Source organism: Streptomyces sp. NPDC002825 (genome assembly GCF_040295385.1).
Taxonomy (GTDB): domain Bacteria; phylum Actinomycetota; class Actinomycetes; order Streptomycetales; family Streptomycetaceae; genus Streptomyces.
Window position 1 is genome coordinate 1 of record NZ_JBEOVH010000029.1, and the last position, 113,153, is coordinate 113,153.

The 113,153-nt window shown below is 73.4% G+C and carries 105 protein-coding genes and 1 riboswitch (1 of these 106 running past the window's edge); of the genes, 64 read left to right on the forward strand and 41 right to left on the reverse strand.

The window, feature by feature from the left end; all coding sequences use genetic code 11:
- Nucleotides 1–244: 244 nt before the first annotated feature.
- Nucleotides 245–925 (reverse strand): ScbR family autoregulator-binding transcription factor, encoded by a 681-nt coding sequence (locus ABT041_RS29675; RefSeq protein WP_351190166.1) that lies wholly within the window; start codon nt 923–925, stop codon nt 245–247.
- A gap of 128 nt (nt 926–1,053) precedes the next feature.
- Here ABT041_RS29675 and ABT041_RS29680 point away from each other — a divergent pair, with 128 nt between their 5' ends.
- Both ABT041_RS29680 and ABT041_RS29685 read left to right on the forward strand, forming a co-directional pair.
- Nucleotides 1,054–2,004: a ScbA/BarX family gamma-butyrolactone biosynthesis protein gene (locus tag ABT041_RS29680; RefSeq protein ID WP_351190169.1), complete on the forward strand. Its 951-nt coding sequence runs from the start codon at nt 1,054–1,056 to the stop codon at nt 2,002–2,004.
- Nucleotides 2,005–2,023: 19 nt separating this feature from the next.
- Nucleotides 2,024–2,965, forward strand: coding sequence for an NAD-dependent epimerase/dehydratase family protein (locus ABT041_RS29685; RefSeq protein ID WP_351190172.1), 942 nt, complete (start codon nt 2,024–2,026; stop codon nt 2,963–2,965).
- Nucleotides 2,966–2,980: 15 nt separating this feature from the next.
- On the opposite strand, the gene ABT041_RS29690 is transcribed toward ABT041_RS29685, so the two are convergent.
- A complete protein-coding gene (locus tag ABT041_RS29690) occupies nt 2,981–3,628 on the reverse strand; it encodes a ScbR family autoregulator-binding transcription factor (protein WP_351190175.1) in 648 nt (215 codons plus the stop codon).
- 204 nt (nt 3,629–3,832) lie between these two features.
- Nucleotides 3,833–5,005: an alkane 1-monooxygenase gene (locus ABT041_RS29695; RefSeq protein ID WP_351190178.1), complete on the reverse strand. Its 1,173-nt coding sequence runs from the start codon at nt 5,003–5,005 to the stop codon at nt 3,833–3,835.
- A 138-nt stretch (nt 5,006–5,143) separates the two neighbouring features.
- Here ABT041_RS29695 and ABT041_RS29700 point away from each other — a divergent pair, with 138 nt between their 5' ends.
- The 7 genes from ABT041_RS29700 (at nt 5,144) to ABT041_RS29730 (ending at nt 11,506) form a co-directional block, all read left to right on the forward strand.
- The gene (locus tag ABT041_RS29700; RefSeq protein ID WP_351190180.1) at nt 5,144–5,737 is read left to right on the forward strand and encodes a TetR/AcrR family transcriptional regulator; all 594 of its coding nucleotides are present in this window, start codon (nt 5,144–5,146) and stop codon (nt 5,735–5,737) included.
- A 267-nt stretch (nt 5,738–6,004) separates the two neighbouring features.
- A complete protein-coding gene (locus ABT041_RS29705) occupies nt 6,005–6,211 on the forward strand; it encodes a cold-shock protein (RefSeq protein WP_351190183.1) in 207 nt (68 codons plus the stop codon).
- Between the two features lie 50 nt (nt 6,212–6,261).
- Nucleotides 6,262–6,439, forward strand: a riboswitch (cobalamin riboswitch).
- Nucleotides 6,440–6,520: 81 nt separating this feature from the next.
- Nucleotides 6,521–7,576 (forward strand): ABC transporter substrate-binding protein, encoded by a 1,056-nt coding sequence (locus tag ABT041_RS29710; RefSeq protein WP_351190186.1) that lies wholly within the window; start codon nt 6,521–6,523, stop codon nt 7,574–7,576.
- Complete coding sequence (locus ABT041_RS29715) at nt 7,573–8,610, forward strand: FecCD family ABC transporter permease (RefSeq protein WP_351190189.1); 1,038 nt, start codon at nt 7,573–7,575, stop codon at nt 8,608–8,610. The genes ABT041_RS29710 and ABT041_RS29715 overlap by 4 nt, the downstream gene beginning before the upstream one ends.
- Nucleotides 8,607–9,416: an ABC transporter ATP-binding protein gene (locus ABT041_RS29720; RefSeq protein WP_351190192.1), complete on the forward strand. Its 810-nt coding sequence runs from the start codon at nt 8,607–8,609 to the stop codon at nt 9,414–9,416. The genes ABT041_RS29715 and ABT041_RS29720 overlap by 4 nt, the downstream gene beginning before the upstream one ends.
- Nucleotides 9,401–9,763 (forward strand): ArsR/SmtB family transcription factor, encoded by a 363-nt coding sequence (locus tag ABT041_RS29725; protein WP_351190195.1) that lies wholly within the window; start codon nt 9,401–9,403, stop codon nt 9,761–9,763. Before ABT041_RS29720 ends, ABT041_RS29725 begins: the two co-directional genes overlap by 16 nt.
- Nucleotides 9,764–9,844: 81 nt before the next feature.
- Nucleotides 9,845–11,506, forward strand: coding sequence for an MFS transporter (locus ABT041_RS29730; protein ID WP_351190198.1), 1,662 nt, complete (start codon nt 9,845–9,847; stop codon nt 11,504–11,506).
- Here the strand turns inward: ABT041_RS29730 and ABT041_RS29735 are convergent.
- Complete coding sequence (locus ABT041_RS29735) at nt 11,455–11,616, reverse strand: hypothetical protein (RefSeq protein WP_351190200.1); 162 nt, start codon at nt 11,614–11,616, stop codon at nt 11,455–11,457. The two genes, ABT041_RS29730 and ABT041_RS29735, sit on opposite strands and share 52 nt — an antisense overlap.
- Between ABT041_RS29735 and ABT041_RS29740 the strand changes: the two genes are divergently transcribed.
- From ABT041_RS29740 to ABT041_RS29750, 3 genes are all read left to right on the forward strand, one after another.
- On the forward strand, nt 11,615–12,019 hold the full coding sequence (locus ABT041_RS29740; RefSeq protein WP_502976620.1) for a hypothetical protein: 405 nt from the start codon (nt 11,615–11,617) through the stop codon (nt 12,017–12,019). The two genes, ABT041_RS29735 and ABT041_RS29740, sit on opposite strands and share 2 nt — an antisense overlap.
- Nucleotides 12,020–12,149: 130 nt before the next feature.
- Nucleotides 12,150–13,388 (forward strand): serine hydrolase domain-containing protein, encoded by a 1,239-nt coding sequence (locus ABT041_RS29745; protein ID WP_351190203.1) that lies wholly within the window; start codon nt 12,150–12,152, stop codon nt 13,386–13,388.
- A 149-nt stretch (nt 13,389–13,537) separates the two neighbouring features.
- The gene (locus ABT041_RS29750) at nt 13,538–14,056 is read left to right on the forward strand and encodes a hypothetical protein (RefSeq protein ID WP_351190206.1); all 519 of its coding nucleotides are present in this window, start codon (nt 13,538–13,540) and stop codon (nt 14,054–14,056) included.
- 12 nt (nt 14,057–14,068) lie between these two features.
- Here ABT041_RS29750 and ABT041_RS29755 read toward each other — a convergent pair whose 3' ends face one another.
- Nucleotides 14,069–15,106: a hypothetical protein gene (locus tag ABT041_RS29755; RefSeq protein WP_502976621.1), complete on the reverse strand. Its 1,038-nt coding sequence runs from the start codon at nt 15,104–15,106 to the stop codon at nt 14,069–14,071.
- Between the two features lie 291 nt (nt 15,107–15,397).
- Between ABT041_RS29755 and ABT041_RS29760 the strand changes: the two genes are divergently transcribed.
- Nucleotides 15,398–15,784, forward strand: a complete 387-nt coding sequence (locus ABT041_RS29760; RefSeq protein ID WP_351190209.1) for a VOC family protein — start codon at nt 15,398–15,400, stop codon at nt 15,782–15,784.
- Between the two features lie 10 nt (nt 15,785–15,794).
- On the opposite strand, the gene ABT041_RS29765 is transcribed toward ABT041_RS29760, so the two are convergent.
- A complete protein-coding gene (locus ABT041_RS29765) occupies nt 15,795–16,967 on the reverse strand; it encodes an agmatine deiminase family protein (protein ID WP_351190212.1) in 1,173 nt (390 codons plus the stop codon).
- A 315-nt stretch (nt 16,968–17,282) separates the two neighbouring features.
- On the opposite strand from ABT041_RS29765, the gene ABT041_RS29770 reads away from it, so the two are divergent.
- Together ABT041_RS29770 and ABT041_RS29775 are read left to right on the forward strand one after the other, a co-directional pair.
- Entirely contained in the window at nt 17,283–18,935 is a 1,653-nt protein-coding gene (locus tag ABT041_RS29770; protein ID WP_351190215.1) for a serine/threonine-protein kinase, read from the forward strand.
- 35 nt (nt 18,936–18,970) lie between these two features.
- Nucleotides 18,971–19,585, forward strand: coding sequence for a TetR/AcrR family transcriptional regulator (locus ABT041_RS29775; RefSeq protein WP_351190218.1), 615 nt, complete (start codon nt 18,971–18,973; stop codon nt 19,583–19,585).
- 103 nt (nt 19,586–19,688) lie between these two features.
- Here ABT041_RS29775 and ABT041_RS29780 read toward each other — a convergent pair whose 3' ends face one another.
- Nucleotides 19,689–21,644, reverse strand: coding sequence for an APC family permease (locus ABT041_RS29780; RefSeq protein ID WP_351190221.1), 1,956 nt, complete (start codon nt 21,642–21,644; stop codon nt 19,689–19,691).
- A gap of 219 nt (nt 21,645–21,863) precedes the next feature.
- Nucleotides 21,864–23,591, reverse strand: coding sequence for a sigma-70 family RNA polymerase sigma factor (locus ABT041_RS29785; RefSeq protein WP_351190224.1), 1,728 nt, complete (start codon nt 23,589–23,591; stop codon nt 21,864–21,866).
- A gap of 244 nt (nt 23,592–23,835) precedes the next feature.
- Here ABT041_RS29785 and ABT041_RS29790 point away from each other — a divergent pair, with 244 nt between their 5' ends.
- The 3 genes from ABT041_RS29790 (at nt 23,836) to ABT041_RS39125 (ending at nt 27,491) form a co-directional block, all read left to right on the forward strand.
- Complete coding sequence (locus ABT041_RS29790; RefSeq protein ID WP_351190227.1) at nt 23,836–24,576, forward strand: class I SAM-dependent methyltransferase; 741 nt, start codon at nt 23,836–23,838, stop codon at nt 24,574–24,576.
- Between the two features lie 143 nt (nt 24,577–24,719).
- Nucleotides 24,720–26,066: a diacylglycerol/lipid kinase family protein gene (locus ABT041_RS29795; protein WP_351190230.1), complete on the forward strand. Its 1,347-nt coding sequence runs from the start codon at nt 24,720–24,722 to the stop codon at nt 26,064–26,066.
- 426 nt (nt 26,067–26,492) lie between these two features.
- Nucleotides 26,493–27,491 (forward strand): GNAT family N-acetyltransferase, encoded by a 999-nt coding sequence (locus ABT041_RS39125; RefSeq protein ID WP_502976622.1) that lies wholly within the window; start codon nt 26,493–26,495, stop codon nt 27,489–27,491.
- Between the two features lie 65 nt (nt 27,492–27,556).
- On the opposite strand, the gene pssA is transcribed toward ABT041_RS39125, so the two are convergent.
- The 9 genes from pssA to ABT041_RS29850 form a co-directional block, all read right to left on the reverse strand.
- Nucleotides 27,557–28,423, reverse strand: coding sequence for a CDP-diacylglycerol--serine O-phosphatidyltransferase (gene pssA, locus ABT041_RS29810; protein ID WP_351190376.1), 867 nt, complete (start codon nt 28,421–28,423; stop codon nt 27,557–27,559).
- Entirely contained in the window at nt 28,416–29,072 is a 657-nt protein-coding gene (locus ABT041_RS29815) for a phosphatidylserine decarboxylase (RefSeq protein WP_351190232.1), read from the reverse strand. Before ABT041_RS29815 ends, pssA begins: the two co-directional genes overlap by 8 nt.
- A 169-nt stretch (nt 29,073–29,241) precedes the next feature.
- On the reverse strand, nt 29,242–30,447 hold the full coding sequence (locus tag ABT041_RS29820; protein WP_017236794.1) for an acyl-CoA dehydrogenase family protein: 1,206 nt from the start codon (nt 30,445–30,447) through the stop codon (nt 29,242–29,244).
- A 2-nt stretch (nt 30,448–30,449) separates the two neighbouring features.
- Nucleotides 30,450–30,962 (reverse strand): MaoC family dehydratase, encoded by a 513-nt coding sequence (locus ABT041_RS29825; protein ID WP_015656728.1) that lies wholly within the window; start codon nt 30,960–30,962, stop codon nt 30,450–30,452.
- 5 nt (nt 30,963–30,967) lie between these two features.
- Entirely contained in the window at nt 30,968–31,933 is a 966-nt protein-coding gene (locus ABT041_RS29830; RefSeq protein WP_015037486.1) for an HpcH/HpaI aldolase/citrate lyase family protein, read from the reverse strand.
- The gene (locus tag ABT041_RS29835) at nt 31,930–33,966 is read right to left on the reverse strand and encodes an ethylmalonyl-CoA mutase (RefSeq protein WP_351190236.1); all 2,037 of its coding nucleotides are present in this window, start codon (nt 33,964–33,966) and stop codon (nt 31,930–31,932) included. The genes ABT041_RS29830 and ABT041_RS29835 overlap by 4 nt, the downstream gene beginning before the upstream one ends.
- A gap of 10 nt (nt 33,967–33,976) precedes the next feature.
- On the reverse strand, nt 33,977–35,314 hold the full coding sequence (gene ccrA / locus ABT041_RS29840; protein WP_041132020.1) for a crotonyl-CoA carboxylase/reductase: 1,338 nt from the start codon (nt 35,312–35,314) through the stop codon (nt 33,977–33,979).
- 405 nt (nt 35,315–35,719) lie between these two features.
- Nucleotides 35,720–36,556, reverse strand: coding sequence for a TetR family transcriptional regulator (locus ABT041_RS29845; protein WP_351190238.1), 837 nt, complete (start codon nt 36,554–36,556; stop codon nt 35,720–35,722).
- A gap of 115 nt (nt 36,557–36,671) precedes the next feature.
- Entirely contained in the window at nt 36,672–38,453 is a 1,782-nt protein-coding gene (locus ABT041_RS29850) for a 3-hydroxyacyl-CoA dehydrogenase family protein (protein WP_351190240.1), read from the reverse strand.
- 301 nt (nt 38,454–38,754) lie between these two features.
- Between ABT041_RS29850 and ABT041_RS29855 the strand changes: the two genes are divergently transcribed.
- Nucleotides 38,755–39,357 carry a HEAT repeat domain-containing protein gene (locus tag ABT041_RS29855; RefSeq protein WP_351190242.1) on the forward strand — a complete coding sequence of 201 codons (603 nt, stop codon included), beginning with the start codon at nt 38,755–38,757 and terminating at the stop codon, nt 39,355–39,357.
- Here the strand turns inward: ABT041_RS29855 and ABT041_RS29860 are convergent.
- From ABT041_RS29860 to ABT041_RS29875, 4 genes are all read right to left on the reverse strand, one after another.
- On the reverse strand, nt 39,328–40,698 hold the full coding sequence (locus tag ABT041_RS29860) for an MFS transporter (RefSeq protein ID WP_351190244.1): 1,371 nt from the start codon (nt 40,696–40,698) through the stop codon (nt 39,328–39,330). The genes ABT041_RS29855 and ABT041_RS29860 overlap by 30 nt on opposite strands.
- Before the next feature lie 133 nt (nt 40,699–40,831).
- Complete coding sequence (locus tag ABT041_RS29865; RefSeq protein ID WP_351190246.1) at nt 40,832–41,284, reverse strand: RidA family protein; 453 nt, start codon at nt 41,282–41,284, stop codon at nt 40,832–40,834.
- A gap of 79 nt (nt 41,285–41,363) precedes the next feature.
- Nucleotides 41,364–42,992, reverse strand: a complete 1,629-nt coding sequence (locus ABT041_RS29870) for an alpha/beta hydrolase (protein ID WP_351190248.1) — start codon at nt 42,990–42,992, stop codon at nt 41,364–41,366.
- A 123-nt stretch (nt 42,993–43,115) separates the two neighbouring features.
- Entirely contained in the window at nt 43,116–44,147 is a 1,032-nt protein-coding gene (locus tag ABT041_RS29875; RefSeq protein ID WP_351190250.1) for an Rv2578c family radical SAM protein, read from the reverse strand.
- 146 nt (nt 44,148–44,293) lie between these two features.
- Between ABT041_RS29875 and ABT041_RS29880 the strand changes: the two genes are divergently transcribed.
- Nucleotides 44,294–44,737, forward strand: a complete 444-nt coding sequence (locus ABT041_RS29880; protein ID WP_351190252.1) for an SRPBCC family protein — start codon at nt 44,294–44,296, stop codon at nt 44,735–44,737.
- Between the two features lie 239 nt (nt 44,738–44,976).
- Nucleotides 44,977–47,439 carry an MFS transporter gene (locus ABT041_RS29885; RefSeq protein WP_351190254.1) on the forward strand — a complete coding sequence of 821 codons (2,463 nt, stop codon included), beginning with the start codon at nt 44,977–44,979 and terminating at the stop codon, nt 47,437–47,439.
- 9 nt (nt 47,440–47,448) lie between these two features.
- Here the strand turns inward: ABT041_RS29885 and ABT041_RS29890 are convergent, their stop codons facing one another.
- Nucleotides 47,449–48,666 (reverse strand): hypothetical protein, encoded by a 1,218-nt coding sequence (locus tag ABT041_RS29890; protein ID WP_351190256.1) that lies wholly within the window; start codon nt 48,664–48,666, stop codon nt 47,449–47,451.
- Between the two features lie 165 nt (nt 48,667–48,831).
- Between ABT041_RS29890 and ABT041_RS29895 the strand changes: the two genes are divergently transcribed.
- The 5 genes from ABT041_RS29895 (at nt 48,832) to ABT041_RS29915 (ending at nt 55,851) form a co-directional block, all read left to right on the forward strand.
- Nucleotides 48,832–50,622 (forward strand): hypothetical protein, encoded by a 1,791-nt coding sequence (locus ABT041_RS29895; protein ID WP_351190258.1) that lies wholly within the window; start codon nt 48,832–48,834, stop codon nt 50,620–50,622.
- Nucleotides 50,623–50,717: 95 nt separating this feature from the next.
- Nucleotides 50,718–51,551 (forward strand): M55 family metallopeptidase, encoded by an 834-nt coding sequence (locus tag ABT041_RS29900; RefSeq protein ID WP_351190260.1) that lies wholly within the window; start codon nt 50,718–50,720, stop codon nt 51,549–51,551.
- Entirely contained in the window at nt 51,544–52,878 is a 1,335-nt protein-coding gene (locus ABT041_RS29905; protein ID WP_351190261.1) for a M20/M25/M40 family metallo-hydrolase, read from the forward strand. The genes ABT041_RS29900 and ABT041_RS29905 overlap by 8 nt, the downstream gene beginning before the upstream one ends.
- A 19-nt stretch (nt 52,879–52,897) precedes the next feature.
- Nucleotides 52,898–54,919, forward strand: a complete 2,022-nt coding sequence (locus ABT041_RS29910) for a S9 family peptidase (protein ID WP_502976623.1) — start codon at nt 52,898–52,900, stop codon at nt 54,917–54,919.
- Nucleotides 54,916–55,851 (forward strand): S66 peptidase family protein, encoded by a 936-nt coding sequence (locus ABT041_RS29915; protein ID WP_351190265.1) that lies wholly within the window; start codon nt 54,916–54,918, stop codon nt 55,849–55,851. The genes ABT041_RS29910 and ABT041_RS29915 overlap by 4 nt, the downstream gene beginning before the upstream one ends.
- 36 nt (nt 55,852–55,887) lie before the next feature.
- On the opposite strand, the gene ABT041_RS29920 is transcribed toward ABT041_RS29915, so the two are convergent.
- The gene (locus ABT041_RS29920) at nt 55,888–56,541 is read right to left on the reverse strand and encodes a GntR family transcriptional regulator (RefSeq protein ID WP_351190267.1); all 654 of its coding nucleotides are present in this window, start codon (nt 56,539–56,541) and stop codon (nt 55,888–55,890) included.
- Between the two features lie 211 nt (nt 56,542–56,752).
- On the opposite strand from ABT041_RS29920, the gene ABT041_RS29925 reads away from it, so the two are divergent.
- Nucleotides 56,753–58,516: a CocE/NonD family hydrolase gene (locus tag ABT041_RS29925; protein ID WP_351190269.1), complete on the forward strand. Its 1,764-nt coding sequence runs from the start codon at nt 56,753–56,755 to the stop codon at nt 58,514–58,516.
- Nucleotides 58,517–58,522: 6 nt separating this feature from the next.
- On the opposite strand, the gene ABT041_RS29930 is transcribed toward ABT041_RS29925, so the two are convergent.
- A complete protein-coding gene (locus tag ABT041_RS29930; RefSeq protein WP_351190271.1) occupies nt 58,523–59,611 on the reverse strand; it encodes an adenosine deaminase in 1,089 nt (362 codons plus the stop codon).
- A 235-nt stretch (nt 59,612–59,846) separates the two neighbouring features.
- Nucleotides 59,847–60,599: a GntR family transcriptional regulator gene (locus tag ABT041_RS29935; RefSeq protein WP_351190273.1), complete on the reverse strand. Its 753-nt coding sequence runs from the start codon at nt 60,597–60,599 to the stop codon at nt 59,847–59,849.
- Nucleotides 60,600–60,788: 189 nt separating this feature from the next.
- Between ABT041_RS29935 and ABT041_RS29940 the strand changes: the two genes are divergently transcribed.
- The 3 genes from ABT041_RS29940 (at nt 60,789) to ABT041_RS29950 (ending at nt 62,043) form a co-directional block, all read left to right on the forward strand.
- Nucleotides 60,789–61,043, forward strand: a complete 255-nt coding sequence (locus ABT041_RS29940) for a DUF1049 domain-containing protein (RefSeq protein ID WP_351190275.1) — start codon at nt 60,789–60,791, stop codon at nt 61,041–61,043.
- Nucleotides 61,040–61,390, forward strand: a complete 351-nt coding sequence (locus tag ABT041_RS29945) for a hypothetical protein (protein ID WP_351190277.1) — start codon at nt 61,040–61,042, stop codon at nt 61,388–61,390. Before ABT041_RS29940 ends, ABT041_RS29945 begins: the two co-directional genes overlap by 4 nt.
- A 113-nt stretch (nt 61,391–61,503) precedes the next feature.
- On the forward strand, nt 61,504–62,043 hold the full coding sequence (locus ABT041_RS29950; RefSeq protein ID WP_351190279.1) for a GNAT family N-acetyltransferase: 540 nt from the start codon (nt 61,504–61,506) through the stop codon (nt 62,041–62,043).
- 6 nt (nt 62,044–62,049) lie between these two features.
- On the opposite strand, the gene ABT041_RS29955 is transcribed toward ABT041_RS29950, so the two are convergent.
- On the reverse strand, nt 62,050–62,382 hold the full coding sequence (locus tag ABT041_RS29955) for a DUF6204 family protein (protein WP_351190281.1): 333 nt from the start codon (nt 62,380–62,382) through the stop codon (nt 62,050–62,052).
- Between the two features lie 188 nt (nt 62,383–62,570).
- Here ABT041_RS29955 and ABT041_RS29960 point away from each other — a divergent pair, with 188 nt between their 5' ends.
- The gene (locus tag ABT041_RS29960; protein ID WP_351190283.1) at nt 62,571–64,535 is read left to right on the forward strand and encodes a DUF5107 domain-containing protein; all 1,965 of its coding nucleotides are present in this window, start codon (nt 62,571–62,573) and stop codon (nt 64,533–64,535) included.
- A 55-nt stretch (nt 64,536–64,590) separates the two neighbouring features.
- Here ABT041_RS29960 and ABT041_RS29965 read toward each other — a convergent pair whose 3' ends face one another.
- Together ABT041_RS29965 and ABT041_RS29970 are read right to left on the reverse strand one after the other, a co-directional pair.
- Nucleotides 64,591–65,427, reverse strand: a complete 837-nt coding sequence (locus ABT041_RS29965) for a class I SAM-dependent methyltransferase (RefSeq protein WP_351190285.1) — start codon at nt 65,425–65,427, stop codon at nt 64,591–64,593.
- Between the two features lie 90 nt (nt 65,428–65,517).
- Nucleotides 65,518–66,036 carry a GNAT family N-acetyltransferase gene (locus tag ABT041_RS29970; RefSeq protein WP_351190287.1) on the reverse strand — a complete coding sequence of 173 codons (519 nt, stop codon included), beginning with the start codon at nt 66,034–66,036 and terminating at the stop codon, nt 65,518–65,520.
- 606 nt (nt 66,037–66,642) lie between these two features.
- On the opposite strand from ABT041_RS29970, the gene ABT041_RS29975 reads away from it, so the two are divergent.
- Together ABT041_RS29975 and ABT041_RS29980 are read left to right on the forward strand one after the other, a co-directional pair.
- Nucleotides 66,643–67,875, forward strand: coding sequence for an aminotransferase class I/II-fold pyridoxal phosphate-dependent enzyme (locus ABT041_RS29975; RefSeq protein WP_351190289.1), 1,233 nt, complete (start codon nt 66,643–66,645; stop codon nt 67,873–67,875).
- Between the two features lie 85 nt (nt 67,876–67,960).
- Entirely contained in the window at nt 67,961–69,010 is a 1,050-nt protein-coding gene (locus ABT041_RS29980) for an MBL fold metallo-hydrolase (RefSeq protein WP_351190291.1), read from the forward strand.
- Here the strand turns inward: ABT041_RS29980 and ABT041_RS29985 are convergent.
- Nucleotides 68,990–69,631 (reverse strand): DedA family protein, encoded by a 642-nt coding sequence (locus tag ABT041_RS29985; protein WP_351190378.1) that lies wholly within the window; start codon nt 69,629–69,631, stop codon nt 68,990–68,992. The genes ABT041_RS29980 and ABT041_RS29985 overlap by 21 nt on opposite strands.
- Nucleotides 69,632–69,648: 17 nt before the next feature.
- Complete coding sequence (locus ABT041_RS29990) at nt 69,649–70,428, reverse strand: MBL fold metallo-hydrolase (RefSeq protein ID WP_351190293.1); 780 nt, start codon at nt 70,426–70,428, stop codon at nt 69,649–69,651.
- Nucleotides 70,429–70,537: 109 nt separating this feature from the next.
- On the opposite strand from ABT041_RS29990, the gene ABT041_RS29995 reads away from it, so the two are divergent.
- The 5 genes from ABT041_RS29995 to ABT041_RS30015 all read left to right on the forward strand — a co-directional run bounded on the left by ABT041_RS29995 (nt 70,538) and on the right by ABT041_RS30015 (nt 75,437).
- The gene (locus tag ABT041_RS29995) at nt 70,538–70,942 is read left to right on the forward strand and encodes a recombinase family protein (protein ID WP_351190295.1); all 405 of its coding nucleotides are present in this window, start codon (nt 70,538–70,540) and stop codon (nt 70,940–70,942) included.
- Between the two features lie 243 nt (nt 70,943–71,185).
- Nucleotides 71,186–73,300 (forward strand): phage holin family protein, encoded by a 2,115-nt coding sequence (locus ABT041_RS30000; RefSeq protein ID WP_351190380.1) that lies wholly within the window; start codon nt 71,186–71,188, stop codon nt 73,298–73,300.
- 66 nt (nt 73,301–73,366) lie between these two features.
- Nucleotides 73,367–74,764 (forward strand): amino acid permease, encoded by a 1,398-nt coding sequence (locus ABT041_RS30005; protein ID WP_351190297.1) that lies wholly within the window; start codon nt 73,367–73,369, stop codon nt 74,762–74,764.
- 66 nt (nt 74,765–74,830) lie between these two features.
- Nucleotides 74,831–75,211, forward strand: a complete 381-nt coding sequence (locus tag ABT041_RS30010; protein WP_351190299.1) for a hypothetical protein — start codon at nt 74,831–74,833, stop codon at nt 75,209–75,211.
- 55 nt (nt 75,212–75,266) lie between these two features.
- Nucleotides 75,267–75,437 carry a hypothetical protein gene (locus ABT041_RS30015; protein ID WP_351190301.1) on the forward strand — a complete coding sequence of 57 codons (171 nt, stop codon included), beginning with the start codon at nt 75,267–75,269 and terminating at the stop codon, nt 75,435–75,437.
- Between the two features lie 50 nt (nt 75,438–75,487).
- Here ABT041_RS30015 and ABT041_RS30020 read toward each other — a convergent pair whose 3' ends face one another.
- Complete coding sequence (locus ABT041_RS30020; protein WP_351190303.1) at nt 75,488–76,237, reverse strand: IclR family transcriptional regulator; 750 nt, start codon at nt 76,235–76,237, stop codon at nt 75,488–75,490.
- A gap of 171 nt (nt 76,238–76,408) precedes the next feature.
- Nucleotides 76,409–77,614 (reverse strand): low temperature requirement protein A, encoded by a 1,206-nt coding sequence (locus tag ABT041_RS30025; RefSeq protein WP_351190305.1) that lies wholly within the window; start codon nt 77,612–77,614, stop codon nt 76,409–76,411.
- Nucleotides 77,615–77,844: 230 nt separating this feature from the next.
- Here ABT041_RS30025 and ABT041_RS30030 point away from each other — a divergent pair, with 230 nt between their 5' ends.
- Nucleotides 77,845–78,270: a hypothetical protein gene (locus ABT041_RS30030; RefSeq protein ID WP_351190307.1), complete on the forward strand. Its 426-nt coding sequence runs from the start codon at nt 77,845–77,847 to the stop codon at nt 78,268–78,270.
- Between the two features lie 3 nt (nt 78,271–78,273).
- On the opposite strand, the gene ABT041_RS30035 is transcribed toward ABT041_RS30030, so the two are convergent.
- The gene (locus tag ABT041_RS30035) at nt 78,274–79,095 is read right to left on the reverse strand and encodes a helix-turn-helix domain-containing protein (protein ID WP_351190309.1); all 822 of its coding nucleotides are present in this window, start codon (nt 79,093–79,095) and stop codon (nt 78,274–78,276) included.
- 102 nt (nt 79,096–79,197) lie between these two features.
- On the opposite strand from ABT041_RS30035, the gene ABT041_RS30040 reads away from it, so the two are divergent.
- Together ABT041_RS30040 and ABT041_RS30045 are read left to right on the forward strand one after the other, a co-directional pair.
- Nucleotides 79,198–79,503: a 4a-hydroxytetrahydrobiopterin dehydratase gene (locus tag ABT041_RS30040; protein WP_351190311.1), complete on the forward strand. Its 306-nt coding sequence runs from the start codon at nt 79,198–79,200 to the stop codon at nt 79,501–79,503.
- Between the two features lie 21 nt (nt 79,504–79,524).
- Entirely contained in the window at nt 79,525–80,271 is a 747-nt protein-coding gene (locus tag ABT041_RS30045) for a class I SAM-dependent methyltransferase (protein ID WP_351190313.1), read from the forward strand.
- Nucleotides 80,272–80,352: 81 nt separating this feature from the next.
- Here ABT041_RS30045 and ABT041_RS30050 read toward each other — a convergent pair whose 3' ends face one another.
- Nucleotides 80,353–80,832: a hypothetical protein gene (locus tag ABT041_RS30050; protein WP_351190315.1), complete on the reverse strand. Its 480-nt coding sequence runs from the start codon at nt 80,830–80,832 to the stop codon at nt 80,353–80,355.
- 39 nt (nt 80,833–80,871) lie between these two features.
- On the opposite strand from ABT041_RS30050, the gene ABT041_RS30055 reads away from it, so the two are divergent.
- Nucleotides 80,872–81,822: a helix-turn-helix transcriptional regulator gene (locus ABT041_RS30055; RefSeq protein WP_351190317.1), complete on the forward strand. Its 951-nt coding sequence runs from the start codon at nt 80,872–80,874 to the stop codon at nt 81,820–81,822.
- Nucleotides 81,823–81,851: 29 nt separating this feature from the next.
- Here ABT041_RS30055 and ABT041_RS30060 read toward each other — a convergent pair whose 3' ends face one another.
- Complete coding sequence (locus tag ABT041_RS30060; RefSeq protein ID WP_351190319.1) at nt 81,852–82,721, reverse strand: Rossmann-fold NAD(P)-binding domain-containing protein; 870 nt, start codon at nt 82,719–82,721, stop codon at nt 81,852–81,854.
- A 111-nt stretch (nt 82,722–82,832) separates the two neighbouring features.
- Between ABT041_RS30060 and ABT041_RS30065 the strand changes: the two genes are divergently transcribed.
- Nucleotides 82,833–83,765, forward strand: a complete 933-nt coding sequence (locus tag ABT041_RS30065; protein WP_351190321.1) for an AraC family transcriptional regulator — start codon at nt 82,833–82,835, stop codon at nt 83,763–83,765.
- On the opposite strand, the gene ABT041_RS30070 is transcribed toward ABT041_RS30065, so the two are convergent.
- Nucleotides 83,684–84,121, reverse strand: coding sequence for a hypothetical protein (locus ABT041_RS30070; protein WP_351190323.1), 438 nt, complete (start codon nt 84,119–84,121; stop codon nt 83,684–83,686). The two genes, ABT041_RS30065 and ABT041_RS30070, sit on opposite strands and share 82 nt — an antisense overlap.
- Between ABT041_RS30070 and ABT041_RS30075 the strand changes: the two genes are divergently transcribed.
- A complete protein-coding gene (locus ABT041_RS30075) occupies nt 84,110–85,024 on the forward strand; it encodes a class I SAM-dependent methyltransferase (protein WP_351190325.1) in 915 nt (304 codons plus the stop codon). The two genes, ABT041_RS30070 and ABT041_RS30075, sit on opposite strands and share 12 nt — an antisense overlap.
- An 18-nt stretch (nt 85,025–85,042) precedes the next feature.
- On the opposite strand, the gene ABT041_RS30080 is transcribed toward ABT041_RS30075, so the two are convergent.
- Nucleotides 85,043–85,507 (reverse strand): RICIN domain-containing protein, encoded by a 465-nt coding sequence (locus ABT041_RS30080; RefSeq protein ID WP_351190327.1) that lies wholly within the window; start codon nt 85,505–85,507, stop codon nt 85,043–85,045.
- Between the two features lie 151 nt (nt 85,508–85,658).
- Here ABT041_RS30080 and ABT041_RS30085 point away from each other — a divergent pair, with 151 nt between their 5' ends.
- On the forward strand, nt 85,659–86,933 hold the full coding sequence (locus ABT041_RS30085) for an SUKH-4 family immunity protein (protein WP_351190329.1): 1,275 nt from the start codon (nt 85,659–85,661) through the stop codon (nt 86,931–86,933).
- Between the two features lie 49 nt (nt 86,934–86,982).
- Here the strand turns inward: ABT041_RS30085 and ABT041_RS30090 are convergent, their stop codons facing one another.
- From ABT041_RS30090 to ABT041_RS30100, 3 genes are all read right to left on the reverse strand, one after another.
- Nucleotides 86,983–87,777 (reverse strand): aldo/keto reductase, encoded by a 795-nt coding sequence (locus tag ABT041_RS30090; protein WP_351190382.1) that lies wholly within the window; start codon nt 87,775–87,777, stop codon nt 86,983–86,985.
- 200 nt (nt 87,778–87,977) lie between these two features.
- Entirely contained in the window at nt 87,978–89,801 is a 1,824-nt protein-coding gene (locus ABT041_RS30095) for an AMP-dependent synthetase/ligase (RefSeq protein WP_351190331.1), read from the reverse strand.
- A gap of 414 nt (nt 89,802–90,215) precedes the next feature.
- Complete coding sequence (locus ABT041_RS30100; RefSeq protein WP_351190333.1) at nt 90,216–91,082, reverse strand: LysR substrate-binding domain-containing protein; 867 nt, start codon at nt 91,080–91,082, stop codon at nt 90,216–90,218.
- Nucleotides 91,083–91,195: 113 nt separating this feature from the next.
- On the opposite strand from ABT041_RS30100, the gene ABT041_RS30105 reads away from it, so the two are divergent.
- The 3 genes from ABT041_RS30105 (at nt 91,196) to ABT041_RS30115 (ending at nt 93,349) form a co-directional block, all read left to right on the forward strand.
- The gene (locus ABT041_RS30105; RefSeq protein WP_351190335.1) at nt 91,196–92,260 is read left to right on the forward strand and encodes a bile acid:sodium symporter family protein; all 1,065 of its coding nucleotides are present in this window, start codon (nt 91,196–91,198) and stop codon (nt 92,258–92,260) included.
- 187 nt (nt 92,261–92,447) lie between these two features.
- Nucleotides 92,448–92,969 (forward strand): isochorismatase family protein, encoded by a 522-nt coding sequence (locus tag ABT041_RS30110; protein ID WP_351190337.1) that lies wholly within the window; start codon nt 92,448–92,450, stop codon nt 92,967–92,969.
- The gene (locus tag ABT041_RS30115; protein ID WP_351190339.1) at nt 92,966–93,349 is read left to right on the forward strand and encodes a (2Fe-2S) ferredoxin domain-containing protein; all 384 of its coding nucleotides are present in this window, start codon (nt 92,966–92,968) and stop codon (nt 93,347–93,349) included. Before ABT041_RS30110 ends, ABT041_RS30115 begins: the two co-directional genes overlap by 4 nt.
- Nucleotides 93,350–93,357: 8 nt before the next feature.
- Here ABT041_RS30115 and fdhD read toward each other — a convergent pair whose 3' ends face one another.
- Nucleotides 93,358–94,185 (reverse strand): formate dehydrogenase accessory sulfurtransferase FdhD, encoded by an 828-nt coding sequence (fdhD, locus tag ABT041_RS30120; RefSeq protein ID WP_351190341.1) that lies wholly within the window; start codon nt 94,183–94,185, stop codon nt 93,358–93,360.
- Between the two features lie 267 nt (nt 94,186–94,452).
- Here fdhD and ABT041_RS30125 point away from each other — a divergent pair, with 267 nt between their 5' ends.
- The 16 genes from ABT041_RS30125 to eboE all read left to right on the forward strand — a co-directional run.
- Nucleotides 94,453–95,397 (forward strand): beta-ketoacyl-ACP synthase III, encoded by a 945-nt coding sequence (locus tag ABT041_RS30125; RefSeq protein ID WP_351190343.1) that lies wholly within the window; start codon nt 94,453–94,455, stop codon nt 95,395–95,397.
- Nucleotides 95,398–95,547: 150 nt separating this feature from the next.
- Nucleotides 95,548–96,102 (forward strand): hypothetical protein, encoded by a 555-nt coding sequence (locus ABT041_RS30130; RefSeq protein ID WP_351190345.1) that lies wholly within the window; start codon nt 95,548–95,550, stop codon nt 96,100–96,102.
- Nucleotides 96,103–96,206: 104 nt separating this feature from the next.
- On the forward strand, nt 96,207–96,935 hold the full coding sequence (locus ABT041_RS30135) for a class F sortase (protein WP_351190346.1): 729 nt from the start codon (nt 96,207–96,209) through the stop codon (nt 96,933–96,935).
- A 159-nt stretch (nt 96,936–97,094) separates the two neighbouring features.
- Nucleotides 97,095–98,276 (forward strand): ROK family transcriptional regulator, encoded by a 1,182-nt coding sequence (locus tag ABT041_RS30140; RefSeq protein WP_351190348.1) that lies wholly within the window; start codon nt 97,095–97,097, stop codon nt 98,274–98,276.
- Nucleotides 98,277–98,453: 177 nt separating this feature from the next.
- Nucleotides 98,454–99,941 (forward strand): sugar ABC transporter ATP-binding protein, encoded by a 1,488-nt coding sequence (locus ABT041_RS30145; protein ID WP_351190384.1) that lies wholly within the window; start codon nt 98,454–98,456, stop codon nt 99,939–99,941.
- Nucleotides 99,938–100,939, forward strand: coding sequence for an ABC transporter permease (locus ABT041_RS30150; RefSeq protein ID WP_351190350.1), 1,002 nt, complete (start codon nt 99,938–99,940; stop codon nt 100,937–100,939). The genes ABT041_RS30145 and ABT041_RS30150 overlap by 4 nt, the downstream gene beginning before the upstream one ends.
- Nucleotides 100,940–100,984: 45 nt before the next feature.
- On the forward strand, nt 100,985–102,031 hold the full coding sequence (locus tag ABT041_RS30155) for a substrate-binding domain-containing protein (RefSeq protein WP_351190352.1): 1,047 nt from the start codon (nt 100,985–100,987) through the stop codon (nt 102,029–102,031).
- A gap of 52 nt (nt 102,032–102,083) precedes the next feature.
- Nucleotides 102,084–103,301 carry a Gfo/Idh/MocA family protein gene (locus ABT041_RS30160; RefSeq protein ID WP_351190353.1) on the forward strand — a complete coding sequence of 406 codons (1,218 nt, stop codon included), beginning with the start codon at nt 102,084–102,086 and terminating at the stop codon, nt 103,299–103,301.
- A gap of 13 nt (nt 103,302–103,314) precedes the next feature.
- A complete protein-coding gene (locus ABT041_RS30165; RefSeq protein ID WP_351190354.1) occupies nt 103,315–104,319 on the forward strand; it encodes a sugar phosphate isomerase/epimerase family protein in 1,005 nt (334 codons plus the stop codon).
- 198 nt (nt 104,320–104,517) lie between these two features.
- Nucleotides 104,518–108,213: a ThuA domain-containing protein gene (locus ABT041_RS30170; protein WP_351190355.1), complete on the forward strand. Its 3,696-nt coding sequence runs from the start codon at nt 104,518–104,520 to the stop codon at nt 108,211–108,213.
- 198 nt (nt 108,214–108,411) lie between these two features.
- A complete protein-coding gene (locus tag ABT041_RS30175) occupies nt 108,412–109,542 on the forward strand; it encodes an inositol-3-phosphate synthase (protein ID WP_351190356.1) in 1,131 nt (376 codons plus the stop codon).
- Entirely contained in the window at nt 109,539–110,564 is a 1,026-nt protein-coding gene (locus tag ABT041_RS30180; protein ID WP_351190358.1) for an SCO3242 family prenyltransferase, read from the forward strand. The genes ABT041_RS30175 and ABT041_RS30180 overlap by 4 nt, the downstream gene beginning before the upstream one ends.
- Nucleotides 110,561–111,436, forward strand: a complete 876-nt coding sequence (locus ABT041_RS30185) for a sugar phosphate isomerase/epimerase family protein (protein ID WP_351190360.1) — start codon at nt 110,561–110,563, stop codon at nt 111,434–111,436. The genes ABT041_RS30180 and ABT041_RS30185 overlap by 4 nt, the downstream gene beginning before the upstream one ends.
- Nucleotides 111,430–111,984 (forward strand): EboA domain-containing protein, encoded by a 555-nt coding sequence (locus tag ABT041_RS30190; protein ID WP_351190362.1) that lies wholly within the window; start codon nt 111,430–111,432, stop codon nt 111,982–111,984. Before ABT041_RS30185 ends, ABT041_RS30190 begins: the two co-directional genes overlap by 7 nt.
- On the forward strand, nt 111,984–112,832 hold the full coding sequence (locus tag ABT041_RS30195; protein ID WP_351190364.1) for a TatD family hydrolase: 849 nt from the start codon (nt 111,984–111,986) through the stop codon (nt 112,830–112,832). The genes ABT041_RS30190 and ABT041_RS30195 overlap by 1 nt, the downstream gene beginning before the upstream one ends.
- Nucleotides 112,833–112,842: 10 nt before the next feature.
- A protein-coding gene (gene eboE, locus ABT041_RS30200) for a metabolite traffic protein EboE (protein WP_351190366.1) crosses the window boundary here: on the forward strand, nt 112,843–113,153 show its start. 943 nt of this gene lie beyond the right edge of the window; 311 of the gene's 1,254 nt are visible here — the first part of the coding sequence; the start codon lies at nt 112,843–112,845; its stop codon lies off the right edge, out of view.

Sequence of the window (113,153 nt, forward strand, 5' to 3'; positions counted from 1 at the left end):
TCCTCGTCCACCGCCGCCGCGAACGGCACGATCTTCGCCTCCGCGAGGGCACGCACCGACTCCCGGAGCATGTCGTGCTCCTCGGAAGGCCGGTACAGGTCGAAGTCCTTACCCATGATGTGGAGCTCCCCTAGACGCTTGTGGCACTGAGTACCCTCAGCAAAACACACTCAGTGCCATGACGCCAGAGCGCCCCGACGCTGTTCTGCGTCGGGGCGCTCTCAGTACCGGTCGGTCGGTTTTGTTAACGATGGGTGTCCGCGAGGTTTCCTTCGTCCCTGCGGCGCCGGCGCGCCTCGTACTCCTCGCCGAGCCGCTTCGCGTAGTCCTCCGTCAGCTGGAGTCCGGTCAGCAGCGCGGGCGCGCAGATGCTCGGCATGAAGTGCTGGAGAAGCACCGCCACGCGATGGATCAGGTCGTCGCGGTCGCACAGGATCTGGGACATCGCCTGAACCCCGGAGAAAGCACCCGAGAACAGCGAGGCCGTGTCCGTCACGTTGACGTGGACGAGCAGCTCCCCGCGCGCCTTCGCCACCATGAGGATCTCCGACACCTGGTCGATCCACGCCTGGAACGGCGCCACCCGGTCGACACCGGTGGCACCACTGTCCAGGGCGAGGGCGACGCTCGCGCGCACCAGGGCGTCGCGCTGCAGCCGATGGGCGAGCAGGAAGGCCTGGTCCGCGAGCTCCTGCAGCTTTATCGCCTGCGGCTCCAGCGGCACGTCGAGCATCTGTGCGTCGAGTACGCCGAGGGCGAGGTCTTCCTTGGAAGCAAAGTGGAAATACAGCGCCCCCTTGGTCACCCCCGCGCGCACCAGGATCTCTCCGATGGTCGTGCGCTCGTAGCCCCGCTCGGCGAAGACGGCCGCGGCCGACTGCAGGATCGCCTGCCGGGTCTTGATTGCACGCGCTTGCTGCGCCAAGGCGCCTCCCGCTGTATCGCTGTCTGTGCTCGTGGTGTGACGTGAAGCATTGAAAAGAAAACCGCGCTGTACGTATTCTAGGCCGGGCGGATTCGCCGCCCAGGGGCGCGGGGATGCCAGGGGGATCCATGGATCAGAACCTTCGAGGAGCGACCACATGCGTCCCCGGGGAGTTCGTTCACCGAGCGGATCCCGCGGACATCATCCCCACGGGCTGGACCCGGTTGACGGAGAACCGGTTCTCCGTCTCCGCGCGCTGGCCTGCCGCACATTCCTTCTTCTCTCCGGTTGCAGGGGACCGTCACGACCCCGTACTGGTGGCCGAGACGATACGCCAGACCACCATGCTCGTCGCTCATGCCGAATTCGGGGTACCCGTCGAGGATCAGTTCGTCATGTGGGGCATCCGCTACACCGCCGACGCCGAGGCGCTCGCGGTCAGCGACCTCTCCTCGGACGTCACCGTCGACGTCATCTGCTCCGATCTCGACACCCGCCGCGGCAGTCTTCGGAACATCCGCGCGACCATGGTGCTCACCCGCGACGGCCGGCACCTCGCCACCGGCGGCGCCCTCGCCCGCTGCACCTCCGCCCTCGCCTACCGCAGGATCCGGGGCGAGCGGATGGACGCGCTCCACCGGCCCGTCCCGCTGATCCCGGGTGTCGCTCCCGAGCTCGTCGGCCGCGTGCACGGCAAGGACGTGGTCCTCGCCCCGGGCACCCGCCCCCGCCAGTGGCGGCTGCGGATCAACACCGCCCACCCCACCCTCTTCCGGCGCCCGAACGACCACGTCCCCGGCATGGTGCTGCTCGAAGCAGCCCGGCAGGCGGCGACGGCGACCCTCGGCAGCGGGGCGTACCTGCCGACCGACCTGGACATCTCCTTCTCGCGGTACGCCGAACTCGACAGCCCCTGCTGGATCGAGACCGAGATCCTGCCCGGCCACGACCCCGAGGCGGCCACCGTCAGGGTCACCGGCGTGCAGGACGGAGAGCCCGTCTTCCTCAGCACGCTCACTTCCCCGTCCCGGGACCTGGCGGTGGCCGGAGCCGGCCTCGGCACCCGCCTGACGGGCTGAAGCCGACCGGAACGGAACCATGGGCCCACGCATTCTCATCACCGGCGCGACCGGATTCATCGGCGGCCGGGTGGCGGCGACGGCCGCGGCCGCGAACGAGCCGGCGCACGTACGGCTGCTCGCCCGCCGCCCGCTCGACCCGCCGCCGGGCGCGAGCGTCGAGCTCGCCCCGGGCGACCTCCGCGACCCCGACTCGCTGCGCCGCGCCTGCGAGGGGGTCGACGTACTGATCCACTGCGCGTCGGCGATCGGCGCGGACGAGGACACGGCCCACGCGGTCAACGACCGGGGCACCCGCGCCCTCGTCGACGCGGCCGTACGCGCCGGGGTCACCAGGATCGTCTCCCTGAGCACCGCCTCCGTCCACGGCCGCGGGCCCTTCCGGGCGGCCGCCCCCGGCACCCTGCCGCTCGCCCCGGGCTCGGCGACCAGCCGCACCCGGGCGGCGGGGGAGCGGTACGTCCTGGACGCGGGCGGCACCGTCCTGCGGCCCCACCTCGTGTACGGCACGGGCGACCGGCAGCTGATGCCGGGCGTCGTCCGGCTGCTCGCCGCCCTGCCGGGCCCGCTCGACGGGGGCTCCTCGCTGCACTCCCTGATCGACGTGGACAGCCTGGCCCGGGCACTGTTCGGCGCGGCGCTCTCCCCGCGGACGGAGCCCGGCGCCTTCTACGTCAACCACCCGGAGCCGGTTCCGGCGGCGGAACTGCTCGCGGCCGGCGAGGCCCTCGTCGCCGGGCGGTCCGGGACCCGGGGGCCCGCGGTGGACCTCGCCGAGGCCCGCGTCCTGCTCGCGGACGTCCCCTTCGGCCTGCACCACCTGGCGATGCTCGCCGACGACCACTGGTTCGAGGACGACCGGCCCTGGCGGGACTGGGGCTGCGACCCGGGGCCGGGCTTCGCCGCGACGATCGCCGGCCACATGCCCTGGTACCGGGGCCTCCTCGTCCCCTCCTCCTGACGCACCCCCGCGGCCTCAGCCGACGGGCGCGTGCGCGGTGGCGAGCGCGCCCGTGCCCGCCGGATCGAGTCCGGCGAGCGAGTCGGGGCCCGCGAGCATCGGCAGCAGGGTGCGCCACAGACCCGTGACGGTCTTCGGGGACAGCCATTCGCCGTTGTCCCGCCACAGCGCCTCAAGTCCGATCGTGGCCGCCACGATCGTGCGGGCGAGGTCCTGCTGCCGCCCGAGACCGGGGGCGAGCAGGCCCTCGTCGGCCGCTTCCGCGAGCCGCTGCTGGACGCAGCTCTGCCACTCCTGGCGCAGATTGAGCTCCGTACGGGCGTCGTCGGAGCAGCTCAGCCGGAAGCCGGCGCGGACGACGATGTCGTCGCGGAGCAGCCGGGCCAGGGCGTGCGAGGTGTCGGCGAGGTTCTGCAGGGCGTTCGACCGCTGTCCGTACACGATCCGGGCCGTCCTGCGCAGGGCGGTGCAGGCCGCGCCCTCGACGGCGTCGGCGACGGCCGCCTTGTTCTCGAAGTGGAAGTGGAGCGCCCCGGGGCTCACGCCCGCTCCCGAGCTGATGGCGGACAACGTGGCCAGGGCGTAGCCGTGCCGGTCGAATTCCCTGGCCGCCGACTTGATCAGCGCGTCGCGGGTCCGTGTGGCCCGCTCTTGTTTGGTCACCAATGGCTCCAGTAGCACCATGCGCCGGCGGCAGCGGGCCTGCGCCCCGTCGCGCCGCGCCCCGACGACTGTAAACCGACTGCTTGGTATTGTACGAGCCGTCGGTAGCCCGTCGTGGCGTTTCGCCCTGTAAGGGGCGAGTGGGGCGGGGCCCTGACAGACCGGTGCGGCGGTTCCGGCCGCGCGCGGCGACGTGGCGAGGCCTCAGCCGGTCCCGCCCCCGTACCGGGCGAGCAGGCGGGCGCGGCGGGACGGCTGGAGGTTGGCGCGGGTCACGTCCCCGTCGTAGTGGGCGAGGACCCGGTGGTCCATGACGCGGCGCCAGAGCGGCGGGACGTACGCGAGGACGATCATTCCCGCGTACCCCGTCGGCATCTCGGGCGCCTCGTCGAAGTGGCGCAGCGACTGGTAGCGCCGGGTGGGGTACGCGTGGTGGTCGCTGTGCCGCTGGAGGTGGTAGAGGAAGACGTTCGAGGCGACGTTGTCGCTGTTCCAGCTGTGGCGCGGGGCGCAGCGCTCGTAGCGCCCGCTCGCGGTGAGCTCCCGCTTGAGCCCGTAGTGCTCGGTGTAGTTGATGACCTCGAGCAGGCAGAAGCCGAAGACGGCCTGGCCCGCGAGGTACGGCAGGACCCCGGGCCCGAAGGCGAGCGCGAGCCCCGCGAAGAGGAGGAACGACAGCGCCCAGGAGCTGAGGACCGTGTTGCGCGGGCTCCACACGGACCGGCCGCGGCGGGCGAGCCGGCGCTTCTCCAGGCGCCAGGCAGAGGTGAGGCTGCCGAGGACGGTCCGGGGCAGGAAGCGCCAGAAGCTCTCGCCGAGCCGGGCGCTCGCCGGGTCATCCGGTGTGGCGACGCGGATGTGGTGGCCGTGGTTGTGCTCGACGTAGAAGTGGCCGTACCAGGTCTGGGCGAGCGCGATCCGGGACAGCCGGCGCTCCAGGGCCTCCGTCTTGTGCCCCAGCTCGTGGGCGGTGTTGATCGCGATGCCGGCGACCCCACCGAGGGTGAAGGTGAGCCCGATCCGGTCCACGAGGGCGAGGTCGCCCCGGGTGATCAGCCAGCAGCCCAGGACGAGCCCCGTGTACTGCAGGGGGAGGTAGAGGTAGGTGCACCAGCGGTAGTAGCGGTCCTGCTCCAGGTGGGCGAGCGCGCTGTCCGGCGGGTTGCCGGAGTCCTTGCCGATCACGTGGTCGACGACCGGGAAGATCACGTACAGGACGAGGATCCCGGTCCACCAGAAGACGCGGAGCCCGGTGGCGGCGACCAGACCCCAGGAGAGGAAGGGGAAGGCCGGGATGAGCAGGCCGAGCGGCCAGAGCCGGCGCTTGGGGTCGCGCCAGGCGGCGGGGGCTTCGGGGGAGTCGCTGTGCAGGGCCAAGACCGGCTCCTCGGAGAGGTGGACACTTCACATGCGTTCTGTCCATTTGATAGACGGGTCGCCGTGAAGGTGTCAATGCGCTGGACAGGCCCCGGTGCGCAGAGCCGGCGGGGATCCGGTGGATAAAGTGGGGGCACGATGACACGTTTCCGCGAGAGTGTTCGGTCCCTCCTGCGTGAGCAGGTGCTCGACGCCGCCTACCGGCTGGTCGCCGCCGACGGCTGGGGCGGCCTCCGCATGGCCGGCATCGCGCGGGCCGCCGGGATCAGCCGCCAGACGCTCTACAACGAGTTCGGCTCGAAGGAGGCCGTCGGCAACGCCCTGGTCCAGCGCGAGGTGGAGGGCTTCCTCCTCGGCATCCAGCGCGAACTCGACGCTCACCGGGGCGAGTTGGAGGCGGCAGCGGCGGCGGGTGTCGGGTACACGCTCCAGCAGGCCGTGGACAACCCCCTCATCAAGAGCGTCCTGCTCGCCGCGCGCGGCGGCGAGGACGATCTCCTCGCCTATCTCACCACGCGCCCGGAGCCGGTCTTCGGCACGGCGATGGCGATGCTCGACGCGTACGCGACCGAGGCCTGGCCCGACGTCGACGAGGAGTCCCGCGGCCTCGCCGTCGAGACGATCGTGCGGCTCACCGTGAGCCACATCGTCCAGCCGGTGGCCGCGCCGGAGGAGTCGGCGCGGCGCATCGCCAGGATCACGGCACGGATCGCGTACCCGCGCCGCGCCTGACCCGTCGGGGATTGCGCGGGGGCCGGTGCCCCGGGCGGGGCTTCCCCGGGGCCGGTGGACGACGGCGAGGCCCGCTGACGGACACGGGGGATCTCCGGCAGCGGGCCTCTGTTGAATATTGTACGAGATCATCTCGGTTGGTTTCGCCCGGTCGGCGGCGGTGGCGAAGGGCGGGCCCGCGGGGTACATCTCCCCTGAGGCGCGGACACGGCCCGCCCGGGGCCGGACACCCTCGACCGCGCCTCCCGTGCCGACGAGGAGGCCGCCGTGGAAGGCAGAAGCAAAGGGTTCGTGCAGTCCTTCAACCGTCGCGGCGGGTACGGCTTCGTCGTCCCCGTGGGCTCCGAGGAGCAGGTGTACTTCAGCGCCGAGGACATCGAGAGCGAGGGGCGGACGGTCTCCGAGGGGCAGCAGGTCTCCTTCGTCCTGGTCCTCGGCGACGGCCGCTTCGAGGCGAAGGAACTGCGCGTCTGACATCCACGGGCGTCCCGGGTGCGACGGCCGGCCGGTGGTACTGTGCCGAGGCCAGTCGCACCTTTGTACGCACCTGAACGGGTACGTCCACGGGTCAGGGAATCCGGTGCGAGACCGGAACTGACGCGCAGCGGTGAGGGCGACGGGCGGAGCATCGGCCACTGGGCGGCACGACGAGCCCGGGAAGGCGCTCCGTCCGGCTGACCCCGAGTCCGAAGACCTGCTGGCGGCCCCGGCGGCACGCGCCCGTCCGGGGAGCACCGTACGACAGGCTCCGCGTATGAGCCGTGGACGCAGAGGAAGTCCCCCGTGCCGCTCGCACACCCCGTCCGCTCCGCCGTGCCCGCCCTGGCCGGCGTCCTGCTCCTCACCGCGACGGTGACCGGCTGCGGCGGCGGACCCGCCGCACCGCACGGGAAGGGAGCCGCCCCGGAGCGCGGCTACCCCGTCACCTTCGACGACAACTGCGGACGGCAGGTCCGTGTCGACCGCGCCCCGCGCCGGGCCGTCGCCCTCGACCAGGGCGCGGCGGAGATCATGCTCTCCCTCGGCCTCGCCGACCGCATGGTGGGCACCGCGACCTGGACGGACCCGGTGCTCAAGGGCCTGGAGAAGGAGAACGCGAAGGTCCCGCGCCTCGCCGACCGCTACCCCTCCTTCGAGAAGGTCCTGGACGCCGAACCCGACTTCGCGGCCGCCTCGTTCGCGTACACCCTCGGCAAGGGCGGGGTCGCGCCGCGCGAACGCTTCGAGCAGCTCGGCGTCCCCACGTACCTCTCGCCCACCGACTGCGTCGGCAAGGACAACAGCGGCGACGGCGACGGCGTCCGCACCCGGCCCCTCACCATGGAGACGGTCTACGGCGAGATCCGCGACCTGGCCCGGGTGTTCGGGGTCCCCGAGCGCGGCGAGAAGCTCGTCGCCGGGCTCGAGGGCCGGGTCGCGAAGGCCACGGCGGCGGCCGACTTCACCGACGCCACCGTCCTCTACTGGTACTCCGACGCCAAGGCGCCCTACATGGCGGGCTGTTGCGGGGCGCCCGGGATCGTCACCAACGCGCTCGGCGCGAAGAACGTCTTCGACGACACCCGCGAGGAGTGGCCCCAGGTCAACTGGGAGACCGTCGCGGACCGCGACCCCGACGTCCTCGTGATCGGCGACCTGACCCGCCGCGCGCAGTCCGCCGAGAGCGCGGCCAAGAAGATCGAGTTCCTGGAGTCCGACCCCGTCACCCGGAACATGACGGCCGTGAAGCACAAGCGGTACGTCCTGCTCAGCGGCCAGGCGATGAACCCCACCCTGCGCACGGTCGAGGGCATCGAGAAGGTGGCGGCCGCCCTCCGCTCGTACGGTCTCGCGAAGTGAGCACCGCACAGCGGCCCTTCACGTCCGCGACGGCGTTCCTGTGGGCGGCGGCCGGGCTCGCGCTGCTCTGCCTGTCCGTCGCCGTGGCCGTCACCATCGGCCCTGCCGACATCGGCGTCGGCGAGGCCGGCTCCGTGATCGCCGCCCACCTCGGCGGCGCCGCCTCCGGCCTCTCGCCGATCCGCGACGGGATCGTCTGGGACCTGCGGCTGCCCCGTACCCTCCTCGCCGCCGTCTGCGGTGCCGGACTCTCCGTCTGCGGGGCGGTGATGCAGTCGCTCCTGCGCAACCCGCTCGCCGATCCCTTCGTCCTCGGCGTCTCCTCCGGGGCCTCGACGGGCGCGGTCGCGGTCGTCGTCCTCGGCATCGGCGGCGGGATCCTCTCCGTCACCGGCGGGGCGTTCCTGGGGGCGGTGGTCTCCTTCGCGCTCGTCCTGCTGCTCAGCCACACCCTCGGCGGCTCCACGGACCGGGTGGTCCTCGCGGGCGTCGCCGCGATGCAGCTCTTCTCCGCGCTCACCTCCTTCGTCGTGATGACCGCCGCCGACGCCGAGACCACCCGCGGCGTGCTGTTCTGGCTGCTCGGCTCGCTCGCCGGGGCCGGCTGGAGCGACGTGTGGATGTGCCTCGCCGTCCTCGCGGCGGCCCTGCTGATCTGCGGCGGGTACGCGAGGACCCTGGACGCCTTCGCCTTCGGCGAGGAGGCCGCCGCCTCGCTCGGCGTCGCCGTCGCGCGGACCCGGCTCGTCCTGCTCTGCGTCACCGCCCTCCTGACGGCCGCCCTGGTCTCCGCCGCCGGCGCGATCGGCTTCGTCGGGCTCGTCCTGCCGCACGCCGCCCGCGCGCTCGCCGGCCCCGGGCACGCCCGCCTGCTGCCGGTCACCGCGCTGGCCGGGGCGGTGTTCCTCGTCTGGGCCGACACGCTCGCCCGTACGGTCCTCGACCCGCAGGAGGTGCCGGTGGGCGTGGTGACCTCGCTGATCGGCGTACCGGCCTTCGTCCTCGTCCTGTACCGCACCAGGAGCAGCCGATGACCACGACAGCCTCCGCCGACCCGGGGCTCCGCGCCGACCGGGTCTCGCGCACGGCCGGCGACACCCTCGTCCTCGACGGGGTCAGCGTCTCCCTCGCCCCCGGCACCGTCACCGGGCTGCTCGGGCCGAACGGCTCCGGCAAGTCCACCCTGCTGCGGCTCCTCGCCGGCGTCCTCGCCCCCGACTCCGGGCTCGTCACCCTCGACGGCGAGCCGCTCGGCGGGCTCGGCCGCCGCACGGTCGCGCGGCGCCTCGCCACCGTCGAGCAGCAGGCCGACACACAGACCGACCTGACCGTCGCCGACGTCGTACGCCTCGGCCGCATCCCGCACCGCAGGGCCTGGACCCCGCCCTCGGCCGCCGACGAGACCGCCGTCCGCACCGCCCTCGAACGGACAGGACTCACCGAACGCGCCCGCCAGCCCTGGCGCACCCTCTCCGGCGGCGAACGCCAGCGCGTCCAGATCGCCCGTGCCCTCGCCCAGGAACCGCGCGAGCTCCTCCTCGACGAGCCCACCAACCACCTCGACATCCAGCACCAGCTCGACCTCCTCGCCCTCGTCGCCGGACTCCGGCTCACCGCCGTCGTCGCCCTGCACGACCTCAACCTCGCGGCGATGCACTGCGACCGGCTCGTGGTCCTCGCCCGGGGCCGGGTGGTGGCGAGCGGCCCGCCCGAGGAGGTCCTCACGGAGGAGCTCATCGCCGAGGTGTACGGGGTCCGCAGCGCCGTGACCCGGCCCGGACCCGAGGGGCGCCCCCACATCCGCTTCCTGGGTACGGTGGCCCCATGCCCGAGCCCGTAGACCCCGCAGCCGCCGCCTCCCGCCCGCACGAGCGGACTCCAGGAGCGCGTGAACTCGCGGCGGCGGCCGAGGTGTTCGGCCTGCTCTCCGACCCCACCCGGCTCCACCTGGTGTGGCTGCTCACCCGCGGCGAGGCCGACGTCACCGCCCTCACCGAGGCGTGCGGGGCCGCGCGCCCCGCCGTCAGCCAGCACCTCGCCAAGCTGCGCCTCGGTGGGCTCGTCACGAGCCGCAAGGACGGCCGCCGGGTCGTGTACGCGATGCCGGACGGGCATCTGAAGCGCCTGGTCGTCGAGGCGATCAGCCGGGCGGACCACCAGGTGACGGGGGAGCCCTGGCACGACTGACGTGAACATGTGCGCACGCGTGCACGTATCGGTTACGGTGGAGGCGTCAGCCGTCCGCCGTCGCCGACCGGGGCCGCCCCCATGCTGTCCGTCCTGCGCAACCGCACCTACCGGCGCCTGTTCGCCGCGCAGGTCGTCGCCCTCGCGGGCACCGGCCTGGCGACCGTGGCGCTGAGCCTGCTCGCGTACGACCTGGCCGGGGCGGACGCCACCGCCGTGCTCGGCACCGCCCTCGCCCTCAAGATGGCCGCGTACGTGACGATCGCCCCGCTCGCCGGAGCCCTCGCCGACCGCGTGTCCCGGCGCACGCTGCTCGTCTCGATGGACCTGGCGCGGGCCACGGTCGTGCTCGCCCTGCCGTTCGTCACGCAGGTGTGGCAGGTGTACGTCCTGATCCTGCTGCTCCAGGCCGCCTCCGCCGCCTTCACCCCGGCCTTCCAGGCGACGATCCCGCAGGTGCTCCCGGAGGAGCGCGCCTACACGGACGCCCTGTCGCTCTCCCGGCTCGCCTACGACCTGGAGAGCCTGGTCAGCCCCGTCCTGGCCGCCGCGCTGCTCACGGTCCTCCCGTACTCCTGGCTCTTCACGGGCACGGCCGCCGGCTTCCTGGCCTCGGCTCTGCTCGTCCGAACGACCACCCTGCCCGCACCTCGGGACCCCGAAGCGAGCGGTCCGCGCCGGCTCCGCGCGTCTCGGTCCGAAGCGAGCGGTCCGCGCCGGCTCCGCGCGTCTCGGTCCGAAGCGGGTGGTCCGCGCCGGCTCCGCGCGTCTCGGTCCGAAGCGGGTGGTCCGCGCCGGCTCCGCGCGTCTCGGTCCGAAGCGGGTGGTCCCCGCCGGCTCCGCGCGTCTCGGTCCGAAGTGGGCGGTCCGCGCCGGCTCCGCGCGTCTCGGTCCGAAGCGGGTGGTCCCCGCCGGCTCTACGCCAAGGTCGCCTTCGGCATCCGGTTGTTGCTCGCCACGCCGAGGCTGCGGGCCCTCCTCGCCCTCGATCTCGCGGTCTCCGCCGCCGGGGCCGTGGTGCTCGTCGACACCGTGCTCCTGGTCCGTGACACCCTCGGCCGCCCCGCCGGGGACGTCCCGCTCGCGCTCGGCGCCTACGGGGCGGGCTCCATGGCCGTGGCGCTGCTGCTGCCGCGCCTCCTGCGCCGGGCCGACGACCGCGTCGTCATGGTCCGGGCGGCCTTCGTCCTGCCCGGCGCCCTCGTGCTCCTCGCCCTCGGGCTGACCGCCGCTCCCGGCGCCTGGTCCTGGCCCGCGCTGCTCGCCGTCTGGCTGGTCCTCGGCGCCGCCGGATCGGCCGTCCTCACCCCGGGCGGCCGGGTGGTGCGCCGCTCCGCCGCCGGGGACGACCTGCCGGCCGCCTTCGCGGCCCGGTTCTCCCTCTCGCACGCCTGCTGGCTGCTGGCCTACCCGCTCGCAGGAGGGCTGGCCGCCTGGGCGGGACCCGCCGTCTCGGCGGCCGCGCTCGCCGCGCTCGCCCTCGTCGGGGCGGTGGGCGCGGCGTGCCTCTGGCCCCGCGAGGACCCGGCCGAGCTGGCGCACGTCCACCCCGAACTCCCGGCCGGCCACCCGCACCTGGCCGGGGCCGGGGCCGGGGCAGGGGCAGGGGCAGGGGCAAGGGTTCACGCGCACGCGTACCACATCGACACGCTGCACCGGCGGTGGCCGCGGGCGCCCGGCCGGGCGTCCGGTCAGCGTGGGAGGCGCATCTCCAGAGCGTCCAGGACCACGTCGAGGCCGTAGGTGAACGTGGCGTCCCGGACGGCGACCGGGTCCGCCGCCGCGGTGGCGGCCTCGGCGTACGACCCGGCGAGGTGGTCGTGCTCGGCCGCCGCCTGCCGGGCGGCGGGCATGAGACGGGCGTCCTCGGCTACTCGCCCGTCAAGGCCGGTCTCGCCCTCGTCCGCTCGCCGTCGCCGCGTCGGCTCCGCCCTCGACGACACCATCCAGCAGGCCGGCACCGCGCCCGGCATCGCCATCCTCGGCTCGCTCCTCACCAGCACCTTCTCCTCCGAGATGCCGGCCGACGCCCCCGAGCAGGCCAAGCGGTCCATGGGCGGCGCACTGGCCGCCGCCCAGGGCGACGCCGGACTGGTCACCGCCACCCGCGACGCCTTCACCTCCTCGATGTCCACCACCTTCACCATCAGCGCGGTCGGCGTCCTCGCGGCGGCCGTCCTCGCCACCCTGGTGATGCGCGACACCAAGCCCGCGGCCGGCGCGGACGAGACCGAGGAGAAGGAACTCGTCGCCTGACACCCGGCCCGCACGAGAAGCCGGCACCCACGGGGTGCCGGCTCCTCCGTCTGCACCAGACGGATGCCTCTCGCCCCGACTGTGGAGTGTTCGGCCGGGTCACCGGGCACTTCCGGCCATAGTGCGGGCCATGACCCCCACCCCCAGCAGGAGCCGCTCCCGTACGGTCCTCCTCTGCGCCGCTCTCCTCGCCCTCACCACCCAGACGGCTGCCGCCGCCCCCGTCGTCCCCCCGGACCCCGGCGGTCCCGGACACGGCGGGCGGGACTGCGTGCGGACCGAACGTCCCCTCGACGCCAAGGCCCGCCGGATCCTGGACATCACCCGCAAGGCCAAGAGCGACCTCAAGCTGAAGTCCGTCGAGCTGCGCGTCACCGTCGACGGCCGCGAGGTCGTCACCGACGCCCTCGGGGAGTCCATGACCGGCGTCCCCGCCGAGCCGGACATGCACTTCCGGGCGGGCTCCGTCGCCTTCGCCCACATCGGCACCGCCCTCCTCCAGCTCGTCGAGGAGGGCGTCGTCGACCTCGACGACACCGTGGAGCAGTGGCTGCCCACCGTGCCGAAGGCGAGCCGGATCACCCTGCGGATGCTGGCCGACAACACCAGCGGCCTCCACGACTACGTCACCGACCCGGCCTTCGGCGCCGAGCTGGGGCCGCACCCGTTCCGCCAGTGGACGCCGGCGCAGCTCCTCGCGTACCCGTACAGCCACTCCTTCTGGTACGAGCCGGGCACGAGCTGGAGCTACTCCCACGCCAACTACCTGCTCCTCGTCGCCGCACTCGAGAAGATCACCGGCACCCGGATCGACGAGCTCGTGCGGGAACGCGTCACGGGTCCCCTCGGCATGCGCGACACCCGGAACGGCTTCACCCCCGACATCCCCCGCCCGGTCCTGCACGCCTTCACCTCGGACCGCGGCTTCTACGAGGAGTCCACCTTCTGGAACCCCTCGTGGACCACCGCGCCCGGCGCGGTCATCACCACCCACATCTGCGACCTGGCCACGTCGGCGCGGGCGATCGGCAGCGGCGAACTCCTCTCCTACCGCTCGTACCGCACCCTGCTCGACCCCGGCACGGTCGGCCTGGGAGGCGCGAGCGCCACCTGCCCCGCCTCGATCTGTCTGAAGCAGACCGAGGCGAAGCACTTCGGCCTCGGCGTCATCGTCGTCAACGGGTGGGTGCTGCAGAACCCGTCGTTCTCCGGGTACGCGGCGATCCAGGCGTACCTCCCGTCGAAGGGGCTCGCCATCGCCGTCTCCGCGACGAAGAACCCGAACACCCCCGACGGCAACATGGCCGAGGTGGTCGCTCAGCGCATCGCGGCCGCACTCGCCCCGGACGACCCTCTGGCGATCACCTGATCCGACGTCAGGAGCTGGGCCGGGCACCCCGCTCGGGCGTCGCCCGGCAGCCGGTGCGTCCGGATCCTGCCGGAATCCGGCATGGCGTGCGCCCCTGAGGCCCGGTTAGCGTGCCCGCGGCGCAAGGGGCGTCGGGAAAGGGAGGGGCGATGCTTCTGTTGGCCTGGGGGATGTTCGCGACGGCCTTCGGCTGGGTCGTCGCGACGGATTTCCGGGGAGCGGCCTGCCGCATGCACGCGGTGTCCAGCGCGTCCACGCCGACCGGCGGCGGGGCGCCGAGGCTGCCCGTCGGCTTCTTCCGGTTCCTGGCGGGGGTCTTCGCCCTGGCCGGCCCCGCCGTCCTGGTCACCGGACTCTTCCTCGTGGGGCGCGGAGAGGAGATGCCGGGCGAGTTGCCCGCGCCGCCCCTCGGGTGGGTCGTGGTGGAGATGCTCGCCGCCGTCTACTTCCTGTGGGGCGACTGGCGCCGCTCCGGTTTGCTGCGCCGCGAGTGGCAGGCCCGCAGGGGAGCGCGACGGGCCGCCGTGGCCGGCTTCTCGACGGGGCTCGTCGCCGTCGTCGTGACGTACGGCCTCGGCTGGGGGACATGGATGATGACGAGCATGCTGGTCAGTGAGGTGTGCTGGCTCTTCCTGCTCACCGAGGACCGGCGCGGGCGGGGAGAGTAGTCCGATCCGGCGCTACGCGTCGTGGAACCCGCGCGGTCGGAGGGCGCGTGCGGCGGGCAGCCCCGCCATGGTGTCCACGAAGGCCCGGTGATGGGGAGTCAGCGGGCACCAGGGATGCGGCGGCAGCGGGTAGTCGTCGCGCAGGACGCCCTCCGGGAGCGCCCCGGTCGCGGGCAGCGGCGAGGTCTCGCCCAGGTGGGCGAGGTGCGCCCAGACCCCGCTGTCCAACGGCACGACAGCCCCCTCGTCGCCGGGCGGGCGCCAGGACGCGCCCGTGAGCGGGTGGCGCGGGACGAGGAGGACGTCGGGGCGCGGCCGGGGCGTGGGAATCCCCGGCCCGGCGAGCCCCACGGTCCTGGCAGCCCCGGGCCCGGCGGGGAGGTACAGGCCGACGGCGTGGCCGAGCAGTTCGGCGACGGGCCCCGCGGGGAGGGTCACCGGACGGTCCTCGGCGGCCACCACCAGGTGGGCCAGCGCGACCCCGACCGCCACATGCCAACGGCGGCTCCACGAGCCGTCCGGCTCGACGGGCGGGACGCGGTGCTCGGCACGCCGCAGGTCGTCCCAGCCGGGCGGCGGCCCCGCGGGGAGCCCCGAGGAGCGGCGTACGACAGCGTCGGGCTCCAGCCACACCGCCTGCCACAGCCCGCAGTCGTCCCAGCGGGTCGCCACGGCCCGCCCGCACCCCTCGCACGCCAGGTTGGGGCCTTCCCGGCCGTCCACGCCCTGGCAGTGGCCCTCGCACCTGTCGGGGATCAGGGTCATGGACCGGGAGTCGCCGGGGGCGATGACGATCCTGTTCCGGGGGCCGAAGGAGACGCCGAACACCGGTACGTACACGCCCTGCCGGGCGGCCGTCTCAGCGCCCACCTCCTCCCACCGCCGCCAGGGCGGTCCGGTGGGCCGGGGCTCGACGGCGTACGTCGCGGGCTCCATGAGCGGGGGATGGAGCTCCTCCCAGGCGCCGTGGTGGGTGTGGACGGGGAGGGCGACCCGGGACACCGGCGCCGTCAGCTCGGTGCCGCACCCGGCACACACGAACACGTCCAAAAAAGCTCCCCCTCGCCCCGGCTGCGGGGGATTGTGCCTCGCCCGCGGGCGGGGGGTCCACCGGTTTCGGAAAGGGCTGCGGGCCCGGTCGGTGGCGTCCGGGGCGTGTCGGCTCCCGCGCCTCGGCGGGCAGGTGGTTACGTGGCGGCGAACCCGGCGAACCCGGCGAACCCGGCGAACCCGGCGAACCGCCGAACCCGCCGAACCTGCCGAACCTGCCGAACCCGCCGAACCCGCCGAACCCTTCGGTCCCATCGAGCCCGTCGAACCCATCGAGGAGAACGAAACGCCATGCGGATCCACGTGACCAGTGTCTTCGTCGACGACCAGGACAAGGCCCTGAGCTTCTACACGGAGAAGCTGGGCTTCGTGAAGAAGACGGAGGTCCCCCTCGGCGACTACCGCTGGCTGACCGTCGTCTCGCCGGAGGCCCCCGACGGCACCGAGCTGCTCCTGGAGCCCGACGCGCACCCCGCCGCCAGGGCGTACACGAGGGCGCTCGTCGCGGACGGCATCCCGGCCACCTCCTTCGCCGTGGACGACGTCCGTGCCGAGTACGAGCGGCTGCGGGCCCTGGGTGTCCGCTTCACCCAGGAGCCGACGGAGGCGGGCCCGGTCACCATCGCGGTCCTGGACGACACCTGCGGCAACTTCATCCAGCTCGTCCAGATGTCCTAGCCGTCCCTGGTCAGGCGGCCGGCTTGCCCGGCTGGTCGTGCGTCGAGCAGTGGATGCCACCGCCGCCGGACGCGATCGTGTCGATCGGGACCTGCACGATCTCCCGCTTGGGGAAGTGGTCCCGGAGGATGCCGCGGGCGCGGTCGTCGGCCTTCCGGTCACCGAACTTCGGCATGAAGACGGAGTCGTTCGCGACGTAGAAGTTGGCGTACGTCGAGACGAAGTCGTCGCCCTCTCCGGTGATCCTTTCGAGGTCAGGCTGCGGCAGGTCGACGATCTCGAAGCGCCGGCCGCGGGCGTCGGTCGCCTTGCTCAGTACCGAACGGGCCTGGTCGGCCGAGCGGGACCAGGAGTCCGGGGGAGTGCCCGGGAAGGCCTGGTCGAGCAGGACCACGCCGGGCGCGGTGAACCGCACCAGGCTGTCCACGTGCGCGTCGGTGATGTCCTCGCCGCGGACGCCGGCCAGCCAGACGACCTTCTCCACGCCGAGCGTCTCGATGAGCTCGTCCTCGATCTGGTCCCGGCTCTTCCCGCGGTTGCGGTTGTCGTTGACGATCGAGCTCTCGGTGACGAGGAGGGTGCCCTCGCCGTCCGTCTCGAAGGAGCCGCCCTCGGCGGTGAGCGGCGCCTGCTCGCGGGGGATGCCGTACTTGGCGAGGAGCCTGCGGCCGACCTGGGCGTCGTTGGTGTGCGTCTGCTTGTTGCCCCAGCCGTTGAAGTTGAAGTCGATGCCGACGAGCTCGCCGTCGTCCTCCACGAAGACGGGCACGATGTCGCGGGCCCACAGGTCGTCGACGGCCATCGGGATGACCTCGACCTGCGAGCCGCAGGCCCGCTGGGCCGCCGCTTGCTGGTCGGGGCGGGCCATCATCACGACGGCCTCGTACTCCGAGACGGCCCGGGCGATGCGGGCGATGTCCTCCCGTACGTAGGGCAGGTCGCCCTCCCAGACGGCGGCGAGGGCGGGCCAGGACATGAACGTACGGGTGTGGCTCTCCCACTCGGCGCCGAAGCGGCGCGAGCCGTCCGCGGCGGGGGAGGCCGGGGTACGTCCCGTGCCGGGGGCGGTGCCGCCCTGCGCGGCCTCCTCGGGGCCGCAGGCGGCGGCGCCGAGCGCGAGGGCGCCGCCGATTCCGGCGAAGGCCCGCAGGGCGGTGCGGCGGGAGGGGGAACGGTGGGACACGGTGTGCTCCGATCATGGGCTGGCGAGACTGTCCGGCGGCGGGCGGATCGCGTGACGCGCGGCGGGAATCGCGGGCCTGGCCTCACACGGTGGCGAGCGTCCGGGGGCGGGCGTCGCGGAGGCGTGAGTGGGGGTGGCCGTCGACGCCACTCTGACACTGACCGGATTTTCAGTCAAATGGTCGTCGCGGTGTGGCGGGTGAGGTGTCGCCCGGTCGGCGCCGGATGGGGGTGCGGCCCTTCTGTGGCCTGGCCCGTGGGGCGGTCGTCTCGACCTGTATTGACTGAAACTTTGGTCAACGGCACGATCGTGCCCATGTCCTCCACGTACCCTCCCGGGCCGCGGCCCGCCCCCGGGCCGCCGGCGCCCGACGACCCCCGAGAGATCGGCGGTTACCGGATCCAGGCCCGGCTCGGCGCCGGCGGCATGGGCGTCGTCTACCTCGCCCACACCCCGGGCGGGCGGCCCATCGCCCTCAAGGCGGTGCGCGAGGACTTCGCCGCCGACCCCGAGTTCCGGCGGCGCTTCGCCCAGGAGGTCGCCAGCGCGAGTCGCATCCACGGCCTCTTCACCGCGCAGGTCGTGGACCACGGAGCCGACGACCCCGTCCCCTGGCTCGCCACCGCGTACGTCCCCGGCCCCTCCCTCCAGCAGGTCGTCGAGCGCCACGGCCCGCTCCCCGTCCGTACGGTGCTGCTCCTCGTCGCCGGAATCGCCGAGGCCCTCCAGGCCATCCACGGCGCGGGCGTCGTCCACCGCGACCTCAAGCCGGCCAACGTCCTGATCGCCGAGGACGGCCCGCGCGTCATCGACTTCGGCATCGCGCGGGCGGCCGACGCCACGGGGCTCACCGGCACCGGCCTGACGATCGGCACCGCCGCGTACATGGCGCCCGAGCAGGCGCTCGGCCTCGCCGTGACGCCCGCGACCGACGTCTTCGCGCTCGGCGCCCTCGCCGCGTACGTGGCCGGGGGAGCGCTGCCGTTCGGCGCGGGACCCGAGTCGGCCGCGCTGTACCGCGTGGTCCACGAGCCGGCCGACCTGTCCCGCGTCCCCGTCGAGCTGCACGCCCTCCTGGAACGCTGCCTGGCCAAGCACCCCGAGGAACGCCCCGCCCCGGCCGAACTGATCGCCGCCGCGCACGCGCACCCGGCCGTCGGCCCCGCCCCGGAGTTCACCGAGGGCTGGCTGCCGGGGGCGGTACGGCGGGAGCTGCCGGGCGGAGGCGGCTGGGGGCCGCAGGACGGCGGTTCGGGGCCGCCCGATGCGGGGTGGGGGTCGCCGGATGCCGGCCGGGGATCGTCCGATGCGGGGTGGGGGTCGCCCGAGGCCTGCCGGGGATCGTCCGCTTTCCTCCGTACGCCGTCGCCCTCCCTCCACGACCGGCCCACCCGCGCCGCCATGGCCGTCCCCGTGCCCACGCTGCGGGTGCCGCAGCCCGGCCCCGGGGACGACCGCGCCCCCGGCGGACCGCCGGCGCGCCGGTCGCCTCGCCGTCGCGGGCGTACGGCCCTGATCGCGGGGGCCGCCGCCGTCGGTCTGCTCGCGGCGGCGGCCGGGGCCGTGTACTACCTCGACGGGACCGGAGCGCCGTCCTTCACCCCGGGATACGCCGACGTCGAGCTGACCGCCCCGGACGACGCGTACGAGTTCGACCTCGGCGCCGGGAAGGTGGTCCCCGCCGAGACCTCCGACTGGTACCTGACCCGCGAGAAGGGCGCCTTCGTGCTGCCCGAGGAGGCCGACGCCTTCGTCTCCTCCGGATACGTGCTGAGCCCCGAGGACTGCGAGCGGGGCATCGAGACGGAACCCGTCTCGAGCCTCCCCCTCGACGACCTCGCCGAAGAACGGCCCTTCTGCGTCCGCAGCCCCGACGCCCGGCGCTTCGTCATCGCGCGGCTCGTGGAGGGGGCGCCGGGCGAGGGCCCGGTCACGGTGGTCCTCAGCCAGTACCGGAAGGACGGATGATCACTCGGTGCGCCGCTCCGGATAGGGTTCATGGCATGGCGTCTCGTAGTACTCAGATCCTTGAAGCGGCCGCACGGGTGATCGCCCGGCGCGGGGTCCGCGGGCTCCGCGTGGAGGAACTGGCCGCCGAGGCGGGGGTCTCCACCGGCCTGATCTACTACCACTTCAAGGACCGCACCGGCATCCTGCGCCACACGCTGGAGTTCATCAACGCCCGCGCCGAGCGGTACACCACCGAGCGTGACCCCGGCGCCGAGCCCCTCGGCCCGCGCGAGGAGCTCGACCAGGTCCTCCTCCTGGAGCTCCAGGACACCCCGGAGGTACGGGAGAACAGCTCGGCCTGGGGCGAGCTGCGGGCCAGCGCCGTCTTCGACCCCGTCCTGCGCGAGGACCTCGCCCGCGCGACCCTGGTGTGGGTGCAGGAGGTGGCCGGGCTCCTGGGCCAGGTGCGGCCCATGGCGCCCGCGGCCGCGCTCGCCTCGGCGGCGGAGCGGCTCACCGCCCTGCTCGAAGGCCTGAGCATGCGCTGGCTGAGCGGCGGCCTGACGATCGACCACGCGCGCACCCTCATGCGCGAGGCCGTCGAGGTGGAGCTGACCGGGCTGGGCGGGCCGGCCGAGCCCTCAGAGGAGCCCGGCCCGCGCCCGTAAGAGGTCCCGGCAGGTGTCCCGCAGAGACCGGCAGGCGTCCCGCAGAGACGTCCCGGCGGACGCCTGGGCAGGCGTCCCGTAGAGACCGCCAGACGTCCCCGGATCAGCCGACGTGGACGCGGGGGCGGCGCTCCCGGTCGGGTTCCGCCTCGCGCAGGATCTCGCGGGTGGTGGGGGCGACCTCTCCGCGGCCGAGGAGGAAGAAGCGGAAGAAGTTGGCGAAGGGGTTGCCCTCGGTCCACTCGAAGTAGATGTGCGGGCGGACGCCGGTGACGTCCCGCGCGTGGAGCAGCAGGGCCGCGAGGGCGTTGGGCACGGAGGAGCTCTCCACCGTCAGGACCCGGAAGCGGTCGTGGAGGACTTCGCCCTTCACGGTCAGTCCGGCCTCGAACTCGGACGGGTCGGTGACCGTCACCTCGACGAAGACGAAGTCCTCGGCGCCGGGGATGTCGTTGTCGGCGCGGATCTGGTCCTTCTTCGCCCGGTACTCGTCGGCGTCGCGGTTGCCCGGTTCGTTGGCGATGAAGCGGGGCGTGCGGCGCGAGATGTCCTGGATGAACCGCTCGGCCATCTCGTCGAGCTCGATGTGGGTGACGCGCAGCTCGAAGGCGCGGCCGAGCCGGGACAGCAGCGAGATGAGGATGATGCCGGCGATGAAGCAGGCACCGATCTTCACGCCGTCGGGGCGCTCGATGACGTTGACGACGGTGGTGTAGAGGAAGACGGCGGAGATGACGCCGAAGGCGACGGTCCAGCCGCGCTGCCCGGCCTTGCGCGCGGCGATCGTCACCGCGATGGCGGCCGAGCAGATCAGGACGAGGACACCGGTGGCGTACGCGCCGCCCTGGGCGTCGACGTCGGCGTCGAAGATCCACGTCACCAGGAAGGCGACCAGGGTGAAGACGATGACCATGGGCCGCACGGCGCGCGCCCAGTGCGGCGCCATGCCGTACTTCGGCAGGTAGCGCGGCATCAGGTTGAGCAGGCCCGCCATGGCCGAGGCGCCGGCGAACCACAGGATGGCGATGGTGGAGACGTCGTAGATCGTGCCGAAGGTGTTGCCCAGGTACTCGTGCGCCAGGTAGGCGAGGGCACGCCCGTTGGCCTGGCCGCCGGACTCGAACTCCTTCGCGGGGATGAGGACGGTGGTGATGAAGCTGGTGCAGATGAGGAAGACGCTCATGATGAGCGCGGCCGTGGTCAGCAGCTTCTTGGTGTCGCGGATGCGGCCGGTGGGCTTCTCCTCGGTGTCACCCGCGTCGCCCTGGACGTGCGGCATGACGGCGACGCCCGTCTCGAAGCCGGACAGGCCGAGCGCGAGCTTCGGGAAGACGAGCAGGGCGACGCCGACCATGGCGAAGACGTTCCCGTGCTCGGCGGTCAGAGCGGCGGTCCAGTCCGTGACGACATGGCCCTCGGTGAGGACGTGCCACAGGCCGGTGACCACGACGGCCACGTTCAGGGCGAGATAGACGCCGACGAGGAAGACGGCGACGCCGATGGCTTCCAGGAAGCCCTTGAGGAACACCGCTCCGAGCAGGGCGATCAGCACGAGCGTGATGATCATCTGCTTGTTGTGCAGTGCCTCCTCCAGGTGCGGGTTCTCGACGAGGTGGGTGGAGGCGTCCGCGGCGGACAGCGTGATGGTGATGAGGAAGTCGGTCGCCGCGAAGCCCAGCAGGGTCAGGACGAACAGCTTGCCCTTCCAGAAGGACAGCAGCCGCGACAGCATCGCGATCGATCCCTCGCCGCGCGGGCTCTCCTCGGCCACCCGGCGGTAGACGGGCAGCGCGCCCGCCAGGGTGACGATCACCAGGACGATCGTCGCGACGGGGGAGAGGAGTCCGGCGGCCAGGGCCGCGATGCCGGGCTGGTAGCCGAGGGTCGAGAAGTAGTCGACACCGGTCAGGCACATCACCCGCCACCAGCGCTGCCCCTTGTGCCCGGCGTCGGGCGCCGTCTCCTTGGGACGGGAGGGCTTGCCCTTCCCCATGTCGGAGAGGCCCTCCAGCATCCACGCGCGCAATCGTCCGGTGCGGGCGTCGTTCGTGGTGGCCATCGGTGTCCCTGGGGTGTCGGCGGTCGTCGACCTGTCGGTCGATTTTCGGCCATCAGATCGATGGCCGAGCAAGCCTAAACAGACCGCGAGCCGCCGACCGCCGGTCACGCGTCAGGGAAACGTCAAGATCCCCCTGTCGGACGTCGTACTTGTCACACCGGAAGCCTCCGCGGGGGGTGCTTGCGGGGTCCTTGTGGGGCTTCGTCTTCCGGGTGGGCCTCAGCGGCTGCCGAAGGCCTGTGTCCAGTAGGGGCCGCCGGAGGTGTGGAGCCCGATGCCGATCTCCTTGAAGCCGCAGTTGAGGATGTTCGCACGGTGACCGGGGCTGTTCATCCAGGACTCCATCACCTGCGCCGCGGTGGTCTGGCCCTTCGCGATGTTCTCGCCGTAGGACGACCAGGTGTATCCGGCGGCCGTGATGCGCTCCCCGGGGCCGTCGCCGTCGGGGTTGGTGTGGTCGAAGAAGTTCCGCGCGGCCATGTCGTCGGAGTGTCCCTGGGCGGCCTTGGTCAGCAGGGGGTGCTCGGTCAGCGGCCCGCAGCCGGCCTTGGCCCGCTCCTCGTTCACGAGGCTGATCACCTGCTGCGCGGTGGAACCGGAACCGGATCCGGATGACGTCGGCGTGGTGCGGGTGGGCGCCGGCGCCGATGTGGCGGTACGCGTCGGGCGGGGCGGCGCCGGCGGCGAGGTGCGGGCGGCGGTCGGGGTGGGGCGCGAGGGGGTCGGGGTCTTGTGGGGGGTCTTCGACGCCGTGGCCGACGGGGAAGGGGTGGCCGTGGCCGTGGCGGTCGCGCTCGACTCCTGAGCGGTGGGGAGCCCGGTGTCGGCGGGCGTGACCAGGGTCATGTCCCTGGCCTCCGTACTCTCGTCGGGCCCGCTGGTCAGGGTGAAGGCGCCGCCGGCGACCGCCACCACGGCTATGCCCGCCGCGACGACCATGCGCCTGCGGCCACGCCGGCGCTGCTGCCGACGCCGGCGACGGGTGGCGCGCGAGCTGCGGGGGCCGCGGACGGAGGGGGCCGAGCCGGGCGCGGACGAGGCACCCGGCCCGGACGGGGCGGCGGTTTCGAAGCCGACGGTCTCGAAACCGGATCCGGAATCAAAGCCGGCATCGGCGGCGGAATCAGAACCGGAATCGAAACCGGAACCGAAGCCGGCGCGCTCGCGGACGCCCGCGAGAACCAGCGCGGCCGGCGGCACCAGGAGCAGTCCGGCGAGCAGTCCTTCCGCCGGTACGAGCCCGCTCCACAGGCCCGCGCAGTACGCGCACGCGCGCGCGTGCCGGGCTATGCGCTTGCGCCACAGGGCGGACGGACGGCCGTCCCAGGCATCGGTCTCGTACCGCAGCGTGGCGCAGGGCGGGTTCTGTGACAGGGCCCGCACGACGACCCGGGCGCCTTCGAGGCGCTCCTTCATCCGCTGGACCCGCACCGCGGTGTGCTGCGGGGACAGCTGCAGGGCGGCGGCCACCTCGTGGCGGCTGACTTCGCCGGCACACTCCAGCCACCAGAGCGAGAGCAGCTCCCGGTCGTCGGGTTCCAGCCAGCGGGTCGCCTCCGCGGTCTCGCGCCGCTGGCCGGAAAGGTTCAGCCGGACCACGGCCAGCTCCACGAAATCGGACCCCGGCTGCGGGATCTCGCGGGCGTCGTCGAGGCCGCCCGAGGGGAGCCCGGCCTGCTGCTGCCGGTGCCAGTGGCTGCGGATGCCGTTCATGGTGATGGCGACCAGCCAGGACCTGAAACTGTCCGGGGAGCGCAGGTCGGCGAGTCCGGCGAGCGCCCGCAGCATCGTCTCCTGCACGACGTCGTCGACGTCGTGGTGACCGTTCATCGCCCGGCCCACGATGTTGTAGACGAGGGGCAGGTGGAGGGCGATGAGCCGGTCCTGCGCCCGCGGGTCTCCGCTCTGTGCGGCCCTGACCAGTTCCGTACCGTGCTGTGCGCCCATGCTCCGAATCACCCTGCCTGTTCCCGCTGTCGTCGACGGCCAACACGTGGGAGATCACGGGGAGGCGGTTCGATAACGGAAACTAGCGGAGCGATTCCGGATGAGCGCCCTTCCGTACGGCAGACCAGGAGGATCTCCGGGTCTTCGTGGCTTCTGCCCATACGAGCTCGCGTCGCGGTCCGGCAAGACTGCCAGGGCATGACGATCACCAGGCACATGACCGAGCACCGGGGAGGACCGCGCGATGAGCAGGCAGCAGTACGACGAGATCGGCGAGGCGTTCGAGGGCTTCAAGTCCCTGCCGCTGACACGGTACGGGGAGGTGCCCAGCTTCCTGGGCATGGTCGGTGACGTACGGGGCAGGTCGGTCCTCGACCTCGCCTCCGGCACCGGTTTCTACAGCCGGGAGTTCAGGCGGCGCGGCGCCTCCGAGGTGCTCGGCATCGACATCTCGGGCGAGATGGTCGCCGCGGCGCGGGCCTTCGAGGAGAGCGAGCCGCTGGGCGTGCGCTATGAGGTGGGGGACGTGTCCGAGCTGCGCGCGCTCGAACGGCGCTTCGACATCGCGCTGGGGGTCCAGCTGCTCAACTACGCGCCGGACATCGCCGCCATGGAGCGGATGTGCCGCCATGTGCACGGGAGCCTGAAGCCCGGTGCCGAGTTCTTCGTGCTCGCGCAGAAGCCCGACTACCGCTTCGACGGGCCGTCCCTGGCCAAGTACGGCTTCCTCTGCGAGGCGACCGGCGAGGAGATCGAGACCGGGCCGCGCGTCCGGATCACGGCGCTGCTCGACCCGCCGATCTCGTTCGTCGGCGCCTGCCCGCGCCGCGAGGTGTACGAGGGCTCCCTGCGCGCGGCGGGCTTCCGCGACCTGACGTGGGCCCCGCTCGGGATCTCCGAGGCGGGCGTCCGCGAGTACGGGGCGGAGTTCTGGGCGGACTGCCTCGCCAACCCGCCGTTCGAACTCCTTCGCTGCCGCGCCTGACGGCCCGAGGCCCTCGAACGGCCCGCGCCCGGATGCCCCGGCGGCGGGGCATGGGCAGGCTGGTGCTCCGGACCGGGCGCGCGCCCCGCGGGCGGCGCCCGGCACGGAGACACGGCCGAGGGAGCAGGGCAGGGGAGGACGGCATGACAGGGGAGGACGTCAAGGCGGGGGCAAGCATCGAAGGGAAACCCGGTCTCGCCGCGCGACTCCTCGCACGTCTGGCCCTGCTCACGGCGGCCGGATCGCTGGTCGTCCTCCTGCTCGCGCTCGGCGACGGCGGCCTTCTGATGGTGGGGACGGGGTTCCTGGGCCTGGTGCTCGGCGCGGCCGGGGTCTGGTGGTTCGTCGCGCACCGAGGCGCGGTACGCCTCATCGGGGCCCTCGTGGCGATCGCGGCGCCCCTCGGCGTCCTGGTCGTCTTCGCGTTCGGAGGGTTGTGGCGGACGGCCCTCATCCTGGGCCTGTGCTGGGCCGCGGCGCTGGCCTTCGCGCGGGAGGCGCTGCGCAGATCCCGCCCCAAGCGGTCGATGCCGGCGGTCGCGGCGGAGCCGCCGAAGAACCCGGTCCTGATCATGAACCCGAAGTCCGGGGGCGGGAAGGTCGGCCGCTTCCACCTGGTCGAGCGGGCGGAGGAACTCGGGGCGCGGGTGATCCTGCTCGACCCGTCCGCCCCGGCGGACGTCGCCGAACTGGCCCGCGGGGCGGTGGCCGAGGGCGCGGACCTCCTCGGCGTCGCGGGCGGCGACGGCACGCAGGCCCTGGTCGCGGCGGTCGCCGCCGACCACGACCTGCCCTTCCTCGTGATCTCGGCCGGCACCCGCAACCACTTCGCCATGGACCTCGGCCTCGACCGCTCCGACCCGTCCCGCTGCCTCGACGCGCTGACCGACGGCGAGGAGGTCCGGATCGACCTGGGCGACGTCGACGGCCGGGCCTTCGTCAACACCGTGTCCTTCGGTGTCTACGCCGACGTCGTCCAACACCCGGAGTACCGCGACGACAAGGCGGGCACGGCCCTCACCCTCATGCCGGACCTGCTCCTGGGCGATGCCGTACGGCGCCTCCACGCCCGGATCGACGACACGCCCCTCTCCGCCCAGCAGGCCGTTCTGGTCAGCAACAACCCGTACATCTCGCCCGACGACCTGTCCGGCGCCGGCCGCCGGCCCACCCTCGACGACGGCGAGCTGGGGGTCCTCGGCATCCGCGTGGAGGACGCGGCCCAGGCCGCCGACCTTGCCGTACGGGGCTCCCAGTCCACGGCCCTGACGGTCCGTACCGCCCACCGCGTCGAAGTGACCACCGATGAGGCCGAGATCCCGGTGGCAGTGGACGGCGAGGCCCTCCGCATGCGCACCCCCGTCATCTGCACCCTCCGCCCGGGCGCCCTCCGCGTCCGCGTCCCCCGCGACCGGCCGGGGGTTCCGGCGCCGGTACCGCCCGTGAGATGGCAGCACATCTTCGCCCTGGCACTCGGCCGAGCGCCCTGACGCCCACCCCGTTGTGGGCAGGCGTTCCGCAAGGGGCGATGGGGGTCCCCCCTGCTCGAGCGAAGCCGAGAGCTTGGGGGAGGGTGGGCACAACGGACGGCGCCCCTGCCGGCGTCAGAGGCTCCCGCGCCCTGACCCGCACCACGTTGTGTGCCGCCCCTCGGGGTGCGGGTCCAGGCGCGGAACGCGGAGGCGCCGCTAAGGGCGCCGTCCCGTGTGCCCACCCGTCCCGCCCTGCGGGACGATTGCCCACACGGGGGTGGGCCGGGGCACCGCCCAGCCGGGCGCGGGCCCACACGGCGGCGGGGCACCGCCCGCCCAGGCGCGGAGCCACACAGGCGGCGGGGCGCCGCCCGACCGGGCGCGCAGCCACAGCGGCCGGCACCGTGTCATCTCCTGGAAACACGGCAGTGTGAAGCTCCGTCCATGACCATCCGTATCGAGGAGAACCGCTCCCACCCCCGCCTCCCCGACCTCCTCGCCACCTACCACCTGGCCAACCAGGCCGAGCAGGACAGGTCCGTGGCGACGGTCGGCGAGCTCCCGGCCGTATACCGTGCCGAGGCCCAGGACCCCGCCGCCGTGTTCGCCGCCGACACCGTTCTGCTCGCCACCTCGCCCGGTGCGGACGAGCCCGTCGGCTGTGTCGTCCTCAAGGCTCCCCGCGAGGGCCGCGCGCCCGAGATCAAGCGGCTCTGGGTCGCGCCCGAGGCCCGGAGGAAGGGCGTCGCGAAGGCCCTCATGGCCGAGGCCCTGCGGCGGGCCGCGGACGCCGGCGTGCCCGCCGTGCGCCTCACCGTCTGGAACTGGCGGGAGGAGCCGCTCGCCCTCTACCGGAGCCTCGGCTTCGAGACCGTCGACTCCTGGGACGAGCGCCCGGACCTCCTCTGCCTGGAGCGGCGGCTCGACGTCATCGAGCGGCTGTCGCCCGAGGCCGTACGCGCCCACGCCCCCGCCGGACTCGCCGAGCTCCTCGTGGACGCCGTGGACGGCGGGGCCTCCGTCGGCTTCCTGGCGTCCCTGGAGCCCGCCGAGGCGGCCGCGTGGTGGTCCCGCGTCGCCGAGGAGGCCGCGGAGGGCGCGCGGGACGTCTGGGCCGCCCGAGCGCCCGACGGGCGCCTCAGCGGCGTCGTCACCCTCGTCCGTACCGGCACCGCCAACGGCCGGCACCGCGGCGAGATCGCCCGGCTCCTCGTCCACCGCTCCGCCCGCGGCCGGGGCCTCGGGCGCCGGCTGCTCGCCACGGCCGAGGCCCACGCCGCCGCCACCGGCCTCCGGCTGCTCGTCCTGGACACCCAGACCGACAGTCCGGCCGAGCGTCTCTACCGGGGCGCGGGCTGGACCGCCGCCGGGACGATCCCGGACTTCGCCGCCGACCCCGCCGGCACGCTGCGCGCCACCACGCTCTACTACAAGCGGCTCTAGGGCACGCGAAAGGGCCCCGGGAGGCGGTTCGCCTCCCGGGGCCCTTCGTACGCTGTCGCTGTCCGCTACGGCAGCTGAGCCGCCCGCGCCTCCCGGCTCTCACGCCGGTTGCCGCGGAAGGTGTTCACCCGGCGGGCCGTCGCGAAGAGGGGGATCACGGCGCCCATCACGACCTGGAGCGCGCAGCCGGTCTGGAGCAGGAACGCCCCGCCCGGAGCGTCGAACGCCCACGCCGCCAGCATCGCCATCGCACCGACGATCCAGCTGAGCATCGCCACCGCGAGGACACCCCGCGGCTTCGGGTACTCGACCCGGCTGACCATCAGCCACGCCACTCCGATGATCGCGAGCAGCGTCGGGATGAAGGGCAGCTCCAGCAGCACGATCGAGACGACCGTCAGCGCGCCGAAGGGGCTCGGCATGCCCTGGAACATGCCGTCCTTCATCGTCACGCAGGAGAACCGGGCCAGTCGCAGGACCACTGCCAGCAGCACCACGATCGCGGCGACCGCCGAGACCTTCTGCTGCGCGTCGTCCGCGACCATGCCGTACACGAGCACGAAGTAGGCCGGGGCCAGACCGAAGCTGATCAGGTCCGACAGGTTGTCGAGCTCGGCGCCCATCGGCGAGCTGCGGAGCTTGCGCGCCACGATGCCGTCGAAGAGGTCGAAGATCGCCGCGGCGAGCATCAGGATCACGGCGGTGGCGGCGCTGTTGCGCGCCATGCCGGTCTCGCTGCTGCCGGTGAGGTGCGGGATGAGGATGCCGGTGGTGGTGAAGTACACCGCCATGAAGCCGCACGTGGCGTTACCGAGCGTGAGGGCGTCCGCTATGGACAGCCTCAGCGACAGCGGCATCTCCTCGGCCTCTTCGGCCGCCTCCGCCTCGGCGTCGGCGACCCAGTCGGCGGCCCGTGTGTCGGGATCAATCACGGTCAATGCGAGTCACCCCCGCTGTGGTGGGCTGGCCGACCTCGACCGCGACCTCGACACCCTCGGGGAGGTAGATGTCGACGCGCGAGCCGAAGCGGATCAGACCGATGCGGTCACCCTGCTCGACCTTCGTCCCCTGCGGGATGTACGGCACGATCCGCCGGGCGACGGCGCCCGCGATCTGGACCATCTCGATGTCGCCGAGCTCGGTGTCGAAGTGCCAGACAACGCGCTCGTTGTTCTCGCTCTCCTTGTTGAACGCCGGGACGAACCCACCGGGCACGTGCTCCACGGACGTCACCGTGCCGGCGAGCGGGGCGCGGTTGACGTGGACGTTCAGCGGGCTCATGAAGATGGCGACCCGGGTGCGTCCGTCCTTCCACGGCATGATGCTCTGCACCACACCGTCGGCGGGGGAGATGACCCGGCCCTGAGCGATCTCACGCTCGGGGTCGCGGAAGAACCAGAGCATGCCGGCCGCGAGAGCGGTGGTCGGCACGGCGATGGCCGCGGCGCGCCTCGACTTGCGGGAGCGCGCGAGGCTGAGTGCCGCGGTGGCGACGGTCGGCAGAAGCCACGGCGATGCTCCGCGTGCGATGCGTGCGCCCTTGAGGCTGTCGCGATGTGCAGAGGTTCGACTGTCGGGCATGGATGACCTTCGTAGCGGATGATGCCGCACTGGCAACGGGGGACGGCGGCTTTCCGGCGATGCTATCGGTTGCGGGGCGCAACTGGGCAAGCCAGGAACCGAGTCGACGGCCGGAAGACGAACACAGGGTGTGATCTTCTTCGCGGCCGAACCGACTCAAAAAGGACAATCAGCCCTGGAACCGGTACTCCTCCAGGAGCCGACGACCAATGATCATTTTCTGGATCTCGGCGGTACCTTCACCGATGAGCAGCATCGGCGCCTCGCGGTAGAGACGCTCGATCTCGTACTCCTTGGAGAAGCCGTAACCGCCGTGGATGCGGAAGGCGTCCTCGACGACCTCCTTGCAGTATTCGGAGGCGAGGTACTTCGCCATCCCTGCTTCGAGGTCGTTTCGTTCCCCGGAGTCCTTTTTGCGTGCTGCATTCACCATCATGGCATGGGCGGCCTCGACCTTGGTAGCCATCTCGGCCAGCTTGAACTGAATCGCCTGGTGCTGGGCGATCGCCTTGCCGAAAGTGTGACGTTGCTGGGCATAAGAGACACCCAGTTCGAAAGCACGCTGCGCGACGCCGCAACCACGGGCCGCCACGTTCACGCGGCCGACCTCGACGCCGTCCATCATTTGGTAAAACCCTCGGCCGGTGACCCCGCCGAGCACGCGATTGGCCGGAATGCGCAGTCCGTCCATGATGAGTTCGGTCGTGTCGACGCCCTTGTAACCCATCTTGTCGATCTTCCCGGGGATGGTGAGGCCCGGGCGGACCTCTCCGAAGCCGGGCTCCTTCTCGACGAGGAAGGTCGTCATCGACTTGTGGGGGGCCGTGCCCTCCGGGTGTCCTTCGTCACTTCGGACGAGAACGGCCACCAGCGTTGACGTCCCGCCGTTCGTCAGCCACATCTTCTGGCCGTTGAGGACGTACTCGTCGCCGTCCTTGACCGCCTTCGACGTGATCGCCGACACGTCCGAGCCCAGGCCCGGCTCCGACATGGAGAAGGCGCCGCGCGTCTCGCCGGCCGCCATCCGCGGAAGGAAGTACTCCTTCTGCTCCTGGGTGCCGTGCTGCTTCAGCATGTACGCCACGATGAAGTGCGTGTTGATGATGCCGGAGACCGACATCCAGCCACGGGCGATCTCCTCCACGCACAGCGCGTAGGTGAGCAGCGACTCGCCCAGGCCCCCGTACTCCTCGGGGATCATCAGGCCGAAGACGCCGAGCTCCTTGAGCCCGTCGACGATCTGCTGCGGGTACTCGTCGCGGTGCTCGAGCTCCGTCGCGACCGGGATGATCTCCTTGTCGACGAAGTCCCGGACCGTGGCGAGGATCTCCTGCTGCACATCGGTCAGACCGTGGGTCTGGGCGAGTCGCGCCATGACTACTTCCCCTGTTCCTTCAGCTCGGGGCGGCCGGGCTGCTCGCCGCCGCGCTCCTTGATGTACGTCTCGGTGGGGACCATCACCTTGCGGCGGAAGACGCACACGAGGGTGCCGTCCTGCTTGTAGCCCTTGGTCTCGACGTAGACGATGCCGCGGTCGTTCTTCGACTTCGACGGGGTCTTGTCGAGCACGGTGGTCTCGCCGTAGATCGTGTCGCCGTGGAAGGTCGGCGCCACGTGCCGCAGCGACTCGATCTCCAGGTTGGCGATGGCCTTGCCGGAGACGTCCGGCACGGACATGCCGAGCAGCAGCGAGTAGATGTAGTTGCCGACGACGACGTTCTTGCCGAAGTCCGTCGTGTTCTCGGCGTAATTCACATCCATGTGCAGCGGATGGTGGTTCATGGTGAGCAGACAGAAGAGGTGGTCGTCGTACTCGGTGACCGTCTTTCCGGGCCAGTGCTTGTAGACGGCGCCGACTTCGAACTCTTCGTAGGTACGGCCGAACTGCATGGAACTCAGGCCTCCGGGATCTCGAACTTGCTGGTGCGCTGCATGCCGGCGGCGCGGCCCTTGCCGGAGATGACCAGGGCCATCTTGCGGGAGGCCTCGTCGATCATCTCGTCGCCGAGCATCGCGGAGCCCTTCTTCCCGCCGGCCTCGGAGGTGTAGTAGTCGTACGCGTCGAGGATCAGCTCGGCGTGGTCGTAGTCCTCCTGCGAGGGCGAGAAGATCTCGTTCGCGGCGGCGACCTGGTCCGGGTGCAGCACCCACTTGCCGTCGAAGCCCAGGGCCGCGGCGCGCTGCGCGACCGCCTTGTAGCCCTCCTGGTTGCGGATCTGCAGGTAGGGGCCGTCGATCGCCTGGAGGTTGTTGGCGCGGGCCGCCATCAGGATGCTCATCAGGATGTGGTGGTACGCGTCCGCCGGGTAGCCGGGCGGCTGCTCGCCGACGACGAGGGACTTCATGTTGATGGAGGCCATGAAGTCGGCCGGGCCGAAGATGATCGTCTCGACGCGCTGGGAGGCCTGCGCGATCGCGTTGACGTTGGTCAGGCCCTGGGCGTTCTCGATCTGCGCCTCGATGCCGATCTTGCCGACCTCGAAGCCCATGGTCTTCTCGATCTGGGTGAGCAGCAGGTCGAGGGCGACGATCTGCTGGGCGTCCTGGACCTTCGGCAGCATGATGCAGTCGAGGTTCTGGCCGGCGCCCTCGACGACCGTGACGACGTCACGGTAGGTCCAGTGGGTCGTCCAGTCGTTGACGCGGACCACGCGGGTCTTGCCGGTCCAGTCGCCCTCGTTCAGGAACTTCACGATGGTGTGCCGGGCCTCGGGCTTGGCCAGCGGGGCGCACGCGTCCTCCAGGTCGAGGAAGACCTGGTCGGCGGCGAGCCCCTGGGCCTTCTCGAGGAAGCGCGGGTTGGAGCCGGGGACCGCCAGGCAGGAGCGGCGGGGGCGGAGCCGGTTCACAGGGCTGGTCATGCGAGGACCTCCGTACTTTCCAGGGGGCTGAGCTTGTTCGCTTGCCGGATCTCGTCGACGATACGGCCGATGATCTCCGTGATACCGAAGTCCTTCGGTGTGAAGACGGCGGCGACACCCGCGCGCTTCAGTTCTGCGGCGTCGGCGTTCGGGATGATCCCGCCGACGATGACCGGGATGTCCGTCGCGCCCGCCTCGCGGAGGCGGTCGAGGACGTCGGGGACGAGCGCGGAGTGCGAGCCGGAGAGGATCGACAGGCCCACACAGTGCACGTCCTCCGCCAGGGCGGCGTCGACGATCTGCTCGGGCGTCAGCCGGATGCCCTGGTAGACCACCTCGAAACCGGCGTCACGCGCGCGTACGGCGATCTGCTCGGCCCCGTTGGAGTGCCCGTCCAGGCCCGGCTTGCCGACGAGCAGCCGCAGCCGGCCGACGTTCAGGTCCTCGGCGGTCCTGGCCACCTTGTCGCGGACCAGGGCGAGCGGGGTGCCCGCCTCGGCCGTCACGGCCACCGGGGCGGAGGAGACGCCGGTCGGGGCGCGGAACTCGCCGAAGACCTCGCGCAGGGCCCCGGCCCACTCGCCGGTGGTGACCCCGGCGCGGGCGCACTCCAGGGTGGCCTCCATGAGGTTCTCCGTGCCCTTGGCGGCCTCCTTGAGGCGCTCCAGGGCCTTGCAGGGCCGCGGGTGGTTGAACGGCGGCTGGTAGCGGTTGTCGCGCCAGGTCTTCATCGAGCCGACGACCCGGGCCTCGACGGCCGGGTCGACCGTCATGATCGCGGTGTCCAGGTCGGCGGTGAGGGGGTTCTCCTCGGTCGACTGGAAGATGTTGACGCCGACGATCTTGTCCTCGCCGGCCTCGATCCGGGCGCGCCGCTCGGCGTGCGAGGAGACCAGCTGCGACTTGAGGTAGCCGGACTCGACGGCCGCCATCGCGCCGCCCATCTCCTGGATCCGGTCGATCTCGGCCAGGCACTCCTCGACCAGGGCGTCCACCTTGGCCTCGATGACGTGCGAGCCGGCGAAGATGTCGTCGTACTCCAGGAGGTCGGACTCGTGGGCGAGGACCTGCTGGATGCGGAGCGACCACTGCTGGTCCCAGGGCCGGGGGAGGCCCAGGGCCTCGTTCCAGGCGGGGAGCTGGACGGCACGCGCGCGGGCGTCCTTGGAGAGGGTGACGGCCAGCATCTCCAGGACGATCCGCTGGACGTTGTTCTCCGGCTGGGCCTCGGTCAGGCCGAGCGAGTTGACCTGGACGCCGTAGCGGAACCGGCGCTGCTTGGCGTTCTCGATGCCGTACCGCTCCAGCGTGATCTTGTCCCAGATGCGGCCGAAGGCGCGCATCTTGCACATCTCCTCGATGAAGCGGACGCCCGCGTTCACGAAGAAGGAGATGCGGGCGACGACCTCGCCGAACCGCTCCTCGGGGACCTGCCCCGAGTCGCGGACCGAGTCGAGGACGGCGATCGCGGTGGCCATCGCGTACGAGATCTCCTGGACCGGCGTGGCCCCGGCCTCCTGCAGGTGGTAGCTGCAGATGTTGATCGGGTTCCACTTCGGGATGTGGTTGACCGTGTACGCGATCATGTCCGTCGTGAGGCGGAGCGAGGGGCCGGGCGGGAAGACGTGCGTCCCGCGCGACAGGTACTCCTTCACGATGTCGTTCTGGGTGGTGCCCTGGAGCTGGGTGATGTCCGCACCCTGCTCCTCGGCGGCCACCTGATAGAGCGCCAGCAGCCACATGGCGGTGGCGTTGATGGTCATCGAGGTGTTCATCTGCTCCAGGGGGATGTCCTGGAACAGCCGGCGCATGTCACCGAGGTGCGAGACGGGGACGCCGACCCGGCCGACCTCGCCGCGGGCGAGGATGTGGTCGGGGTCGTACCCGGTCTGCGTCGGCAGGTCGAACGCGACCGAGAGGCCGGTCTGACCCTTGGCGAGGTTGCGCCGGTACAGCTCGTTGGACGCCTCGGCGGTCGAGTGACCGGCGTACGTCCGCATGAGCCACGGCCGGTCCTTCTGGCGCTCAGTCATCTTCGGGACCTCAGATGTTCCGGAAGCGGTTGATGGCGTCGATGTGCTGGGCCCGGAGCTCCGGGTTGCTGACGCCCAGGCCCTCCTGCGGGGCGAGGGCGAGGACGCCGACCTTGCCCTGGTGGAGGTTGCGGTGGACGTCGTAGGCCGCCTGGCCGGTCTCCTCCAGGGAGTAGACCTTCGACAGGGTGGGGTGGATCTTGCCCTTGGCGATCAGGCGGTTGGCCTCCCAGGCCTCGCGGTAGTTCGCGAAGTGCGAGCCGATGATGCGCTTCAGCGACATCCACAGGTAGCGGTTGTCGTACTGGTGCATGTAGCCCGAGGTCGAGGCGCAGGTGGTGATGGTGCCGCCCTTGCGGGTGACGTAGACCGAGGCGCCGAAGGTCTCGCGGCCCGGGTGCTCGAAGACGATGTCGATGTCCTCGCCGCCGGTCAGCTCGCGGATCTTGGAGCCGAAGCGCTTCCACTCGCGCGGGTCCTGGGTGTTCTCGTCCTTCCAGAACTTGTAGCCCTCGGCGTTGCGGTCGATGACCGCCTCCGCGCCCATGGACCGGCAGATGTCGGCCTTCTCGGGGGAGGACACGACACAGATCGGGTTGGCACCGCCGGCGAGGGCGAACTGCGTGGCGTACGAGCCGAGTCCGCCGCTCGCGCCCCAGATGAGGACGTTGTCGCCCTGCTTCATGCCGGCGCCGTTGCGGGAGACCAGCTGGCGGTAGGCGGTGGAGTTGACGAGGCCGGGGGCCGCCGCCTCCTCCCAGCTGAGGTGGCCGGGCTTCGGCATCAGCTGGTTGGACTTGACGAGGGCGATCTCGGCGAGGCCGCCGAAGTTGGTCTCGAAGCCCCAGATGCGCTGCTCGGGGTCGAGCATCGTGTCGTTGTGGCCGTCGGAGGACTCCAGCTCGACCGAGAGGCAGTGCGCGACGACCTCGTCGCCGGGCTTCCAGGAGTTGACGCCCGGGCCGGTGCGCAGCACGACGCCCGCGAGGTCGGAGCCGATGACGTGGTACGGCAGGTCGTGGCGCTTGGTGAGCTCGGAGAGCCGGCCGTAGCGCTCCAGGAAGCCGAAGGTCGAGACCGGCTCGAAGATCGAGGTCCAGACCGAGTTGTAGTTCACGGAGCTCGCCATGACGGCCACGAGGGCCTCGCCCGGGCCGAGCTCGGGGAGCTTGACGTCGTCGAGGTGGAGCGACTTGCGCGGGTCCTTGTCGCGGCTGGCGACGCCGGCGAACATCTCGGCCTCGTCCTTGTGGACGGTGACGGCCCGGTACGACTCGGGGAGCTTGATGTTCGCGAAGTCGGCGGACGTGGAGTCCGGCGACTGGATCGCGTCCAGGATTTCCTTCACGGGTTGCCTCCGGCGGTGAGCGTCCTGAGGGAGGGACGCCAGGGGGTTACGACGGGAAGTGCTGCTGCTGTGGAGGTGTGCCGTCGGTTCGGCTGGGTGGTGCGGTGGCGGCGCTGTGTGGTGGAGCGCGAGGGTGCCTGTGACGCAGGCGTCCGGGCGCACCAACCGTCGGTTGGTGGGGACAGCCGGCGCGCGAGGTGTGTTCTCTGCGCGCCGGCCGCCCGGACAACATCAACGTATGGCACGCCGTGTCACCTGACAAGGCACTGCGTGCCAACAATTTCACTCAGATGCAATCTGCCCGTCACGGATGAGCGATGATCGATCGAAATGGCCCGTGAGCTGCGGGAACGCAAGGAGGGCCGCCCCCGGAAACCGGGGACGGCCCTCCTCGTGGAGCGGTGCTCAGGACTTCGTGAGCGCCTGCTGGATGGTCCGCATGACCTCGTCGAGCGGAGCGTCCGTACGCGCCACGGCGACCACGACGTCGCCCGTCGTGGACGCGGTCGCGGCGACCGGCTGCTCCGGCGCCGGCTCGGCGGCCGCGGTGCTCCCGGCGGGCGCCGGGCGGGCGCCTATGCCGGTGCCGAAGGTCTCCCGGACGATCGCGAAGGCGTGGTCGAGCTGGGCCTCCACGTCTCCCTCGCCGCCCGCCCGCAGCCAGCGGCGCAGTACGTGGTTGTGGGCGGTGACGACGGCCGACGCGGCCACCTCGGCGAGCAGCGGGTCGTCGTTGCCGTCGTGATGGTCCCGCTCGTCGAAGTGCCCGAGCAGATAGCGGGTGAAGAGCCGCTCGTAGCGGGCCACCGAGGCGATCTCCCGCTCCCGCAGGGTCGGCACCTCACGGGTGAGCCGGTAGCGCTCCACGGAGACCGCGGGGGACCCCGCGTACATCTTCATGACTTCCTTGATGCCCCGGCACACCGTGTCGAGCGGGTGCTCGTGCGGCGGGGCCGCGTTCAGCACCGCCTCCGCCCGCACGAGGGTGTCGTCGTGGTCGGGGAAGATCGCCTCTTCCTTGGACCGGAAGTGCCGGAAGAACGTCCGCCGCGCGACCCCGGCCGTGGCCGCGATCTCGTCGACGGTCGTCGCCTCGTACCCCTTGGTCGCGAAGAGCTCCATCGCCGCGGCGGCGAGCTCCCGGCGCATCTTGAGCCGTTGTGCGGCGGCACGCGTGCCCGCCGTGCTCTCCGGAGCGTCGGACGGGGACGTGGCACGGGGTGTCTTCGCGGCCTTGGGCATGGTCCGAACGTACTGCATCGGAGTGGGAGTGTGCCCAGGTGGGGGCGGGGAGACCCCCGGGGCACCGGCGGTGCCCGGGGGACTCAGCAGACCGCCCCAGCCGGCGGTACGGGGCTCAGCGTCGGGCATATTCGCGGAAGCCGCGACCCGTCTTGCGGCCGAGGCAGCCCGCCGCCACCAGGTGCTCGAGGAGCGGCGCGGGGGCCAGGCCCGGGTCGCGGAACTCGCGGTGCAGCACCTGCTCGATCGCCAGCGAGACGTCCAGGCCGACCACGTCGAGCAGCTCGAACGGGCCCATCGGGTAGCCGCCGCCCAGCTTCATCGCCGCGTCGATGTCGTCCAGGGACGCGTAGTGCTCCTGGACCATCTTGATCGCGTTGTTCAGGTACGGGAAGAGCAGCGCGTTCACGATGAACCCGGCGCGGTCGCCGCAGTCCACCGGGTGCTTCCTGATCTTCGCCGTGACCTCGCGGACCGTGGCGTGGACGTCGTCGCCGGTCAGGACCGTACGGACGATCTCGACGAGCTTCATGGCCGGCGCCGGGTTGAAGAAGTGCATCCCGATGACGTCCTGCGGGCGCGTGGTGGCCCGGGCGCAGGCGATGACGGGCAGCGAGGAGGTCGTGGTGGCGAGCACCGCGCCCGGCTTGCAGATCTTGTCGAGCCGCGCGAACAGCTCCTGCTTGATCTCCAGGTCCTCGGCGACCGCCTCGACGGCCAGGTCGACCTCGGCGAAGGCGTCGAGCGAACCGGCCGGGGTGATCAGGGCCAGCGTCTCGTCACGGGCCTCGCCCGTCATCCGGCCCTTGTCGACCGAGCGGGCCAGGGACTTGGCGATCCGCGCCTTGGCGGTGTCCGCCTTCTCCTGGGAGCGGGCGGCCAGCACGACCGCGTACCCGGCCTTGGCGAAGACCTCGGCGATGCCGGAGGCCATCGTGCCCGAGCCGGCGACGCCCACCGAGCGGACCTCGCGGCCGGTGCCCGTCCCGGCGGAGGTGAGCGGGGTCAGCGCGTCGCGCACGACCTCCCCGGAGCCCGGCGCCGCGTACGTGTAGAAGCCGCGGCCCGCCTTGCGGCCGGTCAGACCGGCCTCGCTGAGCTGCTTGAGGATCGGGGCGGGGGCGTGCAGCCGGTCGTGCGAGGCCGCGTACATGGCCTCCAGGACCGTACGGGCGGTGTCGACGCCGATCAGGTCGAGCAGCGCCAGCGGGCCCATCGGCAGGCCGCAGCCCAGCTTCATGGCCGCGTCGATGTCCTCGCGGGAGGCGTACTTGGCCTCGTACATGGCGGCGGCCTGGTTGAGGTAGCCGAAGAGCAGCCCGTCCGCGATGAAACCGGCCCGGTCGCCGACCGCCACCGGCTCCTTGCCGAGGTCCTGCGCGAGGCGGGTCACGGCGTCCACGGCGCGCGGGTCGGTCAGCACGGAGGAGACGACCTCGACCAGCTTCATGGCCTGGACCGGGGCGAAGAAGTGCAGGCCCAGGACCCGCTCGGGGTGCGCCGAGTCGGCGGCGAGCCGGGTCACGGAGAGCGCGTTGGTGCCGGTGGCCAGGATCGCGTCGGGCCGGACGATCCCGTCCAGGGCCCGGAAGACCTCCTGCTTCGCCTCGTACGACTCGGGCACGACCTCGATCACGAGGTCGGCCTCGGCGGCCGCCTGGAGGTCGGAGAAGGTACGGAAGCGGGCGAGGACGTCCTGCCGCTCCTCCTCGGTGATCCGCTCGCGGGCCACCGCACGGGCGGTGGACGCCTCCAGGGCGGCGACGGCCTGGGCGGCGGCGGTGTCGCTGATGTCGATGCCGATGACCTCGCGGCCGGACCGGGCGAGGACGTCGGCGATGCCCGAGCCCATGGTGCCGAGACCGACGACGGCGATGGTGGAGAGAGGGGTGTCCATCAGGGGACTCCAGAGGAAGAGTGACGACTGAGGGCAGTGCGCGCACGCGAAAGGGGCGCGGGAAAGAGCGAGGGCGATGCCCGGAAAAAGAGGGCCGTGCCCTGGAAAAGGAGCGACGGACTCTGTCCCGGAGCCACGTCGAAACTGCCGAACCGACAAGCGAACACAACGGCTGCGTCACCAGGCCGTCGTGCGAAGTGCGGGGGGTGCCCGCTCACCTGAGACTAACCGGCCGGTAACGAGCGCGCCAGTCCCGGGAAGTTGGGAAAGTGTGATCTGGATCGCGGATAGGGTCGGATTCATGGAAATCTCCGAGGACCCGGAATTCTGCTCGATGATCGATCGATTGCGGGACGAGATCGAGAATGACACCGGAGAAGTCCCGGAGGCATTCACGGAACTCGCCGCGACGCGCGATCGCGAGGAACTGCACCGCGTCCTCACCGCTTCCGGGCAGCCGCTCTGGGCGCGGGAGATCGCCGCCTACGTCCTCGGCGTCGGCGGCGACCCGCGTGCCTTCGAGGCCCTCGTCCTCCTTCTCAACCACCGCGACCCGGAGCGCTGCGTCACCGCCGCCCACGCCCTGGTCCGGCTGGGCGACCCGCGCACCGCGCGCGCGGCGGCCGCCCTCGCCACCAACGAACTCCGGGTCGCCTACGCGCTCCTGCCGGTCCGGCTGCTCGCCGAGCTCCGCGCCCCCGAGTCGGTCCCGGCCCTGATCACCGTCCTCGGACGGCGACTTCGGACCGACGACCCCCACTGGCGCGTCGGCCTCGCCTGCGTCGAGGGCCTCGGCGCGCTGGGCGACGCCAGGGCGCGTCCGGCCTTGGAGGCGGCTCTTCCGCACCCCCGCCTCGGCGCCGAGGCCCGCCGGTCACTGACCCGGCTGGACCCCGGCCGCTGACTCCGGACGCGGACGGGCTCCGTCCGGGATCGCCGAGTCCGGGCGCCGCCGACTGGCTCCGTCCGGGATCGTCGGCTCCGGGCGCGGACGGGCTCCGTCCGGGATCGCCGAGTCCGGACGCCGTCGACGGACTCCCGACGGGATCAGCGTGCCGGCCGCCGCGAGGACGGCCGGGAGCGCCGCCACGGCGAAGCACACGGACAGCGGCAGCCGGCCCACCAGGAGACCCGCGCCGGCCGTCGCCGCCGTCGTGCCCGCGTTGAAGGCGGTGTTGACCCAGGCTCCCGCCCGGGTGCGCTGGCCCGGGTCCACGGACTCGTCGGCGAGGAGATAGGCGCTCGTGATCGCCGGTGCCAGGAACAGACCGCCGAGCGTCACCCACCCGGTCAGCGCGTACGGATGCGGGGAGAGCCCCGCCACCCCGAGGACCGCACCGAGACAGAGGGCGAGCGCCGACAGGCGCGTGCCGGTGGATCCCGGCCAGCGCACCGCGCCGTACACGAGACCGCCGACCGCGCTGCCCGCCGAGAGGGCGGCCATGGCCCACGGCACCGCCCCCGGCCGGTGGTGCGCGTCGGCGAACGCGATCACCAGCAGTTCGACGGCGCCCAGGCACATGCCGACCGCGGCCGCCACGACCGCCGCCCCGAGCAGCCCCGCACCGGGGGCGCCCGGTCGTGCCGCCGCCTTCTCCGGCGCTCCGGCCTCCCGCTCCCCGGCCCCGCTCCGTACCGCCGGCGAGGTGACGAGCGCGAGCGTGCCGGTCAGGACGAGCCCGGCGCTCACCGCGAGCCCGGCCGGCGCCGACGCGTACCGCACAAGGAGTCCCACCAGCAACGGGCCCGTGACGAAGAGGAGTTCCTCCGCCACCGTGTCCAGGCTGTACGCGCGCCGCAGCAGGTCCCGGTCGGGGAGCAGCGCGCTGAACAGCGCCCGCGTCACCGGACCGAGCGGCGGAGTCAGAGCCCCCGCGCAGGAGGCCAGGAGCACCAGAGCGAGCGCCGGGGTCGCGGGCCGGGCCGTCGCCGCGGCGAGCGCGAGGAGCAGCAGCGCGTACGCGGCGGCCAGCGGGATCAGGGCGCGGCGCGGCCCGAAGCGGTCGACGAGTCCCGCCCGCACGGGCGACAGCAGGACACCGGTCAGCCCGAACGCGGCCATGGCCGTGCCGGCGGCGGCGTACGAGCCGGTACCGGCCTTGACGGAGAGGATCAGGGAGAGCGGGGCGGTGCCGTAGGACAGCCGCCCGATGAGGGCCGAGCCGAAGGTGCGGCGGACGTACGGGGTGCGCAGCACCGCCGCGTAACCGGGCACGGGGGCGTGGGCAGGGGAGGTCACGGACATGACGGAGTTCCTCGGAGAGGGCGCCGGGCGAGGGCCTGCGGCGCCGGGGCGTGCGGGGACGGCGGGACACCGCGCCCGGCTGGGCACGGTCGTCGGATCGCCGACTCCTACGCACGGAAGAGGAACATGCGCGTCAACGTAGCAAACGGAGCTCCGCCCCGGCCTCGGCGGGTGCCGCTCCGGCCTGCTCCGGGACCAGGGCGAAGGCCTCGATCTCCACGAGCAGTTCGGGCCGGACGAGCGCGGAGACCTGGACCGCCGAGCTCGCCGGCAGGGGCGCGCCCGCGAAGTGGGCGTCCCGGGCGTCCCGCACGGCGGGGAGGTGGGCCACGTCCGTGACGAAGTACGTCAGCTTCACGACGTCCCCGAAGCCCGCGCCGGCCGCCGCGAGGCAGCGCTCCAGGTTGGCGAAGACCTGGTGGGCCTGGGCCGCCGCGTCGCCCTCCCCGACCACGGCCCCGGAGGCGTCGAGGGCGCACTGCCCGGATATCGCGACGAACCGTCCCGTGCCCCACACGACGTGGCTGTACTGGGGGCTGGGCGCGAGGCCGTCGGGCGCGGGCACGTGGGTGAGGTGGCTCGTCATGCCCCACATCTTCGCGCACGCCACTGACAGTGCCCGCGACCCCTTGCGGGACGCGGGCACCGTGGGGTTCGGGAGGGCGTCAGCGGACGTGGCCCAGGAGGCCGTGGAGGGCGATGCCCGCCGGTTCCGCGCGGACGGCGCCCGCCCGCTTGCCGGACTTCTCCGGGGCCGTCGGCGCGGCCGCGGTGACCGGCTCCGGCTCGGGCTCGGGGAGCGCGGCGCAGACCGCGTCCACCTCGGCGTCGCCCTCACCGCGCGGGACCTTGCCCGTGGCGAGGTAGGCGAACAGGTGCTCGTCGAGGCAGTCGTTCCCGCCGAGGGTCACCCCGTGGTTCCCGCCGCCCTCCTCGACGACCAGGCTGGAGCCGTGGACCAGCCGGTGCAGGGCCACCCCGCCCTCGTACGGCGTCGCCGCGTCGTCCGTGGCCTGGAGGATCAGGACCGGCGGCACCTGGTCGTTGGTGACGTCCGGCGGGGTCAGGGAGTCCACGGGCCAGAAGGCGCAGGGCGCGTTGTACCAGGCGTTGTTCCAGGTCGAGAACGGCGCCTTCGCGTGCACGTCCCAGCTGTCCTTGCGCCACACGCTCCAGTCACGGGGCCAGGCCGCGTCCCGGCACTGCACGCTCGTGTAGACCGAGTAGCCGTTGTCGGCGGCCGCGTCGGCCTCTCCGTACCGCTCGTACGCCTCCTTCAGCGGCTCCGGGTCCGCGTCGTTGACGTACGCCGCGAAGGCGGTCGCGAGGCGCGGCCAGTAGCCGTTGTAGTACCCGCCGGGCAGGAAGGTGTCCTCCAGCTCGCCCGGTCCGACCTTGCCGCCGGCCGGCGTCTCGCGCAGCGCGTCCCGCATCCGGTACCAGGCGGCCTCGACCGCCGCCGGGTCGGTGCCCAGCTTGTACACGGCGTTCTGCCGGGCCACCCAGGCCATGAAGTCCTTGTGACGGGTGTCGAAGGCGTAGTCCTGGGCGATGTTGTCCTCGTACCAGACGCCGTGCGGGTTCACGACGGAGTCGAGAGCCATCCGCCGCACCCGGTCCGGGTACAGGCGCGCGTACACGGAGCCCAGGTAGGTGCCGTACGAGTAGCCGAGGTAGTTGATCTTCGGAGCGCCGAGCGCGGCGCGGATCGCGTCCAGGTCCCGGGCGGTGCTCACGGTGTCGATGTACGGCAGCACGTCCGCGTACTTCTCGCCGCAGGCGTCGGCGAAGGACTGGGCCCGCTCGATCGCCGCCCGCTCGGCCGCGGCGCCCTTCGGCACCGAGTCCGCGCGCACCGGCGCGAAGTGGCCGGGCTTGCAGTCGAGCGCGGGCTCGCTCCTGCCGACCCCGCGCGGGTCGAAGCCGATCACGTCGTACTCGGCGGCCAGCTTGGCGGGCAGCGAGGCCGCCACGTACCCGGCCATGCCGCGGCCGCTGCCGCCGGGCCCGCCCGGGTTCACGAGCAGCGGGCCCTGGAAGGTCCTGGCCGTGTGCGGGACCCGGGTGAGGGCGAGGGCGATCTTCCGCCCGGCCGGGTCGTCGTGGTTGAGCGGCACCTTGAGGGTGGCGCACTGGAGCCTGGGGTACGCCTGCGTGGCGCAGTCCGTCCAGGCGAGCAAGGGGAGCGGTCGGGGGGTCGGTTCACCGGCGCCCGCGGGGGCGGCGGGCAGGACGGTGACCGTCCCGGCGACCAGCGCTCCTGCGGCGATCAGCATTCCTGCGCGTGGGGTCATAGGGCGTTTGTGTCCCGAACCGGCACCGAGGGGACCTGTTTCGCCGAGAGTTGACCCGAACGGAGTGCGATCCGACGGCGTGTCAGCTGACCGGTCGGATGATCGGCCCGGGCTCGGGGCGTCTCAGAGGAGCGTGAGCTGCTCGGGCGCGCCGGCCAGGGAGGGCTCCTCGGGTACGGGGATCCGGCGTGCCGCGCCCCGCCGGGCGGGCCCGATGCCGAACTCGGCCGCCAGCTCGTGCACCTGACGGGTGATCCGGCGCTGGTACCAGGTCGGCGCGTAGGCCCCGTCCGCGTACATCCGCTCGTACCGCCGCACCAGGTCCGGGTGGTGCTCGCGCAGCCAGGCCATGAACCACTCCCGGGCTCCCGGCCGCAGGTGCAGCACGAGCGGGGTGACGGAGCTCGCGCCGGCCTCGGCGATGGCGCGGACCGTCGCGCGCAGCTGCTCGGGCCGGTCGCCGAGGAAGGGCACCACGGGCGCCATCAGGACCCCGCAGTCGATGCCGTGCTCGCCGAGCGTGCGGACGACGTCGAGGCGCCGCTGCGGCGAGGGGGTGCCGGGCTCGATCGTCCGCCAGAGCTCCTGGTCGGTGAAGCCGACGGAGACGGAGATGCCGACCTCGGTGACCCGGGCGGCCTCGGTGAGGAGCTCCAGATCGCGCAGGATCAGGGTGCCCTTCGTGAGGATCGAGAAGGGGTTGGCCCGGTCCCGCAGCGCCGTGAGGATGCCCGGCATCAGCCGGTAGCGGCCCTCCGCGCGCTGGTAGCAGTCGACATTGGTGCCCATGGCGATGTGCGCGCCCTGCCAGCGCGCGGAGGCCAGCTGCCGGGCGAGCAGCTCAGGGGCGTTGATCTTGACGACGATCTGGGAGTCGAAGCCGAGGCCGGTGTCGAGGTCGAGATAGCTGTGGGTCTTCCTCGCGAAACAGTAGACACACGCGTGCGTGCAGCCCCGGTACGGGTTGACCGTCCATTCGAACGGCATCCGCGACGCCCCGGGCACCCGGTTCAGGATCGAGCGGGCCCGGACCTCGTGGAAGGTGATTCCGCGGAACTCGGGGGTGTCGAAGGTGCGGGTCGTGACCGCGTCCGTGCCGAACAGGGCGATGTCGGCGGGGGCGGCGGGGGTGTCGCCCAGATTGTCCCAGCGCATGGACGCCTCCTCGGTGCTCTGCCTCGGCCGTACGCTCAGAATAGAACACCTGTTCCCTTGATCGTTGCAACCCGGATTTCGCCCGCCGGAGCCCACGTGGTTCGCTTGGCCCACACCCCTGAGGAACCACAAGCTGGAGGAAGTCCATGGCGCAGGTCGAAGCCACCACCGAACGGATCATCGCCGCCGACGCGGAGACGGTGTTCGACGCGCTGGCCGACTACAGCGGTACGCGCGCGAAGGTGCTCCCCGAGCACTTCAGCGAGTACGAGGTGCGCGAGGGCGGCGACGGCGAGGGCACCCTCGTCCACTGGAAGCTCCAGGCCACCAGCAAGCGCGTCCGCGACTGCCTCCTGGAGGTCACCGAGCCCACCGACGGGCAGCTCGTCGAGAAGGACCGCAACTCCTCCATGGTCACCACCTGGACCGTGACCCCCGCCGGTGAGGGCAAGTCCCGCGCCGTCGTCACCACGGTCTGGAACGGCGCCGGCGGCATCGGCGGCTTCTTCGAGAAGACCTTCGCGCCCAAGGGGCTCGGCCGCATCTACGACGCCCTCCTCGCCAAGCTGGCGGACGAGGTCGAGAAGTAACGCCCGGAGCGTTCACCGATTCGAGTGGATCGCCCGCACCCCCCGTACCCGCGCAACCGCGTACCGGGGGGCGCGGGCCTTCTCGTAAACGCGCTGATGAGCGACCCAAGTGCGCCGTGGTGCAGGGACGTTCAGCCCCCGGCGCGCCACCGTCCTCCCGTACCGCCCGACTTGCTCCCCCTTCGCGCGCAATGCGAAGAATGGTGCGGCGCAGACGCCGTGACGAGGGGAGCAGACACGTGGGTGCGATCACGATCGTGAAAGAGGCGGAGGAGGGTCCGGGACCGCTCGCCCCGGACGGACCTCCCGCGGTCCCCGCCCCACCGGCCGGCCCGGGACCCGCCGGTCTCGAACCCCGCCGCGTCCGGCTCGTCTTCTGCGGCCTCATGCTCGCGCTGCTCCTCGCCGCGCTCGAGCAGATGATCGTCGCCACCGCCCTGCCGAAGATCGTCGGCGAACTCCAGGGCCTGGACCGGATGTCCTGGGCGATCACCGCCTACCTGCTGACCTCCACCATCGGCCTGCCGGTCTACGGAAAGCTCGGCGACCTCCTCGGCCGCAAGGGCGTCTTCCTCTTCGCGATCGTCGTCTTCGTCATCGGCTCCGGCCTCGCCGGCTGGTCCCGCACGATGGACCAGCTCATCGCCTTCCGCGCCCTCCAGGGCGTCGGCGCCGGCGGCCTCATGATCGGCGTCCAGGCGATCATCGCCGACATCGTCCCCGCCCGCGAACGCGGCCGCTACATGGGACTCATCGGCGCCGCCTTCGGCCTCGCCTCCGTCGCAGGACCCCTGCTCGGCGGCTTCTTCACCGACCACGTCTCCTGGCGCTGGTGCTTCTACTTCAACGTACCCTTCGGGCTCGTCACCCTCGCCGTCGTCGCCGCCGTCCTCAAGCTCCCCAAGCCCACCGCACGCGCGCGCTTCGACGTCCTCGGCACACTGCTCCTCGCCGCCGCCTCCACCTGCCTCGTCCTGCTGACCAGCTGGGGCGGCACCGAGTACGCCTGGGACTCCCGGGTCATCCTCGCCCTGGCCTGCGGAGCCGCCGCAACGACCCTGCTCTTCCTGGTCGTCGAGCACTTCGCGCCCGAACCCCTCATCCCGCTGCGGCTGTTCCGCGACTCCGTCTTCACCGTCACCGCCCTCGTCGGCGCCGTCGTCGGCATCGCGCTCTTCGGCGCCGCCAGCTACCTCCCCAGCTTCCTGCAGATGGTCGAGGGTGCCAGCGCCACCGAGTCCGGCCTCCTGATGCTGCCGCTCATGGGCGGCATCGTCATCGCCTCCGTCGTCTCCGGCCAGCTCATCAGCCGCACCGGCCACTACAAGATCTACCCGGTGATCGGCGGCGCCGTCTCCGTCCTCGGCATGTGGCTGCTCTCCCGCATGGACACCGACACCCCGCGCCTCCAGCACAGCCTCTGGCAGGCCGTCCTCGGCACCGGCATCGGCCTCGTCATGCCGGTGCTCGTGCTCGCCGTGCAGAACTCGGTCCGCCCCGCCGACCTCGGCACCGCCACCAGCGCCCACAACTACTTCCGCCAGATCGGCGGCAGCGTCGGCGCCGCCGTCTTCGGCACCCTCTTCGCCTCCCGCCTCGACGACGCCCTCGGCGACCGGCTCGCCCGCGTCACCGCGCAGAGCTCCGTGGCACTGCCGCCGGCCGAGTCGATCACCCCGGGGACCGTCCACACGCTCCCGCCGGCCCTGCGCGACGTGTACATCCAGGCGTACGCGGACGCGATGCCGCGGATCTTCCTCTACCTCGTGCCGGTCCTCGTACTCGGCCTCGTTCTCGCCTTCTTCCTCAAGGAGAAACCGCTGGTGTCCCACCACAGCCCCCTCACCGAGGCCACCGACATCGCCTTCGACACCACCGCCCAGGCCGTGCCGCACGCCCGCCACGCCGCCTCGGCCCCGGCCACCGCCGTCGCCCCTCCGCACTCCGGGGTGCCCGTCTGCGGCACCGTCCAGCACCATGACGGCAGCCGCGTCCCCCGCGCCGCGCTCACCCTCATCGACGTCCAGGGCCGGCAGATCGGCCGCGGCGCCAGCGGCGAGGACGGCCGGTACGCCCTCAGCGTCCCCGGCGGCGGCGCGTACGTCCTGATCGCCGCGGCCGGCGGCCACCAGCCGCAGGCCGTCTCCGTCACCGTCGGCGACCGGCCGGTGGAGCTCGACGTCGTCCTCGGCGGCGCCGGACGGCTCGCGGGCAGCGTCGTCACCGCCGACGGCACGCCCGTGCGTGACGCGGCCGTCACCCTCACCGACGTACGCGGCGAGGTCGTCGCCTCCACCCGCAGCGGACGCGAGGGCGGGTACGTCATCGGCGAACTCGTCGCGGGCGAGTACACGCTCGCCGCCAGCGCCCCCGCCTTCCGGCCCGCCGCGCTCCCCGTGAGCGTCCAGTCCTCGCGCGAGACCCGCCAGGACATCGAACTGGCCGGCGGCGCGGTGCTGCGCGGCACCGTGCGGGCCGGGGGAGGGCGCCCCGTGGAGGACGCCCGCGTCACCCTGCTCGACGCCGCCGGCAACGTCGTCGACACCCTCACCACCGGCGCCGACGGCACCTTCCGCTTCGTCGACCTGTCCTCCGGCGAGTACACGGTCATCGCCGCCGGGTACCCGCCCGTGGCCACCGTCCTCCAGGTGGCCGGCGGCGGCCGCACGGAGCGCGACCTCCAGCTCGGCCACGAGGACTGAGCCGACGCCTCAGGAGGAGGCGGCCGTCGCCTTGCGCAGCGCGCTGATGCAGGTGCCGATCGCCTCCTGGAGGGCTTCGAGGCGCTGGAGCATGTCCGCCTCGTAGATGTCCTCCTCCATCACCTCGTCGAGGGTCAGCTCCTCGAAGACCTTCGTCGCCTTCTGCAGGCTGTTGTAGAACTTCGTCCGCCGCTCCTGGACGCGCAGCGCGGGATCCTCCTCGACCGCCTTGGCGACCAGGCCCTTCACCGTGTCGTAGGCCTCGCCGGCCCACTCGCCCGCCTCCTCCGAGTCGTCCAGCTCGTCGAGGAGCGACAGGTGCCGTTCGGCCTCGGCCCGCAGCTCGGCCGGCGCCTCCACGGTCTGCCCGGCGGGGGTCTTGATCTGGCCGTTCTCGACGATCTGGCGCACGTAACCGATCCGGTCGGCCGCCTTCGCCTCGTTCGCCACCGCCTTCTTCAGGTCGTCGGTACGGGCGAAGGCCCTGGCCATCTCGGTCTGCAGGGCCGGGTCCTCCTTCATCCGGTCCAGCAGCGCCCCGCGCGCGGCCTCCGCCGTCCCCGGGTCGGCGAGGATCGCGGCCCGCAGCGCCGTCGGGTTCTCCGCGACCTCCAGTGCCTTCGTCGGCCGGATGCCCTCCGCCTCGGCCGCCGCGGTGATCGCCTGGCCGCGCACGGAGGACGCGCTGTTGCGGGAGGTGTAGTACGAGAGCCAGACGTCCGCGTCCGGCAGCTCGATGTCCTCGCCCGGGACCAGCACCTCGAACTGCGGGACCAGGCCGTCGTCGGCAGCCATGTCCCAGGCCTTGTAGTAGCGCATGACCCGCTCGGGTGAGCAGCCGGCGAGCGCGGCGAACGCCTTCGCCGACACCTTCGCGGCGGCCGTCCCCTCGGCCGGCTGGCCGCCCGGACGGACGCTCCGGGCCACCTTCAGGGCGAAGGTCCAGCCGCCGGTCCGCGCGTACACCCCGAAGTCCTGGGCGTCACGGACGACGACGGGGTCGTGGTCCTGGGAGTCCTGCGCGTCCACCGCGTCGTGCGGGTCCTCCGTGTCCTGCGCGTCCACCGCGTCCTCGGTGTCCTGGGGCTCGAGGGCCTCCTGGGGCTCCGGAGCCGACGGCTCCCAGAACTCCGGCTCCTCCGCCATCACGGGCCCGGCGGGCTCAGGAACGACGACGGGCTCGGTCTCGACGGGCGCTGATTCGGACGGGGTGAAGGCGATGGTCACCGAGAGCTCTCCGGAAGGTCGACAACGACAACTGCGGCCGACAGCCTATACGCACCCGTTGGCGATGTTTCGTCCGATTCGAAGCCCGCCAATCGGGTGGCGCGCCGGGCCGTCGTCAGGACACCATGCCCCCATGACTCACGGAATCGAGCTCCACCCCGCGCGGTGAGCGCCTCGCACGAGCGCTCGACGCTCGCCCCCTCCCTGTCCGACCACGCCCGCCGCCTGCGCGGCGCGCCCGTCCCCCGGGGCGGCCACCCCCTCCCCGACTCCGCGCGCACTCCGCGCCCCCGCGGCACCGGCCCCCGCCTCGGCGAGGCACGAGCCCGCGTGGCGGACGTCCTCCGCAGCCTGCTCGACGCGCCCGGCACCGACCCGGAAGCCGCCCTCGTGGCCACCGGGATCCGCGACCGGGCCGTCCTCCGGGCCGCCGCCACCTTCGACCACCCGGACGAAGAGGCCGTCCGCGCCCTGGGCCGCCGCCTCGTCCGGACCGGGACCACGCTCGTCGGCGTGGCCGCCGGGATCGGGCTCCTGAGCGTCCTCGGCGAACCCCAGGACGTGCCGTACCTGCGGGACCTCGGCATGTTCGACGGGCTGGAATCCGCCGCCGTCGAGGCCCTCGCACCGCTCGACCCGCAGGCCGCCGCGACGGTCGGCCTGGCCCACCGCGCGCGGGAGACCGGGCTGCGCGCCCTCGCCGACGCCCTCGTCTCCGGCCTTGCGGGCGACCTCCGGGCACTCGTGGTCGGGGTGTCGGCCGAGAGCCACCGGGACGTCGGTCCCGACCAGGCGCGGTGGATCGCCGAGGCCACCCGGCTCCCCGCGCTCCTCCGGGCCCACCCCGGGGACCGCGAACTGTTCGCGCAGGCGGTGCTCCTGCTGACGCGGATGACCAGCCGCCGCGACTACGCGATCGCGCTGCTGCGGTACGGGGAGGCCAGGGAGCTGTACGAGGCGATCACCGCGCGCGTGGCCGGCGAGGCCCCGGCGACCGGCCTCGACCGGCAGGCCCGGTTGCTGTCCCTCGCCCTCGACCTCCACAGCGGCGCCTCGCGCCTCCTCGACTGGCCGCCCGGCCGGCGCGAGGAGGCCCTCGGCACCCTGCTCGCCGCCGTCGGCGAGCCGACGGAGCCGGACGCGAAGGCCGACGCGCACCCCCGGACACGGCGGCGGGCCGCGTGGATCCGTAGTACGGCATCCCGCCTCCGCGCCGTGACCGCCTCGGCGGACCCGCCCCCGGCACCCCTTCCCGCCCGCGCGGAGCCGGGGCCCGTGTCGCGGCTGCGGATCGAGGTCGCCGTCGCCGACCCCGGCGACCTGGACGCCGTCGAGACCCGCTTCCTGGTCGACGGCCGGCCTCTCGTGCCCTGGGCGTTCGGACCCGGGCCCGGCGACGTGCCCGAACGGACCCTCGACACCGGTGCCCTGCGTGCCGGAGACGAGCCCCGTGAGGTCAGGCTCGCCGAGGCGTACTGCAGCGAGGGCTGTTGCGGCGCCCTCTACGTCACGGTGCGCCGCGAGGGTCCGTACGTCGTGTGGGGCGACTGGAGCCGGCCCGGTGCCCCGCGCGGCCTGCCGGACCTCCCCGTCCTCCGCTTCGACGCCGACGCGTACGACACGGAGGTCGCCCGCGCCGAGCAGGACCGGGGCTGGAGCTGGCCGGCCCGGGACACCGCCCGGCTCATCGCCCGGGGTCTCCGCGAGCGGCCGGAACTCCTCGCCCGCTGGGGCCTGCGACTGGGGTGGACGGGCACGGACTTCGGCGATCCGGACGCCACCGTGATCACGTACGACGACCTGCCCCCGGCCGCGGGCGGCGCGCAGGACGTCCAGCCGAGGCAGTACCTGTGGCTGCTCCCCGACGACGGCGCTCCGCCCGAGCGGCGGGCCGCCGCCGCGCTGCGCCGGTTCGCGGAGGAGGACCCCAGGCGGTATCCGGAATCGGCCGGGTGATCCGTACCGCCGTCCGGTGGGTGCCATTGGTCCACTCCAACGGCGGTTATCCACAGGGGTGGTAGGGCGGCCGGGCGGCGCGTACGGTGCCAGGCATGAAGATCCTCATCAGCGCCGACATGGAGGGCGCGACCGGTGTGACCTGGCCCGCCGACGTGCTGCCCGGCACGCCCCAGTGGGAGCGGTGCCGGGCGATGTTCACGTCCGACGTGAACGCCGCCGTGCTCGGCTTCTTCGACGGCGGCGCGGACGAGGTCCTCATCAACGAGGCGCACTGGTCCATGCGGAACCTGCTCCTGGAGCAGCTCGACGAGCGGGCCGAGATGCTCACCGGGCGGCACAAGTCCCTCTCGATGGTCGAGGGCGTGCAGCACGGGGACGTCGACGGCATCGCCTTCGTCGGCTACCACACCGGTGCCGGAACCGAGGGGGTCCTCGCGCACACCTACCTCGCCAACTCCATCACGGGGGTCTGGCTCAACGGCGAGCGGGCGAGCGAGGGCCTTCTGAACGCCCATGTGGTCGCGGAGTACGGCGTGCCGGTCGTCCTCGTCACCGGGGACGACCTGACCTGCGAGGACGCCCTCGGGTACGCGCCGGAGGCGCCCAAGGTCGCCGTCAAGGACTACGTCTCGCGGTACGCGGCGGTGTGCCGGACCCCGGCCAGGACGGCCGCCGACATCCGGGCCGCGGCGAAGACGGCCGCCGCGCTCGCCGTCCGGCACGAGCCGGTCCGGGGCGGCCCGTTCACGGTGGAGCTCGAGTTCGACGCCGAGCACCTGGGCGCCGCCGCCACGGTGGTTCCCGGCGTGGCGCGGAGCGGCGAGCGGCGCGTCGCGTACACCAGCGAGACGATGTACGAGGCAATTCGCACGTTCAAGGCGGTCACGACCATCGTCTCGGCCGCGGTGGAGGAGCAGTATGGCTGAGGAGGTCCGGGGCCCGGACACGACGGCGCTCGACGAGGTGGTCACCTTCACCTCCGAGCTCATCCGCATCGACACCACCAACCGCGGCGGCGGCGACTGCCGCGAGCGGCCGGCCGCCGAGTACGTCGCCGAGCGGCTCGCCGACGCCGGGATCGAACCGACCCTCCTGGAGCGGACCCCGGGCCGCACCAACGTGGTGGCGAGGATCCCCGGTACCGACCCCTCGGCGGCGGCGCTCCTCGTCCACGGCCATCTGGACGTGGTGCCGGCCGACCCCGCCGAATGGACCGTGCACCCCTTCTCCGGCGAGGTCCGCGACGGAGTCGTGTGGGGGCGCGGCGCCGTCGACATGAAGAACATGGACGCGATGGTCCTGGCCGTCGTCCGCGACTGGGCGCGCCACGGCGTCCGCCCGCGCCGGGACATCGTCCTCGCGTACACCGCCGACGAGGAGGCCAGCGCCGAGGACGGCTCCGGTTTCCTCGCCGACCGGCACGCGCCGCTCTTCGAGGGCTGTACGGAGGGCATCAGCGAGTCCGGGGCGTTCAGCTTCCACCCGCAGCCCGGCACGACGCTGTACCCGATCGCGGCGGGGGAGCGGGGCACCGCCTGGCTCAAGCTCACCGCCCGCGGCCGGGCCGGCCACGGCTCCAAGGTGAACACGGCCAACGCCGTCACACGCCTCGCCACCGCCGTCGCCCGGATCGGCAACCACGCCTGGCCGGTCCGCCTCACCACGACCGTCCGCGCCGCCCTGACCGAACTGGCCGCGCTGTACGGGATCGACGTCGACACGAGCGCCCCCGACCTGGACGTCGACCTCCTTCTCGACAAGCTCGGACCCGCCGCCGCCCTCGTCGAGGCCACCGTCCGCAACAGCGCCAACCCGACGATGCTGGAAGCCGGTTACAAGGTCAACGTCATCCCGGGCCAGGCCGTGGCGTACGTCGACGGGCGGATGCTGCCGGGCGCGGAGGAGGAGTTCGCCGCGACCATGGACCTGCTCACCGGGCCCGACGTGGAGTGGGAGTTCCACCACCGCGAGGTGCCCCTGGAGGCCCCGGTGGACTCGCCGACCTTCGCCAAGCTCCGGGCAGCCGTCGAGCGCTTCGACCCGGCGGGGCACGTCGTGCCGTTCACCATGTCCGGCGGCACCGACGCCAAGCAGTTCTCCCGGCTGGGCATCACCGGCTACGGCTTCTCGCCGCTCCGGCTGCCCCCGGACCTGGACTACGGGGCGCTCTTCCACGGCGTCGACGAGCGCGTCCCGGTGGACGCCCTGCACTTCGGTGTCCGGGTGCTCGACCACTATCTGAAGTCCGCTTAGGGCAGGGGGGATCGGACCCATGACAGGGGGAGACGGTATGGCCACGACCACGGCCGGGTACGGCAGCTGGCCCTCACCGGTGAGCGCCGCGCTCGCCGCCGCGCGCGACGGGCGGCCCGAGTACCTCGGCACCGTCGGCGACGAGTTGTGGTGGACCGCGCCCCGCCCCGAGGAGGGTGGCCGGCGCGCCCTCGTCCGGCGGCGCGCCGACGGCACCGAGGAGAGCCTGCTGCCCGCCCCGTGGAACGTGCGCAGCCGGGTGATCGAGTACGGCGGGCAGCCCTGGGCGGCGGTCGCGCGTCCCGGCGGTGGACCGCTCGCGGTGTTCTGCCACTTCCCCGACCAGCGGCTCTACGCGTACGAACCCGATGCCGCCCCCGGCGCGGAGCCGCGGCCGCTCACCCCGGTCTCCGCCGTCGGCGGCGGACTGCGCTGGGTGGACCCGGTGATCCACCCGGAGCGGGGCGAGGTCTGGTGCGTCCTGGAGGAGTTCACCGGTCCCGCGGCGACCGACGTGCGCCGCGTCCTCGCCGCCGTGCCCCTCGACGGCTCGGCCGCCGAGGACCGCACCGCCGTCCGTGAACTCTCCGACGGGCGCCACCGCTTCGTCACCGGACCCCGGCTGTCCCCGGACGGCCGCCGGGCCGCCTGGCTCGCCTGGGACCATCCCCGGATGCCCTGGGACGGCACCGAGATCCTGCTCGCCGAGGTCACCGCCGACGGCACCTTCCGCGAGGCCAGGGCCGTCGCCGGAGGGCCCGCCGAGTCGATCCCGCAGGTCGACTGGGACGCGGCCGGCCGCCTTCTCTTCGTCAGCGACCGCACGGGCTGGTGGAACCTCTACCGCGCGGAGACATCCGCCGACGGCGGTCTCGCGGAACCCGAGGCGCTGTGCCCGCGCGCCGAGGAGTTCGGCGGCCCCCTCTGGAAGATCGGACTCCGCTGGTTCGCGCCCCTGGAGAACGGGCTGATCGCGGTCGTCCACGGCAGGGGAACCACGAGCCTCGGGATACTCGACCCCGAGCGCCGTGCCCTCGTCGACGCGGGCGGCGGCCGCACCGAGTGGGACTCCACCCTCGCCGCGCACGGCACCCGCGTCGTCGGCGTCGCCGCGGGACCGCGCCGCTCCTACGAGCTCGTCGAGCTCGACACCCGCACCGGCCGCAGCCGCGTCGTCGGCGCCGCGCACACCGACGCCGTCGACCCCGCCCACCTCCCCGAGCCGCGGATCCGCACCTTCACGGGCCCCGGCGGGCGCGAGATCCACGCCCAGGTCTACGCACCTCACCACCCCGGCTTCAGCGGGCCCGAGGGCGAGCTTCCGCCGTACGTGATCTGGGCGCACGGCGGGCCCACCGGGCACGCCCCGCTGGTCCTCGACCTGGAGATCGCCTACTTCACCTCGCGGGGCATCGGCGTCGCCGAGGTCAACTACGGCGGCTCCACCGGATACGGCCGGGAGTACCGGGAGCGGCTGCGCGAGCAGTGGGGCGTCGTCGACGTCGAGGACTGCGCGGCCGTCGCGGCGGCGCTCGCCGCCGAGGGCACCGCCGACCCGGCCCGGCTCGCCGTGCGCGGCGGCAGCGCGGGCGGCTGGACGACCGCAGCGTCCCTCGTCTCCACCGACGTGTACGCCTGCGGCACGATCATCTACCCCATCCTGGACCTGCGGGGCTGGGCCACCGACGAGACCCACGACTTCGAGTCGCAGTACCTCGAGGGACTGATCGGACCGCTCGACGAGGTGCCCGCCCGCTACAAGGAACGCTCGCCGATCGAGCACGTCGACCGCCTCACGGTCCCTTTCCTGCTGCTCCAGGGCCTCGACGACGTCATCTGCCCGCCCGCGCAGGCCGAGCGCTTCCTCGCCCGCACGGCCGGCAGGGGCATCCCGCACGCCTACCTCGCCTTCGAGGGGGAGGGCCACGGCTTCCGCAGAGCCGACACGATGGTCCGCGCCCTTGAGGCCGAACTCGCCCTGTACGTCAGGACCTTCGGGATCGACCGTACGGACACGGCGGATCTGGAGTACCGCACGTGACCCCGCCGGACGCCCTGCACCGGGCTGAGCGGCTCGCGCCCGGGGCCCGCGTCGCCGTCGTCGCCCCCAGCGGGCCCGTCCCCGAGGAGCGGCTCACCGCGGGGCTCGACATCCTGCGCGGCTGGGGCCTCGAACCGGTCGTCGCCCCGCACGTCCTGGACACCCACCCCACCCTCGGGTACCTCGCCGGGGCGGACCGGGCGCGGGCCCGCGATCTGACCGAGGCCTGGTGCGACCCCACCGTCTCCGCCGTCCTCTGCGCGCGCGGCGGATTCGGGGCCCAGCGCATGGTGGACCTGGTGGACTGGGAGGCGATCAGGGCGGCCGGGCCCAAGGCCTTCGTCGGCTACAGCGACGTCACCGCCCTCCACGAGGCCTTCGCCGTCCGCGCGGGCTTCGCCACCCTGCACGGGCCGATGGTCGCGGCCGGCACCTTCCTCTCGGAGCCCGCCACCCAGGAGTCGCTGCGGGCCACCCTCTTCGCCCCCGAGACCGTCCTGACGCTCGCGCCGGAGAAGGCACGGGCCCTGGTGCCGGGGCGGGCCCGGGGCGTGACGCTCGGTGGCTGCGTCAGCCTCCTCGCCGCCGACCTCGGCACACCGCACGGCCGGCCCTCGGCGCGCGGCGGGCTGCTGCTCCTGGAGGACGTGGGGGAGGAGCCGTACCGACTCGACCGCATCCTCACCCAACTCCTGCGCTCAGGCTGGCTCGACGGGGTCGCGGGCGTCGGCCTCGGCTCCTGGGAGGAGTGCGGCCCGTACGAGGAGGTGCGCGCGGTCCTCGCCGACCGGCTCGGCGGTCTCGGGGTTCCCGTCCTGGAGGAGATGGGCTTCGGGCACAGCCCGACCGCGCTGACCCTGCCGCTCGGCCTGCCCGCCGTACTCGACGCGGAGGCGGGGACGCTCACCCTGGACGTACCGGCCCTGCGCTGAGCGGAAGCCGGGGCCGCACGACGAAGACGCGGGTGTCTACTCCGCCTCCGTCCTGCGCCGGTGCGCCGCCGCCTCTTCGCGGCTTGTCTCCAGGTGGCGCAGGGCCAGTTCCTCGACGCGCTCGACGTCCCGGGCCTCGATGCCCCGGTACAGCTCCGCGTGCTCCTCGGCGACGGCCGTGAAGTCGTCGTGCTGCCCGAGCATCCAGCGCATCCGGCTGCGCAGCGTCGCGTTGAGCTCGCTCAGCAGGGCGTTGTCCGCGAGCTCCGTGACGGTCTCGTGGAAGTCGGCGGCCGCCCGCCGCGCGGCCGGGCCGTCGCCCTTGGCCGCGGCCGCCAGTTCGGCGTCGAGGTCGGCGCGGAGCTTCGCGAGCCCCGCCCGGGTGCGGCGCTGCGCGGCGAGCCGGAAGCCGAGGATCTCCAGCGCGGACCTGACCTCGCCGAGGTCCGAGATGTCGGACGCGCTGAACTCCCGGACCACCGCCCAGGTGCGGGGTCGCGGTGTCACCAGGCCCTCCGCGACCAGGTCCCGCAGGGCGTCGCGGACGGGCAGCCGGCTGACGTCCAGCTCGGCCGCGATCTCCCGCTCCACCAGCCTGCTGCCGGGTGCCCGGGTTCCGTCGATGATCTGATCGCGCAGCGCGCGCGTCACCCGCTCCGACTCGGGTCTGAATTCCTCAGCGCCTGTCATGCCGCCATTCTCCCATCGAGCGGCGGACGGCGGTCGGTGTCAGCCGGCCGCCGGAGCGGGGCACGGCGCCTTCACTGAATCCGCGTCAACAACCTGCGTCCCGCGCGTTGACGTGGCTATGACACGTGTCACAGCATGGGCGCGGCCCAGGTACCTACCAGTCGGTAGGTGCGGTGGGTCTCCCGGCGTCGCCCTCAGCGTGGAGGTCTCTGTGTCCCGTGCCGTGCCCCGATCCCGCAAGGTCCTCGCGCTCGTGGCCGGTGCGGCCGCGCCGCTCGCCCTCGCCGCGCCCGCCGCCGGCGCCGAGCCCGGAGACGCCCCGTACGCCGTCACCCCGCTCCGGTTCACCGTCGAGGCGGCAGGCAGGAGTTGCACCGTCGACGCCGACCTCTACCGCCCGGCCGGCGTGGACGCCGCGCACCCCGCGCCGGCGGTCCTCGCCACCAACGGCTTCGGCGGCAGCAAGAGCGACGGATCCACCGCCGCCATCGGCAAGGCCTTCGCCGAGCGCGGCTACGTCGGCCTCGTCTACTCGGGTCTCGGCTTCGGACAGTCCGGCTGCCTGATCTCCCTCGACGCCCCCGAGGCGGACGGCCGGGCCGCAGCCCGTCTCGTCGACTTCCTCGCCGGCGCCCGCGCCGCCGACGACGGCACCCGCGTCGACTTCGTCACCCGGGACGGCGCCGAGGACCCGCGCGTCGGCATGGTCGGCGGCTCCTACGGCGGCGCCGTCCAACTCGCGGCCGCCTCCGTCGATCCCCGTGTCGACGCCCTCGTCCCGCTCATCACCTGGAACGACCTCGCGTACTCGCTCGCCCCCAACGCCGCCGACCGGAACACCCCCGGCGTCTTCAAGTGGCAGTGGGCCAACGGCTTCTACCTCATGGGCGAGGGCCAGCCCCTGCTCGCCCCCTCGCTCGACACCAGCCGGATCAACTCCCTCGGCTGTCTGCACTTCGTCACCGACGCCTGCGACACGATCAGGCTCCTCGACTCCGGCCGCTACCCGGCCGCCGCGAGCGAGAAGATGCTCGCCTACGCCCGCAGCGTCTCCCCGGTCTCCTACCTCGACCGGATCACCGCCCCCACGCTGATCGTCCAGGGCCAGTCCGACAGCCTGTTCAACCTCAACGAGGCCCGCGCCACCTACGACCGGCTCCGCGAGCGGGGCGTCGACACCCGGATGATCTGGCAGTCCTGGGGCCACAGCGGGGGACAGCGGACGGGTGAACTCGACCTCGGCAATCCGGAGGGAAGCTACGTCGGGGAGCGCGTCCTCGCCTGGTTCGACCGGTACCTCCGGAAGAACGCCGCCGCGGACACCGGCCCCGCCTTCGCCTGGTACCGCGAGGGACAGAGCGACTACGGCACCGCCGACCGGGTCCCGCCGCTCAGCCAGGAGCTGTACCTCTCCGGCGACGGCAAGCTCGTCGACAACCGCACGAAGGTCTCCCGGGGCTCCCGCCAGTACACCAACTGGCTGGTCCCGACGAGCCATTCGGAGTCCTCGCTCGCCGGAATGATCGGACTGCCCGACCCCCGCCCGTACGACACCCCCGGCACCTACCTCGGCTGGCGCAGCGCCCCGCTCGCCGAGCCCGTCGACCTCGTCGGCGCGCCGAGGGCGACCCTCCAGGTCGTCTCCCCGGCGACCGAACGCGTCCAGGACTCGGGCGACGCCGCGGACAAGCTCGTCCTCTTCGCGAAGCTGTACGACGTCGCGCCCGACGGCACCAAGGCCCTGGTCAACCGGCTCGTCGCGCCCGTACGCGTCCCCGACGTCACCCGGCCCTTCACGGTCGAGCTGCCGGGCATCGTCCACCGCTACGAGACGGGCCACCGGCTGGAGTTCGTCGTCGCCGCGAGCGACACCGCGTACTACGGCAACCGCGGCATCAAGCCGGTGACCGTCGTCAGCGCCCCCGAGTCCACGGGGACGCTGTCCCTGCCCCTGGTGCGGGGCAGGGTCGGATAGGGCGTCCTAGAGCGCCGCGTACCCCGGGCGGACCACCTCGTCGACGAGCCGCTGCCGCTCCGGCAGCGGCAGGAACGCGGCCTCCAGGGCGGCGACCGTGAACTCCTCGAAGACCTCCGGCCCGTACCCGAAGGCGTCGACCATGTGCTGGAACTCCTCGCTCATGGTGGTGCCGGAGACCAGGCGGTTGTCGGTGTTCAGGGTGATCCTGAAGCCGAGCCGGCGCAGCTCGTCGATCGGGTGCGTGGCGTAGTCCTTCGCGGCGCCCGTCTGCAGGTTGGACGTCGGGCAGACCTCCAGGGCGATCCGGTTGTCCCGGACGTACGAGGCGAGCCGGCCCAGCGTGCCGTCCTCGGCGATGTCGTCCGTGATCCGCACGCCGTGACCGATCCGCTCGGTGCCGCAGACCTGCACGGCCTCGTGGATCGACTCCGCGCCGACGGCCTCGCCGGCGTGGATCGTGTAGTGGCAGTTCTCCCGCTTCAGGTGCTGGAAGGCGGCGAGGTGGCGGGCCGGCGGGTTGCCGATCTCGCCGCCGGCTATGTCGAAGCCGGCCACGCCGTTGTCCCGGTGCGCGACCGTGAGCCGGGCGATCTCCAGGGAGCGGTCGGTGTGGCGCATGCCGGTGAGCAGGGCACGGACGGTGATCCGGCCACCGGTGCGGCGCTCGCCCTCGCGGAAGCCGTCGTTGACCGCCTCGACGACCTCGTCGAGGGTCAGACCGCCCTCCAGGTGCTGCTCGGGGGCGTAACGGATCTCGGCGTAGACGACGCCGTCCGCCGCCAGGTCCTCGGCGCACTCGGCCGCGATGCGCGTGAGCGCCTCGCGGGTCTGCATGACCGCGCAGGTGTGCGCGAAGGTCTCCAGGTAGCGCTCCAGGGAGCCGGAGTCGGCGGCGTCCCGGAACCAGACCGCGAGCTCGGCCGGGTCCTCGGTCGGCAGGGCGCTGTAGCCGCACTCCCGCGCGAGCTCGATGATCGTCGCGGGACGCAGCCCGCCGTCGAGGTGGTCGTGGAGGACGGCCTTGGGGGCCCGGCGGATCCACTCGGCGACGGTGGCAGCGGCAGGCGTGGCAGGGTTGTCAGACAAGTGCATGGCGGGGAAGTGTACGCCACGACCGAGCGGGGTGCTGTGACGGACCTGGCAGGGGCCTGCGGGCGGCGATGGCGGGGCCGGGGGCCGTGCGTGGTGGCCGGGGGTTCGTACGGGGTGAGGGGCGGCCCGTACGGGCCTGACGTCGGCGCCTGCCCGTACGGGGTGCGGGACCGGGTTCGTACGGCCCTGACGTCGGCGCCCGCCCCTGCGGGTCCCGGGGGCTCGTCGTCCGCCCTCAGTGCGACTGCAGCACCGGCAGCGCGGCTGTGCCCGTCGGGAGCATGTGCTTGGCCGCCAGGACCGGCGTCTCGCCGACCCGCACCACCTGGGTCACCAGGACCGCCGGGGTGTCCGCCGGGCGGCCCAGCTGCTCCCCGCGCCGCCGCCCGAGCAGCGTCGCCGTGATCCCGCTGTGCGCGCTCAGGGCCGTCTCCCGCGAGGCCCCGACCAGGACCGCGAGCATCGAGACCCCGTCCCTGCCCTCCGCGGCCTCCCGCAGGGCCCGCGCGAACTCCGGGTGCACCCGGTCCAGCAGCTCGTCGGGCGCCGCCCACTCGTGGCTCAGCGCCGCCGCCGCGCCCTCCCCGGTGAGGACGGACTCCCAGAACCGAAGCTCGGCGCGGGCGGGCGCGAGCAGGTGCTGGGTGGTGAAGTCGGTCGGCTCCTCGACGGTCCTCAGCAGCGGCCGCACCCGCAGCGGCGCACCCGAGCCGATCAGCTGTTCCAGCGGCTGGACGTGCTCGAAGCCCCGCCGGGGCGGACGGTCGTTGACGGTGCGGCCCACCCCGCGCCGTACCGTGAGGACGCCGTCCTCCTGGAGGAGCAGCAGCGCCTCGCGCAGGGCCGGCCGGCTGACGCCCAGCTCGGCGGCGAGCTTCGGCTCGGAGGGGAGCGTGGAGCCCGGCGGGTAGGTGCCGTCGTGGACGGCGTCCGCGATCCGCTCGTAGAGCGCCACGACCGGTCGCCGCCGCTGTCCGCTGACCGCCACGGCCCCTCCTCGTCTCGTCTCCGGCCCGCTTTCCGCCGGTCCTCGCACCACGGTAGTCGGCCCACGTTGTCTGACAAGTCACCCGTACGGCTCTCCTCACCGTCACGGGCGGGCCCCGTGCGTCCCATTCTGGTCCCACGGCTGTGGCCGGGTACGACCGACGGCACGACGGAGGAGAGGGGCCGGGCAATGAGTCCGAAGCAGAGGGCACGGACACCGGACGGGGGCACGTCGTCCCGGTTGTCCGGAGCCTTCACCCCGGGCCGGATCGCGATGATCGCGGTCGCGGTCCTCACCCTGGTCTTCATCTTCGAGAACACCCGCGAGGTCAGGATCCGCCTGCTGATCCCCGAGGTCACCATGCCGCTCTACGGGGCCCTGCTCGTGGCCGCCCTGCTCGGTGCCGCCTGCGGCTACTACTTCGCGGCCCGGAGGCGGAAGTGAGGCGGGCCGCACTCGTCGTCGGCGGCGCGGTCCTCGCGCTCGCGGCCGTCGCGGTCTCCTCGGCGGAGGAGACGGCCGTACCCGACGACGAGGCCGGAACAGGGCCGATGCCGGACCTCCTCGGCCGGGGTCTGTGGCGGGTCTTCACGCGTCTGGACCGCCGGACCCGGCTCGACGTCCACGACGTGAGCGGCCGGGACCGGCGGGTGCTGTGGCCGCCGCGCTGGCAGGTCTGCACCCAGTACCCGACGGCGGGGACGGTCCTCGACCGGCGTACCACCGTCATGATCGGAGTCGTGCGGAAGGGCGAGACCTGCCCGCCCCGCGTCCGAGACGCCCGGCGCTGACGGGGCCGCGCTCCGGCCCCCGGAGGGGCGCCTACGCCCGTTGTGGGCAATCGCCCCTTGCGGAACGCCTGCCCGCAACGGGGGCGCGCCCTCCGCCGCATAGCCTGGGCCGTATGTTCGACGACCCTGGTTCCTGTCTCGCCACCGGCCCCCGCGTGGGCCTGCGTCCCTTCTCCCCGGCCGACGCCGAGGAGTTCACCGCCCGCGCGCGGGAGAGCCGGGAGCTCCACCACCCCTGGCTCTTCCCGCCGTGCACGCCCGAGGCGTACGCCACCTACGCGGGCACCCTGATCGGGGACCCGGCCCGGGCCGGCTTCCTCGTGTGCGAGCGTGACGGCGGCGGGATCGCCGGCTTCATCAACATCAACAACATCGTCCGCGGGGCCTTCCGGAGCGGCGCCCTCGGGTACGGCGCCTTCGCGCACGCCGCCGGACGGGGACTCCTCACCGAGGCCCTCGGCCTCGTCCTCGAGTACGCCTTCGGGCCCCTGGAGCTGCACCGTCTGGAGGCGAACATCCAGCCCGGCAACACCGCCTCCCGCGCCCTCGTCCGCCGCGCCGGCTTCCGCCTGGAGGGCTTCTCGCCCGCGATGCTGCACATCGACGGAGCCTGGCGCGACCACGAACGCTGGGCCGTCACGGCAGCCGACTAGCGCGTCCTAGCGCTTGCGGTTGATCTTCATCGTGTCGAGGTCCGTCACCGTCGAGCGCAGTGCCTTGTACCCGTGGCCCAGCTCCCGCAGCGCCGTCTCCACCCGGTCCTCCGCGATCGCGCCCGCCATCTCGTCGCCGTCCGCGGCGTCGGAGACGACGACCAGGCGGTACGAGAAGTGCTTCAGGGTCCGGTCGTAGGCCAGCGAGCCCTCCTCCGTGAACTGCATCGCCGTCAGCCCGTGCGCGTCCGCCTCGGCGAGCAGCCGGGACCGGCTCTCCTCCGACAGACCGTCGAACGTGCCGCGCACGATGACCCGGTAGGTGTGCTGCGTGCCCATTCCTCGTACTCCCTGTGCCACTGTCCCCGGCCGCCACGGCGGCGAGCCGACCCTCCACACTAGGACGGCCGGCCTCGTCGCCGCCGGGAATATCCGGCCCGCCGCCCGCGGCGCCTTTGCCGAAGCCTGACGCGGAGAACCGTGAAGAGCCCCTGGTCAGGACCGGCTCCGGCGTGTTCCATGGATCGATGACGACCGTACGACGTGCCGTACTGACGCTGCCCGCGGCCCCGTTGGGCCCGGACAACCCTCTTCCCGCACTGCGGGCCCCCGCGGGCGCCGGGGCCCACGCGGTCGCCGCGCGGACCCTCGCCGAGCTCCCGCGCGACATGGCCCGGGGCCTCGGACGGGCGCCCCTGCGCAGCCTGCTCCCCGCCCCCGTCCGCGACGGCTACGGCCGCGAGCGCACCCCCGCGGACCTCGACGCGATCGTGATCGAGAACGACCGGCTCCGGGTGACCGTGCTGCCCGGTCTCGGCGGCCGCGTCCACTCCCTGCACCACAAGCCCACCGGACGCGAACTCCTCTACCGCAACCCCGTCCTCCAGCCCGCCGCCTTCGCCCTCAACGGCGCCTGGTTCTCCGGCGGCATCGAGTGGAACATCGGGGCCACCGGCCACACCACCCTCTCCTGCTCGCCCCTCCACGCGGCGACCGTCCGCGCCCCCGACGGCGGTCCGATGCTCCGCCTGTGGGAGTGGGAGCGGCTGCGCGACCTTCCCTTCCAGGTCGACCTGTGGCTCCCGGAAGGCTCCGACTTCCTGTACGTCGGCGTCCGCGTCCGCAACCCCCACGAGCGGACCGCCCCCGCCTACTGGTGGTCCAACACCGCCGTCCCCGAGGACCGCAGGGTCCTCGCGCCCGCCGACGCGGCCTGGCACCACGGCTACGAAGGCGGCCTGAACCGCCTCCCCGTGCCCGTCACCGAGGACGGCACCGACCGCTCGTACCCGCTGAACGGCGCCCACGCGGCGGACTACTTCTACGACCTGCCCGAGGAGCAGCGCCGCTGGATCGCCGCCCTCGACGCGGACGGCCACGGACTCGTCCAGACCTCCACCGACGCGCTGCGCGGCCGCAAGCTCTTCCTGTGGGGCACCGGGCGCGGCGGCAGGCGCTGGCAGGAGTGGCTGACCGAACCCGGCACCCCCGGCTACGCCGAGATCCAGGCCGGACTCGCCCGCACCCAGCTGGAGCACCTGGAGCTCGCGGGCGAAGGGGAGTTCAGCTGGCTGGAGGCGTACGGGCCGCTCGCCGCCGATCCCGCCACGGCGCTCGGCGGCGACTGGGCCGCCGCCCGCGCGGACGTCGAACACCGTCTGGAGACGGCGCTGCCCCGCGCCGCCGTCGACGCGGCGTACACCGCCTGGCGGGAGGGCGCCGCCGACGCCGAGCCGGAGACCGTCCTCGCCGCCGGCTCGGGCTGGGGTGCGCTCGAAGTCCTGCGCGGGGGACACGTGTTGCCGGGTACGCCCTTCCCCGAGTCGACCCTCGGTCCCGACCAGGAACCCTGGCGCGAGCTCCTGCTCACCGGCGTCCTGCCGCCCCCGGCGAAGGGCGCGGTGCCCGGCGCGCCGCTGGTCTCCCCGGCCTGGCGGGACATGCTGGAGACCGCGCCGGCCGATCCGACCACCGAGTACCACCTCGGCATCGCCCAGTGGCACGCCGGGGACCGTGCCCAGGCGGTACGGAGCTGGGAGCGCGGACTGCACAGGGCGGAGGTGCGCTGGCCCCTGCTGTACTGCCTGGCGGTCGCCGACCGGGAGGACGGTCACCCGGAGCGGGCCGCCGAGCGGTTCGCTGAGGCCTTCGCCGACCACGAGGACCACGACGACCAGGACGGCGGCGAGGTCGTGGCCGCCGCCCTCGGGCGCGAGGGCGTGGCGGCGCTGCTCGCGGCGGGCCGGGCCGCCCGGGCCCGGGAGCTGTGGGCGCGGCTGCCGGACGAGGTCCGGGGCAGGGGCGCGTTCCGTCTCCTGGAGATCCGGATCCTGCTCGCCGAGGGCCGGCCGGGCGAGGCCCGCGCGGTCTTCGACGAGGGCTTCGAGGTCGCGGACCTGCGCGAGGGCGCCGAGATCCTCGGCGAGGTCTGGGCGGAACTCACCGACGAACCCCTGCCGGACGCCTACGAGTTCCGGATGCGTCCGAGCTGACGAGCGGGCGGCGCGGGCCGGTCCGGAACGCCGGGTCGGCCCGCGGTCGTACGGGTCAGGACACCCGGCACAGGATCTCGCCGTGCGGGACCATGAACCAGGCGTCCTCCTGCTTGCCCCACTCCCGCCAGGCCTCTGCGATGGACGCCAGCTCCTCGGCGGTCGCGTGCCCGCCGTCGACGGCCAGTTCGGCGTAGACGGAGGCGGTCGTACGGTCCGCCCACAGGCCGCTCCACCAGTCCCGCTCCTCCGGGGTGGCGAAGCACCAGGTGCCGGCCGTCGCCGTGATGTCGGTGAAACCGGCCTGCCGGGCCCAGGAGAACAGCCGTCGTCCCGCGTCCGGTTCGCCGCCGTTGGCGCGCGCGACCCGGTGGTACAGGCTCTGCCAGGCGTCCAGGGCGGGCGGCTGCGGGAACCAGGCGAAGGCCCCGTAGTCGCTGTCGCGGGCCGCGACGACACCGCCGGGCCGGCAGACGCGCCGCATCTCGCGCAGCGCCTGGACCGGGTCGCCGACGTGCTGCAGCACCTGATGGGCGTGCACGACGTCGAAGGAGTCGTCGGGGAAGTCCAGGGCGTGGACGTCGGCGACGGCGAACTCGACGTTCTCCAGGCCGCGTTCGGCCGCGACCGCGCGGGCCTTGTCCAGGACGTCCTCGGCCGCGTCGACGGCGGTCACACGGCCCGGCGCGACCAGTGCGGCCAGGTCGGCGGTGATCGTGCCGGGCCCGCAGCCCACGTCCAGGACGTCCAGGCCGGTGCGCAGTTCGGGCAGCAGGTAGCCGGCGGAGTTGGCGGCGGTCCGCCAGCTGTGTGAGCGCAGGACCGACTCGTGGTGGCCGTGGGTGTAGACGGCGGTCTCATGGGCCGCGGGCTGTGCGGAGGCGTGCGTCATCGAAGCGACTCCCTTGGTGTGGGTGCGTGTCCTCACCGTACGCACGGCCGCCGAATGATGAGACCCCCGTCTTGAGATGTGGACGCCCGGTCAGGTCAACAGGTCTCGCCGGTACCGGAGTTCCTCGAGCACCCGCCCGCCCGTCTCCTCCCGCACCGCCGTGCCGTCCGGCCGCCAGCCCCCGGCCTCGTAGAACCTCCGCGCCCGTGTGTTCCCCGCGAACACCCACAGCGCCGCCGCCCGGAACCCGGCCGCGGTGAGCGCCTCGGTGGACGCGGCGAGGAGGGCGCGCCCGACGCCCGTACCCCAGACCTCCCGGAGGGCGTACAGCGCCGCGAGCTCGGCCGTGCTCCCGGGCGCGAACTCCGCGTACGGCCAGGCCCGGAAACAGGAGAAGCCGACGATCCGCCCGTCGTCCGCCGTCGCCACGAGCACCGTGGGCCGGTCGGTGGCCGTGAGGCGGGTGCGCCAGGTGGCGGCGCGCTCCTCGACGTCCAGGGCGTCGAGGTACGGGCCGGGGAGCAGGTCGCGGTAGGCGGCGCGCCAGGACTGGACGTGCACGGTGGCGAGGCCCGCGGCGTCTTCGGGAACGGCTTCACGTATCGACATGCGGCATTCTGCCCCGGGCGCCGCGGCGCCCGCCTCCACGATTCCGAGGCCCGCGCCTGCCTGGACGGCACCCCGACCGCGTGGTCCCGCGCCCTCGCGGGCGGCGCCCCGGCCCGCCCCCGTGTGGTCCCGCGCCCGGGGCCGGGCGGCGCCCCGGTCCGCCGCCGTGTGGGCAATCGTCCCGCAGGGCGATGGGGGTCCCCCCTGCTCGAGCGAAGCCGAGAGCTTGGGGGAGGGTGGGCACACGGGACGGCGCCCTCAGCGGCGCCTCCGCGTTCCGCGCCTGGACCCGCGCCCCATGTGCACCGAGCGGGTGGTGCGGGCTCAGGCTCGGGAGCCTCTGGCGCCGGCAGGGCGCCGTTCCGTTGTGCCCACCCGTTCCGCCCTGGGGGTACCTCCCGGACGAAGTCTGGGGGAGGAACGCATGCCCACAACGGGGGGGTGGGCGCCGCCCCGGCGGAACGCATGCCCACAACGGGGTGGAGGCGGGGTCGGGCGGGATGTGTCACCCGGTCGTCGTTTGGAGGGGCGGAAATGGGCGAACCTTCGTATAAAGGGCACGGGAGTGCCTGCCCGGCGCCCCCGCGCGCTCAGGAGGTACGGGACATGCGGCAGACGGCTCCGGAAGGCCGCGGCCCGGTGCGCTACGGACCCCCCGCACCCGACACCGGCCTCCCCGTCCTGCCCGGACTCGCCGGGCTCCTCGCCGCGGCGGCGGGACGCGCCACCCCCGAGCCGCCCGGCGGCGGGCCGGTCCTGCGGGAGGCCGCCGCCGGCTACTGGTGGCGCCGCGGCCTGCGCACCCACCCCGAGGACGTGGTCGCCGCCCCCGGCGCCCCCGCCCTCCTCCTCGCCCTGATCGCCGCCCACGGCGGCGACCTCCTGCTGCCCCGCCCCTGCCCCGCCTGGTGGACCCCGCAGGCCCGTCTCCTCGGCCGCCCCGCCTACCACGTGCCCACGCCGGCCGAGGCGGGCGGCGTCCCCGACCCGTACGCCCTCCTGGAGACCGTCCGGCGGATCCGCGCCGAGGGCGGCGACCCCCGGGTCCTGCTGCTCTCCGTCGCCGACGACCCCACCGCCACCGTCGCCCCGCCCGAACTCGTCCGCGAGGCCTGCGAGGCCGCCGTGGCCGAGGGCCTCCACGTCATCAGCGACGAGACCTGGCGCGACACCCTGCACCGCCCGCACGACGTCATGCTGCTCAGTCCCGCCGAGATGTGCCCCGACGACGTCACCGTCCTCACCGACCTCGGCGGCGCCCTCACCCCCGCCGCCTGGCCCTGCGCGGTCGCCCGCTTCCCGCCCACCGACCCGCACCGCGCCGACCGCTGGAGCGACCGCAGGGCCCGCGTCCTCGACGTGCTCACCGCCCTCGGCGCCCTCGTCCCCGGGCCCGTTGCCCCCGCGATGGCCCACGCCCTCGACGAACCCGAGGACGTCACCGCACGGGCCCGGCGCGCCGCCACCGTCCACGGGCTCCTCGCGACCGCCGCGCACCGCGCCGTCCTCGCCGCCGGGGCCCTCGCCCGGCCCCCGCAGGCCGGCCGCCACCTCTACGCCGACCTCGGCCCGCTGCGCGCCGGTCTCGCCGCCCGGGGCGTCACCGACTCCCTGGAACTGGAGAGCCACCTGACCGGGCGGCTCGGCGCCCCGGCGACCGGCGGCCACCGCTTCGGCGACGAACTCGGCGCGCTGCGCGTCAGGTTCGGCACCGGCATGTTCCTCGGCGCCACCGAGGAGGAGCGCGCCGAGACCCTCGCGGCACCCGAACCCGTGGAACTGCCCCATGTGGCCCGCGCGTTGGAGGAGTTCGGGGGAGCCCTGGAGGAACTCCGATGAAGGCGAAGACGCACGAGTGCCCCCGCCGGCGCCCCCCGACGACCCCGCCACGCAGCGACCGGCACGAGCGGAACGGAGCCCGCAGATGACCGAACGGACGGCACCCCCCGCCCGGGCCGGACAGGCCCCGTACCCCGGCCGGGTCACGCCCCCCGGCCCCGCGTCCGCCCCCGTCCTCCAGCCCGTCGGACGGCTGCGGCAGGACTGGCCCCGCACCTTCGCCGACCGCCTCACCGCACCCCTCCCCGGCGTGCGTGCCCTGGCCCGGCTCGCCCGCGAAGGAGCCGTACGCCCCCGCGCCGAGGGCCTCCGCGACATCCCCCTGCTGCCCTTCGAGCCCGGCCCGCTGCCGCCCGCGGGGCCCGAGACCCTCGCCGTCACCTGGGCCGGGCACGCCAGCTGGATCCTGCGCGTCGGCGGACTCACCGTCCTCACCGACCCCGTCTGGTCCCGCCGCATCTTCGGCACACCGGCCCGGCTCACCCCCGTCGGGGTCCGCTGGGAGGACCTGCCGCGGGTCGACGCCGTCGTCATCAGCCACAACCACTTCGACCACCTCGACGGCCCCACGCTCAAGCGGCTGCCCCGGCACACCCCGGTCTTCGTCCCGGCCGGACTGGGCCGCTGGTTCACCCGCCGCCGGTTCAGCCGCGTGACCGAGCTCGACTGGTGGGAGGCCGCCGAACTCGACGGCGTCCGCTTCGACTTCGTCCCCGCCCACCACTGGTCCAAGCGCACCCTCCTGGACACCTGCCGCTCCCTGTGGGGCGGCTGGGTGCTCACCGACCGGGCGGGGCGCCGGATCCACTTCGCCGGCGACACCGGATACGGCCACTGGTTCGCCGAGATCGGCCGCCGCTACCCCGGCATCGACCTGGCGCTGCTCCCGATCGGCGCGTACGACCCGCGCTGGTGGCTCCGTGACGTGCACACAGACCCCGAGGAGGCGGTCCGCGCGCACCAGGACCTCGGCGCGCGGCGGATGGCGCCCATGCACTGGGCCACCTTCGTGCTCTCCTCCGAGCCGGTCCTCGAACCCCTCACCCGGGTCAGGGCCGCGTGGGAGAAGGCCGGTCTGCCCCGCGAGGACCTGTGGGACCTGCCGGTCGGCGCCTCACGGGTGCTCGTTCCCTGACGGCGCCTCACGAGGGGTCCCGCGGAACCGCCGCCACAGCGCCGGGACCGCGCTGATCAGCACCGTCAGGCCCACCGCCGCGACCACGCCCTGCCAGGGGTCCGGGAAGAGCGAGCCGCCCAGGATCCCGATCAGCTGGTACGTCGCCGCCCATGCCAGACAGGCCGCCGCGTCCCCGCGGACGAAGCGGCGCAGCGGCATCTCCGCGAGCAGGCAGGCCAGCATCACCGGGATCCGGCCCGCCGGCACGAGCCGGGACAGCACGAGCACCGACACCTGGTGGGTGTCGAGCCGCTCCTGCGCGTGCGCGAGCCGGTCCGGCGTCACCCGGGACCGCAGCGCGGCGAGCCAGCGGGAGCCGTTGCGGGAGTGGACCCCGCGCTGCCCGAGCCAGTAGAGGGCCGTGTCGCCGAGCAGTGCGGCGGCCGCCGCCACCAGGAAGACGTAGAGCAGCGAGAAGGGCGAGGACTGGTGGAAGGCGACCACCGCCGCCGAACTGACGATCGCGCCCGTCGGCACGACCGGCACCAGCGCGCCGAGCGCCACCAACAGGAACAGCGAGGGATAGCCGACCGCCTGCTGCGTCGACTCCGGCGGCAGCTCGCGCACGGCCGTGACCATCCCGGTGACACCGAGGATCACCGCGCGACCTCCGGCCGCACCCGCTCGCCGTGGCCGAGGAGGTGGACCGCCACCTTCGGCGCGAGCCGGGCCGCGTGCCGTACGAACTCGTCGCCCGGTGCGTGGAACTCGTGCGGCCGCACCCCGTCGAGCCCGATCGGCCAGTACGTGCCGTAGTGCACCGGCACCGCGGCCGCGGGCGACAGCGCGGCGAGCGCCTCGGCCGCCCGCCCCGCGTCCAGGTGGCCGTGCCCGAGGTAGGGTCCCCAGCCGCCGACCGGCAGCAGGGCCACGTCCACCGGGCCCACCGCGTCGGCCATGCCGTCGAACAGGCCGGTGTCCCCGGCGAAGTACGTGCGCGCCTCGCCCTCGACGACGTACCCGAGCGCGGGGGAGCGGTGCGGCCCGAGCGGCAGCCGCCGCCCGTCGTGGAGCGCCGGGACGGCCCGTACCGTCACGCCCTCCACCGTCACCGCGTCGCCCGGCCCGACCTCGGTGAGCCGCAGCCCGTTCCGGTCGAGCCTGCGCAGCCCCGGCACGGCGGCGGGCGCGCCGCGCGGGACGAGGATCCGGGTCCCCGGCGGGAGCTGGGCCAGCGAGGGGAGGTGGAGGTGGTCGGCGTGCAGGTGCGAGACGAGGACGGCCTCGGCGTGGGCGGCCTCCGCCGGAGGCAGCGCACCGCGCCTGCGGCGCAGATGGGCGAGCCGCCGTGCGAACAGCGGATCGGTGAGGAAGCGGACCCCGGAGTCCTCGACCGTGCAGGTCGCGTGGCCCCACCAGGTGACCTCCACCGGCATGCCGCCCTTCTGCTCTGCGTCGTCCGTGCTCGTTCCGTAACGAGAGTAAATGTCCGGAGCATGCTCCGGAGGATGTTCGGGCGTCACCTTCCGGCAGTAGGGTCGGTCCATGGACGACGTTCGGGTGGCGGCGATCGCCAGCCTCACCCCGCTCGAAGAGCTGGACAGCGACCCCTTCCTTGTCGACACGCGCGGTCAGCACGCGCTGTGTGCCCGCTGGGCCGACGACAAGGGGTACGTGCTCGCCCGCCAGCTGTTCTGTTACGGAATCCGCCCGGACCACGCGGAGCTCTGGGCCGACGTGGAGGCCGGGACGGTGGACCTCTTCGTGGCCCCCAGCGAGCGGGTCCTCGCCCGCGCGCTGACCTCCGTGCCGGGCTTCCGCGCCGAGTGCGAGCGGCGCGGGGTGCGGGTGGAGACCGTCGGACTTGACGAACCCCCGTACGACACGGCGGCGAAGGCGGGCGTCCACCGGCGGCTGTCGATGCCCACCGCCGGATACGACGGCTCCTGAGCCTCCGTCGTCACCGTCGGCCCGCCCGCGAGGCCCCGTCGTCGCCGGCGGCTCGTGTGGTCCCTTCGTCACCGGCGCCCCGTGCGGCTCCGCCCGTGCGGCCCGCACCTTTTCCCACCCGCCCGATCGCGGCCGTTGTGCCACGCTTGAGGCAGGAAACGGGCGAAAGGTGAAGCGCGCGTGGGTGACGGGCGATGGGGTGGCGCCGACCGCTGGCGGTCCGCGGGCAGAGCGGTGTGGCGGATGGTCGCGGTCTGGGCGGTGTCCACGCTCACGATGCTCGTCCTCGCCGGGCTGCTCCCCGACTTCCAGCTGCAGTCCGCCGACGGCGACAGCTTCACGAGAACCGCCCTCACCGCCGCCACGGCCGCGGGCGCCTTCGGTCTGCTCGGCGCGCTCGTCTGGCCGGTGATCGTGCGGGCCCTGCTGCTCGTCCCGGCGCTCGTCCTCGGCCTGCTCGTCTTCTTCCTCAACGGCTCGCTGCTGCTCGTCGCCCTGTGGCTGATTCCCGACGGGCGCGGTGCCGCCGACCCCGAGACGGCCGTCGTCGTCGCCGCCGTGATGTCCGCCGTCGCCTCCGGCACCTCCACGGCCCTCGCCGTCCGCGACGACGACGCCTACCGGCGCCGGCTGTACCGGCTCACCGGCCGCACCCGCCCCCGCGATCCCGGCGACTCGGCGGGCGCGGTGCCCGGCACGGTCTTCCTCCAGCTCGACGGCGTCGGCCACCACGTCCTGCGCGGCGCCGTCGCCGACGGACTGATGCCGACCGTCGCGGGCTGGCTGGACGCAGGCCACCGGCTCACCCCCTGGCGCACCGACTGGTCCAGCCAGACCGGTGCCAGCCAGCTCGGCATCCTGCACGGCTCCAACGAGGACGTGCCCGCCTTCCGCTGGTACGAGAAGGACACCGGCCGGATCATGGTGTCGAACCGCCCGGCGAGCGCCGTCGAGCTCCAGCGCCGGGCCGTGCGCCGCACCGGGGACGCCGGTCTGCTCACCGTCGACGGGGCCTCCCGGGGCAACCTCTTCAGCGGCGGCGCCGACCAGCTGGCCCTCGTCCTGTCGGTGGCCGCCCGCCGCGGCCGCCGCAACCGCTCCCGGGCCGGCTACTTCGCGTACTTCTCCGATCCGGCCAACGCCGTCCGCACGGCCGGATCGTTCGTCACCGAGTGCGTCAGGGAGATGTACCAGTCGACGCGGGCGCTGCTGCGCCGGGAGTCCCCGAGGGTCTCGCGCGGCGGCACGTACCCCTTCGTCCGCGCCTTCGCGACGGTCGTCGAGCGGGACGTCGTCGTCTCGGCCGTGATGGGCGACATGCTGGCCGGGCGGACCGCGGTCTACGCCGACCTCGTCGCGTACGACGAGGTGGCACACCACTCGGGGCCGCACGGCCGCGACACGGACCAGGTCCTGGGGCGCCTCGACCGGGCGATCGCGCTCATCGCGACCGTCGCCGAGCACGCCCCTCGCCCGTACCGGATCGTGCTCCTCTCCGACCACGGGCAGTCCCCCGGAGAGACCTTCGAGTCGGCGTACGGGCTGACGCTGAAGGACCTCGTACGGGCCGGGTGCGGGCTCCCGGTGCCGCGCCGGGTGCGGCGCACCCGGTGGGGGCACCCCCAGACGGAGTCCGGGGGAGGGAGCGAGGCGCGGGACGCGGCCAGGGACGCGCTGCGCAGCGCCCTGCACCGGCCGGTGGACGAGAGCGGCGAGACGGCGCGGGAGCTGCCCGCCAGGCCCTCCGAGCCGGTGGTCCTCGCCTCCGGGAACCTCGGCCTGATCTCCTTCCCCGACGTGCCGCACCGGATGACCCGGGAGGAGATCGACCGCCGCCATCCGGCGCTGCTGCGGTCCCTGGCGCACCATCCGGGCGTCGGCTTCGTGCTCGTGGCGAGCGCCGAGCACGGTTCCGTGGTGCTCGCCCGCGACGGGGTCGAGGTGCCGGTCGCCGAGCTCACGGACGACGGACCGCTCGCGGTCTTCGGGCGGGGCGCGGCGCGGGCGGTGCGGCGCACGGACGGCTTCCCGCACGTCGCGGACATCATGGTCAACTCCATGTACGACCCGGCGACGGGCGGCGTGCACGCCTTCGAGGAGCAGATCGGCTCGCACGGCGGTCTCGGCGGCGAGCAGTCGCACGCCTTCCTGCTCTCGCCGCCCGACCTCTCGCCGCCGGTGCGGGAGGGGGAGGAGCTGGTGGGGGCGGAGCAGGTGCACCGGGTGCTGCGGCGCTGGCTGCGCGAGTGCTCGGGGCCGCAGGTGCCGCTGGGTCCGCTGCAGATTTCCCCGTCCAAGGGCACATCGGAATCACTTCTTCCGGTTGACGACCCGGTCGCGCAGGACAAAAACCATTGATTTGGACGCCTGTTCGCCGTTACCGGACGATGGTCCGGATTTGTACGACGGAAGGCGCACCACCCCATGAGCACGGCCACCACAACTCCACAGCGGGACACGGCACAGCAGGAGGGCGAGGGCACCCAGCACGCCCGCCGCTTCGGACTCCCCATCGCGACCGCCCTGGTCATGGGCAACATCATCGGCGGCGGGATCTTCCTGCTGCCGGCCTCCGTCGCCCCGTACGGCACCATCAGCCTCGTCGCCTTCGGTGTCCTCACCCTCGGCGCGATCGCCCTCGCCCTCGTCTTCGGCCGGCTCGCCCGCCGCCTGCCGCAGACCGGCGGACCCTACGTCTACGCCCGCGCCGCCTTCGGCGACTTCGCCGGCTTCCTCGCCGCCTGGTCGTACTGGATCACCGCCTGGGTCTCCAACGCCGCCCTCGCCGTCGCCGCCGTCGGCTACCTCGACGTCCTCGTGCCCGTCCACGAGTCCAAGGCCGCCACCATCGCCGCCGCCCTGCTCCTCCAGTGGCTGCCCGCGCTCGCCAACCTGGCCGGCACCCGCTACGTCGGCGCGGTGCAGCTCGTCGCGACCGTGCTCAAGTTCGTCCCGCTGATCCTCGTCGCCGTCGGCGGCCTGTTCTTCTTCGACAGCGCCAACCTCGGCCCCTTCCACCCGGGCGAGGGCAGCGCGCTCGGCGCGGTCTCCGCCTCCGCCGCGATCCTGCTCTTCAGCTACCTCGGCGTGGAGTCCGCCGCCGTCAGCGCCGGCGAGGTCCGCGACCCCCGCCGCAACGTCGGCCGCGCCACCGTCCTCGGCACCCTCGGCGCCGCCGCGGTCTACCTCCTCGGCACCCTCGCCGTCTTCGGCACCGTCGCCCACGACAGGCTCGTCGCCTCCACCGCGCCCTTCTCCGACGCCGTGAACGCCATGTTCGGCGGCTCCTGGGGCGGCACCGCCGTCGCCTGCATGGCCCTGGTCTCCATGCTCGGCGCCCTCAACGGCTGGACCCTGCTCAGCGCCCAGGCCCCCTACGCGGCCGCCCGCGACGGACTCTTCCCGAAGGTCTTCACGGTCAAGCGGCGCGGCGTGCCCACCGCCGGAGTCCTCGTCACCGTCGTCCTCGCCTCGCTCCTGACGGTCTACAACTACACGGCCGGCACGAAGGGCGTCTTCGAGATCCTCGTCCTCGTCACCACCTTCACCGCCACCGTCCCCTACCTGCTGTCCACCGCCGCCCAGATCTACTTCCTGCTCTCCGGGCAGTCCGAGAAGGTGTCCGGGGCCCGGCTCGCCCGCGACGGCGTCCTCGCCCTCGCCGCCTTCGGCTTCTCCCTCTGGCTCGTCGCCGGCTCCGGCTACGCCGCCGTCTACCAGGGCGTCCTCTTCCTCTTCGCCGGCGTCCTCGTCTACGCGTGGATGGCGGCCCGCAAGCAGCGCCTGGGGGCCCGGGGAGTGAATCCGGACCTCGCCGCGTAGGCCGCCCGGGCGGATCTCGGGCCAGGGGCGCCGCACCCGTCGTACGGCGGGGCAGTACGGATCTCCGTGAGCCCCGCGCGCCCGACACCGCCCGCGCCCGCCACCCCGGCGGGACGCCCGGCACGCCCGGACCGGGGCAGGCACCGGTGGATCGCGCTCCTCCTCGTCCTCGCCGCGCTGCTCGGCACCGGGGCCGCCGCCGTGCTCCCCGTCGCCGAGACACGCGCCGCGGCCGCCGCCCCGGCGTCCGACCCGGGCGGCGAGACCCACGACCAGGGCGCCACCGAGGCCGGACTGCCCGGCCGGACCCGACGGCCCGGCACGGGCCTCCGCCCCGCCGAGCCCGCGCCCGGCCCCCGGCCCGACGGCCCCCGTCCGGCCCGGGTGGCCGCTCCCGTACCCGCCCCGCGCGACGACGCGCTCCGGTGCGTGGTGATGCGCTGCTGAGAGGCCCCGCCTCCCCGCAGTCCCCCATCACCCCCGTACCACGAGGAGCTTCGCCATGCCCGTCGACCCGTACGCCGTCCTCCAGGCCCTGCTGCGCGCCGAGGCCGCCCGCGCCCGGCGCACCGAACGCACCGCCCCCGAGCCCGGCACCCCGGCCCCCGCGCCGACGCCCGAGCCGCCCGCCCGCCGGGAGGACGCCCTCCGCCGGGAACGCCCCCTGCGCTGACCACGGCCACCGGCCTCCCGGAGCGTGCCTCCGGGAGGCTGCCGGGCCGGTCAGGTCAGCACCGTGAAGGCATGGGCCGTCAAGGCCCGTTCGAGCCGCCCGCGCAGCCGCAGCGCCGTCTCGTCGAGACGGTTCTCCTCCTCCACCGGCAGCGAGAACCCCACCGCCGAATGGACCCCGCCGACCGTGATCGGCACGGCCCCGCACACCGTGCCGAGCATGTACTCCTCCCGCTCGACCACCGGCGCGCCCCGGCGGATCCGGGCCAGCCTGCGCATGAGCGCCTCCTCGTCCGGGACCGTCCGCGGCGTCAGCCTGCGCACCGGCCGCCGCGCCAGATACGCCCGGCGGGCCTCCGCGTCCAGCTGGGCGAGGAGACACTGCCCCAGCGCGTGGGCGTGCGCGGTGGCGCGGAACTCCGCCCACTCCGCGACGGCCGGCCTCCCCGGGGCGTCCACACTCATGACGACCTCGACCTCGCCGTCCGCCATCACCGCGTAGTACACGGGCGCGTCGAGCTCCTCGCCCAGCAGCCGCAGCCAGTCCGGCAGCCGGGCGCCGTGCCCGCGCCCCTGCCCGGCGAGCCGCGGGGCGGCGGGCCCGAGCCGGAACGCTCCGCGCTCGTGGCGCAGATGACCGTCGTGGACGAGGGTGCGCAGCAGGTGGTACGTGGTGGCCAGGGGCAGCCCGGCCATCCGGGAGAGGCGCTTGGCGGTGAGCTCGCCGTGCTCGGCGACGAGTTCGAGCAGGGCCAGCGCGCGACGGACGGATCCTATGAGAGTGGGGCTGGTGGGGGCCATGGGGCCAGTGTGACGACGCTTCCGCGCCCGCGTGCCCCTCTTCTGGATCTTGTACGTTCACCCCGCCCGCGCCGCGCGGAGCGCCACGATCCTCCAGGGCGAGGTCGGTGACCTGCGCTTCGGCGCGGCCCCGGGCCGGGCCCCCGGACCGCGGGCGAACAGGCCCCGCCCTCAGGCCGTCTCCTCCTCGGGCGCGCCCTCCGCACCCCGCCTCGTGTGCAGGCTCACCAGGACCGTCGCCGTCGCGGCCAGGACCGCCAGGGCCACCAGGGCCGGGACCAGGCCGACCAGCGGGCCCGCCGCCAGGCAGCACACCCCGCCCACGGCCAGGGCGGTCGGCCGCCGGCCCGAGGTGCGCAGGACGATTGCGGCGGCGCCCAGCAGATAGACGCCGACGCCCCCGGTCAGCGACCAGGCCACGACGCCGTGCAGGGGCTCGGCCAGGTCGTAGTGCGTGGTGTCGGCGACCTGCTGGAGGACCTTCTTCATCCCGAGCGCGCAGAGTACGACCCCCGCGACCAGCGGCAGGTGCAGGAACGTGTAGACGTCCCGCGCGAAGCGGGTGCGCTCGTCGCCGTCGAGCCCGGAGAGACGGTGCTCCGCGGCCTCGCCGAGCTGCCGGAAGTACAGCCGCCACAGCCCCGCCGAGAGCAGCAGCCCCGCGGCCGAGGCGCCGAGCACCGCGTACGAGAGCGGGAAGCCGGAGACGCCGACGCCCATCGCCACGATGGACTCGCCCAGCGCGATGATCACGATCAGACCGTGCCGCTCGGCGAAGTGCCCGGGGGAGTTGACCCGCCAGCCGGAGGAGCCGGTGATGTAGATCCCGCCGTAGTCGACGGCCACCGCCCCCAGCCACCACAGGAGCTGGACCCGGCCGTCGTAAGCGCAGCCGATGAGCAGCAGCACCAGCGGCGGCAGCACGGACGCCATGGCCGTGCGCCGCAGGGTGGCCCGCAGGGCGGCGTCGCCGGGGCTGGAGAGCCAGTACGAGGTCAGGTGCAGGGTGCGCACCGCGCCGTAGCAGAGCACGAACACCAGCGGGACCGAGAGCCCGCCCGGCGCGTCCGTGAAGACGTCGGGCACGGCGAGGGACACGATCAGGACGACGGCCATGACGGTCACGAGGACGCCGAACAGGGCGCCGGAATCGGCCCGTACGACATTGCCCAGCCAGGCGAAGGCGCACCAGCACCACCAGAGCAGCGCGAGCACGACCATCGCGCCCACCATCCGCATCGGCGAGGGCGCGGCCGCCATCAGCGCCGTGACCTGCGTGATCGCGTACACGAACACCAGGTCGAAGAAGAGCTCCGCGGGCGTCACCTTGTGATCGTCCCCGGTGGCCACCATGGCCCGTTCCCTGTTCCACGCCATCCGTGATCTCCCCCTCCGGGGCACCGGTTCCGGCCACCCCGGCGCGAAGACTACTCACCCCGGGAGGGCGACGGCACGGCCGCCCGGGGACCGGTATTACTCCCCAGGTAATCGACCCCTTCCCCACCCGCCCGCCATGCTCGTGAACACCGGAACCCGGGCGGCGCACTCCGCTCGGGCTCCGGGCCCACCACCAGCACGAACGTCCCCCTTTTGGAGGGTGATCCGCCATGTCCCAGGCCCTGCTCGCCGGCCTCGCCCGCACCACCCGCCCCCAGTCCGCGGTGCGCCGCTTCCTCGCCCTCGACGCCGTCGTCACCGGGGCCAACGGGATCGCCTACCTCGCCGCCTCCGGCCCCCTCGGCGAACTCCTCGGCGTCGACGCCGGACTCCTCCTCGAACTCGGCCTCTTCCTCACCGTGTTCGCCGCGGGCGTCGCCTGGCTCGCGAGCCGCCCGCAGCCCCCGGCGCTCGCCGTGAAGCTCGTCGTCGACGCCAACGTCCTCTGGGCCGTGCTCAGCCTCGTCGCCCTCGTCGCCTGGCTGGAGCCGACCACCGCCGGCCTGCTGTGGACCCCGGTGCAGGCCGCCACCGTCGCCGGCTTCGCCGGACTCCAGTGGGCCGCCCTCAGGGCCGCGGCCTCCGCGGCCCGCTGAGGGTCAGCCGCCCGCCGTCGCCGCGGCGAGCGACCGCAGGTACGCGACCGTCTCCGGGTCGGCCGGGAGGAACGTCTCGATGGCCAGCTCGGCGACGGTCACGTCCATCGGCGTGTTGAACGTCGAGATCGACGACACGAACGACAGCACCCGCCCGTCGTGCTCGATCCGCAGCGGCAGCGCGAAGTACGGGTACGGCTCCGCGTCCGGACGGTCCTCCGGGTCGACCCGCTCGGGCACCGGATAGGCCGCCACCTCCTCGTACAGCTCCCGCAGCGGCTCCGAACGGGCCAGCGCGATCTGACGCTCCATCTGGGCCAGGAGGTGGCCCCTCCATTCCCGCAGGTTCCGGATCCTGGGCGCCAGGCCCTCCGGGTGCAGGGTGAGCCGCATCGCGTTCATCGGCGGCGTCAGCAGATGCTCCGGAAGCCCGCCGATGAGCAGCTCGATGCCCCGGTTCGCCGCGACCACGGTGTAGGTGCCGTCGACCACGAGCGCCGGATACGGCTCGTACCCGTCGAGCAGCTGCTGGATGCCCCAGCGCAGCGTCTCCAGGCGCGGCGCGTCCAGCGGCGACTCCGCGTACCGGGGGGCGTAACCCGCCGCGAGCAGCAGCGCGTTCCGCTCGCGCACCGGCACCTCCAGGTGCTCGGCGAGCTTGAGGACCATCTCCTCGCTCGGCCGGGACCGGCCGGTCTCCACGAAGGAGATGTGCCGCGCCGAGGAGTCCGCGCGCAGCGCCAGCTCCAGCTGGCTCAGCCGCCGCTGCTCACGCCATCCGCGCAGCAGCGGTCCCACCCCCGTGTCGCTCACGACAGTTGTCATGGCCGGACGGTATCCCAGAGGGGGACGCCGGGTAGCTTTCTCCCCGGGGCCCCTGTCCGTCACCCCGTCACCCCGCACCACCCGACCGGAGGGAGCACCGCCGTGCCCACACAGCCGCTGTCGCAGAAGGAGATCGAGGACCGCCTCAGGGAGCTCCCCGGCTGGTCCGTCGACGCGGACCGGCTCACCCGGACCTACCGGCTCGGCGACCACTTCGCCGCGACCGCGCTCGTCGTCCACGTGGCCCAGATCCAGCAGGAGCTCGACCACCACTCCGACCTCACCCTCGGCTACAACACCGTCGCCCTCGCCGTGAACACCCACTCCGCGGGCGGCGCCGTCACCGAGAAGGACTTCGAACTCGCCGACCGCGTCGAGCGGATCGCCCCGGGCCACGGCGCGAGCTGACAGCTCATGAGGATCACCGGCATGGCGGAGACCGTGCTCGACTACGAGACCGAGGCAGCGCACTACGACCGGACCCGCGGCGGCGTGCCCCGCGCCGAGGCGGCTGCCGAGGCCGTGCTGCGCCTCGTGCCGCCCGGTGCCCGCACGCTGCTCGACCTCGCCTGCGGCACCGGCCTCGTCACCGAACGCCTCACCCGGTCAGGACTGCGCGTGTACGGGGCCGACGCCGCACACGCCATGGTGCGGGTCGCCGCCGGCCGGGCCCCCGCCCGCGTCGTACGCGCCGACGCCCGGCGGCTGCCGCTGCCGGACGCCTCCCTGGACGCCGTCGCCGCCGTCTGGCTGCTGCACCTCGTGCCCTTCGCCGCGGACATCGTCGCCGAGGCGGCCCGGGTGCTGCGCCCCGGCGGCGTCCTCGTCGCCACCGTCGACAAGGACGCCGCCCACGACGTCGGCAGCGACATCGACGCGGTCCTCCGCCCGTACCGCTCGGCCGCGGCAGCCTCCGACCGCGCCGACCGCATCACCGCGACCGCGGCCGCCCACGGGCTCGCTCCCGCTGCCGACACCCGCTTCACCGGCCACGGACAGGGCCGCACCCCGCGCGACACCGTCCGGAGGCTGCGCGCCGGATACTTCGCCTCCTGGTTCGACGGCGACCCGGCGACCACCGAGACCCTCGCCGCCGCGCTGTCCGCCCTCCCGGACCAGGACCGCCCCCGAGCCGACCCCCGTTACCGGCTCGCGAGCTTCGTCAGGCGCGGCTGAACTCCATCACGCAGTTCGTCACCCACGGGTCCGTGCCGAGCACCGCGAACGCCTGCTCCCAGGAAGGCGAAGCCGCCCGGGTCACGCGCGGCCTCCCGTGGTGCCGGAGGGCAGCGCGTCCGCGAGGTAGCCGGCCAGGTCCGGCGTCCCCGGCGCCAGCATGTGCCGTATCCAGGACCGCCGTTCGTGTTCGAGCGGCGCCAGCTCCCACACACAGCCGATCCACGAGCGGTCGACCCGGACGAAGTGCGCCGGATCGGTGTCCGGGCAGTCCAGGGCCGGCTGCCCGGCCGCCCCGCCGCCGAAGTGCAGGACGTTGTCCCACACCCAGCTGTACGCGTTGAGGTACGCGCCGCTGTCACCGCCCCGGTGCAGCACCACGAAACCCGCCGCCGGGGTGCCGTCCGTCGCCGGGAGCAGCTCCGGAAGCAGCGCGTACGCCGCCTTCTCCACCTCCGGTTCGATGCCCTCGGGGCCGGCGGTGACGTGGTAGCGCTTGAGGTGCCGGCCGGCGATCTCGACCGGCGGCAGCGCGATGAGGTTCTTCTCTGCGAAAGCCATGGCTGGACTGTAGGAACCCTTCACTGACACCTTGTGTCAGTGAAGTCCAGCCGTCTCCTCTCGATCCTCCTGCTGCTCCAGACCGGCGGCCGGATGACCGCCGGCAGGCTCGCCGAGGAGCTCGGGGTCTCCGTCCGCACCGTCTACCGCGACGTCGAGGCGCTGCACGCCGCCGGCGTGCCCCTCTACGGCGACGCCGGGCACCGCGGCGGCTACCGGCTCCTGCCCGGCAGCCGCACCCGCCTCACCGACCTGTTCGCCCGCGAGGCCGAGGCGCTCGTCCTCGCCGGCATGCCCGGCGCCGCCGAAGGGCTCGGCCTCGGCCCGCACTTCGCCGACGCCCAGCTGAAACTGCGCGCCGCCCTCCCGGCCGTCCTGCGCGAGCACGTCGACCGGCTGCGGGGCCGCTTCCACATCGACGCCCCCGGCTGGTACGACGAGGGCGACGAGGCCCCGTTCCTGCCCGAGGTCGCCGACGCCGTCCGCAGCGGACGCGCCCTGCAGGTCCGCTACCGGCGCTGGAAGGAGCCGACGGACGTCGACCGGCGCCTGGAGCCGTACGGTCTCGTCCTCAAGGCCGGCCGCTGGTACCTGGTCGCCGGCCCGGGCCCGCGCACCTACCGCGTCGACCAGATCCTCGCCCTCACCGTCACCGACGAGGAGGCCGCCGTCCCTGTCGGCTTCGACCTCGCCGCCCACTGGCGAGGCAGCCAGGAGGACTTCCACCAGCGGCTCCACCAGGGCGAGGCGGTCGTACGGATCTCCCCGCGCGGCGCGGCACGCCTCACCGGCGCCGCCGCCAGGGCCCTCGCCGCCACCGGCACCCCCGAACCCGACGGCTGGACGCGCGCCACCCTGCCCGTCGAGACGCCCGAACACGCCCACGACACCTTCCTCGGGCTCGGCGCGGAGGTGGAGGTCCTCGCCCCCGAGGACCTCCGCGACCGCATCGCCGCGACCGTACGCACCCTGGCCGCGCGGTACGCCTGAACCCGCTCGGGACCCGGAGGGGACGGGGTTCAGGATCGGGCCCCCTGCCCGCCCCACGTCTCCGCCGCGAACTCGGCGAAGGAGCGCGGCTCCCGGCCCAGGATCCGCTTCACCCCGTCCGTCGCCGAGGAGTTGTGCCCGTCGAGCAGCGTCGCGAACAGCGCCGCCAGCCACTCGGCCTCCGGCGCCGGAAGCCCGAACCCGCCGAGCAGTCCGGCGTATTCGGCCTCGGACACCGCCTCGTACACCACCGGACGGCCCGAGGCGCGGGAGATCTCCGCCGCCACCTCCGCGAAGCCCACCGGCCGGGGACCCGTCACCTCGTGCACCCGCCCCGCGTGCCCGTCCGCCGTCAGGGTCTCCACGACGACGTCCGCCAGATCGCCCGCGTCGATGAACGGCTCTGCCGTGTCCCCGGCCGGGAACACCACCGCGCCCTCCGCGACACCCTCCGCCAGCAGCCCCTCGGAGAAGTTCTGCGCGAAGAACGAGGCCCGCACGACGGCCAGTTCGGCCCCCGGCGCCGCCGCCCGCAGTGCCTCCTCCGCCAGGACCGCCTCCGGCTCACCGCGCCCGGAGAGGAGCGTGAGCCGCCGGACCCCGTGCTCCACGGCCAGCCGTCCGAAGGCCTCCATCGCCCCGACCGCCCCGGGGGCGGCCAGGTCCGGGTAGTAGGCCACGTACGCGGCGTCCGCGCCCCGCAGCGCGGGCCCCCAGGTCTCCGGGGCCTCCCAGTCGAAGACGGTCGCCCCGCTCCGGGAGCCGGCCCGGACCGTCAGGCCGCGGGCCGCCAGCCGCTCGGCCACCCGCCGCCCGGTCTTGCCGGTGGCGCTGGTCACCAGGACCGTCGTGTTCTGCGTGTTCCGCGTGTTCTGCGCGTTGTTCGTCTGCGTCGTCATGGCTCCAGACTCCCGCCCCGGCCCCCGCCCGCCCATGCTGCGCCGTCTCACCTGCCTACGCCTGCGTCTCAGGGCCCTGAACGGCCCCTGAACGCCCTACGCTTGAGTCCCATGGACGCACTCGCCGGACTTCTCGACGGGCCACGGGCCAAAGGCGCCTTCCTGCTCCGCATGATCATGGAGCCGCCGTGGTCCGTACGCATCGAGGACGAGGCCCCGATCTGCCTCATGTGCGTCACCGAGGGGGAGGCCTGGATCGTCCCCGACACCGGAGCCCCCGTCCTGCTGCGCCCCGGGGACATCGCGATCGCCCGCGGCCCCGAGCCGTACACCGTCGCCCACACCCCCGACGCCCCGCCCCGCGCCAGGATCGGCCCCGACGGCCGCTGCACCACCCTCACCGGGGAGCCGCTCGCCCAGTCCATGCGCCTCGGCGTCCGCACCTGGGGCAACGCCCCCGACGGCGGCACCACCGTCCTCGTCGGCACCTACCTGATGGACGGCGAGGTCGGCCGCAGACTCCTCGACGCCCTGCCCGGCCTGGCGCACCTGCCCGCCGAGGTGTGGAACTGCCCCCTCATGCCCTTCCTCGACGAGGAGATCTCCCGCGACGAACCAGGCCAGAGCGTCGTCCTCGACCGGGTCCTCGACCTGCTGCTCATCGCCGCCGTCCGCGCCTGGTTCTCCCGGCCCGGGGCCGAGGCGCCCGCCTGGTACCGCGCGATGGGCGACCCGGTGGTCGGCCGGGCGCTCCGGCTGCTCCAGAACGACCCGGCGCACCCCTGGACCGTCGCCTCGCTGGCCACGAAGTCGGGCGTGTCCCGGGCCGCGCTCGCCCGCCGGTTCACCGACCTCGTGGGGGAGCCCCCGATGGCGTACCTCACCGGCTGGCGGCTCGCGCTGGCCGCGGATCTGCTCCGCGAGCCGGACGCCACCGTCGAGTCCGTCGCCCGGCAGGTCGGCTACAGCGGCGCGTTCGCCCTGAGCGCCGCCTTCAAGCGGGTCCGGGGCGTCAGCCCGCAGGAACACCGAAGCCGCAGCTGACCGAGAGCGGCCGGGGCCGGGGCGGGGGCCGCGACCGAGGCATCGACCATGACCATGACCGCGACCGGGACCGTGACCGCGACCAGGGCCGCGACCGGGACCGTGACCGCGACCGCGACCGCGACCAGGGCCGTGACCGTGACCGTGACCGGGACCGCGACCGCGACCAGGGCCGTGACCGCGACCGTGACCGCGACCGGGACCGTGACCGAGACCGCGACCGCGACCGAGGCCGGGACCAGTGGCGCGACCGCTCCCCGGACCACGGTCCGGACCGTCCGGGCGATGTTGCCGGACCGGCAACATTTCTCGCGCCCCCGGCCGTCCCGCCGCACCCTGGAGCCATGAGCCAGCATCGCGAGTCCCACCACGGCCACCAGCACGGCGCTGGTCACGGCCACCGTCACCACGATCACACCCACCTCGACTGGAACGAGTTGGCGCCGCTCCTGGAGCGGCAGGCCGAGATCGCGAGCCCCGCCTACGCGGAGGCCGCCGCCTGGCTGGGCACCCTCGCTCCGGTGCAGGGCGTCCGCCGGATCCTCGACGTCGGCAGCGGTCCGGGCGTCGTGACCAGCCTCCTCGCCGAGGCCTTCCCGGCCGCCGAGACGGTCGCCGTCGACGGCACCCCCGAACTCCTCGCCCGCGCTCAGGCCCGCGCGGAGGCCCGCGGCCTCGGGGCCAGGGTCTCCACCCTCCACGCCGAACTCCCCGAAGGCTTCGGCACCCTGGGGCGGGCCGACCTCATCTGGGCGGGCAACTCCCTGCACCACCTCGGCGACCAGAGCGCCGCGCTCGCCGAGTTCGCCGGCATCCTGAACCCCGGCGGTCTGATGGTCCTCGTCGAGGGCGGCCTGCCCACCCGGCACCTGCCCTGGCACATCGGGATGGGCCGCCCCGGCCTCGAAGCCCGGCTCGACGCCGCCAACGCCGACTGGTTCGGCGAGATGCGCGCCGAACTCCCGGACTCCAAGGACGAGCCGGACGACTGGCGGGCCCTGCTCGCCGGAGCCGGACTCACGCCCGCCGGCACCCGCACCTTCCTCACGGACGTGCCCGCCCCGGTGTCCCCGGTCGTCCGGGAACTGGCCGTCGCCCACTACGAGCGCCTCCGGGACGGCTTCGGCGCCCGCCTGGACGCGGAGGACAAGGAGACCCTCGACCGGCTCCTCGACCCGGCCGACGCGCTGTCCCTGTACCAGCGCACGGACCTCTTCCACCTCACCGCCCGCACCGTGCACACCGCCCGGAAGGGCTGATCCCGCACCGGGCCCGGGTCAGGACACCGGCTCCAGCAGCCACCACTGGAACGGCGAGTCGGTGTCCTCCCACTGCCGGATGCCCGCCCCGTCCTCCTTCGACGCGTCGGCGACCTCAAGCAAGAGGCCGCTGATGAAGCTCACCAGGGCCACCGTCCCCGGCGACTGGAGGTCCTGCTCGATGATCCACTCCTGCGCGCCGAAGTTGTTGGCCTTCCACTGCTGGATGCCGGCGCCGTTCTCCGTGGACGCGTTCGCGACGTCGAGCCGTTTGCCGCTGGCCGCGTTGACCAGGTGGTAGAGCCCGCCGCCGTTCGGCACGGGCGCGATGTGCCAGTGCTGTCCGGGAGTTCCGTTCCCGGCGCCCTGCTGCACCTTCGCGCCGCTGCGGCTCGACCCCTGGTACACCTCGAGGAGCAGTCCGCTCGCCACGTTCCGCACCCGGTAGAGGCCCTTTCGTACGGGCTCCGGGGCACCACTCACCGTACCGACTCCTTCTCCTCGCCGGGCAGTTGCGCCCGCTGCCGTCACACCGCGCCGCACCCCTCAGGGCCGTCTCCGACTCTACGTCCGGGGTACGACAACGACCCCGGCCGCCGCCCCGCCCGGCAGGACCGGCTGGCACGATGGGCCGGTGACCGATCCTGATCTTCGTACCCTGTTCGACGACCCCGCCGAGGTCCTGCGCCAAGACCGCGCCGAGCTCCGTGCCCGCCTCGACGCCCTGCCGGAGGAGCACGGCGGCGTCGGCCGCGAGGTGTTCACCCAGGCCGAGGCGGTGTTCGGGAGCGCCCCGGTGACCTCCGCCGAGTTCGCCTCCTGGCTGCACTTCGCGGCGACCGTCCTCGGCCACCGGGAGTACGCGGAGCGTGTGGCCGCCGCCGAACCGGGGCTGCCGTGGCGGACGGTGTGGGCCTGGTGGCGGCCGGTCGGTGCCCACGAGGCCGCGCCGAACCTCAGCGGCGACCGCTCCGCCGAGGTGTACGAGGCCGGCGGCACCCTGCTCCTGAAGGTCTGGGCCCTGTGGTGCGAGGACACCTGGTTCGACCTCGCCACCGGCCGCCCCCGGCCCGTCCCCGCCGAGGGCACGGCCGAACCGTACGAGGAGAACGAGCCGGACGGACCCTGGCTGTTCGACGGCGACGAGGAGTCCTGGGCGCTGCGCAGCCCCGAAGCCTGGGAGGAGCCGATCCCGCTGGAGGGCGGCCGCTACGTCTTCCTCGACGCGCGGGGAGTGGCCGTGGTGGAGCAGAACGACACGGCCCTCGCCGACTGGCCGACGGGCGGTGCCGATTCCTCCGGCCCGGAACCGGCGGACGGCGTGCCGTGGTTCCTGCCCGGCACGAGGAACGCGGACGGGCCGCTCACCGCGGCCCGGCTCGACGGGGTCTTCGGTCCCTCCGGGGTCCTCCGTGTCCCGGCGGCCGAGCTGCCGGCGGCCCTGACGCACGTCCCGACCAGGACCCTGCTCTCCGAGGGCGGACTGCCCCGTCACTGGGGGGCCGGCGTCACGTCCTTCGCGCTCGCCGACGAGCCGCTGGGCCCGGGCCCCGAGGGCATGCTGCGCGTGGGGGAGTTCGACCTCGGGTACTGCGACCCCGGGGAGGTCTTCGTCCACCCCGGGACCGGCGCCGTCGGCCTGCGCCAGCCGGACGGCAGCCACGGCCCCGGCGGCGACGCCGTCTTCCCGCTCGTCCGCGACCTGGAGTCCTTCGTGCGGTTCCTCGAGGGCGTCCGCCGGCACATGGGCGCCTGCTGGGACCCGTACCCCGGAGAGGAGGGCGTGGAGACGTTCCTCCGGGCGATGACGGAGGTGGACGCCGACGCGCTGAGCGACGGCGCGCCCGGCGCCGGGGTGTGGGAGCACCTCTTCGCCTCGATCACCGAGCTCGGCGTGGACGGCTACTGAGCCGGCGGACCGCCGAGGCGGCGCGCCGGCCCCACCGTCTCCGGTTCCTTCAAGCGCCGACGTTGAACTCCGCAGGGTTCGGGCCCAGTCGGCGGCTCTCGTCGAGGGCCGCGATCGCCGCCAGGTCCTCGGCGTCCAGCTCGAAGCCGAAGACGTCGATGTTCTCCCGGATCCGGGACGGGGTGACCGACTTCGGGATCACCACGTTCCCCAGCTGGAGGTGCCAGCGCAGCACCACCTGGGCCGGCGTCCGCCCGTGCTTGTGGCCGATCGCGACGATCGCCGGGACGTCCAGGAGCCCCCGGCCCTGGCCGAGCGGCGACCACGCCTCGGTCGCGATGCCGTACTTGGCGTGCGCCTCGCGCGACTGCGCCTGGGCGAGCTGCGGGTGCAGCTCGATCTGGTTGACGGCGGGCACGACGGAGGTCTCGCCGATCAGCCGCTCCAGGTGCTCCGGCAGGAAGTTGGACACGCCGATGGCCTTCGCGCGACCGTCCGCGAGGATCTTCTCGAACGCCCGGTACGTGTCGACGTACGCGTCCTTCGCCGGCACCGGCCAGTGGATCAGGTACAGGTCGACGTAGTCGAGGCCCAGCTCGTCGAGGGAGGCGTCGAACGCGCGCAGCGTCGAGTCGTACCCCTGCTCGCTGTTCCACAGCTTCGTGGTGACGAACAGGTCCTCGCGGGCGATCCCCGACTGGGCGACGGCACGGCCCGTGCCCCGCTCGTTCTCGTAGATCGCGGCGGTGTCGATCGAGCGGTACCCGGCCTCCAGGGCCGTCGCCACGGCCGCCCTCGCCTCGTCGTCCGGCACCTGCCAGACGCCGAAGCCCAGCTGCGGCATGCTCACGCCGTTGTTCAGGGTCACCGAGGGAACGTTGCTGTCCGTGCTCACGTGGGGTGGGTCCTTACGTCGATCGGGGTCGTACCGAGCACCCGGGAGATCCGGGCACTCCCCACGTCAACGATCACAGACCGACCCGCATTCCGGCAGCCTGACACCGCCCGTCAGCCGTACACCTTCCGTCACCCGGGGAACCGCCGTCACCCGTACAGCGCCGCGACCTCCGCCGCGTACGCCCGCTCGATCGCCTTCCGCTTCAGCTTCAGGGAGGGGGTGAGCAGCCCGTGCTCCTCGCTGAACGGATGCGCCAGGATCCGGAACGTGCGGATCGACTCCGCCTGTGAGACCAGCGTGTTCGCCGCCACCACCCCGCGCCGGATCTCGGTCTCCAGGGCCGGGTCGCGCACCAGCTCCGCCGGGGAGAGCGGCGCCCGCCCCTGCATCGCCAGCCAGTGCTCCACGGCCTCGTGGTCCACCGTCACGAGCGCGGCGATGTACGGGCGGTCGTTGCCGACCACGATGCACTGGGCGATCAGCGGATGCGCCCGCACCCGCTCCTCCAGGGCGGTGGGGGAGACGGTCTTGCCGCCCGAGGTCACCAGGACCTCCTTCTTCCGTCCGGTGATCGTCAGATAGCCGTCCGCGTCGAGCGCACCGATGTCGCCGGTGGCCAGCCAGCCGTCGTTGAGGACGGCGGCCGTCGCCTCGGGGGCGTTCAGATAGCCGGAGAAGACCTGGCCGCCGTGCAGCCACACCTCGCCGTCCTCCGCGATGTGGACCGTCGTCCCCGGCACCGGCTGGCCCACGGTGCCGTACTTGGTCCGCCCCGGGGGGTTCGCCGTGGCGGCGGCCGAGGACTCGGTGAGCCCGTACCCCTCGAAGACCGTGATCCCCGCGCCCGCGAAGAACAGCCCCAGCCGGCGGTCCATCGCCGAACCGCCCGACATGGCGTGCCGCACCCGCCCGCCGAGGGCCGCCCGCACCTTGACGTACACCGTCTTCTCGAAGAACTGGTGCTGCACCCGCAGCGCCGCCGAAGGCCCCGGACCGGTCCCGAAGGCCTTCTGCTCCAGCGCCTCCGCGTACGCGACCGCCACCTCCACCGCCTTGTCGAAGGGGCCCGCCTTCCCCTCTCCCTCCGCCTTGCGGCGCGCCGCGTGGAAGACCTTCTCGAACACGTACGGCACGGCGAGCACGAAACTCGGCCGGAACGTCACCAGGTCCGGAAGCAGCTCGGCCGCCGCCATCACCGGCTGGTGGCCCAGCTTCACACCGCCGCGGACCGCCGCGACCTCCACCATCCGGCCGAAGACGTGCGCGAGCGGCAGGAACAGCAGCGTCGAGGCCTGCTCGTCGGGCCGCGAGCGGAACACCGGCTCCCAGCGGCCCATCACCATGTCCGTCTCGAACATCAGGTTCGCGTGGGTGATCACACAGCCCTTGGGCCGGCCGGTCGTCCCCGAGGTGTAGATGATCGTCGCGATCGTCTCCGGGGTCACCGCCCGCCGGTGCCGGTGCACGACCTCCTCGTCGATCTCCGTGCCCGCCGCCGTCAGCTCGCCCACCGCGTCCGCGTCCAGCTGCCACAGCCGCTGGAGCCGGGGCAGCCGGTCGATCACCGAGCCGATCGTCATCGCGTGGTCCTCGTGCTCCACCACGCAGGCCGTGACCTCGGCGTCGTGCAGCATCCAGAAGACCTGCTCGGCGGAGGAGGTCGGATAGACGGGCACGGGCTGCGCGCCCACCGCCCACAGGGCGAAGTCGAAGAGCGTCCACTCGTACCGGGTCCGGGCCATGATCGCGACCCGGTCGCCGAACCGCACGCCCTCCGCGATCAGCCCCTTCGCGAGCCCCAGGACCTCGTCCCGGAACCCCGCGGCGGTCACGTCCTGCCACTGCCCGTCCGGGCCCTTGCGGCCGAAGGCGATCCGGTCCGGCTCGGCCAGGCCGCGGTCGAACACGGCGTCCGCCAGACCGCCGACCTGAGGCGCCGCCTCGACGGGCGGCACGGTGAACTCGCGCACTGACCTGCTCCTCGACGGCTCGTGGCTGGAAAAGCCCGTTGTCGCACTCCGTACGGCGCCGGTGACGGTACCCCACACGACCGGCCGGGGGGAGGGCCTTCACCAAGCCGGGACATTCCGCGTTCGCACAGGTCAGAGCCGGTGAGACGGCGAAGTCGGAGGCGTCCCGGGGGCGTTACTGACCGGACGGTACGTCCTCCGGGGGCGAATCTCCACGGAATCTGTACGGCCCGCTCACGCCCCCGACTCCGAAGCGCCGCGACGACGTCTTCCAGCCGTCCGCTCAGCGGTATCGCGACACCGGTCACCGTTCGCTGAGCGGTGCCGCCCCGCCCCGTCGCCGTCCGCCGAGCGGTGCCGCCGCGGCCGGTCGCCGTTCGCTCAGCGGGGGCGCCGCGCTCGGTCGCCGTTCGCTCAGCGGGGGCGCCGCACCCCGTCGCCGCCCGCCAGGATCGCCTCCGCCAGCGCGTCCGCCGCCTCCTGGGTCTCCCCGCCCCGGCGCCCCTTGCGCAGCACGAAGCCCACGTCCCCGAGCTCCGGAAGCCCCGCGCGGGCCGGCACCGGGACGAGCCCCGGCGGCACCAGGCCCCGGGTGTGCGCCATCACCCCGAGCCCCGCGCGGGCCGCCGCCACGTTCGCGCTCAGGCTGGAACTCGTGCACGCGATCCGCCACGCCCTGCCCTGCGCCTCCAGGGCCTCCAGCGCCCGCGCCCGGGTGATGCCCGGTGGCGGGTACAGGATCAGCGGCACCGGCCGGTCCGGATCGAGCCGCAGACCCGGCGCCCCGATCCAGATGAGCGCGTCCTCCCACACGAGCCGCCCCTCGCTCTCCGCCCCGCGCCGCTTGGCCAGGATCAGATCGAGCCGCCCGGCCGCGAGCCGCGCCTGGAGCGTCCCGGACAGCTCGACCGTCAGCTCCAGGTCGACCTCGGGATGCTCGCGGCGGAAGGACTCCAGGATCTCCGGCAGCCGGGTCGTCACGAAGTCCTCGGACGCGCCGAACCGCAGCCGCCCGCGCAGCCGCGTCCCGCCGAAGAAGGCCGCCGCCCGCTCGTGCGCCTGGAGGATCGTGCGCGCGAAGCCGAGCATCGCCTCGCCGTCCTCCGTCAGCTCCACGCGGTGCGTGTCCCGCGCGAACAGCGGCCGGCCGGTCGCCTCCTCCAGGCGCCGCACGTGCTGGCTGACGGTCGACTGACGCAGCCCGAGCCGGTCCGCGGCCCGCGTGAAGCTCAGCGTCTGGGCCACGGCGAGGAAGGTGCGCAGCTGGGTGGGCTCGTACACCCCTCGACGTTATCGCGAACCATGATGACAGTGAGAGGGCTGTACGGGATTCCCGATCACCGGGCCGTGGAGCAGGATGGACGTGCGCGACCCCCGTAGGAGCACTGGAGCCCATGACCCCCCGCACGCCCGGCCGCACCCCGCGACTGCCCCTTCGTCTGCCGTCCTGGCTGCCCGTCGACGGCTACGTCCTCGCGCTGCTCGGCACCGTCGCCCTCGCCGCGCTCCTCCCCGCGTCCGGGGCCGCCGCGACGGTCACGGGAGGCGCGTCGACCGGGGCCGTCGCCCTGCTCTTCTTCCTCTACGGGGCCCGGCTCTCCACCCGCGAGGCCCTCGACGGCCTCAAGCACTGGCGGCTGCACCTCACCGTCCTCGGCTGCACCTTCCTGCTCTTCCCGCTCCTCGGCCTCGCCGCGCGCGGTCTCGTGCCCGGCGTCCTCACCCCCCAGCTCTACAGCGGCTTCCTCTTCCTCTGCCTGGTGCCGTCCACCATCCAGTCCTCGATCGCGTTCACCTCGATCGCCCGGGGCAACGTGCCCGCCGCGATCTGCGCCGGCTCGTTCTCCTCGCTCGCCGGCATCGTCCTCACCCCGCTGCTCGCGGCCCTGCTCCTGGGCAACAGCGCGGGCGGCCTCTCCGCCGACGCGCTCCTGAAGATCGTGCTCCAGCTCCTCGTGCCCTTCCTGACCGGACAGTTCCTGCGCCGCTGGGTCGGCGGCTTCCTCGTCCGCCACAAGAAGGTCCTCGGCTACGTCGACCGGGGCTCGATCCTCCTCGTCGTCTACACCGCTTTCAGCCAGGGCATGGTCGCCGGCATCTGGCACCTGGTCACCCCCGCGCGGCTCGGCGCGCTGCTCGCCGTCGAGGCCGTGCTCCTCGCGGTCATGCTGGCCCTGACCTGGTACGGGGCGCGGCGCCTCGGCTTCGGCCGGGGCGACCGGATCGCGATCCAGTTCGCCGGCTCCAAGAAGAGCCTCGCGGCCGGGCTGCCGATGGCGAGCGTCCTCTTCGGCCCGCAGGCCTCGCTGGCCGTGCTGCCGCTGATGCTCTTCCACCAGATGCAGCTGATGGTCTGCGCGGTCATCGCGAAGCGCCGCGCGAGGGACCCGGAGGCCGCCGAGGAAACCGGGACGGACCCCGAGCCCGTCCCCACGGCGGTACCGGCGACCGGCACCTGACGCCGTACCGCCAGGGACTCCGCACCTCTGTGTCCCCGGTGGCCCGGCCCCGTACCCGCCCCGACAGGAAGTCCCGGCACCCGCCCCCCCACAAGGGGGCCCGGCACCCGCCCGTACCCCCACCCCGTCGGCCGGATCACACCCACATCCGCACCGTGATGATCATCCGGGCCGCTACGGTGCTCCCATGCCCGCACTCGATCCCGGCCGCACCGCGCTCGTCCTCGTCGACCTGATGGAACGCATCGTCGCGCTGCCCCTCGCCCCCCGTCCCGGCACCGACGTCCTCACCGCCGCCGCGCGGCTCGCCGACACCTTCCGGGACGCCGGCGCGCCCGTCGTCCACATCCGCGTCGAGCGGCCGAACATCGACACCCAGCCGCCCGGCAGCGCACTCGTCCCCGACCTCGTCCGGGACGGCGACCCCGTCGTCGTCAAGCGCACCATCGGCGGTTTCCAGGACACCGGACTCCACGAGCTGCTCGCCGGACTCGGCGCGACCACCCTCGTCCTCGGCGGCATCGCCACCAACCTCGGCGTCGAGTCCACCGCCTGCGCCGCCTGCGACCTGGGCTACGACCTCGTCTTCGCCGAGGACGCCATGTCCGCCCTCACCGCCGACGAGCACCGCGCCTCCGTCGACCTGGACTTCCCGCGCCTCGGCACGGTCGCCCCCGTCTCCGCGATCACCCTGGACGGCCCCGAGTGACCCCGGTCCCGATACGGTACGGGGCCCGCCCCTGCTCCCTCGTCGTCTGCCGCGGCTGCTGCTGCGGCGACGCCCGCAAGAACCCCGGCACCGACCACGCCGGGCAGCTCGCCCGCCTCCGCGAGGCCGCCGCGGCCTCCGGCGGCCGGCTCGCCGTCCGTACGAGCGAATGCCTCGGTCCCTGCGCCCAGGCGAACATCGTCGTGGTCCAGCCCTCCACCGAGGGCCGGCGGCGCGGCGGCCGGGCCGCCTGGATCGGCTTCACCCTGGACGAGGACTGCCTCGACGACATCCTCGCCTGGACGGCCGCCGGCGGCCCCGGCATCGCCCCGCCCCCGGAGACCCTCGCCCTCCAGATGATCGACCCGCCGAAGAACTGACCGGTCCGTCAGAGCGCGATCCGGTGCTCGCCCGCGTACACGTTCATGTTCGGTCCGCGCAGGAAGCCGACCAGCGTCAGGCCCGTCTCGGCGGCCAGGTCCACGGCGAGCGAGGACGGCGCGGACACCGCGGCGAGCACCGGTATCCCGGCCATGACCGCCTTCTGCGCCAGTTCGAACGAGGCCCGCCCCGACACCAGCAGCACCGCACGCTCCAGCGGCAGCAGCCCCTCCCGCAGCGCCCGTCCCACCAGCTTGTCCACGGCGTTGTGCCGGCCGACGTCCTCCCGTACGTCGAGCAGTTCGCCGTCCTCCGCGAACAGCGCCGCCGCGTGCAGCCCGCCGGTCGAGTCGAAGACCCGCTGGGCCGCGCGCAGCCGCTCCGGGAGCACCGAGAGCAGCTCCGGGGCGATCCGCAGCGGAGGAGTGTCGGCGATCGGGAAGCGGGCGGTGGTGCGGACCGCGTCCAGGCTGGCCTTGCCGCACAGCCCGCAGGAGGACGTCGTGTAGACGTTCCGCTCCAGCGTGATGTCCGGGACCGCCACGCCGGGGGCCAGCTGCACGTCCACCACGTTGTACGTGTTCCGGCCGTCCTCCGTGGCGCCCGCGCAGTACACGATGTTCCGCACGTCCGAGGCGGCCGCCAGGACCCCCTCGCTCACCAGGAAGCCGGCGGCGAGCGCGAAGTCGTCGCCCGGCGTGCGCATGGTGATCGCGATCGGCCGTCCGTTCAGCCGGATCTCCAGCGGCTCCTCCGCCACCAGGGTGTCGGGCCGCGTGGTGACCGCCCCGCCCCGGATCCGCAGGACACGCCGTCGCTCGGTGACCCGTCCCATCGTGACCGCACTCGATTCTCTCCGCAGGGAAGGCCGGGAAGGCCCTGACCGCCCCATTCTCCGCCACGCCCCACCACCGCACGCGCGTCCGCCCACCCGTCCCTCCCCGGCCCGTCCGCCCCCGGGCCCGTCTGTCCCGGGCCCGTTGTCACGGTCGGCCAAGCGATTCGGGGGAATGTTGGTGGTTTACGTCACCTGTTACTGATCAGTCGCTGGCAAGACTGGGTGGTCCTGCCGGACGAACGAACCACCTAGGGGGTCCCGAGTATGACGGGCACTCGCATTGCCGCGCTCGGGCACTACCAGCCCGCCAAGGTGCTGACCAACCACGACCTCGCCGAACTGGTCGACACGAGCGACGAGTGGATCCTCAGCCGGGTCGGCATCCGCACCCGGCACGTCGCCGGGCCCGACGAGCCGGTCGACGAGCTCGCCGCCCACGCGGCCGGCAAGGCGCTCGCCACCGCCGGCCTCACCGCCGGCGACATCGACCTCGTCCTCGTCGCCACCTCCACCGCGATCGACCGCTCGCCCAACACGGCCGCCCGCGTCGCCGCCCGCCTCGGCATGGGCTCGCCGGCCACCATGGACCTCAACGTGGTCTGCGCCGGCTTCACCCACGCCCTGGCCACCGCCGACCACGCCGTGCGCGCCGGGGCCGCCCGCCGCGCCCTCGTCATCGGCGCCGACAAGATGACCGAGATCACCGACTGGACCGACCGCACCACCTGCGTCCTCACCGGTGACGGGGCCGGCGCCGCGATCGTCGAGGCCACCGAGGCCGACACCGGCGCCATCGGCCCGGTCCTGTGGGGCTCCGTCCCGGAGATGGGCCACGCCGTCCGCATCGAGGGCACCCCGCCGCGCTTCGCCCAGGAGGGCCAGTCCGTCTACCGCTGGGCCACCCAGCAGCTGCCCGCCCTCGCCCGGCAGGCCTGCGAGCGCTCCGGCATCGCCCCCGAGGACCTCGCGGGCGTCGTCCTGCACCAGGCCAACCTGCGGATCATCGAGCCGCTCGCCGCGAAGATCGGCGCCGTGAACGCGGTCGTCGCCCGGGACGTCGTCGACTCCGGCAACACCTCGGCCGCCTCCATCCCGCTGGCCCTGGCCAAGCTGGTCGAGCGCGGTGAACTGCCGTCCGGCGCCCCGGTCCTGCTCTTCGGCTTCGGCGGCAACCTGTCGTACGCGGGACAGGTCGTCCGGGTCCCGTAGGAGGCGGCCCGCGCGCCGCCGTGACCCGTTCGGCGGAGACCGGTGGCGGCGGGCCTGGCGCGGACCTAGCTTCGATCGCGGTGAGGGTCGTCCCTTCCCGGACGCGGAATCGCTCCGCGTCCGAGCCCTCGCGTGATCTGGAGGACCGCCATGCGCGCGATACGTGCCGCTTCCGCCGCCCTGCTCAGCGCCGTCGCCGTCGTGTCGGTCGCGCCCCTGGCCCTGGCCGGCGACGGCAACAACAACATCACGTCGTTCGGCTTCTCCGTCACCCCCGCCACGATCGCCCCCGGCGGCACCGTCACCCTCACGTCCGAGGGCTGCGAAGTGCCGTCCGTCACCGTCACCTCCGGCGTGTTCGAGACCGTGACGCTCAACGAGGGCCGCCCGGGCACCGCGACCGTGGACGTCGACGCCAAGGCCGGCGCCCAGTACGAGATCACCTTCGACTGCAAGGGCGAGCGGGGCACCACCCAGCTCACCATCGCCGAGGGCGGCGACACCGGCGGTACCACCGGGCACGACACCGGCACCCACACCCCGGCCCACAAGGGTGTGAAGGCCGGCTACGGGACCGCCGCCGCCTCCGGCGCCGACGCCGACGGACTCGGCACCACCGAAGTCGTCACCGGCGTCCTGCTCATCGCCGGAGCGCTCGGCGCCGCCGTCGTGCTCACCCGCCGCCGCGCCGACGGCCGCACCTGACGGCCGGGACCCCGGGGGCCCGAAACGGCCCCTCCGCCCCGGTGTGACGAGGTCCGGGGCGGAGGGGCGCCAGCAGCACACGGCACACGAGGAGGAGCGCGGACGTGGGGCGTGCGGACGGCACGGGAGGCCCGGACGGCGCTGGAGGCCCCGACGGCAGGGGCGGCTTCGACGGCACGGCGCAGCCGGACCGCACCGGACGGCGCGGCGCCTGGGGCGTCGTCGCCGTCGTCCTCCTCATCGGCGTGCACCTCGTGCGCGGCGGCACGGGGGAGCTCCAGGGCGCGGGACCGCCGCAGCCCCTCGCCGCGGCCGCGCCCGACGGGACCCGCGCCGGTCTCTCCGGCCTCGGCCCCGTCCTCGTACCCCCTCCGCTGCCCGCCTCGCCCCCGCTCCGGGTCCGTGTCCCCGCCGTCCGCGTCGACGCCCCCGTCACCGAGGTCGGACTCGACGCCGACGGCTGGATCGAGGCCCCGCCGCCCGAGGACGGGCGGCTCGCGGGCTGGTTCACCGGCGCGGTCACCCCCGGCGAGCGCGGCACCGCCGTCGTCGTCGGCCATGTCGACACCCCGAACGGCCGGGCCGTCTTCTACGACCTCGGCGCCCTCGCCAAGGGACACCGCGTCGAGATCGGCCGCCGAGACGGCAGGACCGCCGTCTTCGCCGTGTACGGGGTCGAGGTCGTCCCCAAGGAGGGCTTCCCCGCCGAGCGGGTCTACGGCGACGCCGGCGTCCCCGAACTGCGCCTGATCACCTGCGGCGGCACCTTCACCGAGGAGAGCGGCTATGCGGGCAACGTGGTGGTCTCGGCCCGCCTGGTCGAGGTGCGCTGACCACCCCCTTCTCCCCAGCCGACCCCTCCTTTGTCCCCAACCGGGAAAAAGTCGGCCCGGATTCCTGCGCAACTTCTTCCCACCCCGGTACGCCACTGCTACGTTCCCCTCGAAAGCCCGAACACGAGCGTGTGCGAGAGGGAGGGGCGCGTGAGGCGCATGACGGCACGACCTGCCAACCGGCACCAGGCGCGACTCCTCCGGCTGTTGCGCGACGGAGGACCCAACTCCCGCGCACAGCTGGGAGACCAGATCGACCTCTCGCGCTCCAAGCTCGCCGTCGAGGTCGACCGCCTCCTGGAGACCGGCCTCGTCGTCGCCGACGGCCTCGCCGCCTCCCGCGGCGGCCGCCGCTCGCACAACATCCGCCTCGCGCCCGAACTCCGCTTCCTCGGCATCGACATCGGCGCCACGTCCATCGACGTCGCCGTCACCAACGCCGAGTTGGAGGTGCTCGGGCACCTCAACCACCCCATGGACGTCCGCGAGGGCCCCGTCGCCGTCTTCGAACAGGCACTCTCGATGGCGGCGAAGCTGCGCTCGACGGGCATCGCGGAAGGATTCGACGGCGCCGGCATCGGCGTCCCCGGGCCCGTCCGCTTCCCCGAGGGCGTCCCCGTCGCACCCCCGATCATGCCCGGCTGGGACGGCTTCCCCGTGCGGGAGGCCCTCAGCCAGGAACTCGGCTGCCCCGTCATGGTCGACAACGACGTGAACCTCATGGCCATGGGGGAGCAGCACGCCGGCGTCGCCCGCTCCGTCGGCGACTTCCTCTGCGTCAAGATCGGCACCGGCATCGGCTGCGGCATCGTCGTCGGCGGCGAGGTCTACCGCGGTACGACGGGCAGCGCCGGCGACATCGGACACATCCAGGTCGAACCCGACGGCCGCCCCTGCGCCTGCGGCAACAACGGCTGCCTGGAAGCCCACTTCAGCGGCGCCGCCCTGGCCCGCGACGCCGAGGACGCGGCGCGCGCCGGCCGCTCCGAGGAGCTCGCCGCCCGCCTCGCGGCGGCCGGACACCTCACCGGCGCCGACGTCGCCGCGGCCGCCGCCGCGGGCGACGCCACCTCGCTCGCCCTCATCCGTGAGGGCGGCAACCGGGTCGGGCAGGTCATCGCCGGACTCGTCAGCTTCTTCAACCCCGGTCTGGTGGTGATCGGCGGCGGCGTCACCGGCCTCGGTCACAACCTCCTCGCCAGTGTCCGCACCCAGGTCTACCGGCAGTCCCTGCCCCTGGCCACCGGCAACCTCCCCATCGTCCTGGGCGAACTCGGCCAGACCGCCGGCGTCACCGGCGCGGCCCGCCTCATCAGCGACCACCTCTTCTCCCCGGCGTAACGCCGGTTCGCGCGGCCCGCCGGCTCCGCCGGTGCTCTGTGCCCACCTGCCGCAACACGCCGACACACCTCCGCACCCCCACTCGCCCAGGCGCCACCGCACCCGCCGGACGGCTACCCGCACCCGCCAGCCGAGGGGACCCCCGTCATGCCCCAGAACCATCCACCCCTGCTCACCATGTCCGGAATCACCAAGTCCTTCCCCGGCGTCCGCGCCCTCGACGGCGTGGACCTCGACGTCACCCCCGGCGAAGTCCACTGCCTCCTCGGCCAGAACGGCGCCGGCAAATCCACCCTCATCAAGGTCCTCGCCGGCGCCCACCAGCCCGACGACGGCCGCATCACCTGGAACGGCGAACCCGTCCGGCTCCGCTCCCCGAGCGCCGCCGTCCGCCTCGGCATCGCCACCATCTACCAGGAACTCGACCTCGTCGAAGGCCTCACCGTCGCCGAGAACGTCCACCTCGGACACGAGCCCACCACCGCAGGCTTCGTCCGCACCCGCGCCGCACGCGCCACCACCACCGCGCTCCTCAAGCGCCTCGGCCACCCCGAGATCGACCCCGACCGCCGCGTCGGCGGACTCTCCGCCGCCCAGCAGCAGATCGTCTCCATGGCCCGGGCCCTCTCCCACGACGTCCGCCTCATCGTCATGGACGAACCCTCCGCGGCCCTCGACCCCGACGAGGTCGACAACCTCTTCCGGATCGTCGCCGACCTCACCGCCGCCGGCGTCGCCGTCGTCTACATCTCCCACCGCCTGGAGGAGATCCGCCGCATCGGCGACCGCGTCACCGTCCTCAAGGACGGCAGGGCGGTCGCCCGCGGACTGCCCGCCGCGACCACCCCCACCCGGGACGTCGTCGCCCTCATGACCGGCCGGGACGTCCCGTACGTCTTCCCCGACAGACGCGCCGAACCCCCCACCGCCGAGCCCGTCCTCCGAGTCCAAGGCCTCGCCAGGAAAGGGGAGTTCGAGGCGCTCGACCTCGAACTGCGGCCCGGCGAGATCGTCGGACTCGCCGGCCTCGTCGGCTCCGGCCGCTCCGAGATCCTGGAGACCGTCTACGGGGCGCGCCGGCCCACCGCCGGCCGGGTCCTCGTCGACGGGCGGCCCCTGCGGCCCGGCAGCGTCCCCGCCGCCGTCCGCGCCGGCCTCGGCCTCGCCCCCGAGGAACGCAAGGCCCAGGGCCTGCTCCTCCTCGAATCCGTCACCCGCAACGTCTCCGTCTCCTCCCTCGCCCGCTTCTCCCGGGCCGGCTGGATCGACCGCACCGCCGAACGCGAGACCGCCAGGACCGCGACCCGCGAGCTGTCCCTCCGCCCCGACCATCCAGACGCCCGCGTCCGCACCCTCTCCGGCGGCAACCAGCAGAAGGCGGTCCTCGCCCGCTGGCTGCTCCGCGGCTGCCGCGTCCTCCTCCTCGACGAACCGACCCGCGGTGTCGACGTCGGCGCCCGCGCCGAGCTGTACGCCGTCATCCGCCGCCTCGCCGACGACGGCCTCGCCGTCCTCCTCGTCTCCAGCGAGGTCCCCGAAGTCCTGGGCCTCGCCGACCGCGTCCTGGTCCTGCGCGAGGGCCGGGTCGTCCACGAGGCGCCCGCCCGCGACCTCGACGAACACCGCGTACTCGACCTCGTGATGGAAGGGAGTCCGACGGCATGACGCTCACCACCCCGGCCGACGTGCCGGCCCGGGACGGCCGCCGGCGCGCACTCGGCCTGAGGGCCGACGTCCGCAACCTGTCCCTGCTCGGCGTCCTCGCCGCCCTGGTCGCCGTCGGCGGCCTCACCCGGCCCGCCGAGTTCCTCGCCACCTCCAATCTCCAGCTCGTCCTGACGCAGGCCTCCGTCATCGGCGTCGTCACCGTCGGCATGACCTTCGTCATCACCAGCGGCGGCATCGACCTCTCCGTCGGCGCGATCGTCGCCCTCGCCTCCGTGTGGGCCACCACCCTCGCCACCCAGGAGTTCGGCTTCGCCGGCATCCTCTTCACGGCGGTGGTCGTCGGCCTCGGCTGCGGCCTGGTGAACGGCGTCCTCGTCGCGTACGGCGGAATGGTCCCCTTCATCGCCACCCTCGCGATGCTCGCCTCCGCCCGCGGTCTCGCCCTGCAGATCACCGACGGCAAGACGCAGATCGTCACGGTCCCGTCCGTCCTCGACCTCGGCGTCCCCGACGCCTACGTCCTGGGGATCCCGCCGCTCGTCCTCGTGTTCGCCGCCGTCACCGCCGCCGGGTGGCTCCTGCTCAACCGCACCACCTTCGGCCGCCGCACGATCGCCGTCGGCGGCAACCCCGAGGCCGCCCGCCTCGCCGGCATCGACGTCCGCCGCCAGCGCCTCTACCTCTACCTGCTGTCCGGCCTGTGCTGCGGCATCGCCGCGTTCCTCCTGATCGTCCTCGCGGGCTCCGGCCAGAACACCAACGGCAACCTGTACGAACTCGACGCCATCGCCGCCGCGATCATCGGCGGCACCCTCCTCAGCGGCGGCCGCGGCACCATCGTCGGCTCCGTCCTCGGCGTCCTCGTCTTCACCACCATCACCAACATCTTCGCCCTCAACAACCTGCAGAGCGACGTCCAGCAGATCGCCAAGGGCGCGATCATCGTCGCCGCCGTCCTGGTCCAGCGCCGCACGGTCCGCGACGCCGACGCCTGACCTTCCCGAAAAGCCCTCCACCCGTACTCGAAGGGTTGATCCGCCATGCCCGAAACCAGCCGCAGACACCTCCTCCTCGGCGGCGCCGCCGTCTCCGCCGGCGCCCTCCTCACCGCCTGCACCAGCAACGAACCGAGGAACGCCAAGGACACAGCCCCCGTCGCGAGCGCCGCCCCCGCCGCCGACGACAAGCCCGGCACCCCCGTCACCATCGGCTTCGCCGGCCCGCAGGCCGACCACGGCTGGCTCAACGCCATCAACGAGAACGCCGAACGGCGCGCCAAGAAGTACGCCGACGTCACCCTGGAGATCACCGAGGGCTCCAACGACACCGCCGCCCAGATCGGCCAGGTCCAGACCCTGATCAACAAGAAGGTCGACGTCCTCGTCGTCCTCCCCGCCGACGGCAAGGCCCTCACCCAGGTCGGCCTCCAGGCCATGAAGGCCGGCATCCCCGTCGTCAACCTCGACAGGATCTTCGCCTCCCCGCAGGCCTACCGCTGCTGGATCGGCGGCGACAACTACGGCATGGGCCTCAACGCCGGCCGCTTCATCGGAGAACAGCTCAAGGACAAGCCGAACGCCACCGTCGTCGAACTCGCGGGCATGGACAGCCTGGAGCTCACCAAGCAGCGCACCCAGGGCTTCGACGACGCCCTCAAGAACTACCCCAACATCCGCAAGGTCGCCCGCCAGGCCGCCGAGTTCACCGTCGAGTCCGGCCAGGCCAAGATGGCCCAGCTCCTGCAGGCCCAGCCGACGTTCGACGCCCTGTGGAACCACGACGACGACCAGGGCGTCGGCGCGCTCCGCGCCATCGCCCAGGCCGGTCGCAAGGACTTCCTCATGGTCGGCGGCGCCGGAGCCAAGTCCGCCATGGACGCCATCAAGGCGGACGACAGCGTCCTCAAGGCCACCGTCCTCTACCCGCCGACCATGGCCGCCTCCGCGATCGACCTCGCCCGCGCCCTCGGCCAGAAGAAGGGGATCGGCGGCATGGCCGAGCTGGAGATCCCCGCCTCGATCACCCTCTACTCGGCCGTCGTCACCAAGGAGAACGTCGACGACTACCTCCCCACCGGCTTCAACTGACCTCGCCGGTCCCGGGAGTGACTCGCCGCGCACCACGAAACGGAGGAACCGTATGGAACGGACGGAGAGCGGGGCCGCGCCGCCGGCGCTCGGCGTCGGCATGGTCGGCTACGCCTTCATGGGCGCCGCCCACTCACAGGGCTGGCGCACCGCGGGCCGCGCCTTCGACCTGCCCCTGAGACCGGTCCTCGCCGCCGTCGCCGGGCGGGACGCCGACGGCGTACGGGCCGCCGCGCGCCGGCACGGCTGGGCGGCCGCCGAGACCGACTGGCGGGCCCTGATCGCCCGCGAGGACGTCCAGCTCGTCGACGTCTGCACCCCGGGCGACAGTCATGCGGAGATCGCCGTCGCCGCCCTGGAGGCCGGCAAGCACGTGCTGTGCGAGAAGCCGCTGGCCAACTCGGTCGCCGAGGCCGAGACGATGGCGGTGGCCGCCGAGGCCGCCGCCGCCCGCGGCCAGATCGCCATGGTCGGCTTCAACTACCGGCGGGTGCCCGCCCTCGCGTACGCCCGGAGCCTCGTCGCGGACGGCCGCCTCGGCACCCTGCGTCACGTCCGCGTCACGTACCTCCAGGACTGGCTCGTCGACCCGGGCTTCCCGCTGACCTGGCGCCTGGAGCGCGAGCACGCGGGCTCGGGCGCGCTCGGGGACCTGGGCGCGCACGCCGTCGACCTCGCCCAGTACCTCGCCGGGGAGCCCCTGGTCGGCGTGTCGGCGCTCACCGAGACCTTCGTACGGAAGCGGCCGAGGCTCGCCGGAGCCGCCGCCGGCGGACTCGGCGGGGGAGCGGGATCGGAGGTGTACGGGCAGGTCACGGTCGACGACGCCGCCCTGTTCACCGGGCGGCTCGCCTCCGGGGCGCTCGCCTCCTTCGAGGCCACCCGGATGGCCTCCGGACGCAAGAACGCGCTGCGCCTGGAGATCAACGGGGAGAAGGGCTCCCTCGCCTTCGACCTGGAGCGGCTCAACGAACTGTCCTTCCACGACCACACCGAGCCCGCCGAGTCGGCCGGTTTCCGCCGCATCCTCGTGACCGAACCCGGCCACCCGTACCTGGAGGGCTGGTGGCCGCCCGGCCACGGACTCGGCTACGAGCACACCTTCGCCCACCAGGCCCGCGACCTCGTCCACGCCATCGCCGACGGCACCGCTCCGGCGCCCTCCTTCGCCGACGGCCTCCAGGTCCAGCGCGTCCTGGCGGCGGTGGAGGACAGCGCCCGGAACAACGCCGTCTACACCCCCGTACCCACCGCCCTCGTCACCGGCTAGGAGGCGCCCGACCGTGCCACGACCCTTCACGCTCTTCACCGGCCAATGGGCCGACCTGCCCCTGGAGGAGGTCTGCCGGCTCGCCCGCGAATTCGGCTACGACGGCCTCGAACTCGCCTGTTGGGGGGACCACTTCGAGGTCGACAAGGCCCTCACCGACCCCGCGTACGTCAAGGGCAGACGCGAACTGCTCGACGCGTACGGCCTGAAGTGCTGGGCGATCTCCAACCACCTGGTGGGGCAGGCCGTCTGCGACCATCCGATCGACGAACGCCACCGGGCGATCGTGCCCGCCCGGATCTGGGCCGACGGCGACGCCGAGGGGGTGCGGCGGCGGGCCGCGCGCGAGCTCGCGGACACCGCGCGGGCCGCGGCGGCGCTCGGCGTCGACACCGTCGTCGGCTTCACCGGCTCGTCGATCTGGCACCTGGTGGCGATGTTCCCGCCGGTCCCCGAGCGCATGATCGAGCGGGGCTTCGAGGACTTCGCCGAACGGTGGAACCCGATCCTCGACGTCTTCGACGCCGAGGGCGTGCGCTTCGCCCACGAGGTGCACCCCAGCGAGATCGCGTACGACTACTGGACCACCCGGCGGGCCCTGGACGCCGTCGGCCGCAGACCGGCCTTCGGGCTCAACTTCGACCCGAGCCACTTCGTCTGGCAGGACCTCGACCCCGTCGGCTTCCTGTGGGACTTCCGCGACCGGATCTACCACGTGGACTGCAAGGAGGCCCGCAGGCGGCTCGACGGCCGCAACGGGCGGCTCGGCTCCCACCTGCCCTGGGGCGACCCCCGGCGCGGCTGGGACTTCGTCTCCGCCGGGCACGGCGACGTGCCCTGGGAGGACGTCTTCCGGATGCTGCGGTCCATCGGCTACGGCGGACCGGTCTCCGTGGAGTGGGAGGACGCCGGCATGGACCGGCTGACCGGGGCGCCCGAGGCGCTCGCCTTCCTCAAGCGGTACGACTTCGACCCTCCGGCGGCCTCCTTCGACGCCGCCTTCGGGGGCGGTGACTGAGGTCCCCGCGCTTCCACCGCGGGAGGCTTTGTCCTCTCGCGGTGGAAAGTTCGACCGATGCGTGCACAAGGGGTTCACGGAGTGGACGAACCTCGCTACGGTCCCTGATGTGTACATGGCGTAACTGGCCCATTCGACCAGCGTGACGGCGCACGCCGGTCCCCGGACACCCGCACACCCCTACTCCGGAGGACATCCGTGCACAGACAACGACTCCGAGCCAGGAAGACCCTCGCCCTCCTCACCGTCGGACTCCTCGCCCTCGCCGCCCCCCAGGTCCTCGCGGCCGAGACGGACCCGGCCACCGCCGCCCCCCTTGCCGCCGGCGAGGAGTTCCAGCAGGTCACCCTGGCCAAGGGCGGCGAAGAAGTCGGCGAACCCATGTCCCTCGCCGTACTCCCCGACCGCAGCGTCCTGCACACCGACCGCGGCGGCGAACTCCGCCGCACCGACGCCGCCGGCAACACCACCGTCATCGGCACCGTCCCCGTCTACTCCCACGACGAGGAAGGCCTCCAGGGCATCGGCCTCGACCCCGACTTCGCCCGGAACAGGGCCATCTACCTCTACTACGCCCCGCCCCTCGACACCCCCGCCGGCGATGCCCCCAACGACGGCACGCCCGCCCAGTTCGCCCCGTACGACGGCGTCAACCGCCTCTCCCGCTTCACGCTGAACGCCGACTTCACCCTCGACAACAGCAGCGAGAAGAAGGTCCTCGACGTCCCCGCCACCCGCGGCATCTGCTGCCACGTCGGCGGCGACATCGACTTCGACGCCCAGGGCAACCTCTACCTGTCGACCGGCGACGACTCCAACCCCTTCGCCTCCGACGGCTACACCCCCATCGACGAACGCCCCGGCCGCAACCCCGCCTTCGACGCCCGCCGCACCTCCGGCAACACCAACGACCTCCGCGGCAAGATCCTCCGCATCAAGGTCGCCGACGACGGCAGCTACACCGTCCCCGACGGCAACCTCTTCGCCCCCGGCACCGCCAGGACCCGGCCCGAGATCTACGCCATGGGCTTCCGCAACCCCTTCCGCTTCAGCGTCGACAAGACCACCGGCATCCTGTACGTCGGCGACTACGGCCCCGACGCCGGCGCCGCGGACCCCAAGCGCGGCCCCGCGGGACAGGTCGAGTTCGCCCGCGTCACCAAGCCCGGCAACTTCGGCTGGCCCTTCTGCACCGGCGCCAACGACCCCTACGTCGACTACGACTTCGCCACCGGCACCTCCGGCGCCACCTTCGACTGCGCCGCGCTGAAGAACGAATCCCCGTACAACACCGGACTCGTCGACCTGCCCCCGGCCGAACCCGCCTGGATCCCGTACAACGGCGGCTCCGTACCCGAGTTCGGCACCGGATCCGAATCACCCATGGGCGGACCCGTCTACCGCTACGACCCCGCCAACACCTCCCCGGTCAAGTTCCCCGAGTCGTACGACGGAGACTTCTTCGCCGGAGAGTTCGGCCGCCGCTGGATCAAGCGCATCGACCAGGACACGGACGGCACCGTCCGCTCCATCAACCCCGTCCCCTGGACCGGCACCCAGATCATGGACATGGCCTTCGGTCCCGACGGCGCCCTCTACGTCCTCGACTACGGCACCGCCTGGTTCGGCGGCGACCACAACTCCGGCCTCTACCGCATCGAGAACGCCACCGGCGGCCACTCACCCGTCGCCGAAGCGAGCGCCGACAAGACCTCCGGCACCGCACCCCTCAGGGTCGCCCTCTCCTCCGCCGGCACCACCGACGCCGACGGCGACCCCCTCACCTACAGCTGGGACTTCGGCGACGGCACCACCGCCACCACCGCCAACCCCACCCACAGCTACGCCACCAACGGCACCTACACGGCGACCGTGACCGCCGAGGACACCACCGGCCGCACCGGATCCGCCTCCGTCCACATCACCGTCGGCAACACCGCACCCAAGGTCACCCTCCAGCTCCCCGCCGACGGAGCCCTCTTCGCCTTCGGCGACGAGATCCCCTTCAAGGTCAACGTCAACGACCCCGAGGACTCCGCCTCCGGACCCGTCGACTGCACCAAGGTCAAGGTCACCTACGTCCTCGGCCACGACAGCCACGGCCACCCCGTCACCACCGCCAACGGCTGCACCGGCACCATCAAGACCTCCGCCGACGGCGGCCACGACGACGACGCCAACATCTTCGCCGTCTTCAACGCCGAGTACACCGACAACGGCGGCGGCGGACAGGCCGCGCTCACCGGCAGCGACCAGGCCAAACTCCAGCCCCGCCACCGCCAGGCCGAACACTTCGACACCCAGAGCGGCATCCGCACCTACGACAAGACCCAGGCCCACGGCGGCCGCACCGTCGGCGACATCGACAACGGCGACTGGATCGCCTTCACCCCGTACCAGCTCGCCGGCGCCACCCGGCTGACCGCCCGCGTCTCCTCCGGCGGAGCAGGCGGCTTCCTCGAAGTGCGCACCGGCTCACCCACCGGCACCCTCCTCGGCTCCACCCCCGTCCCCGTCACCGGCGGCTGGGAGACCTTCCAGGACGTCGACGTCCCCCTGCGCGCCGCACCCCGCAGGACCACCCAGCTCTACCTCGTCTTCAAGGGCGGCGCCGGAGCGCTCTACGACCTCGACGACTTCACCCTCACCAGCACCCCCGTCGACCACACCGCCAAGCGCGTCCTCGTCTTCTCGAAGACCGCCGGCTTCCGCCACGACTCCATCCCCAGCGGCATCACCGCCCTCAAGGAGCTCGGCGCCGACAGCAGCATGACCGTCGACGCCACCGAGGAACCACGTCAGTTCACCGCCGCCAACCTCGCACGCTACGACGCCGTCGTCTTCCTCTCCACCACCGGCGACGTCCTCGACACCGACCAGCAGACCGCCTTCGAGCAGTACGTCTCCGCCGGCGGCGGCTACATGGGCATCCACGCCGCCGCCGACACCGAATACGACTGGGGCTTCTACGGCGGACTCGTCGGCGCCTACTTCCAGTCCCACCCGCAGATCCAGCCCGCCACCGTCCGCGCCGAGGACCGCACCCACCCCGCCACCGCCCACCTCGACGGGCCCTGGCAGCGCACCGACGAGTGGTACAACTACCGCACCAACCCGCGCGAGCGGGCCCACGTCCTCGCCACCCTCGACGAGACCACCTACCAGGGCGGCACCATGAAGGGCGACCACCCCATCGCCTGGTGCCAGGCCTACGGCGGCGGCCGCTCCTTCTACACCGGCGGCGGTCACACCAAGGAGTCCTACACCGAACCCGCCTTCCGGCAGCACCTCCTCGGCGGACTCCAGTACGCCACCGGCCAGGTCAAGGCCGACTGCAACCCGCAGACCGGCTACCGCAGCCTCTTCAACGGAGAGACCCGCGAAGGCTGGAAGCAGGCCGGACCCGGCTCCTTCGACATCGCCGACGGCGAACTCCGCTCCACCGGCGGCATGGGCCTGCTCTGGTACCAGGCCAAGGAGTTCCACTCCTACTCCCTCACCCTCGACTGGAAGCTCACCGGCGACTCCAACTCCGGCGTCTTCCTCGGCTTCCCCGCCTCCGACGACCCCTGGTCCGCCGTGAACAACGGCTACGAGGTCCAGATCGACGCCACCGACACCCCCGACCGCACCACCGGAGCCGTCTACGGGTTCAAGTCCGCCGACCTGAAGGCCCGCGACGAGGCCCTGCGCCCGCCCGGCCAATGGAACACGTACGAACTCCGCGTCACGGGCGAACGCCTCCAGGTCTTCCTCAACGGCACCAAGATCAACGACTTCACCAACACCGACCCGGCCCGCAGCCTCACCGACGGCCACATCGGCATCCAGAACCACGGAGCCGAGGACCAGGTCGCCTTCCGCAACATCCGCATCAAGGAACTCCCCTCCTGACGGGAGCTCCCCTCTGACGGGAACTCCCACCCGACGGATCTCCCGCCCGACGGGAGGCCGCCGTTCGACGGACCTCCGTGCGATGCGGGTCCGCGGCCCGAAGGGAGCCCGCCACAGCCGGCGGTGGGCGGGGAGGCGCCGTACCCCCCGCCCACCGTCACCACCCCACTTCATCTCCTCCAGAGGGAGGCCGACGCCGTGACCACCGCACCCCGCACCGGAATCTGGCTCATCGGCGCGAGAGGCTCCGTCGCCACCACCACCGTGGCCGGCTGCGCCGCCCTCGTCGCCGGACTCCACCCGCCCACCGGCATGGCCACCGAGACGCCCGACCTCTCCGACGCCGGCCTCCCCCCACTCGCCTCCCTCGTCTTCGGCGGCCACGACACCACCGACTGCCCCCTCCCCAAACGCGCCGAACAGCTCACCACCGCCGGCGTCCTCCCGCACGGCCTCGCCCGCGCCGTCGCCGCCGAGCTCGAAGCCGCCGACCGCGAGATCCGCCCCGGCGGGCCCGCCCCCGGCGACACCCGCACCGACGAACAGCTCATCACCGCCTTCGCCACCGACCTGACGGACTTCCGCCGAAGGGTTGGCCTGGACCGCGTCGTGGTCGTCAATGTGGCCTCCACGGAGCCGGCGTCGGGGGGCGTCGGGCTCCCACCCAGCACCCTCTACGCCGCCGCGGCACTCCGCGCAGGCTGCCCGTACGTCAACTTCACCCCGTCCACCGGACTGCGCCACCCCGTCCTCGCCGCCCCGCTCGCCGCAAGCGGACTGCCGTACGCGGGCCGCGACGGCAAGACCGGACAGACCCTCCTGCGGGCCGTCCTCGCGCCGATGTTCCGCCAGCGGGCCCTCACCGTACGCGCCTGGTCCGGCAGCAACCTCCTCGGCGGCGGCGACGGAGCCGCCCTCGCCGACCCCGCGGCCGCCGCCGCCAAGAACGCCGGCAAGGAACGCGTCCTCACCGACACCCTCGGCAGCACCGTCGAGGGCCAGGTCCACATCGACGACGTCCCCGCCCTGGGGGAGTGGAAGACCGCCTGGGACCACATCGCCTTCGACGGCTTCCTCGGCACCCGCATGATCCTCCAGACCCTCTGGCAGGGTTGCGACTCGGCCCTCGCCGCCCCTCTCGTCCTGGACCTGGCCCGCCTCACCGCCCGAGCCCACGAAAGGGGCCGCACCGGCCCCCTCCACGACCTCGCCTTCTACTTCAAGGACCCCGAAGGCACCCCACCGGCCTCCCTGGCCGACCAGTACCACCGCCTCCTCGCCTTCGCCCGCACACTCGCGGACCCCACCCCGGGCAAGGCCCCCCGATGACCGGCCGATCCGCGACGGGAGGGCGCACGCCGACCGGCCGACCCGCGACGGGAGGACGCACGCCGACCGGCCGATCCGCGAAGGGAGGGCGCACGGCGACCGGCCGACCCGCGACGGGAGGGCGCCGGACGACCGGTCCCACGGCGGCGGGAGGAACGGCACGTGCCTGGGCGGAGCTGCTCCGGGTCTCCGCACTGCTCTCCGTACCCGGCGACGCCCTCGCCGGAGCCGCCGCCACCGGGACCCGCCCCGGACGCGGCACCCTGCGCGCGATCGGCGCCTCCCTCTGCCTGTACGAGGCGGGCATGGCCCTCAACGACTGGGCCGACCGCCACGAGGACGCCCGCGACCGCCCCCACCGCCCCCTCCCCTCGGGCCGCGTCACAGCCGGCGCCGCCCTCGCCGCCTCCGCGGCCCTGACACTCGCCGGCCTCGGCCTCGCCTCCCGCGCGGGCCGCCCCGCCCTCGCCACGGCCACCGCCCTCGCCACCACCGTCTGGGCCTACGACCTCGGCCTCAAACACACCCCGGCCGGCCCCGCAGCCATGGCCACCGCCCGCGCCCTCGACCTCCTCCTCGGCGCGCTCGCCTCGACGACCCCCACACCCCGACCGTTCCTCCACGCCGCCCGGGCCCTCCCGTCCGCCGCCCTCCTCGCCGCCCACACCTACGCCGTCACCGCCGTCTCCCGACACGAGACCCGGGGCGGCTCCACCCGCACCCCCCTCGCGGCCCTCGCCGTCACCCTGGCGGTCGCGGGAGCGACGTCCGGCACGGGGAAGAACCCGCTCGGTCCCCTGCCGGCCCTCGCCTACGCCCGCACCCCCGCCACCCTGCTCCTCCACGCAGCGCTCAACCCCTCGGCGGCGCTCACCGAGCGTGCCGTCGGGGGCGGGATCAGGGCGACGATCCCCCTCCAGGCCGCCCTCGCCGCCCGGGGCGGAGCACCGGGAACCGCGCTCGCGCTGCTCGGCCTCGTCCCTGCCGCCCGCGCCCTCGCCCGAAAGGTGAGCCCGACATGAGCGCCCCCCGCCCGACCCCCCGCTTCGGCTACGGCACCAACGGGCTCGCCGATCTCCGGCTCGACGAGGCCCTCGGGCTGCTCGCCGACCTCGGCTACGACGGAGTCGGGCTGACGCTCGACCACATGCATCTCGACCCCCTCGCGCCCGACCTGCCTGCCCGCACCGCCCGGGTCGCCCGGCGCCTGGGCGAGCTCGGGCTCGGTGTGACCGTCGAGACCGGGGCCCGGTACGTCCTGGACCCGCGCCGCAAGCACGGCCCCTCGCTGCTCGACCCGGACCCGGACGACCGTGCCGCCCGCGCCCGGCTGCTCCTGCGCGCCGTGCGGGTGGCCGCCGACCTCGGCGCGCACGCCGTGCACTGCTTCAGCGGCACCCTCCCCGCCGGCACCTCTCCCGACGAGGCCTGGAAGCGGCTCGTCTCCGCACTCCCTCCCGTCCTGGAGGCCGCGGAAGCCGCCCGCGTGCCCCTCGCCGTCGAACCCGAGCCCGGTCATCTCCTCTCCACCCTCGACGACTTCCACCACCTGCGCGGTCTTCTCGGCGACCCTCCTCCCGCCGTCCTCGGTCTCACCCTCGACATCGGCCACTGCCAGTGCCTCGAACCCCTCCCTCCCGCCGACTGCCTCCGCGCCGCCGCCCCCTGGGTCCACCACGTCCAGATCGAGGACATGCGGCGCGGTGTCCACGAGCACCTCCCGTTCGGTGACGGAGAGATCGACTTCCCGCCCGTCCTGGCCGCCCTCGCCGAACTCACCGCCGCCGGCTACCCGGGGCTGACCGTCGTCGAACTGCCCCGGCACTCCCACGCCGGCCCCGAACTCGCCCGCTCCTCCCTCTCGTTCCTGCGCCAGGAGACCCCGGCATGCTGACCGACACCACCCGAGCCTGGCTGGACACCGCCCTCGCCGAGGCCACCGGCGGCACCCCCGCCTGGGAGCCGTACTTCGTGGCCGCCGGACGGCACTGCGGCCCCGCGCACGCGGACGAGGTCCGCACCCGCCTCCTGCGGGCGGCCGGTGCCGGGCCCGACACCCTCGCCCGCCTCTACCACCACGGCACCGCCGCCGAACGCCGCGCCGTCCTCCTCGCCCTCCCCTCCCTCGTCACCGGCCCGCAGGCCCTGCCCCTCGTCGAGGACGCCCTCCGCACCCACGACACCACCCTCGTCGCCGCCGCCCTCGGCCCCTACGCCGCCACCCACCTCACCCCCCACGCCTGGCGGCACGCCCTCCTCAAGTGCCTGTTCACCGGCGTGCCCGTCACCGCCGTCGCCGGCCTCGCCGAGCGCGCCGCCGGTGACACCGAACTCGCCCGGATGCTCACCGACCACGCCGCCGAACGCACCGCCGCCGGGCGCCCCGTCCCCGCCGACGTGTCCCGCGTCCTCGCCCTCACCGCCCCCGCCGAGGAGTCCTGATGCGCATCTTCGACCCGCACATCCACATGACCTCGCGCACCACGGACGACTACCGGGCGATGCACGACGCCGGTGTCCGCGCCCTCGTCGAACCCTCCTTCTGGCTCGGCCAGCCCCGCACCTCACGCGCCTCCTTCCTCGACTACTTCGACTCCCTCCTCGGCTGGGAGCCCTTCCGGGCCGCCCAGCACGGCATCGCCCACCACTGCGCCCTCGCCCTCAACCCCAAGGAGGCCAACGACCCCCGCTGCACCCCCGTCCTCGACGCGCTGCCCCGGTACCTCGCCAAGGACGGCGTCGTCGCCGTCGGCGAGATCGGCTACGACTCCCTGACCCCCGCCGAGGACACCGCGCTCGCCGCCCAGCTCCAACTCGCCGCCGAGCACGGCCTGCCGGCGCTCGTCCACACCCCGCACCGCGACAAGCTCACCGGCCTGCGCCGCACGATCGACGTCGTCCGCGAGTCCGCCCTTTCCCTGGACCGAGTCCTCCTCGACCACCTCAACGAGACGACCGTCAAGGAGGCCGCCGACAGCGGCGCCTGGCTCGGCTTCTCCGTCTACCCCGACACCAAGATGGACGAGGACCGGACGGTCGCGATCCTGAAGGAGTACGGCACCGGCCGCGTCCTCGTGAACTCGGCCGCCGACTGGGGCAGGAGCGACCCCCTCAAGACCCGTGCGGTCGCCGACGCCATGCTCGCCGCCGGCTTCACGGACGACGACGTCGACCAGGTCCTGTGGCGCAACCCCGTCGCCTTCTACGGCCTCAGCGGACGCCTTCGGCTGGACCTCCCCGCCCCATCGGACCTGCACGAGGGCAACTCCGTCCTCCGCGGCGGGGAATGAGGCGCCCCGGATGCGCTTCCGGCACCCCGACGGCTCCACCGTGCACCTCGCCTACTGCACCAACGTGCACCCGGCCGAGACCCTCGACGGCGTCCTCGCCCAGCTCCGCGACCACTGCGAGCCGGTCCGCCGACGCCTCGGCCGCGACCGCCTCGGCATCGGCCTCTGGCTCGCCCGGGACGCCGCGCACTCCCTGACCGCCGACCCGGCATCGCTCCGGGCCCTGCGCGCCGAGCTCGACCACCGGGGCCTCGAAGTGGTCACCCTGAACGGCTTCCCCTACGAGGGCTTCGGCGCCGACGCGGTCAAGTACCGCGTCTA

Bases quoted from the DNA above. Each gene is read 5' to 3' on its own strand.
- ABT041_RS29680 (WP_351190169.1), top strand. From the start codon at position 1,054: ATGGATCAGAACCTTCGAGGAGCGACCACATGCGTCCCCGGGGAGTTC.
- ABT041_RS29685 (WP_351190172.1), top strand. From the start codon at position 2,024: ATGGGCCCACGCATTCTCATCACCGGCGCGACCGGATTCATCGGCGGC.
- ABT041_RS29700 (WP_351190180.1), top strand. From the start codon at position 5,144: ATGACACGTTTCCGCGAGAGTGTTCGGTCCCTCCTGCGTGAGCAGGTG.
- ABT041_RS29720 (WP_351190192.1), top strand. From the start codon at position 8,607: ATGACCACGACAGCCTCCGCCGACCCGGGGCTCCGCGCCGACCGGGTC.
- ABT041_RS29725 (WP_351190195.1), top strand. From the start codon at position 9,401: ATGCCCGAGCCCGTAGACCCCGCAGCCGCCGCCTCCCGCCCGCACGAG.
- ABT041_RS29730 (WP_351190198.1), top strand. From the start codon at position 9,845: ATGCTGTCCGTCCTGCGCAACCGCACCTACCGGCGCCTGTTCGCCGCG.
- ABT041_RS29740 (WP_502976620.1), top strand. From the start codon at position 11,615: ATGAGACGGGCGTCCTCGGCTACTCGCCCGTCAAGGCCGGTCTCGCCC.
- ABT041_RS29735 (WP_351190200.1), bottom strand. From the start codon at position 11,616: ATGCCCGCCGCCCGGCAGGCGGCGGCCGAGCACGACCACCTCGCCGGG.
- ABT041_RS29745 (WP_351190203.1), top strand. From the start codon at position 12,150: ATGACCCCCACCCCCAGCAGGAGCCGCTCCCGTACGGTCCTCCTCTGC.
- ABT041_RS29750 (WP_351190206.1), top strand. From the start codon at position 13,538: ATGCTTCTGTTGGCCTGGGGGATGTTCGCGACGGCCTTCGGCTGGGTC.
- ABT041_RS29760 (WP_351190209.1), top strand. From the start codon at position 15,398: ATGCGGATCCACGTGACCAGTGTCTTCGTCGACGACCAGGACAAGGCC.
- ABT041_RS29770 (WP_351190215.1), top strand. From the start codon at position 17,283: ATGTCCTCCACGTACCCTCCCGGGCCGCGGCCCGCCCCCGGGCCGCCG.
- ABT041_RS29775 (WP_351190218.1), top strand. From the start codon at position 18,971: ATGGCGTCTCGTAGTACTCAGATCCTTGAAGCGGCCGCACGGGTGATC.
- ABT041_RS29780 (WP_351190221.1), bottom strand. From the start codon at position 21,644: ATGGCCACCACGAACGACGCCCGCACCGGACGATTGCGCGCGTGGATG.
- ABT041_RS29785 (WP_351190224.1), bottom strand. From the start codon at position 23,591: ATGGGCGCACAGCACGGTACGGAACTGGTCAGGGCCGCACAGAGCGGA.
- ABT041_RS29790 (WP_351190227.1), top strand. From the start codon at position 23,836: ATGAGCAGGCAGCAGTACGACGAGATCGGCGAGGCGTTCGAGGGCTTC.
- ABT041_RS29795 (WP_351190230.1), top strand. From the start codon at position 24,720: ATGACAGGGGAGGACGTCAAGGCGGGGGCAAGCATCGAAGGGAAACCC.
- ABT041_RS39125 (WP_502976622.1), top strand. From the start codon at position 26,493: ATGACCATCCGTATCGAGGAGAACCGCTCCCACCCCCGCCTCCCCGAC.
- ABT041_RS29815 (WP_351190232.1), bottom strand. From the start codon at position 29,072: ATGCCCGACAGTCGAACCTCTGCACATCGCGACAGCCTCAAGGGCGCA.
- ABT041_RS29820 (WP_017236794.1), bottom strand. From the start codon at position 30,447: ATGGCGCGACTCGCCCAGACCCACGGTCTGACCGATGTGCAGCAGGAG.
- ABT041_RS29825 (WP_015656728.1), bottom strand. From the start codon at position 30,962: ATGCAGTTCGGCCGTACCTACGAAGAGTTCGAAGTCGGCGCCGTCTAC.
- ABT041_RS29830 (WP_015037486.1), bottom strand. From the start codon at position 31,933: ATGACCAGCCCTGTGAACCGGCTCCGCCCCCGCCGCTCCTGCCTGGCG.
- ABT041_RS29835 (WP_351190236.1), bottom strand. From the start codon at position 33,966: ATGACTGAGCGCCAGAAGGACCGGCCGTGGCTCATGCGGACGTACGCC.
- ABT041_RS29845 (WP_351190238.1), bottom strand. From the start codon at position 36,556: ATGCCCAAGGCCGCGAAGACACCCCGTGCCACGTCCCCGTCCGACGCT.
- ABT041_RS29850 (WP_351190240.1), bottom strand. From the start codon at position 38,453: ATGGACACCCCTCTCTCCACCATCGCCGTCGTCGGTCTCGGCACCATG.
- ABT041_RS29855 (WP_351190242.1), top strand. From the start codon at position 38,755: ATGGAAATCTCCGAGGACCCGGAATTCTGCTCGATGATCGATCGATTG.
- ABT041_RS29860 (WP_351190244.1), bottom strand. From the start codon at position 40,698: ATGTCCGTGACCTCCCCTGCCCACGCCCCCGTGCCCGGTTACGCGGCG.
- ABT041_RS29865 (WP_351190246.1), bottom strand. From the start codon at position 41,284: ATGACGAGCCACCTCACCCACGTGCCCGCGCCCGACGGCCTCGCGCCC.
- ABT041_RS29870 (WP_351190248.1), bottom strand. From the start codon at position 42,992: ATGACCCCACGCGCAGGAATGCTGATCGCCGCAGGAGCGCTGGTCGCC.
- ABT041_RS29875 (WP_351190250.1), bottom strand. From the start codon at position 44,147: ATGCGCTGGGACAATCTGGGCGACACCCCCGCCGCCCCCGCCGACATC.
- ABT041_RS29880 (WP_351190252.1), top strand. From the start codon at position 44,294: ATGGCGCAGGTCGAAGCCACCACCGAACGGATCATCGCCGCCGACGCG.
- ABT041_RS29900 (WP_351190260.1), top strand. From the start codon at position 50,718: ATGAAGATCCTCATCAGCGCCGACATGGAGGGCGCGACCGGTGTGACC.
- ABT041_RS29905 (WP_351190261.1), top strand. From the start codon at position 51,544: ATGGCTGAGGAGGTCCGGGGCCCGGACACGACGGCGCTCGACGAGGTG.
- ABT041_RS29910 (WP_502976623.1), top strand. From the start codon at position 52,898: ATGACAGGGGGAGACGGTATGGCCACGACCACGGCCGGGTACGGCAGC.
- ABT041_RS29920 (WP_351190267.1), bottom strand. From the start codon at position 56,541: ATGACAGGCGCTGAGGAATTCAGACCCGAGTCGGAGCGGGTGACGCGC.
- ABT041_RS29930 (WP_351190271.1), bottom strand. From the start codon at position 59,611: ATGCACTTGTCTGACAACCCTGCCACGCCTGCCGCTGCCACCGTCGCC.
- ABT041_RS29940 (WP_351190275.1), top strand. From the start codon at position 60,789: ATGAGTCCGAAGCAGAGGGCACGGACACCGGACGGGGGCACGTCGTCC.
- ABT041_RS29950 (WP_351190279.1), top strand. From the start codon at position 61,504: ATGTTCGACGACCCTGGTTCCTGTCTCGCCACCGGCCCCCGCGTGGGC.
- ABT041_RS29955 (WP_351190281.1), bottom strand. From the start codon at position 62,382: ATGGGCACGCAGCACACCTACCGGGTCATCGTGCGCGGCACGTTCGAC.
- ABT041_RS29960 (WP_351190283.1), top strand. From the start codon at position 62,571: ATGACGACCGTACGACGTGCCGTACTGACGCTGCCCGCGGCCCCGTTG.
- ABT041_RS29965 (WP_351190285.1), bottom strand. From the start codon at position 65,427: ATGACGCACGCCTCCGCACAGCCCGCGGCCCATGAGACCGCCGTCTAC.
- ABT041_RS29970 (WP_351190287.1), bottom strand. From the start codon at position 66,036: ATGTCGATACGTGAAGCCGTTCCCGAAGACGCCGCGGGCCTCGCCACC.
- ABT041_RS29975 (WP_351190289.1), top strand. From the start codon at position 66,643: ATGCGGCAGACGGCTCCGGAAGGCCGCGGCCCGGTGCGCTACGGACCC.
- ABT041_RS29980 (WP_351190291.1), top strand. From the start codon at position 67,961: ATGACCGAACGGACGGCACCCCCCGCCCGGGCCGGACAGGCCCCGTAC.
- ABT041_RS29985 (WP_351190378.1), bottom strand. From the start codon at position 69,631: ATGGTCACGGCCGTGCGCGAGCTGCCGCCGGAGTCGACGCAGCAGGCG.
- ABT041_RS29990 (WP_351190293.1), bottom strand. From the start codon at position 70,428: ATGCCGGTGGAGGTCACCTGGTGGGGCCACGCGACCTGCACGGTCGAG.
- ABT041_RS29995 (WP_351190295.1), top strand. From the start codon at position 70,538: ATGGACGACGTTCGGGTGGCGGCGATCGCCAGCCTCACCCCGCTCGAA.
- ABT041_RS30000 (WP_351190380.1), top strand. From the start codon at position 71,186: ATGGTCGCGGTCTGGGCGGTGTCCACGCTCACGATGCTCGTCCTCGCC.
- ABT041_RS30005 (WP_351190297.1), top strand. From the start codon at position 73,367: ATGAGCACGGCCACCACAACTCCACAGCGGGACACGGCACAGCAGGAG.
- ABT041_RS30015 (WP_351190301.1), top strand. From the start codon at position 75,267: ATGCCCGTCGACCCGTACGCCGTCCTCCAGGCCCTGCTGCGCGCCGAG.
- ABT041_RS30020 (WP_351190303.1), bottom strand. From the start codon at position 76,237: ATGGCCCCCACCAGCCCCACTCTCATAGGATCCGTCCGTCGCGCGCTG.
- ABT041_RS30025 (WP_351190305.1), bottom strand. From the start codon at position 77,614: ATGGCGTGGAACAGGGAACGGGCCATGGTGGCCACCGGGGACGATCAC.
- ABT041_RS30030 (WP_351190307.1), top strand. From the start codon at position 77,845: ATGTCCCAGGCCCTGCTCGCCGGCCTCGCCCGCACCACCCGCCCCCAG.
- ABT041_RS30035 (WP_351190309.1), bottom strand. From the start codon at position 79,095: ATGACAACTGTCGTGAGCGACACGGGGGTGGGACCGCTGCTGCGCGGA.
- ABT041_RS30045 (WP_351190313.1), top strand. From the start codon at position 79,525: ATGGCGGAGACCGTGCTCGACTACGAGACCGAGGCAGCGCACTACGAC.
- ABT041_RS30050 (WP_351190315.1), bottom strand. From the start codon at position 80,832: ATGGCTTTCGCAGAGAAGAACCTCATCGCGCTGCCGCCGGTCGAGATC.
- ABT041_RS30060 (WP_351190319.1), bottom strand. From the start codon at position 82,721: ATGACGACGCAGACGAACAACGCGCAGAACACGCGGAACACGCAGAAC.
- ABT041_RS30065 (WP_351190321.1), top strand. From the start codon at position 82,833: ATGGACGCACTCGCCGGACTTCTCGACGGGCCACGGGCCAAAGGCGCC.
- ABT041_RS30075 (WP_351190325.1), top strand. From the start codon at position 84,110: ATGAGCCAGCATCGCGAGTCCCACCACGGCCACCAGCACGGCGCTGGT.
- ABT041_RS30070 (WP_351190323.1), bottom strand. From the start codon at position 84,121: ATGCTGGCTCATGGCTCCAGGGTGCGGCGGGACGGCCGGGGGCGCGAG.
- ABT041_RS30090 (WP_351190382.1), bottom strand. From the start codon at position 87,777: ATGCCGCAGCTGGGCTTCGGCGTCTGGCAGGTGCCGGACGACGAGGCG.
- ABT041_RS30105 (WP_351190335.1), top strand. From the start codon at position 91,196: ATGACCCCCCGCACGCCCGGCCGCACCCCGCGACTGCCCCTTCGTCTG.
- ABT041_RS30110 (WP_351190337.1), top strand. From the start codon at position 92,448: ATGCCCGCACTCGATCCCGGCCGCACCGCGCTCGTCCTCGTCGACCTG.
- fdhD (WP_351190341.1), bottom strand. From the start codon at position 94,185: ATGGGACGGGTCACCGAGCGACGGCGTGTCCTGCGGATCCGGGGCGGG.
- ABT041_RS30125 (WP_351190343.1), top strand. From the start codon at position 94,453: ATGACGGGCACTCGCATTGCCGCGCTCGGGCACTACCAGCCCGCCAAG.
- ABT041_RS30130 (WP_351190345.1), top strand. From the start codon at position 95,548: ATGCGCGCGATACGTGCCGCTTCCGCCGCCCTGCTCAGCGCCGTCGCC.
- ABT041_RS30140 (WP_351190348.1), top strand. From the start codon at position 97,095: ATGACGGCACGACCTGCCAACCGGCACCAGGCGCGACTCCTCCGGCTG.
- ABT041_RS30145 (WP_351190384.1), top strand. From the start codon at position 98,454: ATGTCCGGAATCACCAAGTCCTTCCCCGGCGTCCGCGCCCTCGACGGC.
- ABT041_RS30150 (WP_351190350.1), top strand. From the start codon at position 99,938: ATGACGCTCACCACCCCGGCCGACGTGCCGGCCCGGGACGGCCGCCGG.
- ABT041_RS30155 (WP_351190352.1), top strand. From the start codon at position 100,985: ATGCCCGAAACCAGCCGCAGACACCTCCTCCTCGGCGGCGCCGCCGTC.
- ABT041_RS30160 (WP_351190353.1), top strand. From the start codon at position 102,084: ATGGAACGGACGGAGAGCGGGGCCGCGCCGCCGGCGCTCGGCGTCGGC.
- ABT041_RS30180 (WP_351190358.1), top strand. From the start codon at position 109,539: ATGACCGGCCGATCCGCGACGGGAGGGCGCACGCCGACCGGCCGACCC.
- ABT041_RS30185 (WP_351190360.1), top strand. From the start codon at position 110,561: ATGAGCGCCCCCCGCCCGACCCCCCGCTTCGGCTACGGCACCAACGGG.
- ABT041_RS30190 (WP_351190362.1), top strand. From the start codon at position 111,430: ATGCTGACCGACACCACCCGAGCCTGGCTGGACACCGCCCTCGCCGAG.
- ABT041_RS30195 (WP_351190364.1), top strand. From the start codon at position 111,984: ATGCGCATCTTCGACCCGCACATCCACATGACCTCGCGCACCACGGAC.